The sequence below is a fragment of the Thermocatellispora tengchongensis genome, from assembly GCF_014202315.1.
Classification (GTDB): domain Bacteria; phylum Actinomycetota; class Actinomycetes; order Streptosporangiales; family Streptosporangiaceae; genus Thermocatellispora; species Thermocatellispora tengchongensis.
Window position 1 is genome coordinate 1 of the sequence record NZ_JACHGN010000022.1, and the last position, 114,389, is coordinate 114,389.

Below are 114,389 nucleotides of genomic sequence, written 5' to 3' on the forward strand. Positions count from 1 at the left end.
GAGCGTGCGGCGGCGTTCATCGAGAAGTCGGTGAGCAAGCCGGTGGTGGCGTATGTGGCGGGGTTCACCGCGCCTGAGGGTAAGACGATGGGGCATGCGGGGGCGATCGTGTCCGGGTCGGCGGGTACGGCGCAGGCGAAGAAGGAGGCGTTGGAGAAGGTCGGGGTGCGGGTCGGTAAGACCCCGAGCGAGACCGCCCGCCTCATGCGCGAGATCCTCACCGGATCGGCTGCCACGGGACCGGCCGCCGCCCTCGGCATGGGGGCGTAATGCGGTTCGACGTCAACCTGTCCATCCTGTTCACCGAGCTGCCCCTGCTCGAACGCCCCGCTGCCGCCGCCGCGGCCGGCTTCGACGCCGTGGAGCTGTGGTGGCCCTTCGACGGGCCGGCGCCCGCCGACCGCGAGCTCGACGCCCTCGTCCGGGCGATCCGCGACGCGGGCGTACGCCTGGTTGGGCTGAACTTCGACGCCGGCGACATGGCCGCCGGCGACCGCGGGCTGCTCTCGCGCCCCGGCGACGCGGCCAGGTTCCGCGACAACATCGACGTGGCGGTCGGCCTGGCCGAGTCGCTGGGCTGCACGGTGCTCAACGCCCTCTACGGCAACGCCGAGCCCGGCGTCGCGCCCGAGACGCAGCGCGCGGTCGCGATCGAGAACCTGTCGCTGGCCGCCAAGGCGGCCGAGCGGATCGGCGCCACCGTGGTGGTCGAGGCGCTCAACTCCTACGAGAGCCCGGCCTACCCGGTCACCTCATCGGCGGCGGCGTTCGAGCTCATCGACCGGGTCGCCGCGCCCAACGTGGCGTTCCTGGCCGACTTCTACCACCTGTATCGCATGGGCGAAGACCCGTTCGCGCTCATCGAGCGCGACGCCCACCGCTTCGGGCACGTCCAGATCGCCGACGCCCCCGGCCGCGGCCGGCCCGGCACCGGCGAGATCCCCTACGACCGCGTGCTCGCCGCCCTGGCCGCCCGCGGCTACCGGGGGCACGTCGGGCTGGAGTTCAAGCCGGGCGGCCCCAGCGCCGCCGAGTTCGGCTGGCTGCCCGCCCTCCGCGGCCACCTGGCCGCCATCGAGGACCGCCTCTCCGGAGTCACCAAGGAGACCGCGTGAACCAGCACACCCCCCAGCTCCGCGCCGCCGCGGCGGCGCGGGAACCCCGCCGAGCCGTCCGGCCGATCCCACGGGAGGCGCGGTGAACTGCGTCGGGTTCGTCGGGCTCGGCATCATGGGCGGGCCCATGGCCGCCAACCTGATCCGGGCCGGCTACACGGTCACCGGGTTCGACCTGGTTGAGGAGTCGGTCAAGCGCTTCACCGAAGCCGGCGGGCAGGCCGCCGCGAGCGTGGCCGACGCGGTGGCGGGGGCCGACGTGGTGATCACCATGCTGCCCGACTCGCCGCACGTGGAGGAGGTCGCCCTCGGGCCTGACGGCGTACTGGAGAACGCCAAGCCCGGCACCCTCTACATCGACATGAGCACCGTACGCCCCGACACGTCGCGGCGCGTGGCCGAGGCCGCGCCCGCGCGGGGCGTACGGGCGCTCGACGCGCCGGTGAGCGGCGGCGAGAAGGGCGCGATCGACGGCACGCTGTCGATCATGGTCGGTGGCGAGGCCGCCGACTTCGAGGCGGCGCGGCAGGTGCTGGAGGTCCTGGGCACCACGATCGTGCACGTCGGCCCCGCCGGCGCCGGCCAGACCGTCAAGGCCGCCAACCAGCTCGTGGTCGGCGGCGTCTACGCCCTGGTCAGCGAGGCGATCGTGCTGCTTGAGTCCTCGGGCGTCGATGCGCGCAAGGGCATGGACGTGCTCGCGGGCGGGCTCGCCGGCAGCCGCATCCTCGACCTCAAGCGCGAGACCATGATCAACCGGGAGTTCAAGCCCGGCTTCCGCATCGACCTGCACCACAAGGACATGGGCATCGCGGTGGCCGCCGCGCGCGAGGCCGGGGTGGCGCTGCCCATGACCGGCCTGGTCGCCCAGCTCATCGCGGCCGCGCGGGCACAGGGCCACGGCTCACTCGACCACTCGGCCCTGCTGAAGGTGATCGAGAGGATGAACCGATGAACAGAGTGCCCTGCATGCGGGCGGCGGTGGAGGTCATCGCCTCCGAGGGGGTGGACACCGTCTTCGGCATCCCCGGCGCGGCGATCCTGCCGTTCTACGCGGCCCTGCTCGACAGCCCGATCCGGCACATCACCGTGCGCCACGAGGAGGGCGGCACCCACGCCGCCGACGGCTGGGCGCGGGCGACCGGCAACGTCGGCATCTGCGTCGGCACCTCCGGGCCGGCCGGCACCAACATGATCACCGGTCTCTACACCGCGCTGGCCGACTCGATCCCGATCATCTGCGTCACCGGCCAGGCCGAGCGGGCCAAGCTGCACCAGGAGGCGTTCCAGGCGGTCGACATCGTGGAGATCGCCAAGCCGGTCACGAAGTGGGCCGTGCAGGTCAAGGAGTCCGCCCAGGTGCCGTGGGTGTTCCGCGAGGCGTTCCGGGTGGCCAGGTCGGGCCGCCCCGGGCCGGTGCTCATCGACCTGCCGATCGACGTGCAGCGCGGCACCTGCCTGTACGACCCGGCGCTCGACGGCCCGCTCCCGGTCGAGGTGCCCCAGCCCCGCCAGCAGGCCGTGCAGGCGGCGATCGAGATGCTGCTGGCCGCCGAGCGCCCGCTGATCCTGGCCGGCGGTGGCGTGATCATCGCCGAGGCCGCCGACGAGCTGCGCGCGCTGGCCGCCCACCTCCAGGTGCCGGTCCAGGTGACCCTGATGGGCAAGGGCGCCTTCCCCGAGGACGACCCGCTGTTCGCCGGTATGGCCGGCCTGCAGACCCAGACCCGCTGGGGCAACGCCGCGTTCCTGGAGAGTGACCTGGTGCTGGCCGTCGGCGCCCGCTTCGGCGACCGCCACACCGGCGACCTGGAGACCTACCGCCGCGGCCGCAGGTTCATCCACGTGGACATCGAGCCCACCCAGATCGGCAAGGTCTTCGAGCCCGACCTGGGCGTGGTCGGGCACGCCCGGCCGGTGCTGGCCGCGATGGCCGCCGAGGCCCAGGTGCGCACCCGGCGCCGCAAGCCCGGCAAGTGGGTCAAGCGGGTCGGCGAGCTGCGCCGCTCGCTGCCGCGCCGCGACGACTTCGAGGAGGTGCCGATCAAGCCGCCCCGGGTCTACCGCGAGCTGAACGAGTTCTACGGCCCCGAGACCACCTTCGTCACCGCCATCGGGCTCTACCAGATCTGGTCGGGCCAGTTCCAGCGCACCTACCTGCCGCGCCACTACCTGGTGTGCGGCCAGGCCGGGCCGCTGGGCTGGGAGGTGCCGGCCGCGATCGGGGTCAAGACCGCCCATCCCGATCGGCAGGTCGTGGTGGTGGCCGGCGACTACTCCTTCCAGTTCCTGATGGAGGAGATCGCGGTCGCGGCGCAGTACAACATCCCGTTCGTGATCGTCATGGTGAACAACGAGTATCTCGGGCTGATCAGGCAGGCCGAGATCCCCTACGACATGAACTACGCGGTCGATCTGCACTACGGCGAGGGCGGCATCGACCACGTCAAGCTCATGGACGCCTTCGGCTGCCCCGCCCGCAGGGTGGAGGCCCCCGGCGACATCCGCGACGCCCTGGCCTGGGCCACCGCCGAGTCCGAGCGGCAGCGCCTGCCCGTCCTGGTGGAGGTCATGGTGGAGCGCGAGGCCAACGCGGCGATGGGGCCCTCGCTCGATGCGATCAAGGAGTTCGAGCCGCTGCCCGAGCTGGTGTCCGCCATCGACTGGTCCGACTGACGGGAGGCGCGGTGTCCGAACTGAGGCTCAAGCCCGGCACGGGCTGGCAGGAGGCGTACTCGGCCTGCGTCACGCTCGCGCCCGAGGCGTTCCACGACGACCGAGTGCTCAACCACTGGGGCGGCATGTGGCAGCGCGACGGACGGCCGACACTCGACGTGTCACCCCTTGACCGCACCGCCATCGCCGGGCCGCCCCGGCTCGACCGGGCCGCGGCGGCGCGCGCCGTACGCGGGGCGCTCGACCAGCACCGCGAATGGCGGCACACCCCGCTCGCCGAGCGCAAGGCCCGCGTGAGCGCGGTCCTCGACGCGCTCACCGAGCACCGCGACCTGCTGTCGCTGCTGCTGGTCTGGGAGATCGGCAAGCCGTGGCGGCTGGCCACCGCCGACGTGGACCGGTGCATCGAGGGCGTGCGGTGGTACGTCCAGGAGATCGACCGCATGCTCGCCGGGCGGGCGCCGCTGCCCGGCCCGGTCAGCAACATCGCGAGCTGGAACTACCCGATGAGCGTGCTCATGCACGCCATGCTGGTGCAGATCCTGGCCGGCAACGCCGCGATCGCCAAGACCCCGACCGACGGTGGCGTGTCCTGCCTCACCCTGGCCTGCGCGCTCGCCGTACGCGAAGGGCTGCCCATCACCCTGGTCAGCGGCAGCGGCGCCGAGCTGTCCCCGGCGCTCGTCCGCGGCCACGAGCTGGGCTGCGTGTCCTTCGTCGGCGGGCGCGACACCGGCGCCCAGATCGCCATGTCGCTGGCCGACCTCGGCCGGGCCCACATCCTGGAGCAGGAGGGCCTGAACTGCTGGGGCGTGTGGGACTACGACGACTGGCAGACCCTGGGACGGCAGATCCGCGCCACGTTCGACTACGCCAAGCAGCGCTGCACCGCCTACCCGCGGTTCGTGGTGCAACGGCGACTCTTCCACGACTTCCTCGCCGCCTACCTGCCGGCGATCTCCTCGGTGCGCTTCGGCCACCCGCTCGCGGTGGAGTCGCCCGACGACCCGCTGCCCGACCTCGACTTCGGGCCGCTGATCAACGACGCCAAGGCCAAGGAGCTGGCCGACCAGGTGGAGGACGCGATCAACAAGGGCGGCGTGCCGCTCTACCGCGGCTCGCTCGCCGACGGCCGGTTCCTGCCCGGCCAGGACACCTCGGCCTACTTCGCGCCGGTGGCCGTCCTGGCGCCGCCGCGCTCCTCGCCGCTGTTCCACGCCGAGCCGTTCGGGCCGGTGGACACCATCGTCGTGGTGGACACCGAGGCCGAGCTGCTGGCCGCGATGAACGCCAGCAACGGCGCGCTCGTCGCGACGATCTCCTGCGGCGACGAGGCGACGGCCGCCCGGCTGGCCGCCGAGGTGCGCGCGTTCAAGGTCGGCGTCAACCGGCCCCGCTCGCGCGGCGACCGCGAGGAGCTGTTCGGCGGCCTGGGCGCCTCGTGGCGGGGCGCCTTCGTGGGCGGCGAGCTGCTGGTGCGCGCGGTGACCCAGGGGCCCGAGGGAGAGAGGCTGCCGGGAAACTTTCCCGGTTACACGCTGCAACCGTAACGCGGAGGGTAGATATTCGGTGTGCGCGTCGTCACCATCTCCGCGACGTACGGCACGGCCGGCAGCGTGATCGGCCCGGCCGTCGCCGAAATGCTGGGCGTGCCGTTCGTCGACCGGGCGATCCCCGGCGCCGTGGCCAAGGAGCTCGGCTGCACCCTCGATGAGGTCCTGGCCCACGACGACCGCGCCGAGCACGGCCTCGGCCGGCTGCTCGCCGGGGCGATGCGCCTGCCCACCGTCACCTTCGGCGGCGTCGACACCTACCTGCCAGGGGCGATGCCGACGCCGCCGGAGGAGTTCGTCGCGCACACCGAGCGGGTGATCCAGACCACCGCGCGCACCCGCGGCGGGGTGATCCTCGGCCGCGCGGGCGCGCAGGTGCTCGCCGCCTTCCCCGGCGCCCTGCACGTGCGCCTGGACGCCCCGCTGGAGCGCCGCGTGCGCCAGACCGCCGCCTTCTTCGGCATCGACGAGCGGGAGGCCCGCCACATCGTCGAGGACAACGACCGCGCCCGCACCGCGTACGTGCGGCACTTCTACCGCGCCGACCCGGCCGACCCGACCATGTACCACCTGGTGCTCGACAGCACCCGCATCCCCGTGCCCACGTGCGTGGAGATCATCGTCACCGCGGCCGAGGCCATCGGCTGAGCCGATCGGCCGAAAGATTTCCCGGGAGCCGTCATCGCGAGCGTGGAGCGACCGCTATGAACACGTGGCACCATAAAGGAATTGCAACCAGGTCAGGCGCGAAGGAGCGGGTTGACGTGGCCACCGTGCCCAGCGTGTCGTATTCCATCACCGTCCGGCTGGAGGTGCCTGCCGGCGGCAAGGCAGTCAGCCAGCTCACCCACGCCGTGGAGTCCGCCGGAGGAGTGGTGACCGCGCTCGACGTCACCACCGCCGGTCACGAGAAGCTCCGCATCGACGTCACGTGCGCCGCCCGCGACACCGACCACGCCCAGGCGATCGTCGACCAGCTCGACGCCGTCGAGGGCGTCGTGATCCACAAGGTCAGCGACCGCACCTTCCTGATGCACCTCGGCGGCAAGATCGAGATGCAGTCCAAGGTGCCGCTGCGCAACCGCGACGAGCTGTCCATGGCCTACACCCCCGGCGTCGCCCGGGTCTCCATGGCCATCGCGCGCAACCCCGAGGACGCCCGCCGCCTGACCATCAAGCGCAACAGCGTCGCCGTCGTCACCGACGGCTCGGCGGTGCTCGGCCTGGGCAACATCGGCCCGGCCGCCGCGCTGCCGGTCATGGAGGGCAAGGCCGCGCTGTTCAAGCGGTTCGCCGGCATCGACGCCTGGCCGATCTGCCTGGACACCCAGGACGTGGACGAGATCGTCCGCGCCGTCCAGGTGATCGCGCCCGGCTTCGGCGGCATCAACCTGGAGGACATCTCCGCCCCGCGCTGCTTCGAGGTCGAGCGGCGCCTGCGCGAACTGCTGGACATCCCGGTCTTCCACGACGACCAGCACGGCACCGCCATCTGCGTGCTCGCCGCGCTCACCAACGCGCTGCGCGTCGTCGGCAAGGAGCTGCCCGAGGTCCGCATCACCATGGCCGGCGCGGGCGCGGCCGGCACGGCGGTGCTGCGCCTGCTGCTGGCCGCCGGGGCCCGGCACGTGATCGTGTGCGACTACCTCGGCGCGGTGCACCAGGGCCGCGACGACCTGGACGACTCCCTGCGCTGGATCGCCGAGCACACCAACGCCGACGGCTACTCCGGCGACCTGCGCGGCGCGGTCAAGGGCGCCGACGTGTTCATCGGCGTCTCGGCCCCCGGCATCCTGACCGGCGACGACGTGGCCACCATGGCCGAGGGCGCGGTGGTGTTCGCCCTGGCCAACCCCGAGCCCGAGGTCTCACCCGACGAGGCCCGCGAACACGCCTCGGTGGTGGCCACCGGCCGCTCCGACTTCCCCAACCAGATCAACAACGTGCTGGCCTTCCCAGGCGTCTTCCGCGGCCTGCTCGACGCCCAGGCCGACGGCGTCACCCAGGAGATGCTCCTCGCCGCCGCCCACGCCCTCGCCGACGTGGTCACCGAGGAGGAACTCGGCCCGAACTACATCATCCCCAGCGTCTTCCACCCCGACGTCGCGACCGCGGTGGCAGCGGCGGTGCGCGAGTCGGCGGGCGGCCGTCCACGCGGCATGACCGAGGCGTAGGACCGTCCGCCGGGCCCGGCGGCATGACCGGGGCACAGGGTCGGCTACCGGTTTGGCGGCATGGCCGCAGGGTGTTGGGTCGGCGTGCCGGTCCGGCGGTGTGGGGCCGGATGCCGGGCCTGCGGTGTGCTGAGGGCGCGGGGTGCCGGGGTCGGCGGCCTGGCCGGGGCGCAGGACCGGTTACCGGTCCAGCGGCATGCCCGGGTAGCGGCGGGCCGCGTACGGGGAGCGGATGATGCGGGGCGGTGTGTCCGGGGCATGCCGCGGCCACACTCCGCCCAGCCACCACAGCAGCCCGCCCATCAGCACCAGCCCACCCGCCGTCGCCAGCTTGGCCGCGAGCCCTATCCCCGGCACCCCGGCCGGAGCCGTCGTGGGTGTCGGTGTAGGTGTCGCGTGCGCTAGGACGCCGGTCGGTACGCCGTTGAGCGCCGCCGCCGACCTCCTCCACCACCAAGCGGCGGACGGCTGCGGGGGCCGCCGCCCACCCGCCGTCACCGCCCTCGCCCAGGCGGGGACCACCGCGGCCGGTAGTGCGGCCCGGCGCAACGCGGGCCGGGACACGCGTGACGCTCTCGGCGCTACCCGTGCTGTGGGCGCCACTCGCCCTGAGGGCATCACCCGCGCTGTGGGCACTGCCCGCGTAGTCGGCCCTGGCGGGGACGCGCGTGACGGTGTCGGCGCCATTGGTGCGACCTGCGCGGTGGGCACGACCTGCGCGGTGGGCGCGACCTGCGCGGTGGGCGCGACCTGCGCGGTGGGCGCGCTCTGCGCTGTGGGCATGGCCCGTGCTGTGGGCGCCACTGGCTCTGAGGGCGTCACCAGCGCTGTGAGCACTGCCCGCCCCGGCAGCACTGCCTGCCCCGGCAGCACTGCCTGCCCTGTCGGCACTGCCCGTGCTGTGGGCGCCGCTCGCCCTGAGGGCATCACCCGCGCTGTGAGCACTGCCCGCCCCGGCAGCACTGCCCGCCCTGTCGGCACTGCCCGCGCTGTGGGCACCACTCGCTCTGAGGACCCCACTCGCTCTGATGGCACCACCCGTGCTGTGGGCACCAGCCGTGCTGTGGGCACCGCCCACGCCCTCGGCTCTGGCGGCATCAGGGTGGCCGCCGAACCTCTCCACCACCACCCTGCGAGGCGCGGTGGGGATGCGGTGGGTGCCAGCGTGGCCGGGGGCGTGGCGTGGGCCGGAGCAGGTGGGGGTGCGGCGGTGGCGGCCGTGGTGGGGGCGAGGGCGAGGAGGGGTGCGGTCGTGACCGTGAGCGTGGCGCGGGCCGTCCACGTGCGCAGGCGTGTCCGCGTCCGCGTCCAATGCACGCGGGTGCAGGTGTGCACGCCGGTCCATGTGCGCATGCGCATCCGGGTCCGCAACGGCATCCCGGTGCGCGGGCGCATCCGGGTGGGCAGCCGCATCCACGTTGCCGCGAGCATCCAGGCGCCCGCGCGCATCCACGTGCCCGTGCGCATCCACGTGCCCGTGCGCATCCACGTGCCCGTGCGCATCCGCGTGCCCGTGCGCATCCAAGTGCTCGCGGGCATCCACATGCGTAGGGGCGTCCATGTGCGCACGCGCGTCCGGGCTCCCGGGCACGGTGGTACCCGCGAGAGGGCGGGGGCCGGAGGCGGCGTGGGCATGGAGGCGGTCCTGGAGTGGCGGGTGTGAACAGTGGACGTGTTGCGAAGTGTGCCCGGATCGGTGCGATGCGTAACATCGCCGGGTGTATGCCGGGGTGGATCGCGAGATCGGTCGTTCACCCCTCATCATGGAGGTATGGCGGAGGCGATCTACGTCGGAGGGCTGCTGGTGGCGACGCCGCGACTCGACGACCCCAACTTCCGGCGTAGCGTGGTCCTGGTCTTGGAACACGACCAGGACGGAGGCACACTCGGCGTCGTGTTGAACCGGCCGAGCGACATCTCGGTGACACAGGTGCTGCCCACGTGGGACGCGTTGGTGAGCGGGCCGCCCGTGCTGTTCCAGGGCGGGCCGGTGCAGACCGACAGCGCGCTGGCGCTCGCGGCGGTGCCGAGCGGTGAGGAGCCGCTTGGGTGGCGGCGGCTGGCCGCGGCGATCCCGGCGGTGTCGCGGCTGGGCACGGTGGATCTGGACGCGCCCCCCGAGATCCTGGCGGGCGAGATCGCGCAGATGCGGATCTTCGCCGGCTACGCGGGGTGGACCCCGGGGCAGCTCGAAGCGGAGATCGCCGAGGGCGCCTGGTACGTCGTGGACGCCGAGCCCGGCGACACGTTCTTCGACAACCCCGAGTCGCTGTGGCGGGCGGTGCTGCGCCGCCAGCGGGGCGAGCTGGCCTTCGTGGCGACCTGCCCGGACGACCCCACCCTCAACTGAGGGCGCCGGGCGGCGGGCAGATGTGCCAGTCGGGGCGGATGGCCTCCTCGGCCAGGGCGAGCGTCTCCTCCACGCGCTCGACCAGGTCGCCCATGCCGGTGCCGACGTCGTGGCACTCGAAGCCGATGCGGGTGGCCGCGGCGACGAACGCCACGGCGAGCTGGGCGCGGCGGTCGTGCTCGGGGTCGGTGCCCTGGCGCCGCGCCAGGACCTCGGTGATCCTGCGCTCCGTCTGCGCGCTCCGGCCGATGGCCCTGCCCATCAAGGCGGGGGTCGATTCGAGCACCTTTCTGATCTTCAGGTAGCGTTCTGTGTCCTCGGCGGCCTTTTCGGCCAGCTTCCGCGTGGCGGTGCGGAAGGCGTTGACGAGCGCCGTGAACGGGGGTTCGTCCGCGGGCCGCTCGGCCAGGGCGGCCAGCACGTACGTCTCGACCTCGGTCAGGTAGTCCAGCGCGAGGTCTTCCTTGCTGGCGAAGTAGCGGAAGAACGTGCGCGGGGAGATCTCGACGGCGTCGGCGATCTGCTCGACGGTCGTTCTGTCGTACCCGTGCGCTAGAAACAGATCGAGCGCGGCGTCGATCAGTGCGAGACGGGTCCTGAGCTTCTTGCGTTCCCGCAAGCCGGGCTGACCCATGGCTGTCACCCCTTCGAAACTGGCTGTTCACAGTGTGCCATACGGCAGCGGGTGACGAAATTAACCAGTTGTGTTTTGTCAGTCTGTGTCACTAAATTAGCTCGCGCACAGTCGTACGAAATGTCCGCAACGCGGGCGCACGGGGCATTGGACCGCTCCGGAGGTAAGGGGGGACCCTCATGGCCAACGCCAAGACGGTGGATACCACGCCATCGTCTGACATAGCCGGAGGAGTACGGGGGCAACGGAGTCCCTGGTTGACACTGGTGGCCGTCGCGCTGGGTGTGATCATGGTCATGCTCGACGGCACCGTCGTGGCCATCGCGAACCCGGTGATCGGCGAGGAGCTCAACGCGTCCCTGGCCGACCTGCAGTGGGTGACCAGCGGATACCTGCTCGCGCTGGCGGTGTTCCTGATCACCGCCGGCAAGCTGGGCGACCTGTTCGGCCACAAGCGCGTGTTCCTCATCGGCATCGCCGGATTCGCGCTCACCTCGCTGGCCATCGGCCTGTCGCAGGGCATCGGCTGGCTGATCGCCTTCCGCGTGTTGCAGGGCCTGTTCGGAGCGCTGCTCCAGCCCGCCGCGCTCGCCCTGCTCCGCGCCGCCTTCCCGGCCGAGAAGCTGAACATGGCGATCGGCATCTGGGGCGCCGCGATCGGCGTCTCCAGCGCGGCCGGCCCCATCGTCGGCGGCGTGCTGGTGGAGAACGTGAGCTGGCAGTCGGTGTTCTTCATCAACGTGCCGGTGGGCGCGGTCGCGCTGCTCGTCGGCTGGCTCGTGATCAAGGAGAGCCGGGCCGAGGCCCTGTCGCGGGTCGACTGGCTCGGCGTGGTGCTGCTGTCCGGGCTGATGTTCTGCCTGGTGTGGGCGATCATCAAGGCGCCGGAGTGGGGCTGGGGCGACTCCCGGACGATGGCATTCCTCGGCGGCACCGTCGTGCTGACGGCCGTGTTCCTGTGGTGGCAGAGCAAGGCCGCTGAACCGCTGGTTCCGCTCGGCCTGTTCCGCAACCCGTCGGTGTCCATCGGCACCGTGCTGATGGTGCTGATGGCCTTCTCGATGTTCGGCGCGATGTTCTTCCTGACGTTCTTCTTCCAGGGAGTGCACGGGCTCAGCCCGCTGGAGTCGGGCCTGCGCATGCTGCCGATGAGCGCGGGCATGATCTTCGCCTCGCCGCTGGCCGGGTTCCTGATCGGCAAACTCGGCCCCAAGATCACGATCTCGGTCGGCATGCTGATCACCGCCGCCTCGATGTTCCTGCTGTCGCGGCTCACGCTCGACGCGTCCTACATCGACACCGCGATCCCGTTCGTGATGCTCGCCTTCGGCCTGTCGCCCGTCATGGTCGGCGCCACCGAGATCATCGTGGGCAACGCGCCGGAGGAGTTCAGCGGCGTGGCGGGCGGCATGCAGCAGTCGGCCATGCAGGTCGGCGGCTCGCTCGGCACCGCGGTGCTCGGCGCCATCGTCGTGGCCAGGGTCGCCGATGTGCTCCCCGGCCACTTCACCGACGCGGGCCTGCCCGCCCCGGACGCGGCGGCGGTCGAGGCGATGAAGGGCGCGGTCTCGTACGGCGTCGCGCCGATCCAGCCCGGCACGCCCGAGCAGGCGGTGGAGGCGATCACCCAGGCCGCGCACCTGTCCTTCCTGGACGGCATGCACCTCGGCTACACGGTGAGCACCGGCATCGCCGTCGTGGCCGCGCTGCTCGCCCTGTTCGTCAAGGCCGGCCGCAAGACCGAGGGCGCCCCGGTCCACATGGGCTGAGGCTTCACCCCCGTACGCACGGCTCCCGCCTCGCCGAGGCGGGAGCCGTGCGCGTTCCGCGACGGATGAGGTCCGAAGGAGGAATAGACTCAATGAGGTGAGTACGAAGATCCTTCCCGAGGGCGACGTACGGGAAAAGCTCTCGAACGACGGCGATCACGAGCGTTTCGCGCACTACGCCGACAAGAACAAGATCACCGAAAGCATGGTGACCGGCACCCCCATCCGCGCGCTGTGCGGCAAGGTGTGGGTGCCCAGCCGCGATCCGAGCAAGTATCCGGTCTGCCCAGAGTGCAAGGAGATCTACGACGGCCTGCCCAAGGGCGAGCCGGGCGACAGCCAGTCGTAGTCCCGCCGGCCCTCCCGCTGACGGCATCGCCCCGGTTTGACCTGGGCAAACGTCGGGCGATGACGAGTGTTGCTCGCGGGTGACGGCCGCCCGCCGGGTTACCTTCGGGTGTGGCGCCGCGGTGGCGCCTGACCTGCACATGCGAACACTCGGGGGAGTGCATGGCCCGGCGCGCTGTTGCCGTCATCGCTGCATGCCTGTTCACGGTGGGGCCCGCGGCCCTGTCCGAGGGCGACGGACACGAGGGAGATGAGCCCGCGCCGCCGGGTGCTGGCGTGCGCGCGAACGGCGGCGGCGAGCGTACGGGCGCCGGTGTCCTCGCCGTCGCGGCGGCGGAGGGCTCCGCTGCTGCCGGCGACGCGCGTACGGGAGGCGTTCCCGCGGTGGCCGGTGGCCGGTGGCCCGGGTGGATGGCGATGGGCGCGGCGCGGGAGTCCTGCCCGCCGGAAACGGCGGCCCGGCTCGCCGGGGCGGCCCGCGCGCCGATGCGGCCCGACGACCGCGCGGAGCCCGGCGCTCCAGCCCACCCCGAGCATCCCGGGCATCCTGAGCATCCGGCCCATGTAGGGCACGCGTCGCACGCCTTCCACGGCGGCGTGCGGGGCCTGGAGCCGTACGCGCCGGGGCCGGCCGAGGTGGCCAAGCTGATCGCCGAGGTGCGCGAGCACGAGCGCCCCGAGCCGCGCGAGCACCGCCGGGAGCGCGACGAGGACCGGCCGGCGCGGGCGCCGCGGACGGTCGGCACCTGGGTGCACGTGATCACCGACGGCGTCAACCAGGTGTCGCGGCAGAGCGTGCTGAACCAGATCGCCACCCTGAACTCCGCGTACGGCGGCCGGTTCGGGGGCGCCGACACCGGCATCAGGTTCCGGCTCGACGGGACCACGACCACGCGCTCCCCGGCGTGGTTCGCCGACCCGCTGGGGAACGAGACCGAGATGAAGTCGCGCCTGCGCCGCGGCGGCCCCGAGACGCTCAACCTCTACATCGCCCAGCTCAACAACCTCGTGCTGGGCTACTCGACCTACCCGCACGCCTACAACGCCAACCCGGTGCTGGACGGGGTCGTGGTGGACTGGCGCAGCCTGCCCGGCGGCACGATGTCCAACTTCAACAAGGGCTACACCGCCGTGCACGAGATCGGGCACTGGCTGGGCCTGCTGCACACCTTCGAGAACGGGTGCGCCGCGCCCGGTGACGGCGTGGACGACACCCCGCCCGAGGCCAAGCCCACCGAGGGCTGCCCGCCCGCCAAGGACACCTGCCCGGGGGGCGGCGCCGACCCGATCCACAACTTCATGGACTACGCCTACGACTCCTGCATGCGCGAGTTCACAGCGGGCCAGGCGCGGCGGATGGAGGCGGCATGGGCCACTTATCGGGGACGAATGGGACGATCTACACTTGGTGAGTGACAGCACCATCGGCACTTGACGCTCCGTACACCCCCGCCGGGATCTTCGCACGTCAGTACCGGGCGCCCACCCTCGGCATCCTCCTCGTCATCACGCTGATCGCCTTCGAGGGCATGTCGGTGGTCGCCGTCATGCCCGCCGTCTCCGCCGACCTGAACGCGATCGACCTGTACGGCTGGAGCATCTCCGCGTTCCTCATGGCCGGGCTGTTCGTGAACGTGGTCGCGGGCCTGTGGTCCGACCGGCGCGGCCACGCGCTGCCGTTCCTGCTCGGCGTGCTCGTGTTCGTGGCCGGGATGGCACTGGCCGGCGCCGCGACGAGCAAGGGACTGTTCATCGCGGCGCGCGCCGTGCAGGGCTTCGGCGGCGGCGCCGTCATCGTCGCGACGTACGTCATGATCGCCCGGGTCTACCCGCCGGTGCTGCGGCCGAGGGTCTTCGCGCTGCTGGCCGGAGCCTGGGTGGTGCCCGCGCTCGTCGGTCCCGGGCTCGCCGGTGTGATCTCCGACACGGCCGGCTGGCGCTGGGTCTTCTTCGGCATCGTGCCGCTGGTGGTGCCGGCCGTGCTCATGCTGCTGCCCGCCCTGCGTGCCGGCGGCGAGCAGGAGCGCACGCCCGCCGCCGGTCCCCGCTCCCGTCCGCTCGCCATGACCCTGGCCGCCGGCGCCACGGCACTGGGCGCCGGGGCGGTGCAGTACGGCGTGGACAACCTGCACACGCGCCCCCTCGCCGGCGTGCCCGCGCTCGTCGCGGGCCTGGCGATGCTCGCCTTCGGCGTGCCCCGGCTGCTGCCCCCGGGCGCGGTGCGGCTGCGGCGCGGCCTGCCCACCACCGTGGTCATGCGCGGCCTGCTCTCCGGGGCCTTCTTCGGCGTGAACTCCTACATCCCGCTGCTGCTGCACGACGTACGCGGGTTCTCCACCGGCGCCGCCGGCATCGCGCTCACCACCGGGGCCCTCGGCTGGTCGGCCGGATCGTTCCTGCAGAGCCGCGCCAACGTGGACCGCGCCCGCCTGATCCGCCCCGGCGCGTACGCCGTGACCGCCGGTATCCTGCTCACCGCCCTCGCCGCCGTGCCCGGCGTGTCGGGCTGGATCGCGGTGCCCGCCTGGATCGTCGCCGGGTTCGGCATGGGCCTCGGCATCAGCAGCGTCAACGTCACCGCCATGCGCCAGTCGCCCGACGAGGAACAGGGCGCCAACTCCGCCGCGCTCCAGGTGATGGACACCCTCGGCTCCTCGCTCACGATCGGCTTGGGCGGCGCGCTGATCAACCTGATCGGCCACGACGCCATCGGACCGGCGTTCGTGGTGATCACGCTGCTGATGACGGCCCTCGGCCTGGTCGCCGCCCTGGTCGCGGGCCGCGCCCTCGACCCCCGCTGACTCCGCCGCGCCCGGTCACTTTGGTCCCACCCGTACCAGCGATCACGGATCTGCTGATCGGGAGGGGCGGGCGTGGTAGGACAGGGGGGCCGCGGCTGCGGGAGGAGGTCATGTGGACGAACGACCGCCGGGGCGCCGGCCGTACGCGCGGCGCGTCTGGCCGCCGGAGACCGACCCGGGCCCGAGGCCGGAACCGGCACCGGAGCCGAGGCCGGCGCCCGCACCAGGTCCGAGGCCCGGACCAGGACCGGGACCAGGGCTGGGAGCGGGACCAGGACCGGGACCAGGGCCGCTGGCGCGGCCGGGGCAGGTGCCGGAGTACGAGGCCGAGGACGCGCTGCCGCCCTCCGCCCGCTGGTACGGCACGCCGGCGCCGCCGCCGAGGCGCCGCCTCCCGCGCTGGCTCAGCCGTACGCTGCTCGCCTCCCTCGCCGTCGCCGTCGCGGCCGGGGTCATCTCCGCGGCCGTCACGGTGGTCCTGCGCACCACCTCGCCCGAGCCCGACACGCGTACGGTGCACGACACCCTGGCCGGCGTCCGCTACCCGCTCCCCGCGGGCTGGAGCGAGGGCGCCATGGCCCCCGTCACCGCCTTCACCTCGGTCGCCTCCGACGGCGGCGGGGCCATGCTGATGACCCGCGCCACCCCCGCCGACCGGGGGCGCCCGATCCGCGAGACCGCCGTCGAGCTCACCGAGCTGTACTCCCGCCTCCTCCTGCACGGCGACAAGGTGGACGTCGTGGACGACCGCGAGATCACGGTCGGGGGCCGCCCGGCCCACAGCAGGGCGCTGCGCGCGGAGTACAAGGACGTCGTCAACAGGCCCGCCTACCTGCGGGTCGTCGTGATCGACCGGGGCGGCTCGACGGTGGTCGTGGCCGCCCTCTCCCAGCCCGACGACCCCGCGGCCCGCGCCGACATCGACGCCATGATCACCGGCATGGCGGTGTAGGGCGTGCCCCTATCACGAGGAGGCGAGGTTGGCGAACATCTGCGCACGACGGCACGTCTTGTCGGTGGCGGCGTCTACGCTGGTGTGATTGTGAGGGAGCGAACCATCGGACACATCAGCCACATCCATGCCTCGACGACTGCCCCGCCGGCTCCATCGGCGGTCGTGCCGGCCCCCATCCGTCAGGCCAGGAGGAGTGCGTGAGCACCTTCGCCGCATCGCACCTGTCGCCCTCTTACCCCGACCGCGCCGCCTGGGGCACCGCGCCCAAGCTCCGTGCCTGGCAGCAGGAGGCGTTCGATCTCTACTTCCGCCGCGAGCCGCGTGACTTCCTCACCGTGGCCACCCCCGGCGCGGGCAAGACCACCTACGCGCTGCGCATCGCCAGCGAACTGCTCAGCCGCGGCGTCGTGCGGGCGGTGACAATCGTCACACCCACCGAGCACCTCAAGCGCCAGTGGGCCGACGCCGCGGGCCGCGTCGGCATCAGCATCGACCCCGAGTTCAAGAACAGCCAGGGCGCGACCTCGCGCGACTACATCGGCGTCGCGGTGACGTACGCGCAGGTGGCCATGCACCCCGCGCTGCACCGCGCCCGCACCGAGGCGCGCAAGACCCTGGTGATCTTCGACGAGATCCACCACGCCGGCGACGCCAAGTCCTGGGGCGACGGCGTCCGCGAGGCGTTCGGCCCGGCCACCCGGCGCCTGGCGCTGACCGGCACCCCGTTCCGCTCCGACGACAACCCGATCCCGTTCGTCGACTACGTCGAAGACGGCGACGGCGGGCTGCGCAGCGTCTCCGACTACTCCTACGGCTACGGCCCGGCGCTCGCCGACGGCGTCGTGCGCCCGGTCATCTTCCTGGCCTACGCGGGCGAGATGAAGTGGCGCACCCGCGCGGGCGACGAGATCGCCGCCACGCTCGGCACCCCGCTCACCAAGGACCAGCTCTCCCAGGCGTGGCGGGCCGCGCTCGACCCCAAGGGCGACTGGATCAAGCAGGTGCTCCACGCCGCCGACCGGCGCCTGACCGAGGTGCGCCGCGGCGTGCACGACGCGGGTGGCCTGGTCATCGCCACCGACCACGAGACGGCGCGGGCGTACGCGCGGCACATCCGCACCATCACCGGGCAGGGCGCGACCGTCGTGCTCTCCGACGACCCCGACGCGTCCAAGAAGATCAAGCAGTTCAGCGCCTCCGACGAGCGGTGGCTGGTCGCCGTGCGCATGGTGTCCGAGGGCGTGGACATCCCCCGGCTGTGCGTGGGCGTCTACGCCACCTCCGTCTCCACCCCGCTGTTCTTCGCCCAGGCCGTGGGCCGCTTCGTACGCGCCCGCAAGCGGGGCGAGACCGCCTCGGTGTTCCTGCCCTCGGTGCCCACGCTGATGGGGCTGGCCAACGAGATGGAGGCCGAGCGCGACCACGTCCTCGGCCGCAAGCTCGCCGAGGACGGCCTGGACGACTCGCTGCTGGAGCAGGCCCGCCAGAAGAAGGACAACCCCGACGCCCTCGGCGATGAGCTCCCCTTCGAGACCGTCGAGGCGTCGGCCACCTTCGACCGGGTGCTGTTCGACGGCGGCGAGTTCGGCACCACCGCGGCTCCCGGCTCCCCCGAGGAGGAGGACTTCATCGGCCTGCCCGGCCTCCTCGAACCCGACCAGGTGGCCACCCTGCTGCGCAAGCGCCAGGCCGACCAGCTCGCCGCCAGGCGCAAGACCGGCAACCCGGTCGAGGACCGCCAGGCCCTCGCCCCCCACGAGGAGCTGCACGCCCTGCGCAAGGAGCTCAACGGCCTCGTCGGCGCCTGGAACCACCGCACCGGCCAGCCCCACGGCGTCATCCACGCCGAACTCCGCCGCGCGTGCGGTGGCCCGCCCATCGCCCAGGCCACCGCCGACCAGATCAAGGAGCGGATCGCCCAGATCCGCAAGTGGGCCACCCAGCGCTCCCGCTAAGGGCGCGGCCGGGGGCCAGCCCTACCCGATGAGGCCGGCCGGGGGCCGGCCCTACCTGATGACGCGCCCCGTCCGCCCGTCCACCGGCAGGTAGCGGTGGCGGGCGGGTAGCGGCGGGGCCAGCGGGAGGCGTACGGAGGCGGTGCCGCCGTGGACGTGCACGGGCAGCTCCCGGTGGCCGTGCCCGGCCTGGAACGCCGCCTGGGGCGTCCCCGAGCCCTCCTGCACCCACAGCATGAGCCTGCGCCCGTCGCGGCGCATCGCCACGGTGGCGGTCGCGCACTCGCCGGGCGCCGCCTTCCAGAAGATCGCCAGGCTGCGCACCAGCCCGGCCGCCCGCACCTGCCGCACCCGCGCGGGCACCGGCGTCCGCTCCGCACAGGCGGCCACCCCGGCCCCGGGCGGCGCCGCCACATGCCGCGCCAGCTCCGGGGCGGCGACCGGCGTACGCGCGATCGTGGCCGCCTCCAGCAGCACCAGCGTCATCACGCACGCGACCCGCACACTCGTGCTCGGCCGCATCATCAGGACCAGGCAGCAGGGAGCGCCTACCATCCACGCGACCCCGAGAGCCACCGCCTCCATCGCCGCCATCCCCTCCGTGAACAAACCTGACTCTCGGTAGTAGTTCTTTCCCCGGGCCGGCTGCGGGCTTTTTGGCGGGCCGTTACTGTCTGTTCGCCGCCTGATGACCCCCTGTAGCGAGACGCGCTCGCGTTCGGCTGCGCTCCCGGGGTCTACGGCGAAAGGAAGTCCCACGGGAAAGGAGACACGTCATGGAGCAGGACCTGATGGAGCGCGTGAACGAGTACGTTGCTCCTATGTTCACCGAGGTTCTGGATCGGCTGGGCGTCCTGGAGCGCGGCCAGCAAGGGCTGTTGGACGGGCAGCGGGCGCTCGGCGCCCGCCTGACGAAGGTGGAGGACGGGCTCGGCGACCTCAAGGGGCGCGTGGACGACCTCAAGGGGCACGTGGACGTACTCACCGGGCACGTCCGCGTCCTGTCGAAGAGGACGGACCAACTGACCGCGCAGGTCTACGTCCTCAACCAGGAGCATCAGAACTTCGCCGAGGAGGTCAATGCCCGCTTCGAGCAGGTCAATGACCGGTTCGACCAGGTCGACAAGCGGTTCGAGGAGGTGGACGCGCGGTTCGAGCAGGTCGATCGGCGATTCGACCAGGTCGACAAGCGGTTCGAAGAGATGGACGCGCGCTTCGAGCAGGTCGATCGGCGGTTCGAAGAGATGGACGCGCGCTTCGAGCAGGTCGATCGGCGGTTCGAAGAGATGGACGCGCGCTTCGAGCAGGTCGACAAGCGCTTCGAGCAGGTCGATGCGCGGCTTGACCGGATCGAGGGGCGGCTCGACCGGATGGATGAGCGGCTCGATGGGTTCGATGCGAAGTTGGAGGCGATCCTCCAGGCCGTGGTGGTGAAGGGGTCAGGCTGAGCGGGTGACGGGGGTGCCGGTGAGTTGCACCCCCGCTTCGCGGAGTTGGGCCAGGGCCGCTTCGGTGGTGGTCCTGGCCACGCCGGCGGTGAGGTCGAGGAGGACCCGGGTGGCGAAGCCGTTCTCGGCGGCGTCCATGGCGGTGGCGCGTACGCAGTGGTCGGTGGCGATGCCGACGATTTCGAGCGCGCGGACGCCGCGGTCGCGTAGCCACTGGGCCAGGGGGGTGCCGTCGCCGGAGGTGCCCTCGAAGCCGCTGTAGGCGGCGGCGTGGGCGCCCTTGCTGAAGACCTCCTCCACCTTGGAGGTGTCGAAGGCGGGGTGGAAGTCGGCGCCCCGGGAGCCGGCCACGCAGTGCGCGGGCCAGGTGGTGACGAAGTCGGGCTCGGCGGCGAAGTGGTCGCCGGGGTCGACGTGGTAGTCGCGGGTGGCCACGACGTGGTCGTAGGCGTGGGTGGCGACGTGCCGCGAGATCGCCTCGGCCACGTCGGCGCCGCCACTGACCGGGAGGCTGCCGCCTTCACAGAAGTCGTTCTGCACGTCCACGATGATCAGTGCGGTGCTCATACCACGATCCTACGAGGCCGCGAACACGGTGGGGATGGCGGCGTAGCCCCGGCTGAGGTGGTGGGCCTCGGTGGGGAGTTCGGCCATGGACCTGGCATGCCGTTCGCGGGCGGCCGACAGGGGCTCGCGGCCGACGATCTCGCCGTCGCGGACCAGTTCGGCCAGCAGGGGCCGGACCGGGCCGGGGGGCGTGCCGTTGCCGTTGTCGGGGATCTCCAGGGCCTCGGCCCGGCGGGCGGCGTCGGGGCCGGTGGGGACGACCAGCTCGCCCAGGGCGCAGCCGTGCTCGTCCAGCCTGCGGAAGGCCGCCTTGTGCCCGCCGCGGCTGGGCTTGCCGACGGAGCGCTTGGCCACGGGGCGCAGGCGGCCCTCGGCGTCCTCGCGGGCCACCAGCTTGTAGACCAGCGCGGCGGTGGGCACGCCGGAGCCGGTGACCAGGGAGGTGCCCACGCCGTAGCCGTCCACGGGGGCGGCGGTCAGGGCGGCGATGGCGTACTCGTCCAGGTCGCTGGTGACCAGGATGCGGGTGTTCTTCGCGCCGAGCGCGTCCAGTTGGGCGCGCACCTCGTGCGCGGCCACGCCCAGGTCGCCGGAGTCCAGGCGTACGGCGCCCAGCTCGGGGCCGGCCAGCTCCACCGCCACGCGTACGGCCGTGGCGACGTCGTAGGTGTCCACGAGCAGGGTCGTGGCCTTGCCGAGCGCGTCGAGCTGGGCCGCGAACGCCTCCCGCTCGCTGTCGTGGACCAGTATGAAGGCGTGCGCGCTGGTGCCGCGCGTGGGCACGCCGTACCTGCGCCCGGCCATGAGGTTGGAGGTGGCGGCGAAGCCCGCCAGATACGCCGCGCGGGCCGCGGCCACCGCGCTCCACTCGTGCGTACGCCGCGAGCCCATCTCGATGATCGGCCGTGACCCGGCCGCGTGGGTCATCCGCGACGCGGCGGAGGCGATGGCGCAGTCGTGGTTGAGCACCGACAGCGCGAGGGTCTCCAGCAGCACCGCCTCGGCGAAGGTGCCCTCGACCACCAGGATGGGCGAGCCGGGGAAGTAACACTCGCCCTCGCGGTAGCCGTGGACGTTGCCGCGGAAGCGGTAGTTCGCGAGGAAGTCCAGCGTCGGCTCGTCCACGATGCGGTTCTCGCGCAGGAAGGTGAGTTCCTCCTCACCGAACCGGAAGGTCTCCAGGGCGTCCAGGAACCGGCCGGTGCCCGCGACGACTCCGTAGCGCCGCCCTTCGGGCAGGTGGCGGGCGAAGACCTCGAAGACCGCCCTGCGGTGGGCGGCCCCGCTGCGCAGGGCGGCCTCCAGCATCGTCAGCTCATAGTGATCTGTCAGCAACGCGGTGCTCACGGTCGTTTCCACGAGTCGAAGACTACGGGGGAGTTGAGGCAGACTAGTGATGTGCCTAGCACCGCCCCGGTCGAGATAGAGCGTCCAGACTCGGACGTCCGGCCCGACCTGCCCTGGCTGACCATCGTCTGGAACGACCCGGTCAATCTGATGTCGTATGTGACCTACGTCTTCCAGACGGTCTTCGGCTATCCACGGGCGAAGGCCGAGAAGCTGATGATGGACGTCCACCACAAGGGCAAGGCCGTCGTGGCCAGCGGCACCCGCGAGGAGATGGAGCGCGACGTGCAGATCCTGCACTCCTACGGGCTGTGGGCCACCGTCCAGCAGGACTCGGCCTGATGAGCACCGGATTCCGCCCGACCCGCGACGGGATCGTGGCCGAGTTCGACCCCGCCGAGGTGTCGATCCTGCGCTCGCTGGTCGAGATGGTGCTCGGGCTGGTGGAGCCGGGCGAGACGGGCGACGACCCGCTGGAGCGGGCGCTGGGGATCGGCGTGGCCGCCGAGGCGCCGCCCGACGACCCGGTGCTGGCGCGGCTGTTCCCCTCGGCGTACCAGGACGAGAAGGAGGCGGCGGAGTTCCGCCGCTACACCGAGGCGAGCCTGCGCGAGGGCAAGCGCGCCGACGCGCGCACCATGCTGGAGACCGCGGTGCCGGGCAAGATGGCGCTGACCCGCGAGCAGGCCGAGGCGTGGGTGCGGGCGCTGAACGACGTGCGGCTCACGCTGGGCACCCGCCTGGAGGTCACCGAGGAGATCCACGAGGAGATCGCCGAGATGTCCGAGGACGACCCGCGCTATCCGGCCTTCGTGACCTACGACTGGCTCACCTACCTCCAGGACACCCTGGTACGCGCCCTCTGGTAGCGACCGGCGGCGAGTGGTTTGGTAGCTTCCCTCGCATGCTGACCATTTCTCAGGCGTTGGTGGACAAGATCGTGGCCCACGCGCGGGCCGACCACCCGGACGAGGCGTGCGGGGTGATCGCCGGGCCGATCGGCTCCGACCGTCCCGAGCGGTTCATCGCGATGCAGAACGCCGAGCGGTCCCCGACCTTCTACCGGTTCGACTCGATGGAGCAGCTTCGCGTCTGGCGCGAGATGGACGACCGCGACGAGGAGCCGGTGGTCATCTACCACTCGCACACGGCGACCGAGGCGTACCCGTCGCGTACGGACATCTCCTACGCCTCCGAGCCCAACGCCCACTACGTGCTGGTCTCGACCAGGGACGAGAACGAGGTGGAGTTCCGGTCGTACCGGATCGTGGACGGGGTGGTGACCGAGGAAGAGGTCGAAGTCGTTAAGTAAACTGGGTGACATGCCGACCTTCGACCGCTTCGCCGTGCGCCCGGTGCCGGCGCGCCCGGACGACGCCGGGTCGCAGGCCGGGGCGGCGACCGCGCGAAGGCCCGCTCACCGGCCGGTGCAGAGTTTCCTGTTCGCGCACACTCCCTCGGTCGTCGTTTACGACTGTCCGGGTCGTTGATCTCTGGAACACCCGTGCACCCTGCGATGTTCGCAATGGGTGCCCCGACGACGTCCACATGACCAAGGAGATTGACCGCGATGGCCATCGAGGTTCGCATTCCGACCATCCTGCGCAGCTACACGGACGGCGCCAAGGCCGTCGAGGGCAAGGGCGCGACGCTTGAAGAACTGATCGGCGATCTGGAGGCCCGCCACCCCGGGCTGAAGGACCGGCTGGTCGAGAAGGGCGCGCTGCGCCGTTTCGTGAATGTCTACCTGAACGACGAGGACGTGCGCTTCCTCGGCGGGCTGGAGACCCCCGTGGCCGACGGCGACACCGTGACGGTGCTCCCCGCCGTGGCCGGTGGCGCGGCGTGACCGCTCTCACCGGGGGTCCGATCGGGGCGACGGGGGCCGGTCGTCATGCGGTTTGACTCGCTGATCGACTCGGTCGGCCGGACGCCCCTGGTCGGCCTGCCGCGGCTGTCGCCGTCCGCCGACGTGCGGCTGTGGGCCAAGCTGGAGGATCGCAACCCGACCGGGTCGGTCAAGGACCGCCCGGCGCTGTGGATGATCGAGCAGGCGGAGAAGGACGGCCTGCTCTCGCCCGGGTGCACGATCCTGGAGCCGACCTCCGGCAACACCGGCATCTCGCTGGCGATGTCGGCCCGGCTCAAGGGCTACAACCTCATCTGCGTGATGCCCGAGAACACCTCGGAGGAGCGCCGCCAGCTCCTGCGCATGTGGGGGGCGCAGATCATCTCCTCGCCGGCGGCGGGCGGCTCCAACGAGGCGGTCCGGGTGGCCAAGCGGCTGGCCGAGGAGCACCCCGACTGGGTGATGCTCTACCAGTACGGCAACCCGGCCAACTGGCGGGCCCACTACGAGTCCACCGGGCCGGAGATCCTGGAGGACCTGCCGACCGTCACCCACTTCGTGGCCGGGCTGGGCACCACCGGCACGCTCATGGGCGTGGGGCGCTTCCTGCGCGAACGCGTGCCGGGCGTGCGCATCGTCGCGGCCGAGCCGAGGTACGGCGAGCTGGTCTACGGCCTGCGCAACGTCGATGAGGGCTTCGTGCCGGAGCTGTACGACCCCGAGGTGCTTACCACCCGGTTCTCCGTGTCGTCGGGCGACGCGCTGCGGCGTACGCGGGAGCTGCTGGCCACCGAGGGCATCTTCGCCGGCGTCTCCACCGGCTGCGCCCTGCACGCCGCGCTGGGCATGGCCCGCAAGGCGGTGCAGGCGGGCGAGCGGGCCGACATCGTGTTCATCGTGGCCGACGGCGGGTGGAAGTACCTGTCCACCGGCGCGTACGAGGGCACGCTGGACGAGGCGGAGGACCGCCTGGAAGGTCAGCTCTGGGCCTGACGGCCATGTGATGGACAGGGGACGGCCCCCTCGGTGATCCACCGAGGGGGCCGTTTCGTCGCCGGGGTCAGTTGAACAGCAGGCGGAGCGAGAAGCTCGCCTCGGTGTTCGAGTGCTTGCCGCTGAGGCCGACGGCCCGCAGCACTTCGAGGTTGGCCCGCTCGTCGCCTTGCAGGCCCTGCAGGTAGAGCTTCTCGACCTTGTCCAGGTCCACGAAGACGGCGAACGTCGCGGCGTCGGCGTCGGGGACGGCGAGCTGGAAGGTCTCGCTGTCGCCCAGCGTGCCCGCCTGGGAGAGCTGCTGCGCGTACTCCTGGGTGCTGGCGATGGAGAAGGTGCCGTCGCCGGCCGCCTTGCCGAGCTGCGGGGCGGTGGTGCCCTGCTGCGTCAGGAGCCGCTCCAGCTTGGCCACGATCGACTGGGCCTGCGCCGGGTCGGTGGCGATCTTGGCGCCGATCTGCGGCAGGTCGCCGTCCAGCCCCTTCTCATCCACCGCGACGGTGATGTTCTTGCCGAGCAGGGTGACCACGTCGCCGGGGAGCGAGATGCCGGCCTGCTGGGCCAGGGTGAGGAACTGCTGGAACGAGGGGTCCGTCCCGGCCATCTTGTTGACCTGCTCCCACTGCTTGCTGAACACCTCGCCCAGGCCGGAGATGGACACCGCGCCGGCGGTCGAGGCGGGCAGGTCGGTGATCTTGGCGGCCTCGGGGGCGGCCGTACCGGAGTCGAAGCCGCGCACCTGGCCGGCCAGCTCGACGTAGTCGCCGTCGAAGCGGAGCGCGCCGGCGAAGCGGGCGTTGGCGATCTGCTTGAGCGCCTCCTGGTCCAGCTCGTCGCCGGAGAGCTTGGCGAGGGCGTCCACGTCGGCCCAGAAGGACAGCACGCCCTGCTCGCCGACGGCGTCCAGGTCGCCGGTGAAGTCGGCGTTCTCGGCCAGCGTGGCGCCGGTGGCGTACTGGTCGGCGAGCTGCTGGGTCTCGGTGATCAGCGCGTAGTCCTCGCGGAAGGCGATGCCGACCTTCTCCCCGTCCAGCAGCTTGCCGATCCCGGCGCGGGCGGCGGTCTCGTCGGTCACCTGGACCGCGACCACGGGGATGGGCTCGGTGGAGCCCTGCGCGGGCGGGAGGGCGGCCAGGCCGATGCGCGAGCCGAGCCAGGGCTCGACGTCCTTGGCGAAGTCGATGTCGCCCATGTCGGCGTTGTTCTTCTTCAGCGCGTCGAAGAACGCCTGGCGCGGGTCGTCGCCGGTGAAGGAGTCCTTGGTGACGGTGAACTTGCGCGCGATGTTGAACAGCGCGAGCTTCTGGTTCGCCGCCGGGTCGAGGTCGATGCGGACGTACCCGATCGCGCCGGAGGGCAGCACCTCGTGCGGCTGGTTGCCGCCGCCGCTGAGCAGCGACGCGGCGTAGACGCCACCGCCGCCGAGCAGGGCGACGACCAGGGCCGCGATGGCGGCGACGAGCCAGCCCTTCTTCCTGCCCCCGCGCGCCGGGGTGCCCGAGCCGAGCACCTCGCCGCCGGACCAGGACGGCTGCCCGTACGCCTGCTGCTGGCCGTAGCCGGGCTGCGCGCCGTAGCCGGGCTGCTGGAACGCCTGCTGCCCGTACGCGGCCTGGGTCGGCGCGTCCTCGTAGCGGCGGGTCTGCTCATAGCCGGACGGCTGCCCGTAGGACGGCTGCTGCTGCTGGGCCTGGCCGTAGCCGGCCTGCTGGCCGTAGGCGGGCTGCCCGTACTGCTGGGTCTGCCCGTACGCGGGCTGCTGCGGCTGCTGCGGCTGCCCGTAGCCCTGCTGCTGCTGCCCGTAGGCGGGCTGCCCGTACGCCTGCTGCTGGCCGTACTGGGGCTGCTGCGGCGCGCCGTACGCCGGCGGGGGAGGCTGGGCCGAGGGCGTTTGCGGTGGATAGGCGGCCTGGGGCGGATATGGGGGTTGCTGGCCCTGACCGGGCCGGTAGCGGATGGTTCGCTGCGGGTCCTGGTCGCCGGGGTTCGGCGACTCGGGGGGAGTGTTGGGAGACATACCTATCTCACATATGTGGGGACTTCTAGTGGTAGTAGAAGTTAGTGCACCCTGCTAGCGATTTACTTGCAGAGAACTATCCACGGGATTCAAGCGTCTAAGGCCGGTTATGGGGGCGATTCGCCGCTGACCAGGCCGAAGGGCCGCCCTCACTGGCGTCGCACGCCTCACGGTAGAGTGCTGCCCTAGAATTTAGTTCGGTTTGACCTGAGGGGCGTGGATGACCAAGTTCGACGAGGCGACGCGGGCCATACGGGTGGACGAGACCACCTACGACGTGTGCCTGGACGACGGCTACTCCATCGGCGGCCCGCTGAACGGCGGCTATCTGCTCGCGGTGATCCTGCGCGCCGCCGTGGACGCCTCGCCGCACGAGCACCCCGTCTCGACCAGCGCCCAGTTCCTGCGCGTGCCCAAGCCCGGCCCCGCCCGCGTGCACCTGGAGCAGCTCAAGGCCGGCCGCACCGCCGCGATGACCCGGGCCACGCTGGTCCAGGACGGCACCTCCTACATCGACACCCTGATCACCACCGCGACCCTCACCGCGGCCGAGCCCGACTACACCGACGCCCCGCCGGTCCCGCTGCCGCCGGAGGAGGAGTGCCTGGCCCTGCCCGCGCCCAAGCCCGAGAACAACATGACCTTCAACGCGCAGATCGATCTGCGCTTCGACCCGCCGACCATCGGCTGGCTGACCGGCGAGCCGACCGGCCGGCCGGAGTCGCGGGCGTACTTCCGCATGGCCGAGCCCCAGGACCCCGACCCGTACGTGCTCGCCCTGGCGGTGGACGCGCTCCCGCCGGTCGTGTTCTCCGCGGGCGCCCGCGGCTGGGCCCCGACCGTCGAGCTGACCTGGTACCTGCGCGCCCTGCCCGCGCCCGGCCCCCTCGCCCTGTACGGCAGCGGCCGGCTGATCTCCGACGGCTGGTTCGACGAGGAGGTCGAGGTGCGCGACTCCACCGGCAGGCTGGTGGCCCAGTCGCGCCAGCTCGCCCGGCTGGGCCGCGGCTGACGGCCGGGGAAACTGGGGCGTGGGGGAAAAATCACGTGTGAGGATTATTACGGTGAGCGCGTCTTCACCGGTCGCCTAGCCTTGGGAAACGTGTCGGGGCGAGAGTATCGGTACGGTCGGTGACGGCGCCGAAGGGGCAGGCGCCGCCGAAGACCGGCCGGCATGACCGGGTCTCGTCAGGGGGCACGTTTCGTACGACGGAGCGTCCCACGCTCCCGGACAGGAGAGGCCGCCGCCTATGAAGCCGCCAGTCATGCCGCCAGCCGCGCAGGCAGCCCACCCAGCCCAGCCGGTCCAGTCTGCCCACCCGGCCCAGTCTGCCCAGCCGGCCCAGTCAGCTCAGTCTGCCGAGCCGTCGGCCCGGTCCTCCACCACGGGGATGCGGCTCACCATCGTCGGGTGCTCGGGGAGCTTCCCCGGGCCCGACAGCCCCGCGTCCTGCTACCTGCTGGAGGCCGAGGGCTTCCGGCTGCTGCTCGACCTGGGCAACGGGGCGCTCGGCGCCCTGCAGCACCACGTGCGGCTGGACGAGGTGGACGCGATCTGCCTGTCCCACCTGCACGCGGACCACTGCCTGGACCTGTGCCCGTACCACGTGGTGCGCACCTACTCGCCCGACGGTCCGTTCCCCAGGCTGCCGGTGCACGCCCCGAGGGACGCGCCGCGGCGGCTGGCGGCGGCGTACGGGATGCCGGACGAGCCGGGGCTGGAGACCGCCTTCGAGTTCGTGCCGCTGGCCCCCGGCGTGCGGCGGATCGGCCCGTTCGAGGTGACGGCCGCGCGGGTGAACCACCCGGTGGAGACCTACGGCTTCCGCGTCTCCTACGGCGGGCGCTCGGTGGCGTACTCCGGCGACACCGGCGAGTCGGCCGAGCTGGTGAAGCTCGCGACCGGGGCCGACGTGCTGCTGTGCGAGGCGTCCTTCCTGGACGAGCCCAACCTGCCCACCGACCTGCACATGACCGGCCGCCAGGCGGCCGAGCACGCGGCGCGGGCCGACGTGGGCACGCTCGTGCTCACCCACCTCGTCCCGTGGTACCCGCCCGAGCGCATCCTGGACGACGCCCGGCGCGGCGGATTCCACGGCAGGACCGAGCTGGCGCGTAGCGGAGCGGTGTATCCCCTAGGGTGAGATCCATGGCACGTGCAGACGGACGGAGTCCGGATCAGCTCCGGCCGGTGACGATCACCCGTAACTGGCTGGCCCACGCGGAAGGTTCCGTGCTGGTGGAGTTCGGCGGCACCAAGGTGTTGTGCGCCGCGTCGGTCCAGGACAGCGTGCCCCGGTGGCGCAAGGGCAGCGGCCTGGGGTGGATCACCGCCGAGTACTCCATGCTGCCCCGCTCGACCAACACCAGGTCCGACCGCGAGTCGATCAAGGGCAAGATCGGCGGGCGCACCCACGAGATCTCCCGGCTGATCGGGCGCTCGCTGCGGGCCTGCGTCAACTACAAGGCCATGGGCGAGAACTCCATCATCCTCGACTGCGACGTGCTGCAGGCCGACGGCGGCACCCGTACCGCCTCGATCACCGGCGCGTACGTCGCGCTGGCCGACGCCATCGCCTGGATGCGCAAGCGGCGCATGTGCCCCGGCGACCCGCTGGTCGGCTCCGTCGCCGCCGTCTCGGTCGGCGTCGTGGGCACCACGCCGATGCTCGACCTGTGCTACACCGAGGACGTCGCGGCCGAGACCGACATGAACGTCGTGATGACCGGCGGCGGCGAGTTCGTGGAGGTGCAGGGCACCGCCGAGGGCGCGCCGTTCGACCGCGAGCTGCTCGGCCGGCTGCTCGACCTGGCCACCGAGGGGTGCGCCCAGCTCACCGAGCTGCAGCGGAAGGCCCTGGCATGAGCGGGGCCGTGGGCGCGCGGCTGGTGCTCGCCACCCGCAACCCGGGCAAGATCGTCGAGTTGCGGCGCATCCTGGCCGAGGGCGGGCTCCCGGTCGAGCTGGTCGGTCTGGAGGAGTTCCCGCAGATCGGCGAGGTGGCCGAGACCGGCCTCACCTTCGCCGAGAACGCCCTGCTCAAGGCGCACGCCGTGGCCCGCGGCAGCGGCCTGCCCGCGGTGGCCGACGACTCCGGGCTGTGCGTCGAGGCGCTCAACGGCATGCCCGGGGTGTTCTCGGCGCGCTGGTCCGGCCGCCACGGCGACGACACCGCCAACCTGGACCTCCTCCTCGCGCAGATCTCCGACGTGCCCGACGACCGCCGCGCCGCCCACTTCGCGTGCGCGGCGGCGCTGGCCCTGCCCACCGGTGAGGAGTGGGTGGTCGAGGGCGCGCTGCACGGCACGCTGATCAGAAGGCCCCGGGGCACCGGTGGCTTCGGCTACGATCCGATCTTCGTACCCGACGGCGAGGGGCGCACCACGGCCGAGATGGCCCCCGCCGAGAAGGACGCGATCAGCCACCGGGGCCGGGCCTTCCGCGCCCTGGCCCCGATCGTGGCCGAGGTGCTCGGCACGACCCCGTAGCGGCGGCGCCCTGGCTCCGATGGTGGCCGAGGTGCTCGGCGCGACCTCGTAGCGGCGGCGCCCTGGCCCCGGTCGTGGCCGAAGTGCTCGACGCGACCTCGTAGCGGCGGCGTACGCGGGCCCGTAACCACGGCGTAAGAACTGCGCGGCCCGAAGGGGCGTAGCGTTGCGTGGTGTGGGAAGCAATGACGTCCGCACGCGCGAGCCCGTGGCCGTGCGCAGCGATGAGCCGTCCGACCCGGTGCCGGGCTGGGCGTCGGCGCTCGCCGGGGTCGCCGCCGGAGCGGTGGGGCTGGGCATCGCCCAACTGGCCGCCGGCCTGATCGACGGCGGGGCCTTCCCCGTCGTGGCGGTCGGCGAGTCCCTGATCGACCTGTCGCCCGCGCCGCTGAAGGAGTGGGCGATCCGCACCTTCGGCGAGGACGACAAGACCGTCCTGGTCGGCGGGGTCTTCGTGGTGCTGGCGCTGGTCTCCGCCGGGCTCGGCGTGCTGGCCCGGCACAGGTTCGCCCACGGCGCCGCCGGGTTCGGGCTGTTCGCCATCGCGGGCCTGCTCGCCGTGCTAACCCGGCCCGACGCCGCCGCCGTGGACGCCCTGCCCACGGTCATCGGCGTCGCCGCCTCGCTGTGGGCGCTGGCCCTGCTGCTGCGCCGCATGACCCGTTCGTACGTCCCGGAGCCGTACGAGGAGCCGTGGGACGCGGACGGCACTGCGGACGGCACTGCGGGCGGCACCGCGGACGACACCGCCGAGGGCGCCGCGGCCGATGGCGCCGAGCGGCCGGTCGTGATGCGGGCGGGCGCCGACCTGCGCGCCTTCGACCGGCGCGCGCTGCTCACCGGAGTCGCGGGCGGAGCGGTCGTCGCCGGGATCGGCGGTTTCGTCGGCACCGCGCTGGCCGGGCGCAAGGAGGTCGCCGCCGCACGCGCCGACCTGACCCTGCCCGCCCCGGCCGTGCCCGCCAAGCCGCTGCCGCCGGGCGCCGACCTGAAGATCAAGGGCCTGGCGCCGTTCGTCACGCCCAACGCCGACTTCTACCGGGTCGACACCGCCGTGCTGCCGCCGCAGGTCGATCCGGCCACCTGGACCCTGAAGATCCACGGCATGGTGGACCGGCCGATCGAGATCACCTTCGCCGAGCTGATCCGGCGCCCGCTCATCGAGGCCGACGTCACGCTGACCTGCGTGTCCAACGAGGTCGGCGGGCCCTACGTCGGCAACGCCCGCTGGCTCGGCGCGCGCATGGCCGACATCCTGCGCTCGGCCGGCATCCGGTCGGGCGCCGACATGCTGCTCAGCACCTCCGCCGACGGCTGGACCTGCGGCACCCCCGTGGACGTGGTCATGGACGGCCGCGACGCGCTGTTCGCCATCGCGATGAACGGCGAGGCCCTGTCGGTGGACCACGGCTTCCCGGTGCGCCAGGTCGTGCCCGGTCTGTACGGGTACGTCTCGGCCACCAAGTGGGTCACCGAGATCAAGGTCACCCGGTTCGACCAGGACACCGCCTACTGGACCCCGCGCGGCTGGTCGGAGAAGGGCCCGATCAAGACCCAGTCGCGCATCGACGTGCCCCAGTCCGGCGCGTCGGTGCCCGCCGGGCGCACCACGATCGCCGGGGTGGCCTGGGCGCAGCACCGCGGCATGGACGCCGTGGAGGTCCAGGTGGACGACGGCGACTGGCGGCTGGCCCGCCTTGCCGAGACTCCCGGCCCCGACACCTGGCGGCAGTGGTCGATCGAGGCCGACCTGACCAAGGGCAAGCACACCATCGCCGTACGCGCCACCGACGCGACCGGCGCCACCCAGACCGCGTCCCTCGCCCCGCCCGCCCCCGACGGCGCCACCGGGTACCACACGATCAACGTCCAGGCGGTCTGACCGCCCGCCGCCGTGGTGCCATAGGGTGCGGTGCGTCCTGTGGTGCTCGCGAGGGTGGTGGTGATGCGGCGTTCCTGGTCGGCTCGGCGCGCGCGGCGGGCGGGTCGTGCGCTCGCCGCGATCCTGGCCGCCTCGGCCCTGACCCCGACGGCGCCCCCGGCAGTGGCCGACTCGGCCGTCACTGTGGCGGCCGGCCCGGCGGTCACGTCGGCGGCGAGCGGCTCGGCCGTACGTCCGGCGGTGGCCGCTCCGGAGCGGTGCATCCCCGAGCGGGGCGGCGTCACCGTCGGGGAGTCGTGGGCGCAGCGGCGGCTCGGCCTGGCCCGCGTGTGGCCGATCACCCGGGGCAAGGGGGTCAAGGTCGCCGTCATCGACAGCGGCGTGGACACCGCCCACCCCCAGCTCGCCGGGGTCGAGGCCCGCGACCTGACCGGCACGGGCGCCCGCGACTGCGTCGGCCACGGCACCGCCGTCGCGGGCATCATCGGGGCGGCCCGCCTGGCGGGCATCCCGTTCGCCGGGGTCGCGCCGGAGGCCGAGATCGTCTCCATCAAGCAGACGGGCGGCGAGACGGGCGACGTGGCGGTGCTGGCGCGGGCGATCGTGGAGGCCACCCGGCTGGGCGCCGACGTCATCAACGTGTCGGTGTCGGCCACCGACCAGAAGGACCTGCGGGCGGCGGTGACGTACGCGCTGGCGCAGGACGTCGTGATCGTCGCCGCCGCGGGCAACACCAAGCGCGACGGCGTGACCGCCCCGGCCTACCCGGCGGCCTACCCCGGCGTCCTGGCCGTGGGCTCGGCGGGCCGGGACGGCAGGCGGGCCGACTCCTCCAACGCCGCCACCCCGGTCTCGGTGCTGGCCCCCGGGCAGGGCGTCACCAGCACCTGGACCGGGCGGGCGTACCGGGAGGATCTGGAGGGGACCAGCTTCGCGGCGGCGTACGTGAGCGGGGTGGTCGCGCTGGTGCGCGCCCGGCACCCCGAGCTGGACAACGTGCGCGTACGGCGGCGGCTGGAGCTGACCGCCGACGGCGGCATGGGCACGGGGACGGGGGCCGGGATGGTGAACCCGCTGCTGGCCGTCACCGCGGTGCTGCCCTCCGAGACGGTCGCCCTCGCCCCGCCCGTCCCCGCCGCGTTGCCGCCGACCGCCGTGGCCAAGGAGGCGCCGGTGGACGAGCGGGCCAACGGCGCCGCGGCGGCGACGGCCGTCGGCGCGCTGTTCCTGGCCGGCCTGGTGGCCGCGGGCGGCGTGGTGATCCCGATGGGACGGCGCAGGGGCTGGCGCCCCGCCCGTAGATCAACATTGCGTGAACTTTGACATGAACTTCTGATGTCGGTGTGACGCTTGCGGTTAGATGTGCTGCGAATCATGATTTGTGGCACATGAGGGCGGAAGGAACGCGATGGGGGAGATGCGCCCCTTGCTCCCGGATGACGCCGAGCGGATCGCCGACTACGAGATCCTCGGCCGCGTAGGGGAGAGCGCGCGCGGGGTCGTCTATCTGGCCCGCCGGTCCGGCGACGGCGAGGACCATCGGTGCGCCGTCAAGGTCTTCGCCCCGCGCCCCGACGCCGACGAAGCCGCCCGCGCCCGCCTGATCACCGTGCTCACCGCGGCGAAACGCGTCTCCACCTCCTACGCCGCCCGCGTGCTCGCCGCGGGCTGGGACGGCGACCGCCCCTACCTCGTCCGCGAGTACGTCGAGGGCCGCTCCCTGCACGAGGCCGTCACCGCCGACGGCCCCCTGACCGGCGACGCCCTGGAACGCGTCGCGGTCGGCACCCTCACCGCCCTCACCTCGATCCGCCTGGCCGGCCTCAACCACCGCGGCCTCACCCCGCACAACGTGCTCCTGGGCCCCGACGGCGTACGGGTGTCGGACATCGGCCTCGGCATGGACGTGCTGCACCCGGCGTACCAGGCGCCGGAACAGGCCAGGAACGAGCCCTGCGGCCCCTCCGCCGACATCTTCGCCTGGGCCTGCACCATGGTCTTCGCCGCCACCGGCCACCCCCCGTTCGGCGACGACCCCGAGGCCACCCTGCACGGCACACCCGACCTCGGCGCGATGCGCCCCCCACTCCGCAAGGTCGCCGCCGCCTGCCTCCACAAGGAGATAGCCGAACGCCCCACCGCCCAGATGGCCATGCTCCAGCTCCTGGGCGACGCCACCGCCGACAAACTGGTCGCCTCCGGCCCGCCCCGCGCCTCCGCAGCGGCCCCGACCCCAGGCCCGGGCGCGCAGGTCTCCACCCCACCGAACGCAAAGCCCCCAGCCCTGGCCTCCACGCCCGGCCTCCCCACGGCGGTCCCGCCCAAGCCGGCCAAGCCTTCCACCCCCAGTGCGCCGCCGCCTCCGAAGGATCCTGCACCCACCGCCGCATCCCCCACCCCGGCCCAGGCGCCACCCGCCGTGGCGGCCCCGGTCCAGGGTGTGAGCCCGGTCCAGGGTGTGGGCCCGGTGCAGGGTGTGGGCCCGGTGCAGGGTGTGGGCCCGGTCCAGGGTGTGGGCCCGGTCCAGGGTGTGCGTCCGGTGCAGGGTGTGGGCCCGGTGCAGGGTGTGGGCCTGGTGCAGGGTGTGTGGGCGGTTCCGGCTGACGGGCCCGCTCCCGTGGCGGGCGGGGAGGGCCTCGCGCAGGGCCCTGTCGTGGGTCCTGTTGTGGGGGCGGCGGGCCGGGAAGGTCCGGGGCAGGGGCCTGCTGTGGGGCCTGTTCCGGTGGCTGGCGTGCCCGAGGTGGACGCGCCTGCCGGCCCCGGTGTGCCGCCGTCGCCGGTCGCCGCGCCTGCGGTCCCGGCCGGATCGCCGTCCCCGGGCGGGCCTGTGCCCGCGGCTGCGGCCGGATCGCCGTCCCCGAGCGGGCCTCCGCCCGCGGTCCCGGCCGGATCGTCGTCCCCGGTCTCTGGTCCGCCGCAGGGGGTGTGGGCGGTTCCGGGTGACGGGGCTGTTCCGGTGGTGGGGGCTGGAGGGCCGGGGGCGCAGCAGGGGAGTCCGGGGGGTGTCGGCGATCCGGCTACCTTGATCGTGCCGTCCTCGTTGCCGGCCATTTCGTTGCCGCCTGTGGGGGGTCAGGGGGCTCAAGGGGGACGGGTGTGGGCTGCGCCGGAGGTGCCGGGGGCGGGGGCTCCGGGTGGGGCGTGGCGGCGTGTGGAGGGGGAGCGGCGTGAGGAGCGGAAGGGGGCGCACTTTCCGGTGGGGCTGGCCGCCGGTGTGGGGGTGGTGATCCTGCTGTCGGGGGTGGGGTTGTGGGCGGCGGCCGACTACGCGGGCGGGCGGCCGTTCTCCAATGCCGCGGCCGAGGGGGGTGTGTTCGAGCCGCCGCCGCCATCGTCGGTGGTGAGCGACGCGCCGCACCCGCAGGTGACGGTGCCCTGGGCGACCTCGCCGGGGACCGGCGACTCCGATGACGTGCTGCCGCTGGAGCTGCCGACCGAGAACCCGACGGGGGTGCCGTCCGTGGCGGTGCCGACCCTCACGGCGGCTCCCACGGTGCCGCCCGTCACGCCGACGCGTACGGCGCCCGCCAGGAAGCGGCCGACCGCCGGGCCGAGCGCGAGGCCGACCGTGACGGTGACGACCACGCGTAAGCCGACGGAGCGCCCCAAGCCTTCCGCCTCGGCGAAGCCCACCCCGACCAGGACGGTCACCAAGACGCCCACCGTCAAGCCGAAGCCCACGCCGACCAAGACCGAGGCCGAGAGGGAGGCGGCAGCGGCGCAGGCGTCCAATCCGTACTCGCCGCAGCAGGTGTGCAACTCCGGAGGGCACGGGTCAGGGTTCTACGTGCAGCGGTCGGCGTCCTTCAGCGGGGGCACGACGTACCAGTTGTACAGCGCCTCCTCCGGCTACAACTGCGTGGTCACCATGAAGACCACCGACATCGGCAAGGCCACCGAGGTGTGGGCGTCGCTGGAGGCGCAGGGCGGCGGGAGCGACAGCGACCGGGGCTCCTACAAGTACTACGCCGGGCCGGTCATGGTGTACGCCAAGGGCAAGTGCGTGAAGTTCGCCGGCGGCGGGCCGACGGACAGCACGGGTGGCGACTGGGCGAACTGCGGGTGACCGATCCGGTACCCCCGGGTGCCGCTGCGCGGTCCTGATCGGTAGGGTCGGCGATAGGCGGCAGAGGGACGAAGGGACGATCGTATGACGACGCCATTCGGGCCTGCCTCGTCAAGCGGGGACCCGGAGCTGGACCGGATGATGGCGGTGCTGGGGCGGCAGGCCGCGCGGTTCGAGAAGGTGGGGCGCGATCTGGCCGAGACCCGCGGGCGCGGGGCCGCGGCCAACGGGACCGTGGTGGTCGAGGTGTCGGCCGACGGCTCGCTGACCGGGCTGACGATCGACCCGCGGGCCATGCGGCTGGGCTCCGAGGCGCTCGCGCAGGCGATCCTGAAGGCCGCGAAGGACGCCGAGCATGACGTCGCGGCGCAGGCCAACCAGGTGATGGAGCCGCTGCTCGACGCGGACATCTGGGACGATCCACCGCCGTCCTGACCCGTCACGGGCCGCGCGTCAGGAGCCCGGATAGCTCATGAGCCCAGATGGCTCAGGAGCCCAGATAGCGCAGCACGGCCAGCACCCGGCGGCTGTAGCCGGTGGTGTGCGACAGCTCCAGCTTGTCGAACAGCGCGTTGACGTGCTTCTCCACCGCGCTCTGCGACACGTGCAGGGCCTGGGCGATCGAGGCGTTGGTCAGGCCCTGCGCCATCAGCTCCAGCACCTCCCGCTCGCGGGCGGTCAGGCGCGTGAGGGGGTCGGCGTGGCTGGTGCGGGCGAGCAGTTGCCGCACCACCTCCGGGTCGAAGGCCGCGCCCCCGGCTCCCACCCGCTCCAGCGCGTCCAGGAAGTCGCCCACCTGGGCCACCCGGTCCTTGAGCAGATAACCGACGCCCACGACGCTGCCGCTCATCAGCTCGGTGGCGTACTTCTTCTCCACGTACTGCGACAGCACCAGCACCTTGACGTCGGGCCGGCGCCGCCGGATCTCCAGGGCCGCGCGCAGGCCCTCGTCGGTGTGCGTGGGCGGCATGCGTACGTCGAGCACCACCACGTCGGGCTCCTGCGCGGTCACCGCCTCGATGAGCGCGTCGGCGTCGCCCACGGCGGCGAGGACCTCGTGGCCCTCCTCGGCCAGCAGCCGTACCAGCCCTTCGCGCAGCAGGGTGGAGTCCTCGGCCAGGATCACCCGCATGGCAGCTCCGCCACGATCGTGGTGGGCCCGCCGTGCGGGCTGGTGACGGTGAACCGGCCGTCGAGCGCGGCCACGCGCCGCGCCAGCCCGGACAGCCCGCCGCTCGTGGCGTCGGCCCCGCCGACGCCGTCGTCCTGTACGCGCACGGTGACCATTCTGTCGTGTTCGCGGACCTCCACGGTGACCGCCGTGGCCTGGGCGTGCTTGGCCGCGTTGGTCACCGCCTCGCTGACGACGAAGTACGCCACGGTCTCCACCGCCGCCGGGGGCCGCTCGGCCAGGTCGCAGACGACCTTGACCGGCACGCTGGAACGCTCGGCGACCCCGGCGAGCGCGTCGGCGAGCCCGAGGGCGTCCAGCCCCGACGGGTAGACGCGCCAGGCCACCTCGCGCAGTTCGACCAGCGCCTGCTGCGCCTGCTCGTGCACCTGCGCGAGCAGTTCCGGCCGCCCTCTGCGGGCGCGTCCGGCCAGCATGGACAGCGCCACCAGCCGCTGCTGGAGCCCGTCGTGCAGGTCGCGCTCGATCCGCCGCCGCTCGGAATCGACCGCCGCCAGCACGCCGGCGCGGCTCTCGGTCAGCTCGCTGATCCGGCGCCGCAGCGCCTCGGTCGGGTCGGGGCCGAGCATCCGCATGATCAGTCGCTGCTCCAGCGCGTGCACCCCCACCAGGCCGGACAGGTTCAGGAACAGCGCGAAGACGCCCGCCAGGCCGATGTAGGCGACCAGCGGCGGGCTGGGCGGCATGCCGTCGAACGGCAGGCCCCTGCCCCAGGTCCACGCCACGACGGCGGCCGTGCCGGCGCCATAGCCGAGCACGGTCACCACCAGGCCGCCGAGGACGCCGACCGGCACCCTGGCGGCCAGGTAGGCCAGGCAGGCCCGGCAGGCCAGGTCGCGCCTGTCGGTGCGGCCCGGGTCGAGCCCCAGGGCGGCGGGGGCGGGCCCGGGAGCGGCGGGGGCGAGCCCCAGGGCGGCGGGGTCGAGGCGCAGGCGTTGGGCTTCGAGGACGGCCAGCCGCCGGGCCGCCTCGCGCACGCCCGGACGGCCGGCGAACGGCAGCGTGGCCAGGACGAAGACCAGGCCGAGCAGGGCGGTGACCGTGCCGAGGGCCACCGCTCCCAGCAGCCGCAGGCCGTGCGCCGCGAGCCGCACGCCGCCCCCTGCTCCGCTCGCCTCCGGGGAGGGGCGGGAAGGGGTTCTCCGGCCCGATCCATCTGTCATGCCTCAGAGGCTACGAGCCGCCGGGACGGCTCCGGCATGAGGCGTGTGGCCGTGCCGGGGTGCGGAAAACCGCACCCGTCAGGGTGAGGACCGGCCTTGTCAGGGTGAGGACGTGCCCGTCAGGGCGCGGACGCGGCCGTCCCGCTCGTGGCCGTCCCGCCGGGCGGGCGCGCGGCCCGGGAGCCGTGCACGATCAGCTTGGCGATCATCTGGTCCCAGTCGGGCAGCGGGTCGTCCCACCTGCCTTGCAGGATGTTGTCCACCGACGTGTACGTCGTGGAGCCCAGCATGCGGGCGACGAAGCCGCCGGTGCGGGTGTCGGCGATCCGGTTCAGGCCGGGGATCAGCAGCGAGGCGTCCGCGACGCCGTTGAAGGCCATGTTGGCCACGAAGTTGCGGTAGAACTGCTCGGCGTTCTCGCCCAAGGAGGTGACCTCGGCGCCGCTCTGGTCGCGTCGCACCCCGGAGGCGGCGAAGACGCCCCACTGGATCGCCTGCTGCCCGCCGGCGTACGCGATGCTGTCGAGGGTGTAGTACAGGAGCCGGTCCACGATCCTGCCGACCGTGGTCCTGAGGAACTTCTTGGCGAACCAGGCGCGGCTCTTGAACGCCCGCTCCACCAGCCTGGTCGCCAGCGTGCTGATCCCGGCGGTGGCCCAGCCCCAGGCGATCGTGTAGAGCATGTTGATGTAGAGCTGGATCGCGAGCACGAGCAGCGTCTTCTGCACCGTCTCCAGCACGTCCGCGTACTGGCGGCAGGCGGCGGCGATGCGGCGGCAGGTGGCGGCGATGGCGGCAGGGTACGGCGCGAAGGTCCCGGTCCACATCTCGCGGAAGGCGTCGATGCCGGCGCCCGCGTTGTCGCGCCACACCAGGGAGGCGGCGGTGTTGGCCGCGGTGGTGCTGGTCTCCAGCTTTCCGGCCAGTTCGTCCCAGATGTCGGCGGCCTGGCGGAGCTTGTCCGGGTCGCCCTCGGGCCACTCCACGCCGAGCATGGCGGTGACGAACGCGCCGCCGGTGACGCCGCCCGCGACACCGGCGGTCCAGGCGGGGTGGCGGCCGGCGAAGCCGAGCACGCTGCCGAGGGCGCTCATGTGACCTCGGCGTCGGTCTCGGGGGTCTCGACGTGCTGGTCCACCTTGCGCACCATCTGGGCAATGGTGTCCCAGTTCGCGCCCTGGATGTTGGTCCCGGCGATCACCAGGTCGTTGCCGATCCGCAGGTACGCCTCGGCGAGGTTGGCCGCGTGCGACTCCACGGCGGCGGAGGCGGCGCGGTAGCCGTTGCGGCCCTCGGCGCCCTCGTAGAAGCGGCGTCCGTCGCTGTCGTCGCCCCAGAAGTTCCCCAGCGCGGCCAGGCGCTCCATCGCGTCGGCCACGGCCCGGACGACGGCCGTGTGCTCCTCGTAGAAGTCCTGCTCCCGTTTGACCAGGTTTCTCGGATCGACGTCCGTCGGCGTCTCGGCCCGGGGGCCTGACGCACCGCCGGGCGCGTCGGGGTCGGCCACGTCGGACTCCTCTGCCACCGGTGACTTGAGGCAACGGCTTCATACTTTAGTCAACTAAAGAGGCAGATGTGTTAACTTTTCAGACTGATCGGGTTAAGGGGCCAGCCGGGCCGTCTGGATCAGCCGCGAGCCGTACCTGCGGTCCACGAAGTAGCCCCGCCCCGGCGGCAGCGTCTGCGGCCGGACCCCGAACAGCACGCCCTCCTCCCGGTTGCCGGACATCACCACCGCCGGGCTCGCCATGTCCTTCAGCCGTTGCAGCACCGGGTCGAACAGCGCCCGGCCCGCGCCGCCCATGGCCCGCGCCAGCACCAGGTGCAGCCCGATGTCGCGGGCCTGCGGCAGCAGGTCCAGCAACGGCGTGAGCGGGTTGGACCCGGTGGCCACCAGGTCGTAGTCGTCCACCACGATGTACAGGTCGGCGCCCTTCCACCAGCTCCGCTCGCGAAGCTGCTCCGGCGTCAGGTCGGCCGGTGGGAGCCGCTGCACCAGCGAGGTCTTCACCTCGTTGATGAAGTCGGCCGCGGCGCTGCTCGACGCCGCGTACCCGATGCGGTGCTCGGTGTACGCCGCGTCCAGCAGCGACCGCCGGTAGTCGATCACGATCAGCCGGGCCTGGGCGGGCGCGTTGCGCGCCACGATGCCCTCGGCGACCAGCCGCAGCAGGTTGGACTTGCCGCTCTCGGTGTCGCCGAGCACCACGAGGTGCGCGTCGGCGTCGAAGTCGGCGTAGACCGGGGAGAGCGTGGCCTCGTCGATGCCGAGCGGCACCCGGGGGCCCGACTCCTCGGGCCCCGGCAGCTCGGTGGCGGGCAGCACGGCCGGCAGCAGCCGTACGCGCGGCGCGAGCGGCCCGTGCCAGGCGTCCTTGACCGCGTCCACCAGCCCGCGCACGCCCGCCGCCAGGTCCTCGGCCCGCCGCGCCCCGTCGATGCGGGGCAGCGCGGCCAGGAAGTGCAGCCCGTCGCGGGTCAGCCCGCGCCCCGGCACGCCCTCCGGCACCGCGGCGGCCGTCTTGCGGTTGACCTCCGACTCGTACGCGTCGCCGAGGCGCAGCTCCAGCCGCGAGCCGAACAGGTCGCGGATCGCGGCGCGGAACTCCGACCACTTGTTGGTCGCCGCGACAACGTGCACGCCGTAGCCGAGCCCGCGCGCCGCCAGGTCCGTGATCACCGGCTCCAGCGAGTCGAACTCCTGCCGGACCGTCAGCCAGCCGTCCACGACCAGGAACACGTCGCCGAACTCGTCGCCCTCGCCGGGCGAGCGCTTGCGGTAGGTGGCGATGGAGTCGATGCCGCGCTCGGCGAACTCGCGCTCGCGCCGCTTGAGCAGCGTGGTCACCTCGGCCACCGTACGGCGTACGCGGTCGGGGTCGAGCCGGTTGGCCACCCCGCCCACGTGCGGCAGGCCCTCCAGGGAGGCCAGCGAGCCACCGCCGAAGTCCAGGCAGTAGAACTGCACCTCGCGCGGGGTGTGGGTGAGCGCCAGCCCGGCGATCAGGGTGCGCAGCAGGGTGCTCTTGCCGCTCTGGGGCCCGCCGACCACGGCCAGGTGCCCGGCCGCGCCGGACAGGTCGGCCCACAGGGGATCGCGGCGCTGCTCGAAGGGGCGGTCCACGATGCCGAGCACGGTGTGCAGCCGGCCCCGCCCGTCCCACCCGGCCGTGGTCAGGCCGAGGTCGCCCGCCACGCTCAGCGGGGGCAGCAGGTGGTCCAGCGTCGGCGGCTCGGCCAGCGGGGGCAGCCAGATCCGGTGCGCGGGCGGGCCCTGCCCGGCCAGGCCGCGCACCACGATGTCCAGCAGGCTCTCCCGCCCCGCCTCGGCGGTGCTCTCGGCGGCGGCCTCCGCGCCGTTCTCAGCGGCGCCCTCGCCCTGCGCTGCGGGCGGGACCGGGTCGGGCACGTACGCCGGGACGTACGGCACGATCCGCCGCCGCTCGGGCCCGCCGCGCCGCTCCTGCCGGGCCTCGGGCGTGTACGGCCCCGACACGTACGCCGCCTTGAACCGGGTCATCCCGGTGGTGTCGTACTTCAGGTACCCGTTGCCGGGCGCGGACGGCAGCTCGTACGCGTCCGTCACCCCGAGCACCGCCCGGCTCTCCATCGCCGAGAAGGTGCGCAGCCCGATCCGGTACGACAGGTGCGTGTCCAGGCCGCGCAGCCGCCCCTCCTCCAGCCGCTGCGAGGCCAGCAGCAGGTGCACGCCGAGCGAGCGGCCGAGGCGGCCCATCATCACGAACAGCTCGATGAACTCCGGCTTGGCCGTCAGCAGTTCGCTGAACTCGTCCAGCACCACGAACAGCGTGGGCAGCGGGGTGAGCGCGGCGCCCTGCTCGCGGGCCCGCTCGTAGTCGCGCACCGAGGCGAAGTTGCCCGCCGCCCGCAGCACCTCCTGGCGGCGCACCATCTCGCCGTGCAGGGCCGCGTGCATGCGGTCCACCAGCGGCAGCTCGTCCTCCAGGTTGGTGATCACCGCGGAGACGTGCGGCAGCGACTCCAGGCCCAGGAAGGTGGCGCCGCCCTTGAAGTCCACCAGCACGAAGTTGAGGATCTCCGAGGAGTGGGTGACGGCCAGGCCGAGCACCAGCGTGCGCAGCAGCTCGCTCTTGCCCGAGCCGGTCGCGCCGATGATCAGCCCGTGCGGGCCCATGCCGCCCTGGGCCGACTCCTTGATGTCCAGCTCGACCATCCGCCCGTCGGAGCCGAGCCCGATCGGCACCCGCAGCCGGTTGCGCGGCGCGCGGGGCCGCCACAGCACGGCCGGGTCGAGCGCCAGCGGGTCGCCGATGCCGAGCAGCTCGGTGAGCGTGGTGTCGGTGGCGAGCACGTCGTGTCCCTCGCCGCCCTTGGCGGAGGACGCGCGCAGCGGCGCGAGCTGCCGGGCCAGCCCCTCGGCCTGGGTGAAGGAGAGCCGGTCGGGGCGGCCGTAGCGGGTGACGACCTCCTTGCCCGCGTGGTCGGTGCGGACCCGGCTGAAGCTCTCCGCGTCCACCCGCAGCCGCAGCGTGGCCTGCTCCTCGGCCGGGGTCACCGCGCCGGACAGGTCGATCACCGTGACGCCCTCGATGGCGTCGGCGCCGAGCTGGGAGTCCTGCGGCACGTGCCCGCCGTCCACGATCACCACGTGGTACGGCAGCGCCCCGGCGGACATGCCCTGGCGGAACCGGGCGCGGTCCTTCAGCTCGCCGCCGAGCAGCCGGTCCAGCTCGCCCAGGTCGCCCGACATCAGCCGCACCTGCCCGGCCGCGTCGGTCTGCTCGGGGTGCAGCGCGTGCGGCAGCCACTTCACCCAGTCCCAGTGCGGCATCCACTCCGGCCCCGCGCACACCGCGACGCGGATGTCGTCGGGTGAGTGGAAGGTGACGATCTGGGCGATCATCGCCCGGACCAGGGCGCGCACGGCGGCCGGGTCGCCGGAGGGCAGGATGCGGGCGAAGGAGTGCAGCGCGATGGCGATCGGCAGGTCGTCCACGGTGGAGTGGGCGCGGACGAAACGGCGCAGCGCGCCGGCCGACAGCGCGTCCAGGTCCTCCACCGGCTTGGACTCGGGCGGGACGAGCTGGACCGCCAGCCGCTGGGTGCCGGTGCCGACCCGGACGGTGCCGAAGTCGTCGTCACGGGGCCGGCGCTCCCACAGCCGGGGGCCCAGGGCCAGGGACCACAGGGTGGCGGGGTCGGGGCCGCTCCAGTCCAGGGCCTCGCGCTGGGCGCGGGCGGCCCGGCGCACCTTGGCCCGGGTCTGGGCGAGGTAGCGGAAGTAGTCGCGGCGCAGGCCGTCGAGCCGCCGGCGGCGCTCGCCGCTGGTGCGGCCGAGCTGGCCCAGCGTCATGCCGATCATGGAGAAGGCGAACAGGCCGCTCGCCACGTACATGATCGGGTTGGTGTTCCCCCCGGCCGTGAAGATCAGCGCCATCGCGGCGCCGCCCGCCACCATGGGCAGGTAGGTGAGGATCTGCATGAACCCGGCGGGGGTCGTCTCGGGCACCTCGGGAGGCGACTCCAGCAGGATCTCACCACGCGGCGGCTGCGGGGGAGGGCGGCGCTCGGGTCGCCGGACGACCACAGTCCCCACGTCACTCCTTCACCACTACGCCCGGCCTGGCCGATACGCCGGAATAGGTGCTGTCCGGACCCGAGCCACCGTACCGAATCCGCTTGACCGGCTCGGTGAACATCCTGCAAACGATCTAGACATCTCGGGCAGAAAACTGCAAGTCTTCCGCGCATGCATATTCTGGTTGCGCTGGCCCTCGCCGCGACGGGCGGGCTCGCGCCCGCCCACGACGTCGCCTCCGCCTCCCCCGTGGGCGTCGCGACCTCGGCGTATGTGGCCGCCCCCACCTTCAAGCTCCCGTTCACGTGCGGACAGGCGTGGCACGGCACCACCAGCAGTTCGGCGCACAGGACGAGGTACGAGATCGACTTCAACTGGGGCGGTTCGCCCGACGCCGACCTCGGCCAGCCGGTCCTGGCCGCCGCCGCCGGTACGGTGATCATGTCAGAGCACCGCGGCAGCAAGGACGGTTTCGGCAACGTCATCAAGATCAAGCACGGGGATCTGGTCACGGTCTACGCCCACCTGAACTCCCGCAAGGTCGCCGTCGGCGCCACCGTGGCCCAGGGGCAGCAGATCGGCACGGTCGGCAAGACCACCAAGCCCTCGCGCACGGGCATGCCCGCCCACCTGCACTACGAGGTGCGCACCGCCACCGGCTCCTACCCGGGCAACATCCGGGCGGCCACCTTCGAGGGCCGCACGTTCCGCTACCCGTCCCAGACCCTCACCTCCACCAACTGCGGCGGCAGGTCGGCCCCGGTGACCGCGCCCGCCAACCCGTACACGCCGGAGCAGGTGTGCGGCTCGGGCTACAAGAAGGTGGACTCGGCGGCGCTGGGCGGCGCGGGCACGGTCTACCTGCTCTACAACTCCGCCGCGGGCAAGAACTGCGTGGTCACCATGAAGAGGACCGGGATCGGCAGCAAGACCGCGACCTCGGCCTACCTGGAGGTAAAGGGCAAGCCGCGGACCACCGACAGCGGCAGCTACGCCTACTACGCCGGGCCCGTGCGCGCCGCCGCCCGCGGTGTCTGCGTCAAGTGGGGCGGATCGGCCGGCTCCGCGCGCTACGACAGCCCCTTCGAACACTGCGGATGACGGCGGGGCCCATGGCCGGCATCGCGGGCGCCGCGCCGTCGCGGGTCACGATCGTGACCCCGAGCAAGCGCGTGGACCTCGTGCTGCCCTCCGACCTGCCGCTCGCCCACCTGCTGCCCAACCTGCTGGCCGCGGCCGGCGAGGACGAGGCCGCGCTCGCCGCGGGCGGGTGGGTGCTGCAGCGGGTCGGGGGCCCGGCCCTGGACGTGGGTCTCGGCCTGGCCGCCCTGGACGTGCGCGACGGCGAGATCCTGTACCTGCTGCCGCGCGCCGCCGAGCTGCCCGAGGCCGTCTTCGACGACGTGGCCGACACCGTGGCCACCGGGATCAAGGAGCGCTCGGCCCGGTGGAAGCCGCGGCACACCCGGGCCGCCGGGCTGGCCGCGGCGGCCGCCTTCCTGGTGGCCGGGGCCGCCGCGCTGCTCACCGCCGGGCCGCCGTGGCCCGTGCCCGGCGCGGTCGCCGGGGTGTTCGCGCTGCTCGCCGTCGCGGGCGGCGCCGCCCTGTCGCGGGCGCTGGGCGACTCCGGCGCGGGCGCGGTGATCGGCTGCGCCGCGCTGCCGTACGCGTTCGTGTCCGGGCTGCTGATCCCCGCCAGGCCGGTGGGGCTCGCCGAGTTCGGCTCGCCCAACCTGCTGTCGGGGTTCGCCATGACCGCGCTCGTCGCCACCGTGGCGGCCTGGGCGGTGGCCGACGGGCTGGCGTACCTGTTCGGGGTGATGCTGGCCGCCCTGATCGGCGCGGCCGGCTCGGCGGCCGTGATGCTCTACGACGTCTCGCCCGCGGGCGCCGCCGCCGTGGCCGTCGCGCTCGCCATGGCGTGCACCCCGCTCGTCCCCAGCCTGTCCTTCCGGCTGGCCCGGCTGCCGCTGCCCGCCATGCCCACCAGCGCCGAGGAGCTGCGCAACGACACCACGAGGATCGACGGCACGGACGTCAAGCGCCGTGCGGTCCTCGCCGAGCGCTTCGCCACCGGGCTGGTCGCCGGGATCGCCCTGGTCGCGCTGGTGGCCCAGCCGCCGCTGCTCGGCGCGCCGAACTGGGCCGGGCCCGCGATGACCCCGGTCGTCGCGGCGGCGCTGCTGCTGCGCGCCCGGGTGTTCAACGGCGTGGGCCAGCGGATCTCGCTGCTGGCCGCCGGCACGGCCGGGCTGGCGGCGTTCGCGGTCGCCCTCGCCGCGACCGGCCCGCTGACCGCCCTGCTCACCGCCATCGCGCTGCTGTGGGCGGTCGCCGTGGCCGCGGGCATGGCGCTGTTCCTGCCCGAGCGCCGCCCCACGCCGTTCTGGGGCCGGGCCGGCGACATCGTGGAGTTCGTGCTCATCACCGCCCTGTTCCCGCTGGCCCTGGGGGTGCTGGACGTGTACTCCTGGGTGCGGGGCCTGAGCGGATGATCACATGCGGTAGCGGCGGGCCGTCTCGTCCGCGTGGCGTGCGGTCTCGTCCAGCAGGCCCGTGAACGACTCGCCCAGCTCCTCGAAGCGGCGCCTGATCTGCTCCGGGTCCAGCGACAGATCGGCCGCGCCGGTCGCCGCGCGCACCAGCTCCTCGGTACGCCGCCGCGCCTCCTGCTGCGCCTGGCGTACGGCCTCGGTCACCGCCTCGGCGATCGAGCGGCTGTCCAGGCGCATGATCCGCGGCTCCAGGGTGATCTCGATGATCCCGCCCGAGCCGTCCACGACCGCGCGGGCCAGTCCGTCGGCGCCGGAGCCCTCGCCGGTCACGGCGTCCAGCTCGGTGAACGCGGCTCCGAGCCGGGCGATGGCCGCCTCGCTCTCGCGGGCGATGCGCTCCAGGTCCTCGGCGCGCACGTCGTCGTACAAAGGGCTCTCCTCAGGGCTGGTAGGGCGCCGGCTGGTCCCGCCGGGGGGCGAGCCATTCGAAGTTGCCGTACTGGGGCAGTTGGCCGGGGGTCGGCGGGTCCTGGAACGAGGGCACGTTCCTGGCGTCGATCTCCGCCTTGGTGAAGTCCACCCGGGCCTCCCCGGTGGGGGCGAGGTGGTAGAGCTGGATCATGGCCTTGCCGCCGAGCATCACCGACATGCCGGCGGTGACCCCGACGATGCCCTTGGCCAGCATGCCGGTGAGCCCGGCGATCATCGAGGCGCCCCAGGCGCCGAGCGTCTGCAGCAGCAGGTAGCCCTTGGGCGCGAACGGCGTCGCCAGCATGGCCAGCGCGAGGGTGACCATGGCGACCAGCACCGCGAGCACCTCGGCCAGCGCGGTCCAGTAGCTGCGGTAGGCCGAGCCGAGGTCGTCCACCAGGCCCGCGATGGTCTTGATGTAGCCGCGCAGGCTCTCCACGGCCTGCTGGAACCGCTCGACCGCGTCCACGAACGCGTCGCGGTCGGCGGCGATCCAGCCGTCGGCGTTCTTGGTGGCGAGGTTGTTCAGCAGTGCCTTGATCGTGTTGTCCAGCCGGGAGTGGATGGACTCCCAGTTGTTGTAGATGTCCGACATCCCGGGCACGTTGGCGAACGCGGTGGCGGCCAGCGCGGCCCCGCCGACCATCGGGTGCGACACCGCCGCGATTCGCTGCAGCCCGGCCAGGACCGTGCGCGCCTCGGCGACCGCCTTCATGCGCATGAAGTTGGCGGTGAGGTGCGGGGATGGCGTGCTCATCGGGGGCTACCGGTAGACCACGACGCTCGACATGTCCTCGGCCGTGCGCCAGTTGATCCTGGCCGTCCACAGCGCGTCCATCCAGTTTTCGAGCACGGTCACCGCGTCCTCGAACTTCTGCCGCACGTCGTCCTGCACCTCGCGGTAGCGGGAGCCGATGGCCAGTTCGCCGACCGCGCCCCAGCCGGGGAAGTCCAGCGTCGTTTCGTCCACCAGCGCGCCGACCGCCCGTACCGAGGGGATCACGTCGTCCCGGATCTCCGTACGGATACCTTCAATCGCGGCAGAGGTGACATATCGGTCTTGGGCCATGGCAATCTCCTACCAGCCGCGCTCCGCCGCGCAGCCCGCGCGCGGCCGTTGTTCATCGGCTTATCGATCACCCGAAACCCGGCGTTCATCGAGACCGCCCCTATGCTCCCGCCCCGGGAGGTGACATGCAGACCCGCCGCGACCTGTACCAGGCACACCGGCTGATGACCCAGCGGCTCGCCACGGCGCTGGCCCTGGGCGAGCCCGACGTGCCCGAGTCCCCGGCGCGCAGGCACACCGTGGCCACCTTCTGCGGCCTGCTCGTGGCCGCGCTGGTCATGGCGGTGTTCGGCATCTGGGGGCTGATCCGGCCGGGCGGCGCCACCGGGCTCACCGAGCCGGGCACGCTGATCGTCGAGGAGGGCACCGGCGCGACCTACGTCTACAGCGCCGCGCGCGCCGAGCTGCTGCCGGTCGCCAACTACGCCTCCGCCCGGCTGCTGCTGGACGCGAACGAGATCACCGTGCGCACGGTGTCGGCCGCCTCGCTGGAGCGCTTCCCGCGAGGGCCGATGGTGGGCATCCCGGGCGCGCCCGACTCGCTGCCCGAACCCGGCCACCTCGTCCGCGCCCCCTGGTCGGCGTGCGTGGTCGAGGGGGCCGACCCCTCGGGCGGGCGCCGGGCGTACGTGTCGCTGGTGGGCGGCGCCGGGACCGGCGGGCGTACGCTCGGCGCGGGCCGGGCCCTGCTCGTGGACGACGGCGCCGACACCTGGCTCATCTGGGGCGACACGCGCATGCGCGTGCCCGGCTCCGGCGCCGCCGCGCTCACCCAGGCCCAGCCCCGGCGGGTGCCCGCCACCTGGCTCAACGCCCTGCCCGCGGGCCCCGACTTCCGCGCGCCCGACATCCCCGGCCGGGGCCGCAAGACGACCGGGCCGGGCGGCATCGCCGCCGCCGTCGGCCAGGTGGTCCGGGTCGCGGCGGTCGCCGGCGGCGAGACCCGCTGGTACGCCGTCCTGCGCGACGGCCTCGCGCCCCTGACGCAGACCCAGGCCACGCTCCTGCTCCAGGACCCGGCCAGCAAGAAGGCGTACGGCGGCGGCACCGTGGCGCCGATCGACGTGGACGCCGCGACCGCGAACGCGGCGCCCCGCTCGGCCACGACCCTGGGCGGCGCCGGGCTGCCCGCCATCATGCCGGCCATCGACACCCCGCCCGCCTCGGCCCCGCTGTGCGCGGTCTACGACGCCACCGAGCGCGGCTCGGCGCGGGCGCGGGTCACCGTCGGCGGCTCGGTGCGCCCGGTGGCCCCGGAGGTCGCCGGGACGGGCGGGCAGGAGCACTTCGACCAGGTCGTGCTGCCCGCGGGCGGCGCCGCCCTGGTGGGCCTGCTGCCCGGGGAGGGGCAGCTCGCCGAGATCCGCACGTACTACCTGGTCACCGACCAGGGGCGGCGGTTCCGGCTGGCCGGGCCCGAGCTGCTGGGCCCGCTCGGCTACGGCGCGCAGGACGTCGCCCCGCTGCCCGCGCACCTGCTGCACCTGATCCCCGAGGGCCCGGTGCTCGACCCGGTCGCCGCCCGCACTCCGGTGCGCGTGGGCGTCCCGGCCACCGCGCCGCCATGACCGGCGTTGTGGTTCGTACACCTATTTGTTACTGACGCGTCATGTGACAGTTGTCCACAAAGTGGTTAATGATCCTAATGTGACTTTGGATCATGCCTCTGACGGAAGGTGACCAGTGGCTCCGAGAACCGCGGCAGAACACGCCAGGCTGAAGGAAGCAGGGCTGAAGACCGACGATGCGGCGGGCGCGATCACCACGATCCGCAACATGCTCGAAGGCCACACCGCCGAGCTGCGCGCCGGCTGGGACGGCGACTCGGCGCGGTCCTTCGAGAACGTCTTCGGCATCTGGCGCACCGAGATGACCAACGTCATCAACGAGCTGGTCGGCCTGTCGGAGAAGCTGGGCCGGATCGAGGAGCGCTACCGCGCCACCCACCAGATCCAGGCCGCCGAGACCAACAAGCTCGCGGCCCAGATCAACCAGTGACACGGGGAAGAGGGGGACGACATGGCCGGTGAGTACGCCGACATCGACCGCACACTCGTCGACTTCGGGCAGATGGACCGCTCCGCGGCCGACTTCGCCCGGCAGTGGCAGGCCCTGGAGGGCACCCTCCAGAACCTGGAGATGGAGCTGGACAGGCTGCTCGGCGACTGGGAGGGCGACGCCCGCGAGGCGTACTGGCAGGCGCGGGCCAAGTGGGACGCCGCCTCCGGCCGGATGGCCGCGGTGCTCCAGCAGCTCGGCGGCACCATCGAGATCGGCCGCGAGAACTTCTCCCGCGCCGAGGCCGCCAACGTGGCCATGTTCGACGGCAGGTAGGCCGGCCCCCCATGTCCGGAGACTCCTACGAGGGACTCCGCCTCGACCCCAACTGGCCGGGCATCGAGGAAGGCGCCAGGAACCACGTGGACCGGGCCGCGCTGCGGAACCTGGCGCGCAGCCTCCAGGAGGAGCTGGACCGGCTGACCGGCCCGGCCAGCGCGCACGGCCAGCAGGCGTCCGGCACACTGGACGACCTGGAGTTCTGGGGGAACATCGACCCTCGCCACATCGGCACCTGGGACGTGGCGCAGAAGTACGGCGAGACGGTCAAGAAGGCGCACACCGAGATCTTCCAGATCTACGGCGACCTGGTCGCCCAGTACCAGGCCGTGATCAGCACCATCCAGCGGGCCGCCGGCAACTGGGACGACGCCGAGCAGGCATCGGGCGGGCGCGAGACGGCCGCCCAGGCGTGACGGCGGGCGGCACGGCGCGCGGAAGGGGGCGTCCGTGGCGGACAACGGGTACGACAGGCGGCTGATCAAGGACGGCACGCAGCTCTGGCAGGACCCCGGCACGTACGGCGGCATCGGGGACGTGCAGAACCTGCTCAACTCCACCGACCCCGAGCGGGTGGCGCGCGGCGGCGAGGCGTTCACCGCGGCGTCGTCGCTGCTGGGCGAGGTCAGCACGTTCCTGCGGGCCGCCGGCTGGACGATGGACGAGCACTGGCGCGGTGAGGACGCCCGCGCCGCGCAGCAGGCGCTGCGCAGGCTGCAGGCCACCGCCGCCGAGTTGTCCTACCGCACCGGCCAGGTGGGCTCCTCGCTGACCTTCTACGGCGGCGAGATGCTGCCCTGGTACCGGGACCACGCCGTCGACTACGGCACCTTCGAGTTCGACGACGAGCTCCTCGGCGGGGCCCTGTCCTTCAACGACGACAAGGCGCGCGAGCACCTGACGAACCTGAACACGCGGATCGCCGAGGCGTACAACGCGCTGCCGGACATGGTGGAGCGGCACCTCCCCAACGCCGACCCCGGCGGCCCCGGCCCCGACCTGACCGACACCGAGATCTCCGACATCGGCGCCGACGGCCTCGGCGGCGGCGGCCTGGGCGACCTCGGCGGCGCCGGCCTCGGCCCGTCCGGGCTGGGCACGTCCGGCCTGGGGCCGTCCGGGCTGGGCCCGTCCGGCTTGGACACCGACGGCCTCGGCCCTTCCGGGCTGGACACCGGCGGCCTCGGCACCAACGGTCCCGGGGGCCTCGACACCGACGGCCTGGACCCGGGCGGTCTGGACCCGGACGGCCCCGGCACCGGCGTGGACACGCCCGGCCTGCCCGGCACCACCACGCCCGCCGGCCTGACCGACCCGGCCACCACCCCCGGCGCGTCCGGGCTCACCGACCCGGCCTCCGGCCTGACCGATCCGGCCGCCGCCCTCGACACCGGCGACCCCCGCTCCACCAGCCTGGCGGGCTACGAGTCGCCCACGCTCACCGCGCCGAACAGCACGGCCACCGGCGTCGGCCCCACCGGCCTGGGGACCACCGGGCCCACCGGCACGACACTGGCCCCCGCGGGCACCTGGGTCACGCCCGCGGGCGCGGGCGGCGGCGCGCTCGCCTCCGGGGCCGGGCTCGCGGCCCGCACTGACGCCGGGCGCGGCCTGCTCGGCGGGGTGCCGTTCATGCCGTACGCCGGCGGCGGCCCCGGCGAGGGGGCGCAGGACCGCGAGCGGTCCACCTGGCTGTCGGAGGACGAGAGCGTCTGGGGCGCCGACCCCGACGCCGCCCCGCCCGTGATCACCTGACCGCCCGCCCCCGGCCTCCGCTTGCCCGGCCATGGGCCGATCGGGGCGGGAAGTTTGCGCCAAAGCCGTTACGCGCTGTCACCGCTGCCTCTACGATCTGCGATCGAGCCGGTGGTCAGCGCCCGCGGAGGAGGTGCACGGGGTGGTGTTCCGCAGCCCGCCCACGGGGCCGCGTCGGTTTCCCGACGACGCGCCAGGCGGTGGTTACGACCCCGTCGTGACCGCCGACGGACGCCGATGGCGCGACTACGAGCGCGCCGCCGACGCCGCCGACGCCGCGCGCCACGCCCCAGCCCACCGCGCCGGCCCCGACCGGCACGGCTCCGACCGGCGTGATCCCGACCGGCACGATCCCGACCGGCGTGATCCCGACTGGCACACCCCCGACCAGCGCGACCCCGGCAGGCATGTCCTCGGCTGGAGGAGCGCCGGTGGCGCGGGCGCCGACTGGGAGGCGGCCGACTGGTTCGAGCGGCCCGGACGGCCGCCGCCGCTGGCCGACGGGCGGCCGTACGGGCTGCCGGGCGGCCTGGCCCGGCCCGACCCGCAGACGCAGCAGGACATCCTGCGCGCCGTGCCCGTCGGGCCCGACGGCCGGCCCACCAGGTTCCCCGACCCGCGCGGCACCTGGATCCGGCTGATCAACGCCGGAGGGCCGATGGAGGACCCGTTCCGGGCCACCAACGCCCTCGACTGCGCGCTCGCGGTGATCTCCACCTGGCACGGCGAGCCGGTCGTGGCCGCGCCCAGGCAGCCCGAGTACGACCGGGCGGGCCGGCCGCTGCTCACCGGGGAGGCCGGGGGAGTGGCACGGGCCGAGCGGTGGCTGGGGCACCGGTTCGCGTACGTCGGCGAGGGGCCCGCGGCGTACGCGCCGGTGGCGGCCCGGCTGCTCGACAGCGGGCACGGAGCCTCGGCGGTGCTGGTCACCCGATGGCGGGGCGGCGGCGCCCACGCCTGGAACGCGGTCAACTCCCGCGGTGAGGTGATCTGGATCGACGCGCAGCGCGGCCACATGGCCGTGGAGCCGCCGTACGAGTCGGTCACCGCGGTGTTCTGCGTCCTGATCGATCGCACCGGGCGCGCGCCGGCCCCCGCGGGTGACGGCGCGGAGGGGCGGCGCTGGTGAACCCGGACCAGGCGCGGGCCATCGCCGAGGAGTACTTCAACGGCGTACGCCCGCTGGACCAGGCGCTCACGGTCGTCGTGCACCCCTTCCCCGAGGGCCACCCGTCCCCGGAGGGGTACGTCGCCTGGGCGCTGGTGCCCGAGCCCGCCGACCCGCGCAGCCCGCCCGAGGTCGTCGGCAGCGGGTGCATCGTGATCGACGCCGCCACCGGCGAGGTCGCCATCCGCCCGCTGCTCAATCCCGAGATCGTCGCCGCCCAGTGGCCCGGCCCCCGCTGAGCGGCGGGGCCGGGCCACCGGGGCGGCGCCTCGCGCGGGCCCGCGGCGCCTTCACGGGCGAGGGCGCCGCAACTCGGATGCGGGCCCGCGCAAGTCCTTCGCGACCGGTTTCGCGACCGGTTTCGCGACCGGTTTCGCGACCGGTTCGGTCAGCTCGTGGCCAGCGCGCCCACGATCGACGCGCGCGCGGCCCGGCGGGCCGGCAGCAGCGCGGCCACCACGCCGGCCACGCCCGACAGGGCCACGAACGCCAGCACCTGCGCCACCGGCAGGTCGAAGCGCGGCGAATCCGCCATGGTCTGCACCGCCGCCCAGCCGAACACGATGCCGAGCACGACCCCGACCAGCGCGCCGATCAGGCCCAGCACCAGCGCCTCGACCGTGAGCATGCCGCGGAGCTGCGGCCGGGTCAGGCCGAGCGCGCGCAGCAGCGCCGACTCCCTGGTGCGCTCGTGCACCGACAACGACAGCGTGTTGGCGATGCCCAGCAGCGAGATCAGGATCGCCAGCCCGAGCAGGCCGGTCACGATCATCAGCATCATGTCCAACGCCTGGTCGAACTCGCCCCGGACCTCGGCGGCGCTGGAGACGAGCGCGGTCGGATACGGCTGGGCCGCCGCCTCCACCACCGTCCTGCCCCGGTCGGCAGGCACGCCCTCGGCCCGCTTGACCATCACCCGGCTGTCGTCCACCGCGCCGAAGTACTCCTGGAAGGCCGCGGCCGGGACCGTCAGGTCCGGCAGCGGCGAGGAGCCGGAGTCGTACAGCGCGATCACGGTCAGCGGCACCGTGCCGGCCTCCTCGGTGACGACCCGGATCTGGTCGCCCACCTTGACGCCCAGCTTCCCGGCCGCGGTGTCGCCCACCACCACGGTCCCGGCGCGGAACCCGCTCATCGAGCCGCTGGTGGTGACCACGGTGAACGGGCCCTCGAAGGTGCCGACCGGCCACTCGCCCCGCGCGCCCCCGACCTTGGCGGGCACCTCGCGGAGCTGCACCACCGAGGACAGCTCGGGCCTGGTGCGCAGGTCGGCGGCGATCGAGCGGGGCACGGTCCCCTCGCCCGCCTGGGCGGAGACCATGTAGTCCACCGGGAACTGCTCGTCGAGCTGGGCGTTCGCCGTCGCCCGGGTGCTGGCCGTGAGCACCGACATCATCGTCATCAGCGTCACGCCGATGGTGAGCGCGACCGTGGTGGTGGCCGAGCGCGAGGGGTTGCGGCGGGAGTTGTCCACCGCGAGCCGCCCCGGCACGCCGAACAGCCGCCGGGGCACCCAGCCCGTGAACGCGGCCAGCGGGCGCACCAGCACCGGGCCGAGCGCGAGCACCCCGAGGAACACCACCGCGCCGCCGCCCACCACGGCGAACAGCGCCTGCTCCCCCGGCTCCATCGAGACCGCGTACGCGATCACGCCCGCGCCCACCGCCAGGAACAGGCCGGACACGACCGAGCGCAGCACGCCCGTGCGGAACCCGCGCTCCTCCACCTGGGTGCGCAGCGCCGCGACCGGCGCCACCCGGGTGGCGCTGCGGGCCGGCAGCAGCGCCGCGCCCACCGTCACCACCATGCCGAGCGCGAGACCGGCGATCACCGTGCGCGGCGTCAGCTCGGCCGTTCCGGTCGGGATGTCCACCTCCAGGCCCGACAGCACCGCCAGCGCCGCCGCGCCCAGGCCGAGCCCGGCCAGCAGGCCGAGCAGCGAGGACAGCAGCCCCACCACGGCGGACTCCAGCAGGATCGAGCCGAACACCTGCCCCTTCGTCGCGCCGATGCAGCGCAGCAGCGCCATCTCCCTGGTGCGCTGCGCGACCAGGATGGTGAACGTGTTGTAGATCACCAGCGCCGCGACCAGCATCGCGACCAGGCCGAACAGCAGCAGGCCCGCCGTGATGAAATCGGTGCTCACCCCGTTGGCCGAGGCCAGCACGTCGGCCAGCTCCTGGCCGGTCATGACCTCGACGCCGACGCCCAGCGCGGCGGCGACCGCGGCCTTCAGCCGGGCCGGGTCCGTCGTGCCGTCCGCCTTCACGTCGATCTCCGCGAAGCCCTTGACCCCGGTCATGCGGCGGGCGTCCTCGGCGGTGTAGCCGAGCGCGCCGGTGAACCCCAGCTCCTGGTCCACGCCCACGTCGAACAGGCCGACCAGGGTGAAGCGGTGCTGTGCCTGGTCGTGGTCCAGCACGGTCACGGTGTCGCCCACCGCGAACTTCCTGGTCTTGGCGGTGTTCTCGTCCAGTACGGCCTCGCCGGCGGCGGCCGGGGCGCGCCCGCTGGTGATCCGGGTCCGGTTCAGCGGGCCCTCGGCGATCGAGATGGCGCCCGTGGGCAGGTCGCCCACCACCTTGCCGTCGCTGCCGATCAGCGCCGCGCTGCCGCGGATCAGGCCCTGGGCGTCGGCCACGCCCGCCACCGCGCGCACCTTCTCCAGCGTCGCGGCGGGCAGGACGTCGTCCCCGCCCTGCGTCGCGCCGGCGGGCAGGACGGCCACGTCCACGCGGTCGGCGTCGGCGGCGAACGTACGGGCGAAGCCCGCCCGGATCGTGTCGGTGAGCACGAACGTGCCCGCGATGAACCCGACGCCGAGCGTGATCGCCAGGGCGGTGAGCAGCAGGCGCAGCCGATGCGCCCGCAGCCCGGCCAGCGTCGTCCTGAGCACGCTAGCCCTCCAGCTTCAGCAGGGTGTCCAGCACGGACTGCGGCGTCGGCTGGTACAGCTCGCTGACCAGCGAGCCGTCGTGCAGGAACACCACGCGGTCGGCGTACGACGCGGCCAGCGGGTCGTGGGTGACCATCACGATCGTCTGACCCAGCTCACGCACCGACGCGCGCAGGAACGACAGCACCTCTGCCCCGCTGCGCGAGTCCAGGTTGCCGGTCGGCTCGTCGGCGAAGATCACCTGTGGCTTGCTGATCAGGGCGCGGGCCACCGCCACGCGCTGCTGCTGCCCGCCCGACAGTTCGGTCGGCCGGTGCTTGAGCCGGTCGCGCAGCCCGACGGTCTCGATGACCTTCTCGAACAGCGCCTGGTCGGCCTGGCGGCCCGCGATCTCCAGCGGGAGCCGGATGTTCTGCTCCGCGGTGAGCGTGGGCAGCAGGTTGAACGCCTGGAAGATGAAGCCGATCCGCTCCCGGCGCAGCTTGGTGAGCTGCTTGTCGCCGAGCCCGGTCAGCTCCACGTCGCCGATGTGCACCGTGCCGCCCGTGACCGTGTCCAGCCCGGCCAGGCAGTGCATCAGCGTGGACTTGCCCGAGCCGGACGGCCCCATGATCGCGGTGAACGCCTCGGTCGCGAAGGAGACGTCCACCCCTCTCAGCGCGTGCACGGCAGCGTCGCCCTGTCCGTACACCTTGGTGAGCCCCCGCGCCACCACGGCGTGCGGCGCGCGGCGGCGCACGCCCGTATCGGTCACTGTCACGTCTTCGCTCCTCGGGATCGGTCCGACCCGAACCACGCTAGGGCCGGGAAACCCGCCCGCCATGGGACCGCGGAACGGACTTCCCCTGCCGCCGGAAGCTGAGCGCGACGGCCCGGGTGCGACCCCGGGGTGACCTCCGGGTCAGCCTTTCGGCCGACCCAGCAGACCCAGCCGACCCGCCGAGCCCACCCGACCCACCCGACCCCGGCGGGCCCGGGAGCTCGCGGGGGCTCACGGCCCGGCCCGGCCGCTGGGGCGTACCAGCCCGGACTCGTAGGCGAACACCACCGCCTGGGCCCGGTCGCGCAGCTCCAGCTTGGCCAGCACCCGCCCCAGGTGGGTCTTCACCGTCGCCTCGGCCAGCTCCAGCCGCGTCGCGATCTCGGCGTTCGACAACCCCCGCGCCACCAGCAGCAGCACCTCCCGCTCCCGCGCGGTCAGCGCCGCCACCCCGGGATGGTCCCGCGACGGCCCGTACGCGTCGGGAAGGTGCACCGCGAACCGCTCCAGCAGCCTGCGCGTCGTGCTCGGCGCCACCACCGAGTCGCCGCTGTGCACCGACCTGATCGCGCTGATCAGGTCGGTCGGCGGCACGTCCTTGAGCAGGAACCCCGACGCCCCCGCCTTCAGCGCCGCGAACGCGTACTCGTCCAGGTCGAAGGTGGTCAGGATGAGCACCTTGGGCTCGTCGCCGCGCGCCCGGATCATCCGCGTGGCCTCCACGCCGTCCACCCCCGGCATGCGGATGTCCATCAGGACCACGTCCACGGCGGCCCCCTCCAGGGCCCGCACGGCCGCGGCGCCGTCACCGGCCTCGGCCACCACCTCGATGTCCGGCTGCGCCGACAGCACCATCCGGAACCCCGTCCGCAACAACTCCTGGTCGTCCACCAGCATCACCCGGATCATCACCCCATCCTCCTCACGACCGGGCCGGGGCGGGGGCCGGGGGGTGCGCCGCGGGGGCCGGGTGGAGGGGGAGGCGGGCCAGGACCTGGAAGCCGCCGCCGGGCCGCGGGCCCGTGTAGACCGTGCCGCCGTACATGGCGACGCGCTCGTACATGCCGATCAGGCCGTGGCCGCCGGGGGAGCGGGGGGCGGCGGCGCCGCGCCCGTCGTCGTTGATCGCGAGGACCAGTTCGTGCGGGCCGTACGCCAGGTCCACCGACGCGCGGGCGCCCGGCCCGCCGTGCTTGATGGTGTTGGTCAGAGCCTCCTGCACGATCCGGTAGACGGTGAGCTGCTCGCCCTCGGGGAGGTCGGCGGGGGTGCCGGAGACGTGCAGATCGACCGCCAGGCCCGACTCGCGTACCTGGGCCACCAGGGCGTCGAGCTGGGCCAGGCCCGGCTGCGGCGTGTAGTCCTCCTGCTCGGGCCCGCCGTCCTGGCGCAGGACCCCGACCAGCCTGCGCATCTCGGCGAGCGCCTGCCTGCCGGTCGCCGAGATGGTCTGCACGGCGCGCTTGGCGGTCTCGGGGTCGGAGTCGATCGCGTAACCCGCGCCGTCGGCCTGGACGATGATCACGCTGACGTTGTGCGCCACCACGTCGTGCAGCTCCCGGGCGATCCTGGCCCGCTCGGCCGCGGCGGCGATGCGGGCCTGCTGGTCGCGCTCGCGCTCGGCCCGCTCCGCGCGCTCCTCCAGGCTCTCCAGGTAGCGGTGGCGCGTGTGGGCGTACCGGCCGCCGATCCAGATCGCCAGCAGGAACGCCGAGGAGGTCACGGTGGGGCCGGCGCTGACCGGCTCCCACCGGATCGTGGCCATCACCAGGCCCAGCTCGGCCACCAGCCCCGCCGCCACCGCCCAGCGCAGCGAGCAGCGCGCGGTGACGGTGTACATGGCGACCACGACCGAGGTGTTGGCCACCAGGACGTCCACGCCCGCCAGCCACTGCACGAAGCTGATCGCCGAGACCGCCGCGAACACCGCGACCGGGCGTCGGCGCCGCCACGGCAACGGCGCCAGCAGCGCCACCGAGAGCAGCACGAAGCCGGCCGGGCCGAGCCGCCCGTCGTTGATCACGGCCGAGCCGGACAACACGCAGAACAGCACCAGGGGCGAGAGCGAGAGCGTGTCAGCGGCCACCGGATGGTTCCGGGCCCACGCCTGCAAACTGCCGAACACGTACCCACGATACGTATGCCCAGCTCAGGCGACCGTCCGCCTGGAGGGGGAGATGCGGGTACGACTCAGGTCGCAGGTGCCGGGGCGTTTACGCCCGTCTTACGTCCCGTTGGACATCCTTGTTCATGGGAGCGCCCCTCGGGGTGAGTAAAGGGAGATCTGTGATGGCGGATCGCAACGATGCCGGGTCGCGCGGTGAAGAGGACGCGCCGCGCGACCCGAGGGCCGGCCGCGACACCGACCCCGTCAGCGACCCGGACCACGGCGCGCCGGTCGGCCAGGACCCCGATTCCGGTCCGGTCGGCCAACGTGGCCCTGACGGCGGCACAGTGCCGCTCCCCGCACAGATTTCCGGGATGTCCCGGTCCGCCGGCGTGACGGCGGCCCATGGAACGCCCGCCGCTGCGGCGCCCGTCCCTGGCACGGGCGGTGCGGGCGAACCGACCGGCACCCCAGCGGATGTCCGCCACGCCGGGCCATACGCGCCAGGCGGCCCCGGATGGCGGGCCCCCGGCTGGGGTGCGCCAACCTCCGGGCACGACGCCCACTCCACGCACGACACCCACCCCACGCGCGAGGCCCACTCCAGGCACGAGGCCCACGACGCCCGCCCCACCTACGACACCAGGGTCCCGCCGCCCACGGCCCACGCCATGAGCGGCGGCTACTCCTACGCCTCCACTCCGCCCACGTACGGCCCTCCGCGCTACACGGCCGACACCCTGGCCTTCGGCGCGGCCCACTTCGGCGGCGGATGGCGCGGCGGCCTCACCGAGACGATGCGCAGGCGCTCGGTCCAGCTCGTCGCCGCCGGCCTGCTCGGCGCGGTGGTCGGCGGCGGCGCCGTCGCGGCCGTCCACGGCCTGTGGGACCGGTTCGGGCCGCGCAACCCGATCATGGTCACCGACGGCCGCCCCGGCCCGTTCGGGGAACGCGGCGGGCCGTACGCGGAGCTGATCTTCCCGCGTTACGGTGTGCCGGAGATCTGCGAGCGGACCGACAGCGGCTTCCGGTGCGAGTTCCGGATGGACCCCGGCGACCCGCCCGGCCCGCCCGTCCGGCCGAGCACCGCTCCGACCTCCTGACGGCCGGCCGGCCTCACTTCCAGAACTTGACCTCGGGGAAGGCGCTGGAAGGGCCGTCCAGCAGCGGCTGGGCGCGCCCGCGCAGGTGCCGGTCCATGAAGGCGGCCACGTACGCCCGGGTGATCTCCGGTTCCCGGGCCGACTGCTTGACCAGCAGCGGGTAGTCCGTGAAGGAGGAGTGGTCGCCGCCCTCCACCGTGACCCAGCGCTTCCAGCCCGTCATACGCGCCCAGTCGCGGCCCCAGGTGAAGTCCTTGCCGCCCGGCTCGTGCACCTCGCCCGCGCCCATCAGCATGAACGGCCGTTCCAGCCCCTTGTCCGGGAGGGGCACGAAGAAGGCGCCGTCCATGTTGATCCCGGCGCGCACGCGCGCGTCCTTCAGCATCGTCCATGAGGTGCTCGCGCCGCCCAGAGAGTGCCCGGCCATGCCGATGCGCGAGCGGTCCACGAGCTTGGCCCCCTTCCACACCGGGCGCCGCCCGAGCAGCCGGTCGAGCACGAACGCCACGTCCGCCTGCCGTCCCCTGACCGCCTTGTCGCCGAACTTCCAGGGGTCGGCCTCCTGCTCCTTGCAGGCCACGCAACCGGCCAGCCGGCCGCCGGGCAGGCTCGTGCCGTACGACTCGTGGACGTGGTCGATGCCGGCGACCACGTAGCCCCGGCTGGCCAGCTCCTCGGCGAGGCTGGTCAGCGAGGCGCGCGACATCGTGAACCCGGGCGAGAGCACCACCAGCGGCAGCGTGCCCTTGCGCCCGGCCGGACGCGCCCCGGTGACGGCGTGGGTCTTGGCGCCGCTGACCACCTCGGCCGGGATGCCGGTGATCTTCTGCCCTTCCAGCAGGGCCGCGGCCTCCGCCTCGGTCATGTACGGGGCGGTTCGGCCGGTCTCCTTCTCGGCGGGGTACCACAGCGAGACCATCAGCTCCCTGGCCTTCTCCGTGGGCACCCAGGGGTCGGGGCGGCTGCGGTCCACCAGGTGCAGGCTGACCGTCCCCACCGGCCGGGTCCCGGTCGGCTCGGGAAGCACCATGGTCGTGGCGGGCTCGGTCCGCGCCGGATTCGCCGCCTGGGCGGGCGCCGCCGTGAGAAGGCCGAGCAGGCCCGCGGTGACGGCGCCGGCGACGCCGGCACCGCGCATGATCGTGTTTTTCATGCCGCCCATGCTCTCGGCCCCGCCGCGGCCCCCGCTTCGGTCGAACGGCCGGACCGACCTGCGACTTGCGATGATCCGGGTCAGCCTGTGATCGCAGCTAACGCGACGGCATGGACCCCGTGGGTCGCACCGCCCGCTCGTCCAGGAAGGCGCCGATGCGCGCCCAGGCGTCGGCCGACGCGTCCGCGAACTGGGGGAGCTGCAGGTCGAAGAAGCCGTGCGGCGCGCCGGGGTAGGTCACGAACTCGTGCGGCACCCCCGCATGGGTCAGCGCCCGGTCGAACTCGGCCACCACGGCGGCCGGGATGTTCTCGTCGCCGCCGCCGAACAGCCCCAGGATCGGCGCGCTCAGCTCCCCGGCCCGCTGCGTGGGCCCGGGGGCGCCGTGCAGCTCGCCCGGGAAGCCGTACAGACCGACCACCCCGGACAACCCGAACCGCTCGGCCGCGGTCAGGAACGCGAACCGCCCGCCCATGCAGAACCCCAGCGCCACCACCGCCTCCGCCGCCCCGCCCTCGGGCGTGCGCAGATACGCGATCCCGGCCGCGATGTCGCCGTACAGGCCCTCGGGGGTCAGCTTGAGCAGGTGCGGCATGAGGGTGGCCATGTCCCCGAACCCGGCCCCGCGCTCCGCCGGATCGACCCCCGCCGTACGCGCGTAGTAGTCCACCGCGACGGCGGCGTGCCCCTGCTCGGCCAGCCGCACCGCAAGCCGCTCGTAGAACCCGGACAGCCCCTTGTTGTCGGGCAACACCACCACCCCGACCCCCGACCCGCGAAGGGGCCGCGCCGAGTAGGCCGCGAACACGGTGCCGTCACCAGAGACCAGCCGAACGGCCCCGGCCTCGACCTCGGTACGCGGCTCAGCGAAGAGGGGCGGCACGGCGCCGCTGTCATAGCACACGACAGACCCTTTCTGGATTTCCCGGTAACGTCGTCGTGAGCTTAACCAACAATTGCCGCGATTTTCCTCCATCATACCATAAAAATAAAAATTTCACCACGAATAACCGATAACAGAGCTATTCCAAAAATGGCCGCCGGCGTAATGACGCATGCCGGGATCGCCGCGCAGCACGCGCGACTGGGCTACCTGCGCGAGAAGGCGGCACTGTGAGACGCCCGCCACCGAGGCGACACCGCAGCGGAGGCCGAGGCGATGCGGCGTCTCGCGGAAGCCATCGTCGGGCTGCGGACACCACGACGACGGTCACCTGCACCGGATCGCCGCCGGGCTGGCCCCGGGGCCGGGAGGTGCCCGGCACAGCGGCGACCGCCGCACGGTCGGGCTATCGGATCCGTCCGCAGTGCTCCCGCCTTCAGACGAGGGTGAAGCGGACTCTCCCGGCCACGCGACCTGCTCGGCAGGGAGTCCCCGGGCGACGGCGGATCTCCCGCAAGGCATGGGCCCGGCGCCCAAACCCGCGCGAACGTGACCCTCTCCCACCCGCGAACGCGGGTCACGCTGGTCGGCGGGTGGGCAGGTGCTCGACGGGTGGGGTGCTCGACGGGTGGCGGGGGCGTCGCTCAGTGGGTCGCGGGCGCTGCTCGGCGGGTGGGATGCGGTGCTCGGCGGGTGGGGTGTGGTGCCGGGCGGGTTTGTGGGCGCGTTGCTTGGCGGGTTGCCGCCGGCACCCTGCTCAGTGGGCTGCGGGCAGACCGCTCAATGGGTCGCGGACGCGCTGCTCGGCACGTCTTGGGCGCGCCGCGCATGGCTTGCGGGCAGGGGGTTGCGGGCACGCCCTCGCAGCGCGTCACGGAAACTCCCTCAGCAGGTTGGGCGCCGGTCCATCCCGCCTTCTCGGACGCGTCCGCCGGCGCCGGCCCCCTCGGCGTGGCCGTGTGCACCCCCGGCCCTGCTGCGGGGAGATGGGTGAGTGGGCAGGGCCGGCTGGTGGCGGGGTGCGGGAGGGGGAGTGGGTGGTGAGGTCGGCGGGATTCGAACCCGCACTGGACGGCACCTAAAGCCGCTGCCTCTGCCGTTGGGCTACGACCCCTCGTGATATTGCCTGATCTTACAGCCTGTGCTCAGGTGGGGCATCCGGGCATGTCACGGCGGGTGCGCGTGCTCCGCCGGGGCGGGGCACGCACCGCTGTGGCATTTCCTGGGGGTGCGTGAAAAACGGGCCTATTGGGAAATGCCGAGTTTCTTCATCAGGCTTGCGACGTGGCCGGTGGCCTTCACGTTGTAGAGGGGCAGGGCTATCTTGCCGTCGGGGTCGATCACGAAGGTGGAGCGGATGACGCCGGTCACGGTCTTGCCGTACATCATCTTCTCGCCGTACGCGCCGTACGCCTTGTGCACGGACAGGTCCTCGTCCGACAGCAGGGGGAAGGTGAGCGAGTCGCGTTCGGCGAACTTGGCCAGCTTGGCCGGCTTGTCCTTGGAGATGCCGAGCACGACGTAGCCCTGCTCGGTGAGCACGCCGAGGTTGTCGCGGAAGTCGCAGGCCTGCTTGGTGCAGCCGGGGGTCATCGCGGCCGGGTAGAAGTACAGGATGACCTGCTTGCCGCGGTGGTCGGCGAGGGAGACGCGCTCGCCGTCGGCGGTGGTGAGGGTGAAGTCGGGCGCGGGGTCGCCGGGCTGGAGCCGGGTCGCTGTGGTCTCGGTCACGGCACTCCTTCGTGGCACGGGTTCTCCGGCCAACTTACCGGCCTGCCAGCGTGCCGCGCGGCCTGGGCACCTGACAGACTGATCGATGTCAAGGGCGACGAGAGGAGAGCCATGGCGGACACCGATCCCGATGAGCTGGAGCGGCGGATCGAGCGTACGCGCGCCGAGCTCGCCCGTACGGTCGATGCCATCGCCGACCGGGTGAGCCCGAAGCGGGTCGCCCAGCGGGGGGTCGCGAGGGTGCGGGCGAACGCGGAGCAGATCGTCTCCACGGTGAGCGCCCGGGTGGGTGACATCGTGGGGGACATCGTGAGCGGTCCGGCCGTGAACGGGGCCGAGCCGGCCAGGTTCACGGGCGAGCCGCGCGGCACGGTGCCGTGGCATGAGCAGGACCGGCTGCGCGAGCAGGTGCGCGAGCTGGCCCCGGTGCTGATCGGCGTGGGCGCCGTGCTGGCCGTGGGCGCCGCCGTGGCGCTGTGGCGGCGCCGCCGCCGTTAGCCGGCGCGTGAGTATCGGGTCCGGCCCGAATCTGAGTAAGGGGTTACTCATGTGCCCGGCCTCTCCTCCACCGAGCATCGCTTGTGGATGCGAAAAGGAGAGGAAAGCCGATGAATCGCACGCTTCGTACCACCCTCGGGTTCGCGGCCACGGCGGCGCTGTCGCTGTCCCTGGCCCCGGCCGCGCTGGCGGCTCCGGCCGCCGCGCCTTCCGGGACCACCACGGCCGCGGGCGCCGCGGACTTCGAGGAATCGTGGGGGCGCTACTACTCGCGCAACAGCCTGGCCTACGCCCGGGGGGAACTGGCGGTGGAAGGCGACGAGGAGGCCAACACCTTCTCGCTGAACGGCCGGCTCTACGACCGCGACTTCCGCGACGAGGACGAGGGCGGCCTGTGCGCGTACGTCGAGTTCCAGGCGGTCTACGTCGATGACGACGAGGACGACTGGAGCCGGGTGCGGCGCTACAAGCACTGCGGCGCGGGCAGCTCGCGCTTCTTCGAGTGGACCCGCGAGGACGTCATCCAGCTCCGCGTGAAGGTGTGCCAGGTCACCCCGCAGGGCTGGAGCACCTCAAGCTGCCGCACCCGGGAGCTGAGGCTGGACTCCTGATCAGGGGGGCGGGCCCGTCTGATGCCCTGAGGGACGCGCCTTATAGGAAGGCGTGGCCTTCGCCGCGGTAGGTGGGCACCGTCTCCACGATCTCCTCGCCCTCGATGAGGTGCAGCGAGCCGAACCGCTCGCACAGCTCGCCCGCCTTGGCGTGGCGGAACCACACCCGGTCGCCGATCCGCAGGACGTCGGCCGCGCGGCCCAGCAGGGGGGTCTGGACCTCGCCCGCGCCCTCGTCCCGGTCGTAGGACAGGCCGGGGGGCAGGTAGGGCTGCGGCAGGCGGGAAGGGCTGGGCGGCCCGGAGGCGGGGTAGCCGCCGCCGAGGACGGTCACCACGCCGGGGCCCGGCCGGCGCACCACAGGCAGGGCGAACAGCGCGGCGGGGCGTCCGCCGAAGCCGCGGTAGAAGTCGAACAGGCGGGGATGGAAGAACCCGGAGCCGGCGGTCACCTCGGTGACCGCCTTCTCCATGACCGTCTTCTCCACGCTGCCGGTGCCGCCGCCGTTGACGAACTCCAGGTCGGCGATCTCGCGCACGGCCCGGACGATCATGCCCCGGCGCACCATCAGCTCGCGCCGGGAGCGCGACTGCATCCACCGGATGGCCTGGGCGTACAGGGGGCTGCCCGGCGGGGCGTCGCCGACCCCGGCGATCTGCGCCTCGTACGCCATCAGTCCCACCAGCCGCAGTCCCGGCCGCTTGGCGACCTCGGCGGCCAGCTCGGCGGCCTGGCCGGGGAGGCGTACCGGCGAGCGCCGCGCCCCGGCGCGCAGCCGGCCGCCCAGCGTGACGTAGGCGGTGTCGATGTCGATGCACACCCGGATCTCGTGCCGCGGGGCCGCCCCGGCCGCGGCGGCCTCGATCAGGTCCAGGTGCGAGGTGCAGTCGACCATGACGGTGATCTCGCGGGCCGCGGTGGGGTCGCCCGCCAGCTCGGCCAGCGCCCGCGCGTCGGCCGTGGGGTAGGCGACGACGATGTCGCGCAGGCCGCGCGAGGCCAGCCACAGCGCCTCCGGCAGCGTGAAGGCCAAGATGCCGTGCACGCCGTCCAGGGCCAGGATGCGCTTCAGGACCGGCAGCGACCGGATGGACTTGCTGGCCACCCTGATCGGCTTGCCCCGCGCCCGGCGCAGCAGGTCACGGGCGTTGCCGAGCATCGCGTCCAGGTCCACGACGGCGAAGGGGGGCGAGAGGTGCCGGGTGGCCCGGTCGTAGCGCCGGCGGTCGTCCATGCACGCAGCGTAGCCCGCCGGGCCCGGAACCAACATGAGTAAGGCTCGCATAATGCCACGGCGGCGGTAAATTCTGCTGCCACGCCGTTCCCGTGTACGTGCAAGGCCGTGATTCGGGTGCGGCGCGGGCGCCCCGCGCACGGTACCACTGGCCGCGTGGTGACTTCTCTGCAGGACAAACCGCCCGGCGGGACCACGGGGGCGTCCGCCGCCCCGGGCGGCCCGGACGGGCGGCAGGACCGCAGCGTGTCCCGGCGCCGCCGTGCCCGCGCCCTGCGCCCCACCCGAGCCCCCGCGGGCGTCGCGGTGGCGCTGGTCCTGTCGGTGGCGTTCTCCCTGTCCGCGGCGGAGGCGGTGAGCACGCTGGCCGGGACGCCGCTGGGGTGGGTCCCCTTCGAGCGCCTGGCCGTACGCGCGGCGGGCTGGTCCTGGTCCGATCCCCTCGTCCTCGGCGCGGGCGGCGCGGTCGCCGCCACCGGCCTGCTCCTGCTGCTGATCGCGGTGGTCCCGGGGCGTACCCGCCTGGTGCCGGTCGAGACCGCCGACCCGCTGCTCGTCATCGGCGTCACCCGCCGCGGCCTGTGCCGCAGCCTGCGCGCGGTCGCCGAGTCGGTCGAGGGCGTGGAGCGGGCGAAGGCACGGCTGTCGGGCGGTCAGATCGAGATCGTCGTCGTGACCGAGGTGGAGCGCACCGGCACGGTGCTCCGCCAGGTCGGCGCGGCGGTGGGCGACCGCCTGGGCGCGCTCGGGGCGCTGGGCGGCGGCGAGGTCGTCGTCCGGCTGCGCCGCAAGGAGGACTGAGCGGTGCGCGCGTACATCGGCAACCGGCTCGGCCTGGCCGTGGTCGGCGCGTTCCTGCTCGCGGGCGGCGGGTACGCGCTGCTGCGCGGGCTCGGCCTGCTCGCCGGGCACCCGCCCACCGGCCGGGTGCTGAACCGGGAGCTGGCCGCCGAGCTGTGGACCCGCCCGTGGCCGGGCTGGCCGGCCGCGCTGCTACTGGCCGCGCTCGCGGTGGTGGCGGTGTGGTGGCTGCTGCTGGCGCTGGGCTGGGGGAGGTGCGGCAGCCGGGTCGGATCGGGCATCGCGATGCTGGGTGTGGGGCTTAAAGAAGTCGAAGGGCTCCGCCGGGTCCGGGTCAGGCTGGTCGGGGATGAGCGGCTGCGGATCGGGCTCACCTGCACGCCAGACACGGACATCGGCCGCCTCGTCGGCAAACTGGACCGGGGCGTGGTGAGCCGGGTGCGCAAGGCGGCGGGGAACGAGGAACTCGCGGCGGTCGTCCGCCTGCACGTCCGGCGCCCCGGGCGGCCCAGACGGGAACCGCGGGAGAGCTGACCCCGGGGGCGGGGCGACCACGGCCGGCATCGGCGCGGTCTCGGCCTCGGAGGACCGGCGCCGCCCGGCGGGCCGGGGCGGCTCCTTGCCCGGGGCCTGGAGCGCCTGCTGGGCCTGCGGGGCCTGCGGCGCCTCCTCGGGCACGTCCTCGCGGTCCTTGGCGGCGCCCTTCTCGTCCTGGCCGTCCCGCTCGCGGGTCCGGGCGAAGGCCAGGCCGGCGGACAGGCACACCAGCGGCACGGCCGGCAGGACGTAGCGGTGGTCGAAGGCCGCGATGAACGGCGGGAGGACGAGCAACGCCACGCCGCAGGCCAGCGGCAGCAGCACGATCCCGCCGAGGCGGCGCCAGCGCGCCACCAGCCCGCCGAAGCCGACCAGCAGCAGCGCGCCCAGGAACGGCCCGCGCAGGTAGCCGTACTCCTGGTAGGCGCGCATCCACTCGTCGTACGGCTCGACGATCAGCGTCTCGCCCGACTCTCCCTGGTACGCCTCCGTCAGCTCGGTCGCCGTCTTGTCCTGGGAGGCCGGCTTGTCGGGGAAGGACTCGATCGAGTCGGGGAACACGTACGCGCTCTGCGGCCCCTTGACCGGATACTCCCTGCGGGTCCAGTCGAAGATGTGCGCCACGTCCACCGCGCCCGCCCACAGGAAGTCCAGCGGCTGCGCCTTGATGGCGCGCATGGCGAAGTCGCCGGCCAGCTCGTTCCGGTTCACGCCCTTGATCACATCGGAGTTGAGCGGGGAGTTGCCGCTCCAGATGTACTGCGGCGGGGCCTTGCGCTGCCCGAGCGGTTCCTCCGGGCACAGCGCGGCCTCCACGCCGGGCGGGTCGATCTTGTCGCAGTCGGCGAAGGTCATCGTGCGCGCCCACAGGAACACGTTGCTGCGGGTCAGCCCGAAGGTGCCGTACTCGGAGCGGAACCAGGCGGCGTACGCGCCCAGGAAGAGCGCCGACGCCAGCGCCGTGGCGAGCACCGCGCGCCAGCCGGCCCGGCGCAGCACCAGGCACACCAGCACGATCGCGATCAGCGGCAGCCCGATCGTGCGGGTGACGGTCGCGGCCACCAGCAGGAACCCGGCGAGCAGCGCCACCCACACCGGGGGCCGGTCGCGCCACAGCAGCAGCGTCACCGCCAGCACGCACAGGAAGGTGAACAGCAGGTCCGCCATGATCAGGTGTTCGAGCTGCACCTGGTGCACGTCGAACAGCACCGGCACGGTGAGCAGGGCCGCCGCCCAGCCGGGCAGCGGGGTGCGGCGGCGCAGCAGCGCGTACACGCAGACCGCGATGCCCAGGCCGATCAGGTGCTGGACGACCGTGACGGCCTGGATGCTCTCCAGCGGGCGCAGCGCCCACAGGAACAGCGAGTAGCCCGACGGGCGCGACTCCAGCGGGCGCGGGTTCAGCGCGGCGTTCAGGTAGGCGAAGGAGTCGGCCCAGAACCAGATCGCGGGACGGTAGCCGAGCACCGCGAGCGCACGCAGCGCGCCGCCCGCGAGCAGGGCGACCAGGAACACCCAGTGGGCGCGGAGGAATCCGCGCGTCGCCACCTGAACCTCCTGCGCCTCACCAGTCCGGTCAAGTCAGGCAAACCATCTTAGACAGGTCGGGTGCTCCACTGTGGGTGGGTACGCGATTCCCGTAGGTGACTCCCAGCACTTCTTCAGCATTCGATCACGTTCACGGCCAGGCCGCCGCGGCTGGTCTCCTTGTACTTGTCCAGCATGTCGCGGCCGGTGTCGCGCATGGTCTTCACCGCGCGGTCCAGCGAGACGAAGTGCCGCCCGTCGCCGCGCAGCGCGATCCTCGCCGCGGTGATCGCCTTGATCGAGGCGACCGCGTTGCGCTCGATGCACGGGATCTGCACCAGCCCGCCGATCGGGTCGCAGGTGAGCCCGAGGTTGTGCTCGATGCCGATCTCGGCGGCGTTCTCCACCTGCTCGGGGGTGCCGCCCAGGGCCTCGGTCAGCCCGGCGGCGGCCATGGAGCAGGCCGAGCCCACCTCGCCCTGGCAGCCGACCTCGGCGCCGGAGATCGAGGCGTTCTCCTTGAACAGCACGCCGATCGCGCCCGCGGTGAGCAGGAAGCGCACCACGCCCTCGTCGCCGGCGCCGGGCACGAACCGCTCGTAGTAGGTGAGCACCGCCGGGATGATCCCGGCCGCGCCGTTGGTGGGCGCGGTGACCACCCGGCCGCCCGCCGCGTTCTCCTCGTTGACCGCCAGCGCGAACAGCGTCACCCAGTCCATGGTCTGGAGCGGGTCCTTCTCCGGGGACTCCCCGAGCAGCCGCCGGTGCATCTGGTGCGCCCGCCGCCGCACCTTCAGCCCGCCGGGCAGCACGCCCTCGCGCTCGCAGCCCCGGCGCACGCACTCGGACATCACCCGCCACAGGTCGAGCAGCCGGGCGCGGATCTCCTCGGTGGTGCGGCCGAAGGCGCGCTCGTTCTCCAGCATCAGCCCGGAGATCGACAGGCCGGTCTCGGCGCAGCGGGCCAGCAGTTCGGCCGCGGTGGTGAACGGGTGCGGCAGCACGGTGTCGTCGGGCTTGATCCGGTCGGCGCCGGTGGCGGACTCGTCCACCACGAAGCCGCCGCCGACCGAGTAGTAGACCTTCTCCCGCAGCGGCTCGCCCCCCTCGCCGTACGCCGTGAAGCGCATGCCGTTGGGGTGGTGCGGCAGCGAGATCTTCCGCTCGAAGACCAGGTCGTCGCCGACCCGGAACGGGATCTCGCGCTCGCCGTACAGGCGGACGGTGCCCGACCGGCGCATGGCCGCCAGCTTCTCGTCCACCGTGTCCACATCGACCAGCTCGGGCTTCTCGCCGGACAGGCCGAGCAGCACGGCCTTGTCGCTGCCGTGGCCCTTGCCGGTCAGCCCGAGCGAGCCGTACAGGATCGCCTCCACCCGGGCGACCTTCTCCAGCAGCCCGTCGGCGTGCAGCCCGCGGGCGAACCGGTGCGCGGCGGCCATCGGGCCGCCGGTGTGCGAGCTGGACGGGCCGATGCCCACCTTGAACAGGTCGAAGACGCTGATCGCCATCGGGGGTCCTCCGTCGTCGGCGGCGGGACGCGCCCGCCGGTGGCGGCCGGCGGGCGCGGAGGGCTGTCAGGACGCGGTCACGGTGCTGTCACGACGTCACGTGCTGTCACGACTCGCCGGAGGTGAGCGCGGCGTACTCCTCGGCGGTGAGCAGGTCGGCGGGCTCCTCGTCGGAGACGCGGACCTTGAACATCCAGCCCTCGCCGTAGGGGTCGCTGTTGACCAGGGACGGGTCGTCCACCACGGCCTGGTTGACCTCCACGACCTCGCCGCTCACCGGCGCGTAGATGTCGCTCACCGACTTGGTGGACTCGACCTCGCCCACCGCGTCACCGGCCGAGATGGTCGAGCCCACCTCGGGCGTCTGCACGAAGACCACGTCGCCGAGCTGCTCGGCGGCGTACTCGGTGATCCCGACCGTCACCGTGGTGCTCTCGTCCAGGCCCGCGATCCACTCGTGCTCCTTGGTGTACTGCAGGTCCTCGGGATAGGTGCTCACGAACTCCTCCTGTAGAAAGGCAGATCCACAATCTCGACGGGCTCATGGTTACCACGGATGTCCACCGCCAGGGCGCCGGTCGCCGCGGCGTCCACGTACGCCATCGCGATCGGCCTGCCCAGCGTCTGCGAGGGCGCGCCGCTGGTGACCTCGCCCACCACCTCGCCGCCGTCGCGCAGCACCACCGGGTAGCCGTGCCTGGGCACCCTGCGGCCGAGCGCGGCCAGCCCGGTCAGCCTGCGCCGGGGCTCCTCCTTCGCCCGTGCCTCCAGCGCGGCCCGGCCGACGAAGTCGCCCGGCTTGTCGAAGCGGACCACGCGGCCGAGCCCGGCCTCGAACGGGGTGATCTCGCGGGTCAGCTCGTTGCCGTACAGCGGCATGCCGGCTTCGAGGCGGAGCGTGTCGCGGGCCGACAGCCCGGCCGGGCGCAGCCCGTACGGCTCGCCCGCCTCGCTCAGCGCCCGCCACAGCGGCACCGCGTCGGCCGCGGCCACGAACAGCTCGAAGCCGTCCTCGCCGGTGTAGCCGGTGCGCGCGATGAGCGCGTCGGACCCGGCCACGGCGCCCGGCAGGCCCGCGTAGTACTTCAGCCCGGCCAGGTCGGCGTCGGTCACCCGGGCCAGGATCTCCGCCGAGCGCGGCCCCTGCACCGCGATCAGCGCGTACGTCTCGGAGCGGTCCTCCACCGCCGCCTCGTACCCCGCCGCGCGCTCGGTGAGCTCCCGGGCCACCATCGGGTAGTTGGAGGCGTTGGCCACCACCATGAAGGTCTCGGGGGCGAGCCGGTAGACGATCAGGTCGTCCAGCACGCCGCCGTCCTCGGCGCAGATCATGGTGTAGCGGGCGCGGCCGGGCGCCAGCGCGCTCAGGTGCCCGACGAGCGCGAAGTCCAGCGCCGCGGCGGCGCCGGGCCCGGTGACGTGGATCTCGCCCATGTGCGACAGGTCGAACAGCCCGGCGGCCTGGCGCACGGCGTTGTGCTCGGCCGACTCGCTGCCGTAGCGCAGCGGCATGAGCCATCCGGCGAAGTCGGTGAGCGTCGCGCCGAGGCTCTCGTGGACCTCGCGCAGCGGCGTGGGTCGGGACATGTGGGCACCTCAGTCAGGTCGGATGTGAGCCATCCTCCCCCTCTGTCATCGGTGCCTGAGAGATTCGACCGGCTTTTGCCGGACTTTCACCTTCGGCGAGGCCAAACGGCCTGCTTTCCAGAGGTCGCCTGGCCCATGCGGTCCTTTGCCTTGAGAGGTTCGCGGGGAGGGCTTGCTCCTTCAGGGGCCCTGACCGGCTGCCAGGGCGCTCTCCCGCACGGGGTCGAACGGCGATTCCGGGCCAGCCTATCAGCGGACTAGGAGGCCGGGAGGGTGAGCGTGGCCTCCAGCGGAAGGTGGTCGGAGACGGTCACGCCCTGCAGCACCGCGACATCGTGGAACCGCACCCCCTCGCTGGCCCAGATCCAGTCCACCCGGTCCTTGGGCAGCCCGGCCGGATAGGTCATCCGCCCGCCGGGGCCCGGCTGCGCCTGGGCGCTGGTGAACCCGGCGTCCTCGAACAGGCGCTGCTCGTCGGGCCAGGTGGGCTTGAACCCCAGGTCGCCCGCGATCACGGCGGGCCGGGAGCGCTCGCGCAGCAGCGAGCCGATCTGGCGCAGCCTGGTGGGGTCGTCCTCCTCGCGGTGGCGCAGGTGGGTGGTCATGACCCGCAGGCCGCCGCCCGGCACGCGCACGGTCGCGGCGGCGTACGAGCGGCGCGCGGGGCCCGCGCCGTACGGGAGGCGGCCGGTGCGGGTGTCGGTGAGCGGGGCCTTGGACATGATCAGGTTGCCCGACCGGCCGCCGCCGGCCGGGGCCCAGACGTAGTCGAGGCGCAGCCGGCGCGAGAGCCATTCGGCCAGGTCCAGCCCGCCCCCGGCGGGCCAGCCCCGGCCGACCTCCTGCAGCAGGATCACGTCGGGGTCGCTGCGCTCGATGGTCCTGGCCACGGCCTCGGGATCGACCCGGGCCTGCCCGGTCACCCCGTGGTGCACGTTCCAGGTGAGCAGCTTGACCTGGCCGCGGGCGGGCTGCTGCTTGGGCACCGGCGCGGGCGTGGTGACCAGGGCGATCACCGGGGCCAGCAGCGCCAGGGCGCAGCCGCCGACCAGCCCGAACTCGTGCGTGAGCGGGCCCGCGGCCTCCGCGGGCGCCCGGCGTACGCCGGTGAGGGCGAGCACGGCCACCCCGGCGAGCGGCCAGGCCGCGTCGGGCACCCAGAGCGGCAGGTCGTCGCCGAGCTGGTAGGGCAGCACGGTGGCCAGGAAGCCGAGCCCGGCGGCGAGCCCGGCCCAGCCCGGCTCGGTGGGACGCTCGCGGGCGGTGCCGGTGTCCTCCAGGGCGCGGGCCAGCAGCAGGCCCGCGGCGACCAGCGCGACCACGACGGCGGCGAGGACGTGCCGGCCGGTGGTCAGCAGCGCGGCCGGGAGCGCCGCGGCGAGCAGGACCGCGGCGACCGCGACGGGGGCGCGCCCGCCCAGCGCGGTGGCGTGCCGCGCCTCGCCCGCCGCCACCACCGCGAACAGCGCGCCCAGGATCAGCACGACCGAGGCCAGCGCCACCGGGACGCCCGCCTGCGCGGCCGGGAACGCCGGGCTGGCCAGGAACGGCACGGCCAGGCCGAGGAACGGCCCGATCACCCACGCCCGCGGCCCGGAGGGCCGGCCGGCGGGCAGCCGGCGGTGGGTCCACCAGGCGATGGCGGTGGCCGCCGCGCACTCGGCGGCGGTGATCAGCCACGGGGCCCAGCCGGACTGCCAGATCACGTCCCAGGTGCCGGACAGCGACCGCACCGCGACGTCGAGCGCCACGCCGCACAGCAGGCCCGTGGCCCCCGCGCCGCCCTCGGCCGCGCTCACCGCGAGGACCAGCGCGGCCAGGCCCAGCGCGACGACGGCGAGGCCCAGCGCGACCGGGGGCGCCCCGAACGCCTGCAGCGCCACGCGCCCGGCCGCGAGCGCGGCCACGGCCACGGGCACGGCGCGCGCGCCGAGGGCCCGGCCGAGCGGCCAGGCCAGCACCGGCGCGGCGAACACCGCCAGGCCGGCCAGGGCCCGGCCGGCCGCTCCGCCCGGCGCGGCGTCGATCATGGGGCCGCTCATCCGCAGCAGCTCCAGCATCAGCGCCGCGAGCACGGCGACCAGCGGCGTCGCCGACACATGGGGACGGATTTGCATATAGGGCACCTTAAGCCCCAGGTGTCACCTAAGGCGACAAATAGGACATTTTTCCGGCCATGGCGACAAGAGCCTCGAACAGCGAGGGGTCGGCTCCGGCCTCCGGGTGCCACTGTACGGCGAGCGCGAACGCGTGGTCCGGGACTTCGACCGCTTCGATCGTCCCGTCGTCGGCGTACGCGCTCACGGTCAGCCCCGGGGCCGTCCGGTCGATGGCCTGATGGTGGTAGTGCATGACCTCGCCCGGGTCGCCGATCCGGGCCAGCGCCGTGCCCGGCACCGCGCGCACCGGCATGGCGCCGAACTCGCCCGGCGCGGGGGAGTGCCCGGAGTGCCCCACCACGTCCGGCAGGTGCTGGTGCAGGGTGCCGCCGAGCGCGACGTTGAGCACCTGGAGGCCGCGGCAGACGCCCAGGAACGGCAGCTCGCGCTCCAGGGCCGCCCCGGCCAGCGCGAACTCCGCGTCGTCGCGGAAGCCGCGGACGTATCCGGTACGGGGATGCGGCTCCGCGCCGTACCGGCCCGGATCGATGTCGCCGCCGCCGGCCAGGATCAGCCCGTCCAGCCGCTCCACCAGCGCGGCCGGCTCGCCCGCGGGCGGCAGGATCACCGGCTGCCCGCCCGCCCGCGCCACCTGCTCGACGTAGTCGTGCGGCAGCAGCGACGCCCTCGCCTCCCACACGGTGTAGCGCGCGGTCTCGACGTAGCAGGTGATGCCGATCAGGGGTCTCATAGCGGCGTCACGTAGGCCCCTGAGATGCCGCCGTCCACCAGGAACTCCGAGGCGGTGATGAAGGAGGAGTCGTCGGAGGCCAGGAACGCCACGGCGGCGGCGATCTCGCTCGCCTCGGCGAAGCGGCCCAGCGGCACGTGCACCAGCCTGCGCTGCGCCCGCTCGGGGTCCTTGGCGAACAGCTCCTGGAGCAGCGGCGTGTTCACCGGCCCCGGGCACAGCGCGTTCACCCGGATGCCCTCGCGGGCGAACTGGACGCCCAGCTCCCTGGTCATCGCCAGCACCCCGCCCTTGGACGCGGTGTAGGAGATCTGGCTGGTCGCCGAGCCCATCACGGCCACGAACGACGCGGTGTTGATGATCGAGCCCTTGCCCTGCCGCCGCATGTACGGGATCACGTGCTTGCAGCACAGGTACACGCTGGTGAGGTTGACCTCCTGCACCCGGCGCCAGGCGTCGATGCCGGTCTCCAAGATGGAGTCGTCGTCGGGCGGCGAGATGCCCGCGTTGTTGAAGGCGATGTCCACGCTGCCGTAGGTGTCGTACGCCGTGCGGTACATCCGCGCCACGTCGTCGGCGCTGGTCACGTCGGCGCGGACGAACAGGCCCCCGACCTCGGCCGCGGCCTTGGCGCCGGAGTCCTCGTCCACGTCCGCGCACACCACCCGCGCGCCCTCCTGCGCGAACCGGTGCGCGGTGGCCAGCCCGATGCCGCTCCCCGCGCCCGTGATCACGGCCACCCGGTCCTGCAAGCGTTCCATCCCAGCTCCTAACGATCGATCGGTGGCTCAGCCGGTCGCGATGAACACGTTCTTGACCTCGGTGAAGGCGTCCAGCGCGTCGGCGCCCAGCTCGCGGCCGAGCCCCGACTGCTTGAACCCGCCGAACGGGGTCCAGTAGCGCACCGAGGAGTGCGAGTTGACCGACAGGTTGCCGGCCTCGACCGCCCTGGCCGTGCGCAGCGCCCGGCCCACGTCGCGGGTCCAGATCGACCCGCTCAGCCCGTACCGGGTGTCGTTGGCGATGCGCACCGCCTCCTCCTCGCCGTCGAACGGCACCACGCTCACCACCGGCCCGAAGATCTCCTCGGTGAAGGCAGGGTCGTCCAGCCGCTCGGGCGTGAGCACGGTGGGCGGGAACCAGAAGCCGGGACCGGACGGGCACGAGCCCTGTAGGTACGGCGTGCCGGTCACGAACGAGGCCACCCGCTCCCGGTGCTCGGCGCTGATCAGCGGGCCCATCTCGGTCTCGGGGTCGCGCGGGTCGCCGACGCGCACGCCCTTGACCGCCGCCGCCAGCCGCTCCATGAACTCCTCGTACGCCGGCCGCTCCACCAGGATGCGCGAGCGCGCGCAGCAGTCCTGCCCGGAGTTGTCGAACACCGCGTACGGCGCCGTGGCCGCGGCCCGTTCGATGTCGGCGTCGGCGAAGACGATGTTGGCGCTCTTGCCGCCCAGCTCCAGCGTGACCCGCTTGACCTGCTGTCCGGCGATGGCCGCGATCCGCCGGCCCACCTCGGTCGAGCCGGTGAAGACGATCTTGGCGACGTGGGGGTGCTCGACCAGGCGCGCCCCCGCCACCTCGCCGTCGCCGGGCACCACCTGGAGCACCCCGTCGGGCAGCCCGGCCTCCAGGGCCAGCTCGGCCAGCCGCAGCGCGGTCAGCGGGGTCCACTCGGCGGGCTTGACGATCACGGTGTTGCCCGCCGCCAGGGCGGGCGCCGCGCCCCAGGTCATGATGACCATGGGGAAGTTCCACGGCACGATCACGCCGACCACGCCCAGCGGCTCGTGGAAGGTGATGTCCACCCCGCCGGGCACCGGGATCTGCCGGCCGTGCTGACGCTCGGGCGCCCCCGCGTAGAAGTCGAGCACGTCGCGCACGTTGCCCGCCTCCCAGCGGGCGTTGCCGATCGTGTGGCCGGCGTTGGCGAGCTCCAGCAGCGCCAGCTCCTCGGCGTGCTCGCCGACGAGCGCGGCGAAGCGGCGCAGCAGCCGGGCCCGGTCGCCGGGCGCGACCTTCCGCCAGGCGGGGAACGCCTTCCTGGCACGCTCCACGGCCCGATCGACCTCGGCCGCGCCGGCGTGCTCGACCTCGGCGATCCGCTCCTCGGTCGCGGGGTTGACGATGATCATGGGCTCACATCCGCTCGAATCCCCGGAACATCTCCCAGTCGGTGACCGCCGCGTCGAACGCGGCCAGCTCCACCCTGGCGTTGTTGGCGTAGTGCCCGGTCACCTCCTCGCCGAAGGCGGCGCGGGCCAGGCGTGATCCTTCCCACAGGGCCAGGGCGTCACGCAGCGTGTGCGGCACGGTCTCGGCCCCGGAGGTGTAGGCGTTGCCGGTGTACGCCTCCTCGAGCGGCAGCTCGCGGTCGATGCCGTCGAGCCCCGCGGCCACCAGCGCCGCCACCGCGAGATAGGGGTTCACGTCACCGCCCGGCACCCGGTTCTCCAGCCGCAGGGAGTGCCCGTGCCCGACCAGCCGCAGCGCGCAGGTGCGGTTGTCCACGCCCCATTTCACGGCGGTCGGGGCAAAACTGCCGGGAACGTACCTCTTGTAGGAGTTGATGTTCGGCGCGTAGAAGAGGGTGAGTTCGCGCAGGGCCGCGAGCTGCCCCGCGATGAAGTGCTCGCCGAGCGCGGACAGGCCGTGCGCCCCGGGCCCCGCCAGCACGGGCTCCCCGTCGTCGGAACGGAGGGAGATGTGGATGTGGCAGGAGTTGCCCTCGCGCTGGTTCGGCTTGGCCATGAAGGTGATCGACCTGCCCTCCTGGGCGGCGATCTCCTTGGCGCCGTTCTTGTAGATCGCGTGGTTGTCGCAGGTGACCAGCGCCTCGTCGTAGCGGAAGGCGATCTCGTGCTGGCCGAGGTTGCACTCGCCCTTGGCCGACTCGACGTACATGCCGGCGCCCTCCATGCCGCGCCTGATCCGGCGCAGCAGCGGCTCGACGCGCGAGGTGCCGAGCAGCGAGTAGTCCACGTTGTACAGGTTCGCCGGCTCCAGGTTCCGGTACGCGCCGCGCCAGGCGTCCTCGTAGCTCGTGTTGTAGACGCAGAACTCCAGCTCGGTCCCCACGTACGCGCGCAGCCCGCGCTCGGCGAGCCGGGCGAGCTGGCGGCGCAGGATCTGCCGCGGCGAGGCCACGACGTCGGAGCCGTCCTCCCAGGCGAGGTCGGCCATCACCATGGCGGTGCCCTCGTGCCACGGCACCCGGCGCAGCGTGCCCAGGTCGGGGCGCATGACGAAGTCGCCGTAGCCCCGCTCCCAGGACGACATCGCGTAGCCCTCGACCGTGTTCATGTCCACGTCCACGGCGAGCAGGTAGTTGCAGCCCTCGGCCGCGTGCGCGCTCACCTCGTCCAGGAAGTAGCGTGCGGACAGCCTCTTGCCCTGGAGGCGCCCCTGCATGTCCACGACGGCCAGCAGCACGGTGTCCACGCGCCCCGAGAACACCTCGTCGCGCAGCTCCTCGATGGTGAGCGTTCCGGGCACCCCGCCTCCTCGCCTTTGGGCCAATAACAGACCATTGATGGGCAGTGCCGGTAACTTGTCAAGACGTGGAGGTGATGGTGAAGGGGTCCGACCGCCTCACCACCGTGCTGCGCCCGGTACGGGCCGGAAACGCCTTCGAGGAGACCGTCGAGCGGCTGCTCCAGGCCATCAAGCTGGGCGTGGTCGGGCCCGGTGAGAAGCTGCCGCCCGAGCGCGAGCTGGCCGTGCGCCTCGGCATCAGCCGGGTGACCCTGCGCGAGGCGATCAGGTCGCTGTCCGACGCGGGCTACCTGGAGGTGCGGCGCGGCCGGTACGGCGGCGCGTTCGTCACCTACCGCCAGCCCGACCCGGGCGCGGGCGAGCTGCGCCGCGCGCTGGCCGACATGGACTCCGCCGAGCTGGCCGACGCGCTCACCTTCCGCATGGCCGTGGAGTGCGGCGCGGCCCAGGTGCTCGCCGCGTCCCCGCTCAGCGCGGCGCAGCGGACCACGCTGCGCCGCAGGCTGGCCGAGGTCAACAACGCCGATCCCCGCGACTACCGCCGTCTCGACACCGCCTTCCACCTGTCGATCGCCGAGCTGACCGGCTCACCGCTGCTGGCGGGCGCCTGCGCCGAAGCCCGCCTGCGGGTGACCGACCTGCTCAACGCGATCCCGGTGCTCCAGCCCAACATCGACCACGCCGCCGCGCAGCACGAGGCGATCGTCGCGGCGATCCTGGCCGAGGACCCGGCGGCGGCGTACCGGGCGGTGGCCGAGCACCTGGAGGGGACGGCCGCCCTGCTGCGCGGCTTCCTGTCCTGAGCGTTTTTCCCGCTGTGGAGCCTTAGCATCGGAATCGGGGTTGAGGCATGGGGGATTGGTTCGCGCAACGGGTGATCGACACCGGCAGGCTGCCGCTGTTCTGCTTCTTCACCGCGCTGATCATCACGTTCGTGGCCACCCGGATGCACGTCCGGCTCATCCGGGCCAAGGCGCGCTGGTGGTTCAAGGACGTCAACATCGGCGACGTGCACGTGCACCATGTCGTCTTCGGCGTGGTGCTGATGCTGTTCGGCGGGGTGGCCGGGCTGCTCGTCTCCGGGGTGTCCCCCGGCTGGTACGCCGTGACGGCCGCGATCTTCGGGGTCGGCGCGGCGCTGGTGCTCGACGAGTTCGCGCTGATCCTGCACCTGCGCGACGTGTACTGGTCGGAAGAGGGCCGGGCCTCGGTGGACGCCGTGTTCGTCGCGGTCGCGGTGACCGGCCTGTTGCTGCTCGGGCTGCGCCCGCTGAGCTGGGAGATCCCCGACGGCGCCCCGCGCGCCCCGGCGCTCGCCTCGGGCGTGCTGGTCGTCAACCTGATCCTCGCGGTCATCACCCTGCTCAAGGGCAAGATCTGGACCGGTCTGGTCGGCCTGTTCGTACCGGTGCTGCTCGTGGTCGGCGCGGTGCGCCTGGCCCGTCCGGGGTCGCCGTGGGCGCACTGGTTCTTCGCGCCTGGCGCGCTGCGGCCCCGGCCTGGGAAGATGGCACGGGCCATCCGCAGGGAGGAACGCTGGCGGCGTCCGGTCATCCGGGCCAAGATCGCGGTGCAGGAGTTCGTGTCGGGGCGGCACGACCTGCCGTCGCCGCGCCTCAAACGCCACTAGTGTGGCAGGATGGGCGCCGGAAAGCGTTTTCCTGGCTGAATCGAGGGGAGCAGCGATGCCGCGCGACGCCACGCTCGAAGACGTCGCCCGTCACGCGGGCGTCTCGCTGGCCACCGCGTCCAGGGTGCTCAACGGCAGCACCCGGCAGGTCGGCCGGGCGCTGCGCGAACGGGTCGAGCGCGCAGCCGCCGAGCTGGGCTACACCACCAACCGGGCGGCCCAGGCCCTGGCCCGCAGCGCCAGCGACATCCTCGGGCTCGTCGTGCACGACCTGTCCGACCCCTACTTCGCCGTGGTGGCCAACGCCGTCGTGCGCGAGTCCGAACGGCACGGCCTGTCGGTCATGGTCGGCACCACCTTCCGCGACCCCGAGGCCGAGATCGGCTACGTCGCCACCCTCCGCGCCCAGCGCGTACGCGCCATCGTGCTCGCCGGCAGCCGCATCGCCGACGAAACGGTCACCGAGCGGCTGCGCGCCGAGATCGACCGGTTCCAGGGCGGCGGCGGCAGGGCGGCTCTGATCGGCCAGGACCTCCTGGGCGTGGACACCGTGGTCCCCGACAACCGCGCGGGGGCGTACGAGCTGGCCCGCGCCCTGGCCGGCCTGGGCCACACCCGCTTCGCCGTGCTGACCGGCCCGTCGTTCCTGCTGACCGCCGTCGATCGGGTCGAGGGCTTCACCGCCGGGCTGGCCGCCGCCGGCCTGCCCGAGCCCCTGCTGATCCCCGGCCCCTTCGACCGCGACGGCGGCTACCTCGCGGCCGAGCGCCTCCTCGCCCTCCGCGACACCACCGCCGCCGGCGTCACCTGCGTCTTCGCGGTCAACGACGTGATGGCCGTGGGCGCGCTCGCCGCCCTGCGCGCCCACGGCGTGGCCGTGCCCGAGCAGATCTCGGTCGCCGGCTTCGACGACATCCCCACCCTGCGCGACCTCACCCCCTCGCTGACCACCGTCCGCCTGCCCCTGGCCGACATGGGCCGCCGCGCGGTGGAGCTGGCCCTGGCCACCACCGGGCCCGCCGCCGAACCCGCCACCGCCGAGGTCGTGCTGCGCGAGAGCACCCGGAGAGTCTCATGAGCGAACCACGCTGGCCCCTGGCCGTGAGCACGCTCGGCATGCCCGGGTGCGGGGTCGAGGAGGCGTGCGCGACGGCGCTGGCCGGAGGGTGCGAGGGCCTGGAGCTGCGGGCCCATCCGGACAACGGCGTGCATACCGGCCTCGACCCGGCCGGGCGCGAGCGGGCCCGCGCGACGATCGCCGGCGCGGGGCTGCGCGTCCTGGCCGTGGCCGGCTACACCCGCGTCGCCGCCCCCGCCCCCGACGACGAGGTGCTCGGCACGCTGCGCGCCGAGATCGCCCTCGCGGCCGACCTGGGCGCCCCGTTCCTGCGCGTGTTCCCGGGCGCCGGCGACGGCCCCGGTGGCGGCTCCGCGGGCGGCGACCCGGCAGGCGGCCTCACGGAGGCCGACGTGCGGGCCGCGCGCAGGCTGCGGGCCGTCGCGCCGCTCGCGGCCGGGCGCGGCGTGCGGGTGCTGGTCGAGACGCACGACTCCCACGGCACCGGCGCCGCCGTACGCCGCCTGCTCGACGCCGCCGCCGTGCCCGAGGCCACCGGTGCCGTCTGGGACGTCCTGCACACCTGGCGCAACGGCGAGGCCCCGGCCCGCACCCACGCCGAGCTGGCCGGGCACATCGGCTACGTGCAGATCAAGGACGCCGTCGGCGCCGCCGACACCACGCCCGTGCCGCTCGGCACGGGCGGCGTCCCCCTCGATGACGTACGCGAGGTGCTCGCCGCCCGCGCCTACACCGGCTGGATCTCCCTGGAGTGGGAGCGCGTCTGGTACCCCCAGGTCGCCCCGGTGGCCGAGATCCTGCCCGCCGCCCGCGCCTGGGCGGGCGGCGGGAACTAGGCGAGGACCAGGAGGACTACACGACCGTCGCGGCGAAGCGGCGCTTCATCGTGGCCAGGACCTCGTCCGGGTCGGCGGCCCAGATGTCGGCGTTGAAGATCTCCACCTCGATGTCGCCGGTGTAGCCGGCGGCGGCCACGGCCGCGGTGATGGGCGGGAAGTCGATCACGCCGTCGCCCATCATGCCCCGCCCCAGCAGCACATCGGCCGGGAGCGGCTGCAGCCAGTCGCACACCTGGTACGACGCGATCCGCGCGCCCGCGCGGGCGATCTGCTCCGGCAGCCGCGGGTCCCACCACACGTGGAAGGTGTCCACCACCACGCCGACCTGCTCCACCGGGTGGGCCTCGGCCAGGTCGAGCGCCTGGGCGAGGGTGGACAGCACGGCCCGGTCGGCGCAGTACATCGGGTGCAGCGGTTCCAGCGCCAGGCGCACGCCGCGCTCGCCCGCGTACGGGGCCAGCTCCGCCAGCGCCTCGGCCACCCGCTCCCGCGCCCCCGCCAGCGAGCGGGAGAAGCCGGGCCCCGGGGCGCCCCCCGGCGGCACGCCGGGGAGCCCGCCGACGACCATGACCAGGCACGGCGCGCCCAGCGCCGCCGCCTCGTCGATCGCCCGCCGGTTGCCGGCCAGCGCCTCCTCGCCCCCGGCCGTGAGGAACCCGCCCCGGCACAGCGACGAGACCCGCAGCCCGCTGTCGGCGAGCAGCTTCACCGCCCGCTCCAGCCCGCACTCGTGCAACTGCTCGCGCCAGACGCCGATCGCCGGGATGCCGTGCCGCACGCAGCCCGCGACCGCCTCCTCCAGGCTCCAGTTCCGCGTCGTCCACTGGTTCAGCGACAGCCGGGAGATCATCCGGTCACCCCGGCGGTGCGCAGCAGGGCCGTCATGCGCCAGGCGGCCAGCTCGGGATCGGGCAGCAGGCCCGCCCGGTCGGCGAGCCGGAACGCCTCGGCGAGGTGCGGGATGGACCGGGCGCTCTGCGCGCCGTTGACCATCACGAACCCGTCCTGGTGCCCGGCCAGCCAGGCGAGGAAGACGATGCCCGTCTTGTAGTGGAACGTCGGGGCCTGGAAGATGTGCCGCGACAGCGGCACGGTCGGCGCGAGCAGCCGGTCGTACTCCGCGAGGTCGCCCGCGTCCAGCGCGGTCAGCGCGGCCGAGGCGGCGGGCGCGATGGCGTCGAAGATGCCGAGCAGCGCGTGGCTCCCGCCCCGGATCAGCTCCGGGTAGTTGAAGTCGTCGCCGGTGTAGAGCTTCACGCCGGGCGGCAGCGCGGCCCGCAGCCGCACCTCGTGCTCGGCGTCGAGCAGCGAGACCTTCACCCCGTCCACCTTGTCCGCGTGCCCGGCGACCAGCGCCAGGAACGACTCGGTGGCCTCGCCGAGGTCCTTCGACCCCCAGTAGCCGGCCAGGTTGGGATCGAACATCTCGCCCAGCCAGTGCAGGATCACCGGCCGGCGCACCTGGCCGAGCAGGCGGCCGTACACGCGGTGGTAGTCCTCCGGGCCCTCGGCCGTCGCGGCGAGCTGCCGGCTGGCCATCAGGATGACCCCCGCCCCGGCGTCCTCGACCAGCGCCACCTGCTCCTCGTACGCCGCCACGACCGCGTCCAGCGTGGCCGCGCCCGGGGCCTGGTCGGTGCCCGCGCCGCAGCCCAGCAGCACGGCCGGGTCGCCGAAGTCACGGGCCTCGGCGGCGCTGCGCCGGATCAGCTCGCCGGTGGCGGCCCAGTCCAGGCCCATGTTCCGCTGCGCGGTGTCCATCGCGTCGGCCACCCGCAGCCCGTACGACCACAGGTGCCGCCGGAAGCGCATCGTCGCCTCCCAGTCCACCGCCGCGGGCCGCCCCGGGGTGTTGTCGCCGAGCGGGTCGGCGACGACGTGCGCGGCGGCGTACGCGATGCGGCTCGACGGCGCGATGGCCGGCTTGCGCCAGGTCACGGGCTCGCGGGTGGTGTACGGTTCCAGCCGCCCGCCGGCCGTGGGCAGCAGCAGCGTCGTCACAGCTCGGGCACCTCGATCCTGCGGCCCTCGGCGGAGGAGCGCAGGCCCAGCTCGGCGAGTTGCACGCCGCGCGCGCCCGAGGCCAGGTCGTGCGGGAACGGCGCGTCCTCCAGCACGTGCCGGACGAACATCTCCCACTGCACCTTGAACCCGTTGTCGAACTCCTCGTTGTCGGGGACCTCCTGCCACTGGTCGCGGAACCCGTACGTCGCGGGCAGGTCGGGGTTCCACACCGGCATCGGCGTGGCCGAGCGGTGCTGCACCCGGCACCGGCGCAGCCCGGCCACCGCGCTGCCCTCGGTGCCGTCCACCTGGAACTCCACCAGCTCGTCCCGGTTCACCCGCACGTCCCAGGAGGAGTTGATCTGCGCGACGATCCCGCCCTCCAGCTCGAAGATCCCGTACGCCGAGTCGTCCGCGGTCGCCTTGTACTCCTGGCCGTTCTCGTCCCAGCGCACCGGGATGTGGGTCACCGCCTTGGCGATGACCGCCTCGACCCGGCCGAACAGGTTCTCCAGCACGTAGTTCCAGTGCGGGAACATGTCCAGCACGATCCCGCCGCCGTCCTCGGCGCGGTAGTTCCACGACGGCCGCTGCGCGGGCTGCCAGTCGCCCTCGAACACCCAGTAGCCGAACTCGCCCCGCACCGACAGGATGCGGCCGAAGAACCCGCCGTCGATCAGGCGGCGCAGCTTGCGCAGGCCGGGCAGGAACAGCTTGTCCTGCACCACGCCGTGCTTCACCCCGGCCTCGGCCGCGCGCCGGGCCAGCATCGTCGCGTCCTCCAGCGTCTCGGCCGTGGGCTTCTCCACGTAGACGTGCTTGCCCGCCTCCAGCGCCTTCACCACCGCGGGGACCCGCGCCGAGGTCACCTGCGCGTCGAAGTACACCGAGTTCGCCGGGTCGCCGAGCGCCGTGTCGAGATCGGTGGTCCACCGCGCCAGCCCGTGCCGGGCCGCGATGTCGGCGAGCTTGGCCTCGCTCCGCCCCACCAGCACCGGATCGAGCAGCACCCGCTCGCCCCCGTCCAGCGTCACCCCGCCCTGCTCGTTGATCGCGAGCACCGAGCGCAGGAGGTGCTGGCGGTATCCCATCCGCCCGGTGACGCCGTTCATCACGACGCCCAGGGTCCGTGTTGTCATGCTCGCCCCTTCGGAAAGCGCTTTCCCGTCCGACCGCTCAAACGTAAGGCCCGGCACGCACCGCCGTCAACCGTCCGGATCCGGCGCGAGAACCCGCTCACGGACCGTAATCCGCCGGGCATAATCGAAGCGTGATCTCACCGCGCATCCTGAGAGCCGACTGGCCGACGCTGCGCAGGGGGCTCGGGCCCGGCTACCGCGCCGCCTGGGAGAACAGGATTCCGGCACTGCGGGGGGCCTGCGCCTGATGCGCATGCCCGCCTTCCACGAGCGGCTGGTGTCGGTGCTCCTGCCCCTGTACGAGGCTTACGGACTGGTGCTCGCCGGAGGGTATGCGATGAAGGCGCACGGCTTCCTCGACCGGCCCGGTGACGATCTCGCCTTCGCGACCGGCAGGAGCCGTCCCCCGCTCCCCGAGATCGCCCACGGTGTGGCCGACGCGTTCCGGGCAGACGGTCTGGAGGTCGCCATGCCGGAGGTGAACGCCCGGCTGGGACGCCTCATCGTCACCGAACCCGTGACCGGGGAGCGCTGCGAACTCCATCTCCTGCGCGAGGCTCTGCAGCAGCCTCCGGTGCGGTGCGGTGACGTGCCGGTGGTGGCCGCGAACGACGCGGTGGGGCTCCAGCTCCGGGCGCTGCACGAGCGCAGCCTCGCCCGCGACCTGATCGACGTCGCGGCCGTGCGCGACCATTACACCTTCCGCGAGCTGGAGCATCTGGCCCGGCTGCACAACGAGGAGTTCTCGCTCGCCGAGCTCGTGATGCGCCTGGAGTTCGCGGAGCTCATCGGGGACGAGGAGTTCTTCGGCTACGGGGTCGATGAGGAGCAGGTGGCCGACATCCGCCGGTTCGCGCGTGAGTGGGTCGAGGACATCAAGCTGCGGCGCACCGACGACGGCGACACCGAGGGCTACGACTTCGACGTGCCCGACCCCGATTGAGCCCGACCCCGATTGAGCCCGACCCCGGCTGAGCCCGACCCCGGCTGACCCCAAGCGCCGGGTCACGCCGCGCCGGTGAGGCCGCGTACGGCCAGGCCCAGGCCGAGGAGCACCACCATGACGGCCGTGCCCGCCGGAGCCAGGGCCGACAGGCGGGCCGCCACGCCGCCGCCCGCGCGGGCCAGGCGCTCCAGGCGGCCGGCGAGCCTGACCAGCAGCAGGCCGGTCGCGGTCAGCGTGGCCGCCATCCCGATCCCGTACGCCGTCACCAGCGCGATCCCGAACCAGGTGCGGCCCAGGCCGATCGCGCCGAGCAGCACGATCAGCGCCGACGGGCTCGGCACCAGCCCGCCCGCCACGCCCAGGCCGACCAGGACGCCCCGGCCGGTGCGCTTCACGGCGGGCGCCCCGGCCGTCTCCGCCGTCTCCGTACGCTCCAGGAGCGCCAGTTGCCCGTGTCCGTGCCCGTGTCCATGGGCGTGGCCGTGTCCATGGCCGTGGCCGTGGCCGTGGCCGTGTCCGTGGCCGTGTCCGTGGCCGTGGCCGTGCCCATGCCTGTGCCCATGCCCATGCCCGTGCCCGTGTCCGTGCCCGTGTCCGTGTCCGTGGCCCGTCGTGGGCGGCGAGTGGCCGGGGCGCAGGGCGGCGTGCAGGAGGCGGGCGCCGAGGGCGGTGATGAGCAGGCCGCTGGCCAGGCCCAGCCAGGCGAGCACGGTCTCGCCCGCCAGGGCGGAGAAGGCGGTCAGGAGCAGGCCGACCGCGAGCACGCCCAGCGTGTGGGTGGCCGTGACCGTGGCGCCCACGACCAGCGCGTCGCGGGGGCGGCCCCGGCGGCCGGCCAGGTAGGCGGCCATGACCGTCTTGCCGTGGCCGGGGATCAGGGCGTGCCCGGCGCCGAGCACGATCGCGAGCAGCACGGCGAGCAGGCCGAGGGGCACGGTCAGCGACTCGACGCCGATCAGCCCGGTGAAGGTGCGGTCCAGGGCGGCGAACGCCTCCCCGATCGGGCCTCCGGTGGCGATGCCGGGCAGCGGAGCCGCGGCGGCGCCCGAGCCGGGGGCGACGGACAGCGTGGCGGTGCGCACATCGAGCGGGCTCGCCAGTAGGTCGTCCGGGTACGCGCGCAGCTCGCCGCTCACGCTGCTCGCCGGCACGTCCGACCGGGCCAGGCGTACGCCCCCGGCGACCGCGGTGATCTCCCGCCAGCCGATCCGGTCGGCGAGGTAGCCGTCGGCGAACTCGACCGTGGCGGTGCCCGCGAGGTCGGCGGGAGCGGTGAGAGCGCAGGTCAGACGGCTGGTGCGCAGGCCGCCCTGGCCGGGGGCGTAGGTGAGGGCGGACTCGCGCACGGTCCAGGCCACCGGTGCGCCGTTGACGGTTAGGCGCTGCGCGGCGGCCAGGTCGGCGCAGCGGGTCGCCGCGTACGCCTCGGGGCCGGCGGCCTCGACCTCCGAGGCGGCCTGGAGCGTGGGCAGCTCGGCCGAGTCGATCACCGCCGCGTTCTCCACGCGGTCGGCGTACACACGCAGGCCGTCGTAGTGGTTGACGGTGAAGTTGCCGAGCGGGTGGGCCGCGACGACGGCGGCCAGCACCAAGGGGGCGATCATGAGAACCTCGCGAGCGCGGGCAGGTCGGGGTCGAAGCGCGGGTTGTACTCCCGCGCCAGGCGTGCGGAACGCCGGGCGGCGTCCGTCATGCCGAGGGCCTTCTCGATCTCGGCGCGGTGGTGCCGCAGCAGCGCGTTGCGCCAGCCGGTGGCGGTGGCCTTCCTGGCGTGCTCCAGGGCCTCGGCGGACTCCCCGGCGCGGTGCAGGGCCCAGGCCAGGGCGTCGGCGGCGACCAGGTTGGGGTTGCGCGCGTACTCGGCCCTGGCGTGCCGGACGGCCGCCGCCGGGTCGCCGTGGTCGGCCTGGTACTCGGCCCAGGTCAGGTCGTCGCGCACGCCCGCCGCCTCGCCCAGCCGGCGCTGGGCGGCCAGCAGCCGCCACTGCGCCGACGGGTCCGCGCCCGTCTTGATCAGCACCTCGCCGTACTCCACGACGTACTGGGGGAGCGGCAGGCGGGCCACCACCTCGGCGTACGCCTGCGCGGCCTCGGCGAGCCGTCCGGCCAGCGCCAGGGCACGGGCCTGCCCGGCCAGCGCCGGGGTGAAGGCCGGGTACGCGGCCAGCGCCCGCGCGTACCTCCGCCGCGCGCCGTCCGGGTCGCCCGAGCGCAGCGCCAGCTCGCCGAGGTGGAACTCGCAGTACGCCACGTCGGCGGGCAGGTACGCGTCGGCCAGCGCCAGCTCCAGCATCCGGCGGGCCTCCTCGGCGTCGCCGCGCAGCTCGGCGGCGTACGAGGCCCGGGTGTAGGCCGCGACTCCGGGGCGCAGGCGCAGCATGCGGCCGATGGCGGCCTCGGCGTCGGCGTACCGGCCGAGCTGGGTGTAGGCGTCGGCGAGCACGCCCTGCGCGGCGGGACCGTACGGGTTGGCCCTGGCCGAGAGCGTGGCCAGGCGCACGGCCTCGGCGAAGTCGTGCCGCCCCGCCGCCAGCGCGGCCTGCCCGGTCAGCGCGGCGTGGTTCCCGGGGGACAGGGCCAGGGAGGTCGCCAGCGCGCGCTCGGCCTTGGGGTAGTAGGAGGGGTCGGCGGTGAGCCGGGCCTGCTCGACGTAGGCCGAGCCGAGCGTGGCCCAGGCCGTGTGGTCGCGCGGGAGCCGGGCCAGCCGGGCCTGCAGTCCCGCGACCAGGGCGTTCAGGTCGGTCACCCCGTGCAGGTCCTCGCCGTACGCCGCCTGCGGGACGGTGGCGGCGGGCGGCGGCGGTGGTGGTGGCCGCTCTCCGGGGAGGAGTGCGGCGCCCGCGGTGAGGGCCGCCGCCACCGCGACCACGGCGGCCGGCAGGGCGGCCCGGCGCGCGAGCCTTCTACGTGCGATGTCCATCTGGGCCTCGTCCATCTGGGCCTCTCAGGGGCGGCGGAAGCGGGGCTCGCCGGGTGGGGGGAGCGAGCCCCGCGGTCTGTGCCGGTCTATGCCGATGTGTGCCGGTTCGTGCCGGTGTGTGCCGCCGCCGTCAGCTCCGGTTGACGGCCTTGCCGCTGGGCAGCGGGACGTACGGGAAGGAGGTGCCGAACGGCTTGTCGTTGCGGTCCACCTTGTCGCCCGCCGCCAGGGCCTGGACGAGCTTGCCGGTCAGCGCGGCGCCCTCCACGGCCTGCAGTTCGATGTCCACCACGTCGTCGGTGAGGCGGCGGCCGTTCGGGAAGCCGGCCAGGTCGCCGGCGAGCACGCCGAGCCGGTTGGGGTCCTTGGCCGGCGGGATCGCCATGTTCAGCCGCAGCATCTCCGAGGGGCGGAACCGGTCCGGGTCGGCGTCCTTGTTCAGGATCTGCGAGTTCAGGTCGGCCTTGATCGGGCCGTTCCTCTTCGCGATGCCGGTCAGGAAGATCTCGACCAGGTCGTTGCGCGGCGTCTTCGGTGCCTTGATGCCGTAGACGGCCTCGATCAGCTTGGGCAGTTCGGGGTCGGTGACCCGCTTGACGACCGGCGCGACGCCGGCGTCCTTGGCCGGGGGCAGCGCGTTGAACGCGTCCTTCAGCCCGGCCGGGACCACGACCTCGTTGACCAGCGGGTTGCCCAGCCGCGAGACCTGCACCCAGCCGTCGGGCCCCCTCTTGTCGGTGGTCGCCCACACGCCGATGACCGGGTTGCGCCGGACGTCGTGCCGCAGCGCCACCTCGGCGGCGGGCACCTGGACGGCCAGCGTGCTGACGTTGTAGCCCTTGGTGGTGTCCTGGCCGACCTCGGACAGGTTGCCGCCGTACAGCAGGTCGAACACCCGCAGGTCCAGGAAGAACGGCTCGTCGGCCTGGCCGGCGAAGGTCTTGCCGCCGCCCGGGATGCCCACGACGGCCTGGTCGCGCAGCACCCCGTAGTCGGGCATGGACGCGGTGCCGACGTTGCTGGGCGCGACGACGCCGTCGTGCACCAGCGTCCTGGTCCCCGATCCGGTGATCCGCTTGAGCGTGTAGCGCTGCCGGAACAGCAGGTTCGGGTCGTTGAGCGAGGTCACCGGCCCGTTGTTGTACAGGAAGGTGGCGTTGCCCCGCCTGTCGTCGTCGCGGAACGTCCACTGGTAGACGACGTCGGGACGCGCGTCGCCGTCATTGTCGATCTTGATGTTGTAGCGGGAGCGCGTGTCGAAGGAGTAGAAGTTCGGGCCGCCGTTGGGCTCCTGGAACGGGATCCAGTTCGCCAGCAGGGTCACGGTGTCGGCCTTGTCGGGGCTGACGAACGCGTAGACGTCGGTGGTGTCGTTACGCGGGTCGCCCGCGATCATCGGCGCCTCGCGGTGCGAGGACGCCACACCGGTATCGGTGCGGAGCAGTGCGAACGAGGAAGCGGCCAGCGCCCCCGCGACGCCCAGCCCGACCAGCGCGCGCCGGTTGATCCGGAGCTCCATGTCGGTTCGGTCCTTTCGACCAAGGATGAGGGTGTGTCCAAGGACCCGGCCGGGGTTCCTCGACCCTCTATTCGCCGCTGGAGCGTCCGCGGATTGGCGCGAGTTCCGGGGCCGCCTCCCCTCAGCCCTCCACGGAGGTCATGATCTCGGAGTCGGCCGCGAACTGGGTGGTGGCCAGCTCCCGGTACAGCGCGTCGCCGGACACCAGCTCGGCGTGCGTGCCGATCGCGCGTACGCGGCCGGCCTCCAGCACCACGATCCGGTCGGCGCCGGTGACCGTGGACAGGCGATGCGCGATCACGAGCACGGTCGTCTCGCCCGCAACCTCGTCGATGACCTCGCGCAGCCGCATCTCGTTCACCGCGTCGAGCTGGGAGGTGGCCTCGTCGAGCAGCAGCACCCGGGGCCGGCGCAGCAGCGCCCGCGCGATGGCCACCCGCTGCCGCTCGCCGCCCGAGAGCATCTGCCCCCGGTGCCCGACCGCCGTCTCCAGCCCTTCGGGCAGCCGCTCCACCAGGTCGGTGAGCTGCGTACGCCGCAGCACCTCGGCGATCTCGGCGTCGGTGGCGCCGGGCGCGCCGAAGACCAGGTTCTCCCGCAGCGACCCGGCGAGCACCGGCGCGTCCTGCTCCACGTAGCCGATCGCGGCACGCAGCTCCGGCAGCGGCAGCTCGGTCAGATCGCGGCCGTCGATCAGGATCGACCCGGACGCCGGCTCGTAGAAGCGTTCGAGCAGCGCGAAGATCGTGGACTTGCCCGCGCCCGACGGGCCGACCAGCGCGGTCATGCCGCCCGCCGGCACCTCGAACGAGACGCCGTGCAGCGCGGGCGAGCGGTCCTCGCCGTAGTGGAAGTGCACATCGCGCAGCGACAGCGCCGCCGGCGTGCTCTCCTTCTCCGCGACCGGCTCGTCCAGCGGCTCGGTCTCCAGGTCCTCGATCTCGCGCAGCCGGGTCACCGCCGCCAGCCCGGTCTGGAGCTGGGTGACGCCTTCGACCAGCATCGAGATCGGACCGGTCAGGTAGAACAGGTAGAGCAGGAACGCGATCAGCGCCGAGATCTCCAGCGACCCGTTCGCCACCCTGATCCCGCCGACCCCGAGCACCGCCAGGAAGGCCAGTTGCACGCCGAGCCAGGTCGAGGTGCCCGCGATGGCGCTCCAGCGGGCCGCGGTCACGCCGCGCCGCCACGCCTCCCGCGCCGCCACCCGCACGGCCTCGGTCTCGCGCGCCTCCGCCCCCGACGCCTTGACCGTACGGAACGCCTGCAGCGCGCGGTCCAGCCCGGCGCCCATCTCGCCGAGCGCCATCTGCGCCTGCGCGGTGGCCCGGCCGATGCGCGGGAACACGAACAGCCCGATCGCCGCGATCAGGGTCAGCACACCGAGCGTGACCCCGAGCAGCACCGGGTCCATGGCCGCCATCAGGGCCACGCACCCGATCAGCATGAACACGGCCGTGATCCCGTTGGTCACGCCGCTGGTGCACACCGCGCGCAGCAGCGTCGTGTCGGCGGTCACCCGCGACAGCAGGTCGCCGGGCTTGAGCCGGTCCACATCGTGCACGCGTAACCGCAGCATGCGCCCGACCAGCCCGAGCCGGGCGCTCAGCACGATGCTCTCGGCGGTGCGCTCCAGCACGTACGACCCGGCGGCCGAGATCGCGGCCCCGCACAGCACCAGCACCGTCAACAGCACGATCGGCCCGGCGAGCGACCCGCCCGACCCGAACGCCTCGATCACCGTCTTCGCGACCAGCGGCTCGGCCAGCCCCGCCATCCCGCCCACGAAGCCGAGCAGACCGCCGGCGACCAACATCCACTTCTGCGGCCTGATGTGCGTGAGCAACAACCGCCACGACCCTCGGGGAATCACGTCCGTGAAACGGCCCGGATGATCGCCTCCGTTCCACCCCGAGCCGGAGAGGACCGGAAATCATTACAAAGTAGGAGGTCAGTTCCGCACAAAGGATGAAGCCACTTCGCCGCGCAGCGCGATTGACGAGCAGGAAACCGGGAACTTCGGCTGTGCGGAGCCTCTCCTTTCCGCACAAGGGGGGCCGGTTTCCCGGGGCGTGCGCCCGGGACTGCGGCCGTTGGGGGCATCTCCGGCGGAACCCGCAGGGGATGCCCCCTCATGACCCCACCCCACCCGCTCCACCACCCGCCACGTCGCCACCCGGCACGAACCCCGCGCCGCCCGCCACGTCGCACCCACCCCGCCCCCCACGCCACCTCGCAGTGGCCTTCGCGCCGCGCCGCCGCCTGGCACGTAGTCTGCGCCGCGTCGCCACCTGGCACCCACCCCGTACTCCGCGCCACCTCGCGCGCGCCTCCCGCCGCGCCGCTGCCCGGCGCGCTGCGCCGCGTCGCCACCTGGCACCCACCCCGTACTCCGCGCCACCTCGCGCGCGCCTCGCGCCGCGCCGCCGCCTGGCGCGCTCTGCGTCGCGTCGCCACCTGGCGCCCACCTCGCGCCGCGCGCCATCTGGCGCGCATCTCGGCCGTGCCGCCACCTGGCACCGCGCCGCGCGGTCACCTCGCAGGCACCTCGCGCTGCGGGGTCGCCTTGCACGCAGCCGGCGCCGCGGGCCACCTTGCACTGCGCACCACGCACCCACTAGCACCGCTGCCCCCACCCCCGGCCACCGCTTATCCACCGCCACTCCTGCCCTACCCGGGCCACACCGCCCAGGGGGAGCTCTGCCTCAGCGACAGCCCCTGCCCCCGCAGGCACCTGCCCCCATAAGACCGTCGCCCCCACCAGCGTGGGTGCGAAGTGGCACCGGTGGCGGCCAGGTGGAGCGGGGCGGGTGCGAGTGCGGGCGGGGTGTCAGTGGCGGAGGTGCCGATGGGGGCGGAGGTCGCGGCGGGGTGCTGTGGGCGGAGGTGAGCCTGGGAGCAGAGGTGCTGCGCCGGGCGGGTGTGTCCGAGTTCGGGAGGAGGCAGCGGGAGGGCACGCACATTCCGGTACTACGTCCCGTCCCGTCTTTTGGGAGATGCACCGCTGCCTGGACACTCCCCGGTGCGGTTCGTGCGGGCTGGTGTGTCTCTCTTTTCCGGTTCGCGGCCCGTCGCGGGTTGACCGGGGTGGGGTGGGGGGATGATGCTGAATGAGTTCATTCAACATGGGAGGGGTGCCGGGGATGGCGGAGAGCCGGGTCGTGCGGGCGGCGCGGGGGAGCGCGATGACCGCGAAGGGGTGGCCGCAGGAGGCGGCGTTGCGGATGATCTGCAACAACCTGGACCCGGAGGTGGCGGAGCATCCTGAGCGGCTGGTGGTGTACGGCGGGTCGGGTAAGGCGGCGCGTGACTGGGCCTCGTTCGAGGCGATCACCCGGTCGCTGACGCGGCTGGACGGGGATGAGACGCTGCTGGTGCAGTCCGGGCGGCCCGTGGGCGTGATGCGTACGCACGAGTGGGCGCCGCGGGTGTTGATCGCGAACTCCAACCTGGTGCCCGAGTGGGCGAACTGGGAGGAGTTCCGGCGGCTGGAGGCCGCGGGGCTGACCATGTACGGGCAGATGACCGCCGGGTCGTGGATCTACATCGGCACCCAGGGCATCTTGCAGGGCACGTACGAGACCTTCGCCGCGGTCGCGGCCAAGCGGTTCGGCGGGTCGCTGGCCGGGACGATCACGCTGACCGCGGGGCTGGGCGGCATGGGCGGGGCGCAGCCGCTGGCGGTGACCATGAACGGCGGTGTGGCCATCTGCGTGGACTGCGACCCGCGCTCCATCGAGCGGCGCATCGGGCACCGGTACCTGGACGTGCGGGCGTCCTCGCTGGAGGAGGCGCTGCGGCTGGCGTACGAGGCGCGTGACGCCCGACGCCCGCTGTCGATCGGGGTGGAGGCCAACGCGGCCGACGCCGTGCCCGCGCTGCTGCGCATGGGCGCCGAGATCGACGTGGTGACCGACCAGACCAGCGCGCACGACCCGCTGATGTACCTGCCGCTCGGCATCGCCTTCGCCGACATGGCCGCCGAGCGCGACAAGGACCCCGAGGGCTTCACGGCGCGGGCCCGCGAGTCGATGGCCCGGCACGTCGAGGCCATGGTCGGCTTCCAGGACGCGGGGGCCGAGGTCTTCGACTACGGCAACTCGATCCGGGGCGAGGCGCGGCTCGGCGGCTACGAGCGGGCCTTCGCCTTCCCCGGGTTCGTGCCCGCGTACATCCGCCCGCTGTTCTGCCAGGGCAAGGGGCCGTTCCGGTGGGCCGCGCTGTCGGGCGACCCGGCCGACATCGCGGCCACCGACCGGGCCATCCTGTCGCTGTTCCCCGACAACGAGCCGCTGGCCCGGTGGATCAGGATGGCGGGGGAGAAGGTGGCGTTCCAGGGGCTGCCCGCGCGCATCTGCTGGCTCGGCTACGGCGAGCGCGACCTGGCCGGGGAGCGGTTCAACGACATGGTGGCCTCGGGCGAGCTGCAGGCGCCGATCGTGATCGGGCGCGACCATCTCGACTGCGGGTCGGTGGCCTCGCCGTACCGCGAGACCGAGGGCATGCTCGACGGCTCCGACGCCATCGCCGACTGGCCGCTGCTCAACGCGATGGTCAACGTGGCGAGCGGGGCGTCGTGGGTGTCGATCCACCACGGCGGCGGCGTCGGGATCGGCCGCTCGATCCACGCCGGGCAGGTCACGGTGGCCGACGGCAGCGCGCTGGCCGGGGAGAAGCTGGCGCGGGTGCTGTCCAACGACCCGGGCATGGGCGTGATCCGGCATGTGGACGCCGGCTACGAGGACGCCGTGAGCGTGGCCGCCCAGCGGCGGGTGCGGATTCCGATGCGCGAGCCGTGACGGCGCTCGCGTCCCGGAGGCGTCGGGTAGGTTGCCTGGAATGACCGGTGGGGCTGGAGGTGTTGGGCAGTACGTGGGGGACGGACTCGACAGACTTCTCGAAGGACGACGGCTCTCACCGGTGCAGCGGCGCATCGCGCACTATCTCGCCGAGAACCTCACCGAAGCGATCTTCCTGTCCAGCGTCGAGTTGGCCGAGCGGGCCGGCGTCAGCCAGCCCTCGGTCACCCGGTTCGCGATGGGGCTGGGTTTCGCCGGCTATCCCGAGCTGCGGCAGGCTCTGCGCCCGCTGGTCATCGGGGGCGAGGTCGCGCCGGAGCCGGGGGTGCGCCACGAAGGCGCGCGGCGCATGGCCGAGGCCGTGGACGACGAGCTGCGCAACCTGACCGCGGTGCGCAACCGGCTCAACGGCCGCCCGGCCGCCGACTCCGACGGCCACGGCGGCGAGGGCGGCGGGCTGGCCGAGCGCCTGACCGAGCTGGGCGGGGCGCTGGCGGCCTCGCAGCCGCTGCCGGTGCTGGGGCTGCGGGTCTCCGAGGGCCTGGCCACGACCTTCGGCTACTACGCGCGGCGCATCCACCCCGATGTGCGGCTGCTGACCCACGGCGGCTCCGAGCTGGCCGACGGCCTGCACGCCGCGCGGCGCGCGGGCGCGGAGTGGCTGGTGGCCGTGGTGCTGCCGCGCTACCCGGCCGAGGCCGTGCAGGCCCTGCGGTACGCCGACCGCCTGGGCCTGCGCATCGCGGTGATCAGCGACCGGCCCGCAGTGCCGTTCCCGGCCCAGGTCGTGCTGGACGCCCCGGTGAGCGACCGGCTGGTCTTCGACTCCCACGCGGCGCCGCTGGCCCTGGCCATGCTGCTGGTGGAGGCCATGGCCGACGCGGCGCCGCTGCGCACCCGGGCCCGGCTGGAGGAGCTGGAGCGGATGACCGAGGAGACCGGCGCCTTCCACCACGGCGCAGCCGAGAACTAGCCGGCGAGCCTGCGCATCGAGCGCACCGACCACGTCAGGGCCAGCACGGCCAGGACGAGGGTGAGCCCGAACGCCAGCGGGATCGAGCCGTCGCCGAGGTCGCCGGCGAACAGCGCCCGGCCGGCCTCGACGGCGTGGTAGAGCGGGTTGAACAGGGCCACGGTCTGCATCCACTGCGGGGCCAGCGACATCGGCAGCAGGATTCCGGTGAGCAGGATCAGCGGCATCGCGAAAAACTGCATGATCTGCGACATGCCGTTCTCGTCGCGCACGGCCAGCGCCATGCCGTACGACAGGCCGGAGGCGAGCATGCCGACGACCGCCATCAGCAGCAGCATGAGTAGCAGGCCGATCGGGTCGGCCCGCATCCCCATCAGCGCGGCCAGGCCGACCACGAGCAGGGCCTGCACGATGAGCTGGACGACGTCGCGGAGCGTGCGGCCGAGCACGATGGCGGGCCGCCACACCTGGCTGACGGCCAGCCGCTCCAGGTAGCCCTCGCGCAGCTCGTAGATCATGCCGAAGCCGACGAACAGCGAGCCGAACAGCGCGACCATCATCATCACGCCGGGCGTGAACGCCTCCAGCGCCTCGGCCTGTGAGGCGCCGACGGCGCCGGTGTTGGCGAGCAGCGGGGCGAACAGCAGCAGGTACAGCACCGGCTGGAGCACGCCGAACAGCGGCCAGATCGGGTTGCGCAGGGTGGAGCGCAGCTCGTACCCGAGGAAGAGCATCGTGTGCTTGAGCATTGGGGGGGTCCCGTCGGTCAGGCCGCGTCGCGCAGCGAGCGGCCGGTGTGGCGGAGGAAGACGTCGTCGAGGGTGGCGCGGTCCAGCGCGATCGACCGGATGGCGATGCCGTGCTCCTCAAGGGCGCGCAGCAGGTGGGGCAGGCGGTGCTCGCCGTCGTCGAGGTACGCGCGCAGCACGCCGTCCTCGGGGCGTACCTCCTTGACGTACTCCTGGGCGCCCAGCAGGTCCGTGGCCCGCCCGGCGGCGCCGTCGGCGAGCCGCAGCGTCACCACGTCGCCCGCGACCTGCTTCTTCAGTTCGGCCGGCGTGCCCTCGGCGACGACCAGGCCGTGGTCGATGATGGCGAGGCGGTCGCACAGCGCGTCGGCCTCGTCGAGGTAGTGGGTGGTGAGCAGCACGCTGGTGCCCCGCTCGCGCAGGGCGCGCACCTCGTCCCACAGGTTGGCCCGGTTCTGCGGGTCCAGGCCGGTGGTGGGCTCGTCCAGGAACAGCAGCGGGGGCTCGTTGACCAGGCCGATGGCCAGCGCGATGCGGCGCTTCTGGCCGCCGGACAGCGTGCGCACCGGGCGGTCGGCGACCTCGGCCAGGCTGAAGGCGGCCAGCAGTTCCGCGGCCCGCTTGTCCGCCTCGTGCCTGGTCATGCCGGCGATGCGGGCGGCCAGCACGATGCCCGCGCGGCCGGTCGCGTTCTCGTCCACGCCGCCCGCCTGGCCGACGTACCCGATCCGCCGCCGGACCTTGGCCGGCTCGGCGCGTACGTCGTGCCCGGCGACGGTGGCGGTGCCCTCGGTGGGCTCGATCAGGGTGGCGAGCATGCGCACGGTGGTGGTCTTGCCGGCCCCGTTGGGGCCGAGGCAGGCGAAGATCTCGCCCTCGCCGATGGTCAGGTCGATCCCTTTGACGGCCTCCACGATCTGGTGGCCGCGTTGCCCGCGCCGGGCGCGCGTCTTGAAGGACTTCTTCAGTCCCCGGGCGTCAACGATCACGGTGTCTCCAGGGTGGGTCGGGGGTGTCAACGTACATTGACAGATATGTGTCCGTCAACCTTGGTTGACGGCGTGCCGTGGTGGTGTCAGGGCAGGTCGCCGGACTCGACCCGGCCCATCGCCTCGCGCAGCCAGTCGAGCTGGGCGCGCAACTGGGCCGACTGCAGGCGCAGGTTCTCGTCGATGTGCCGGGGCGCGCCGTACGCCTGCTTGGCGCCGAGGGCTCGTTCGAGCATCTTGAGCGACAGTTCGAGCTGCTCGGCCCGCCCGCGCATGGCGTCGAGGAGCTGCGGCCGGTCCAGGCGGTCCATGAAGGTCAGGGCCACCTGGAACGGATCGACGATCGGCTTGATCTCCCACCAGTACCCGAAGAGCCTGCTGTGGAAGTCCTGCCGCCCGGCGTCGGTGATCGCGTAGACGGTCTTGCCGCCCCTGCCCCCTTCCACCACTTCGAGCAGGCCCTCGTCGGCCATCTTGGCCAGGCCGTGGTAGATCGAGCCGAAGGCGACGTTGGCCCAGTTGTCGGCGCCCCACAGCTCCAGCCGGCGCCGCACCTCGTAGCCGTGCAGCGGGCCGTCCAGCAGGACGCCCAGGATCAGTATCCGGGTCGAGGAGGACATGCTCAAGTTTGAGTACAAATTTGAGTAGAAGTCAAACGCATTCCGCTGAATGAAGTCATTCACTAGGGTGGAGGGGTGACAGAGGCGACGTTCGACGGCATGTGGCGGGCGATCTCCGAGGTGGGGCGCGACCCCGGGGGCGGATACACACGCGACGCCTGGTCGCCCCCCGACCTGGAGCTGCGCGAGTGGTTCCGGCAGGAGGCCGCGCGGCGCGGGCTCGACGCGCACGAGGACCGCAACGGCAACATGTGGGCCTGGTGGGGCGACCCCGACACCCCCGGCGGCGGCGTGGTGACCGGCAGCCACCTCGACTCGGTGCGCCAGGGCGGCGCGTACGACGGCCCGCTCGGCGTCGTGTCCGCCTTCGCCGCGCTCGACGACCTGCGCGCCCGCGGCGTACGCCCCCGCCGCCCCGTCGCGGTCGCCTGCTTCACCGACGAGGAGGGCGCCAGGTTCGGCGTGCCCTGCATCGGGTCGCGGCTGCTCACCGGCGCGCTCGACCCCGGCCGCGCCCGCGCGCTGACCGGCGACGACGGCGGCACCCTCGCCGAGGCGATGCGCGCCGCCGGGCGCGACCCCGGCGGGCTCGGCCGCGACGAGACGACCCTGCGCCGCGTCGGCGTCTTCGTCGAGCTGCACGTCGAGCAGGGCCGGGCGCTGGTGCACGAGGAGGCGCCGGTCGGGGTCGGCCGGGCCATCTGGCCGCACGGCCGCTGGCGGCTGGAGTTCCGCGGCCGGGCCGACCACGCCGGCACCACCCGCCTCGCCGACCGCGACGACCCGATGCTGCCCTTCGCCGAGACCGTGCTCGCCGCCCGCGAGGCCGCGCGGCGGCACGGCGTGGTCGCCACCGTGGGCAAGGTGCGGGTGCGGCCGGGCAGCGCCAACGCGATCCCCGGGCGGGTCACCGCCTGGCTCGACGCCCGGGGCCCGGAGGAGGGCCCGGTGCGCGCCCTGGTCGCCGAGCTGGCCCCGCGCGCCGCCGAGGTCGCCTGCGAGTCGTGGACGCCCCTGGTGGAGTTCGACCCCGCGCTGCGCGACCGGCTCGCCGCCGCGCTCGGCGGCGTCCCCGTGCTGCCCACCGGCGCCGGCCACGACGCCGGCGTCCTCGCCTCGGCAGGGGTCCCCAGCGCCATGGTGTACGTCCGCAACCCGACGGGAATCTCCCACTCTCCGGAGGAGCACGCCGAGCCGGACGACTGCCGCGCCGGAGTCGCCGCGCTCGCCCGGGTAGTGGAGGAGCTGTGCACGTGAGCTACTGGTGCGAGCTCGCCTGGGTGCCTCCGGGGGAGGTGGCCGAGGGCGTGCTCGTGCGGGTCGAGGGACGCCGGATCGCCGAGGTCGTGCCCGGCGTGGCCGGGCCGCCCCCCGGCTCCGTGGCCCTGGCCGGGCTCACCCTGCCCGGCCTGGCCAACGCCCACTCCCACGCCTTCCACCGTGCGCTGCGCGCGACCACGCAGGCGGGCAAGGGCGACTTCTGGACCTGGCGGGAACGCATGTACGACGTCGCCGCCGCGCTCGACCCCGACTCCTACCTGGCGCTGGCCCGCGCGACGTACGCGGAGATGGCCCTGGCCGGGGTGACCTGCGTGGGGGAGTTCCACTACCTGCACCACGGGCCCGGCGGGCGGCCGTACGACGACCCGAACGCCATGGGCCACGCGCTGGTGGCCGCCGCGCGCGAGGCGGGGCTGCGCATCACGCTGCTCGACGCCTGCTACCTCACCGGCGGCGTGGGCGGGGCGCCGCTGACCGGCGTACAGGAGAGGTTCGGCGACGGCGACGCCGCCCGGTGGGCCGGGCGGGTGGAGGCGCTGGCCGCCGCGTACGCCCACGACGAGGACGTGGAGATCGGCGTGGCCGTCCACTCCGTGCGCGCGGTGCCGCCCGGCGAGATGCACGTCGTCTCGGAGTTCTCCCACCACCACGCGGTGCCGTTGCACGCGCACGTGTCCGAGCAACCTGCGGAGAACGAGGCGTGCGAGCGGGCGCACGGCATGTCTCCGGTACGCCTGCTGTACGAGCGCGGCGTGCTCAGCCCCCGCTTCACCGCCGTCCACGCCACCCACGTCGGCGGGCGCGACCGGGGGCTGCTCGGCGAGTCGGGCGCGTACGTGTGCATGTGCCCCACCACCGAGCGCGACCTCGCCGACGGCATCGGCCCGGCGCGCGAGCTGTGCGAGGCGGGCTCCCCGATCACCCTGGGCACCGACGGCCACGCCAGCATCGACATGTTCGAGGAGGCGCGCGCGGTCGAGCTGGACGAGCGGCTGCGTACCGGGCGGCGCGGCCACTGGACCGCCGCGGAGCTCCTCCAGACCGCCACCGCCTGCGGCCACGACTCGCTCGGCTTCCCCGACGCCGGCACCCTGGTGCCGGGCGCGTGGGCCGACCTGGTGTCGGTCCGGCTCGACTCCGTGCGCACGGCCGGCGCGCGCCCCGAGACCGCCGCCGAGGCCGCCGTCTTCGCCGCGACCGCCGCCGATGTTCATTCAGTGGTATCCAGTGGCCGCCGGATCGTGACCGAAGGCCGCCATGTTCTCGGGGACGTGGGTGCCATGCTTGGGGCAGCGATCCGGGAGATCACATGACATCAGTCCTCTTCGACGAGATCGGGGTGCTCTACACCGGCGACCCCGAGCGCGAGGAGCTCGCGAACGCCGCGGTGGTGATCGAGGGCGACGCCGTGGCGTGGGTGGGCCCGTCCGGCGAGGCGCCCGAGGCCGACGAGCGGGTGGACGTCGAGGGGCGCTGCGTGGTCCCCGGCTTCGTGGACAGCCACTCCCACCTGGTCTTCGCCGGCGACCGCACCGAGGAGTTCGCCGCGCGCATGGCCGGCAGGCCCTACTCGGCGGGCGGCATACGCACCACCGTCGAGGCCACCCGGCACGCCGCCGACTCCGAGCTGGCCACGCGCACGGCCGCGCTGGTCGCCGAGATGCTGTCCCAGGGCACGACCACCGTCGAGATCAAGAGCGGCTACGGCCTGACCGTGGCCGACGAGCGGCGCGCGCTGGAGATCGCGGGCGCGTTCACCGAGGAGACCACCTTCCTGGGGGCGCACGTCGTGCCCGCCGAGGTGCCCGCCGACGACTACGTCCGCCTGGTCACCGGCCCCATGCTGGAGGCGTGCGCGCCGCACGCGCGCTGGATCGACGTGTTCTGCGAGCGCGGGGCCTTCGACGGCGACCAGACCCGCGAGATCCTGGCCGCCGGGCTCAAGGCCGGGCTCGGCGCCCGGGTGCACGCCGCCCAGCTCGGCCCGGGGCCCGGCGTGCGGATCGCCTGCGAGCTGGGCGCGGCCTCCGCCGACCACTGCACCCACCTCACCGACTCCGACGTCGAGGCGCTGGCCTCCTCCGGCGTGGTGGCCACCCTGCTGCCCGGCGCCGAGTTCTCCACCCGCTCGCCCTATCCCGACGCCCGCCGCCTCATCGACGCCGGGGTGACCGTCGCCATCGCCACCGACTGCAACCCCGGCTCGTCGTTCACCTCCTCCATGTCCTTCTGCGTCGCGCTGGCCGTGCGCGAGATGCGCATGACGCCGCTGGAGGCGATCAGGGCGGCGACGTACGGCGGGGCGCGGGCGCTGCGCCGCGCCGACGTGGGCGTGCTGCGCCCCGGCGCCCGCGCCGACCTGGTGCTTCTCGACGCCGCCTCCTACGTCCACCTGGCCTACCGGCCCGGCGTGCCGCTGGTGCGGCAGGTGTGGCGCGAGGGCCGAAGAGTGGTCTGACGCCCCGCGCGGGAGCGAAATAGGCCCCCGGAACGCGGTGACATCCTCCGTAGGGAGGAATCCAGAACCGTCCTGCGGGCGTATCTCTTGAGGGAATCTTTGCCTCGGCCGGCTCGTTCATCGGGGTGAACGGCAAGTTCGGGCGCGGCGGGAACGAGGTGCCAAGGGGATGGCAAGGCCCACGGGGAATCGCACGCAGGAGCAGCAGGCCACCGAGCGGGACCTGCTGGGGACCTACCTGGCAGAGATCGGGCGGGTCCCGCTGCTCTCCGCGGCGGAGGAGGTCGAGCTCGCCAAGCGCATAGAGGCGGGTCTTTACGCCGAGCAACTGCTCGACAGCGCGCTCAGCGAGCCGCGTACGGGGGACGCGACCGATGAGGAGCTGGAGCGCCTGGCGGTGTCCGGCCAGCGGGCCAAGGACGAGTTCATCCAGGCCAACCTGCGCCTGGTCGTGGCGGTGGCGCGCAAGTACTCCGGGCGCGGCATGCCGCTCATCGACCTGGTCCAGGAGGGCAACCTGGGCCTGGTGCGCGCGGTGGAGAAGTTCGACTACCGCCGCGGCTACAAGTTCTCCACCTACGCCACCTGGTGGATCCGCCAGTCGGTGGGCCGCGCGATCCACGAGCAGGCCCGGCCCGTACGCCTGCCCACCCACGCCGGCGAGCAGATGACCCGGCTGATGCGGGTCCGCCGCGACATGCTGGCCGAGTTCGACATGGAGCCCACCGACAGCGACCTGGCCGAGGTCCTCGACCTGCCCATCGAGCGGGTGCGCGAGCTGCGCCGCTGGGCCTCCGACCCGGTCTCGCTCCAGCTCGGCGTGGGCGACGAGGACGAGACCGAGCTGGGCGACATGATCGCCGACGAGACCTGGGCCGACCCCGAGCAGCAGGCCATCGACGTCCTGGAGCGCGAGCGCCTGGAGCACTGGCTGACCGGCCTGGAGGGCCAGGTCCGCGAGATGCTGCGCTGGCGCTACGGCCTGATGGACGGCCGCGAGCACACCCTCACCGAGGTGGGCGAACGCTACGGCATCGGCCGCGACCGCGCCCGCCGAATCGAGCGCGACGCCCTGGCCCGCCTCCGCAAGATGGCCACCGCCGCCTGACCCACGTTCCACCCCCCCACGCCGCGCGTCACCTCCCGGTGCGTGCGGCGTCCGCGTCTCCGGACAGCACGGTCCCGCGCCCGCGCTCCCAGGGTGCGTGCGGCGGACACGGGGTGCGTGGGGTGGGGAGTTTCCGGGCTGACGAGGACGGGGCGCGTTCCTGGGGTGGGTGCAGTGCATACGGGGTGGGTGGAGTGGGGAGTTCCCGGGCTGACCGTGACCGCGCCGTGCTCCCGGGGTGAGTGGGGCGTGCACGGGATGCGCGGCACGAGGAGTCCCCGGGCCGACGCGACCGCGGCGCTCCCGGGTGGGAGCGGCGTGCACGGGGGCATGGAGCGGGAGTCCCGGGCCGACCGCGACCCGCGCCGCGTTCCTGGGGTGGGTGCAGTGCATACGGAGTGGGTGGAGTGGGGAGTCCCCGGACCGGCCGCAACCGCGCTGCGCTGTCCGCGCTGCGCTGTCCGCGCTGCGCTGTCCGCGCTGCGCTGTCCGCGTTGCGCTCTCCGGGGTGGGTGCGGCGTGCATGAGGTGCCCGGGGCGGGGGAGTTCCCGGGCCACCCTGCCTGCGCCGCGCTCCCCGGGGCGGGTGGGCGTGCACGGGGCGCGTGGAGCGGGGGTCCCCAGGCTGACGTGACCGCGCCGCGTTCCGGGGGCGGGGGCGGCGTACATGAGGGCGTGGAGCGGGGAATCCGCAAGGGCCACCATGTCGCGAGACCGCGCTTCTCGCGCCGCGCCGTGCTTCCCGGGATGGGGGCGGCGTGCATGGGTGCGTGGTGGAGCGGGGAGTCCCCCAGGGCGATCATGACCATGCCTCGCTCCGGGCGTGGCGCGGTGGTCGCGGGGCGGGGCGGTCTTTGGCGGGTGTGGGGCGTATTGGGGCTATGGGGATGTCCGAAACTTTTGTGAAACATCACATGGCCGAGATTCACGTACGCGAAACACGCAAGGTCGTGGCTTGAAACGGCGGAAGACGACGCTGTGGGCGCAACGGAGGGCGAAGCCATGCCCCACAGGCTGTGGCCGACCCCCCCGGAACGACGTCAGTGCGCAGCCGGTCAATGAAGCCCTGGAGGCGCTCACTGCGATAGGGACCACCGGCCACACGCCATTTGTAAGGAGGGTCGCTTCGAATGGAGATCGATAGCGGCACCACAGCCTGGATGCTCGTGAGCACCGCTCTCGTGCTGCTCATGACTCCGGGTCTCGCGTTCTTCTACGGGGGCATGACCAGGGCCAAGAGCGTCCTGAACATGATGATGATGTCCTGGGTCAGCATCATCGTGGTGACCATCGCCTGGGTGCTCTACGGCCACTCGCTGGCCTTCGACCCCGCGGGCGACGGCGAAGGGTTCGTGAATCAGATCGTCGGCGGTCTCGACAACCTCGGCCTGTCCGGTCTGGTGGACACCGCGACGAAGGACGACGGCACGGGCATGCCGAACCTCGTCTTCTCGGCCTTCCAGATGACCTTCGCGATCATCACGGTGGCGCTGATCAGCGGTGCCATCGCCGATCGTGCCAAGTTCGGCGCGTGGGTGGTCTTCGGGCTGGTGTGGGCCACCCTGGTCTACTTCCCCGTGGCGCACTGGGTGTGGGGCGGCGGCTGGCTGAGCGGCCTCGGCATCATGGACTTCGCCGGCGGCACGGTCGTGCACATCAACGCCGGAGCCGCGGCGCTTGCGGTCGCGCTGGTGCTGGGCAAGCGGGTCGGCTGGCGCAAGGACCCGATGCGCCCGCACAACCTGACCCTCGTGCTCCTCGGCGCGGGTCTGCTGTGGTTCGGCTGGTTCGGCTTCAACGCCGGTTCGGAGCTCGCCGTCGACGGCGTCACCGGCCTGGCGTTCATGAACACCCAGATCGCCACCGCGGTCGCGGCCGGCGCCTGGATCCTGGTGGAGAAGCTGCGCGACGGGCACTCGACCACGCTGGGCGTCGCCTCCGGCGCGGTCGCCGGCCTGGTCGCGATCACCCCGGCCTGCGGTTTCGTCGAGCCGTGGGGCGCCTTCATCATCGGCGCCATCGCCGGTGCCGCCTGCTCCTACGCGGTGGGCCTGAAGTACAAGCTCGGCTACGACGACTCGCTCGACGTGGTCGGCGTGCACCTGGTCGGCGGGGTCATCGGCGCCGTGGCGCTCGGTTTCATCGCCACCCGCCCGGCCCTGGAGGGGCAGCAGGAGGGCATCCTGACCGGCGGCCCGATCGGGCAGCTCGGCGTCCAGGCGCTCGGCCCGGTCGCGGTCGGCGTCTACTCCTTCGTGATCTCCTGGATCCTCGCCAAGGTGATCGACAAGACCATGGGCTTCCGTATCTCCCAGGAGGACGAGGTCACCGGCGTCGACATCACCACCCACGCCGAGACCGGCTACGACCTCGGCACGATTCACTCCTCGGGTGTCGCCTCGCCCAACGGCCCGGCGGCGGTCCCCACCCCCGCTGGTAAGAAGGTGGACGCATGAGACTGATCACCGCAGTCATCAAGCCCTTCAAGCTCGATGACGTGAAGGCCGCCCTGGAGCAGTTCGGCATCAAGGGCATGACGGTCAGCGAGGCCAGCGGCTACGGCCGCCAGCGCGGGCACACCGAGGTGTACCGCGGCGCCGAGTACCAGGTGGACCTGGTGCCCAAGGTGCGCCTTGAGGTGCTGGCCGAGGAGGAGGACGCCGAGGACGTCATCGACGTCATCGTCAAGGCCGCCCAGACCGGCAAGATCGGCGACGGCAAGGTGTGGTCCGTGCCGGTGGACACGGTGGTCCGGGTCCGCACCGGGGAACGCGGGCCGGAGGCGCTGTAGCCGAAATGATGAGAGGCGACGCTCGCTCGTTCGCCCCGGCCCGCAAGGAGCGGGCCGGGGACATCGACAGGTGGCTCACCGACCTCCTTCGTACGGCGTGCGCGATGCCGTACCCGCGGGAGCGCGGTGACGCGAAGGGCGGACCGCTCGCCACCGACGAGCGCGGCACCACGCTCGGTGTCGCGCTCGTCGCGGTCGGCAGCCTGGGGCGGGGTGAACTCGCCCCCGGCAGCGACCTTGACCTGGTCCTGTTGCACAACGGCCGCGACGACGTGGCCAGGATCGCCGACCGCATCTGGTATCCCATCTGGGACTCCGGGGTCGGGCTCGACCACTCGGTACGCACGGTGGACGAGGCGGCCAAGGTCGCCCGGGAGGACCTCAAGGCGGTGCTGGGCCTGATCCAGGCCCGGCACATCGCCGGAGACCCGGAGCTGACCCGGGCGGTGCGCGAGACCGTGCTGGCCGACTGGCGCGCCGACTCCCGGCGCAGGCTCGCCGAGCTGCGCGACTCCGCCGACAAGCGGGCGGAGGCGAGCGGCGAGCTGGCCTTCCTGCTCGAACCCGACCTGCGCGACTCGCGGGGCGGGCTGCGCGACGTTCAGGCGATGCAGGCCGTGGCCGCCGCCTGGGTGGCCTCGGCGCCCGGACCCCGGGTGCGCGAGGCGTACGAACTGCTGCTCGACATCCGGCACGGCCTGCACCTCGTCACCGCCCGCGGCACCGACCGCCTGGTGCTCCAGGAGCAGGACGCCGTCGCGGGCACGCTCGGCCTCCTGGACGCGGAGGCCCTGATGCGCAGGCTCGCCGAGGCCGGCCGGACGATCTCGCACGCCTTCGACTCCACGTGGCGCACGGTGGACCGGCTGCTGTCGGGGCCCGTGCCGCGCGGGCGGCGCCCGCTCGCCGACGGCGTGGTCGAGCACGGCGGCGAGGTCGTGCTCGCGCGCGGCGTGAACCCGCGCAAGGACCCCGTGCTCGTGCTCCGCGCCGCCGCCGCCGCGGCGGAGGCGGGGCTGCCGCTGGCCCCCGCGACCGTGACCATGCTGGCCAACCAGTCGCCGCCGATGCCGGTGCCGTGGCCGGATGAGGCGCGTGATGCGCTTGTGGCCCTGCTGGGCGCTGGGAGGGCCGCGGTGCCCGTCTGGGAGGAACTGGACCAGGCGGGCGTCCTGGTGCGTCTGCTGCCCGACTGGGAGCGCGTACGGCACCGTCCGCAGCGCAACCCGGTGCACAGGTACACCGTGGACCGCCATCTGATCGAGACCGCGGCCGGGGCGGCGGCGTACACGCGTGAGGTGTCGCGCCCGGACCTGCTGCTGATCTCGGCGCTGCTGCACGACATCGGCAAGGGCTGGCCCGGCGACCACTCCTCCACCGGGGAGGTCGTGGCGCGCGACATCGGCGCGCACATCGGGCTGCCGCCCGCCGACGTGGAGATCCTGGCCACGGTGGTGCGGCACCACCTGCTGCTGCCCGAGACGGCCACCAGGCGCGACCTGGACGACCCGGTGACGATCTCGCGGGTGGCCGAGGCGGTGGGCACCCGGGAGGTGCTGGAGCTGCTGGCCGCCCTGGCGGTGGCCGACGGCCATGCCACCGGCCCGGCCGCGTGGAACTCCTGGAAGGCGTCGCTGGTCTCCGACCTGGTACGCCGTGTGCGCTCGGTGCTCTCGGGCACCCCTCTCCCTCCGGCTCCTTCGCTCTCGCCCGAGCAGGCCGCCCTCGCCCGGCACGGCGGCGGCGCCGTGCGGGTCAACGGCGGCGCGGTCACCGTGGTGGCCCCCGACCGGCCCGGTCTGCTGTGGCGGGCGGCCGGCGTGCTCGCCGCGCACCGCCTGGTGGTGCGGTCGGCGCAGGCGGCGTCGGCGGGGTCGACGGCGGTGATCGAATTCTCCGTCGTGCCGGAGTATGGCACGCCACCGGACCCGGCGATGCTGGAATCCGACCTCCGCCTGGTCCTCGCCGGGCGGCTCGACATCGAGCAGCGCCTCGCCCGGCGTACCCGGTCGATGCGGCCCCCGCGCGTGCCCGTGGCGCCACCTAGAGTGACCGTCCTGGAGGACGCGTCCGAGACCGCGACCGTGGTAGAGGTCCGGGCTCATGACCGTCCGGGGCTTTTGTGGCGGATTGGCAGAGCTTTCGGCGAATGCGGTCTTGACGTACAGGCGGCACGCGTGGAGACTCTCGGCGCAGAAGCGGTGGATGTCTTCTATGTTGTGGACCGCGCCGGTCGCCTTCTGGCAGATGAAGATCAGCGCAACCAGGTTCGCAACCAGGTGCTCGCTGCGCTACGGTAGCCAGGCAGTCCAGCACATTCTGTCACCTTTGTAACGATTCAATCCGGCTTAGCCGGTCTTTCCAATATGCTTCGTGACCCTGTGGTCGAATAGGCCTGGTTTGGTTGCGACGGTTGGGGGTAGCGGGAGCGTGGCGACGGGTAGTACCGAGAGTGGTCGTACCGCCAAGCACGATCGCGGGCGGCCCTCTTTCGCGAAGCGCGTGTTCGCGCTGCGAAACTGGCGAGTGCGAACGCGGTTGACCGCGTTGATCCTCGTGCCGACGCTCGTCAGCGTGTGGCTGGCCGGCTCGAGCGTCATCGAGTCGGTCGACCGCGTCACCGCCTTCGAGCGCACCGAAGCCGCGGCCGAGTACGCGCAGAACATCAGGGACCTCGCCGTGGCCCTCGGCGAGGAGCGGGACATGAGCCAGTGGGCCATCTACCGCAAGGTGGCCACCCTCAACGGCAAGCGGGTACGCCTGGCCACCGAGGTCACGACCCGCCAGAAGGCCACCGACACCCTGATCACCCGTGTGAAGGCCGACTTCGACAAGATCGACCCCTCCTTCGGCGCCCGTGTGGTCGAGGCCAAGGAACAGTCGCTCATCCAGCTCAACGGGCTCGCGGACGTCCGGAAGGAGACCCCGGTCCGCGTCGCGCCGTACACCTCGCTGATCACCTCGCTGCTGCGGGTGCACGACGAGCTGATCACCGTCGCCAGCGACCCCGAGACCGTCGGTGACTTCCGCGGTCTGAGCGCTCTGGCCCACGCCAAGGAAGAGGCGTCCAAGCAGCGCGTCCGGCTGGTCATCGGCGCCTTCCAGCCGGCACTGGTGACCGACCAGGAGCTGGAGGACTTCATCGCCTCCCGCTCCCGGCAGGGTCAGCGACTGGCCGAGTTCACCGCGGAAGCCGGCGCGGAGAACGTGGCGTTCCTGAACTCCACGCTGACCAACGCCCAGCGCTACCGGGCCGAGCTGACCAAGCAGCGCGCCATCACGATCCAGGTGACCTCCGCCCGGGTCGCCCAGGGCGCCCTGGTCAGCGACGTCGGCCAGTGGTTCGACGACAACACCGTCACCATCGACCTCATCGGCCAGATCGAGAAGCGGGTGGCCGAGGACGTCGTCACGCGCCTCGACTCGCTGGCGGGCACCGCGCAGCGCAACGCCGCCACCGCCGGTGCCTTCATCGTCGTCCTGCTGCTCCTGGTCCTGGCGCTGACCGTGTTCATCGCGCGTTCGATGGTCTCCCCGCTGCGCCGCCTGCGTACCGAGGCGCTCGAGGTCGCCGGCTTCCGGCTGCCGAACGTCGTGCGCGAGATGCGCGTCACCGGCGACGCGACACCGCCCGAGATCCAGCCGATCTCCGTGACCAGCACCGACGAGATCGGTGAAGTGGCGCAGGCGTTCGACGAGGTCCACCGCCAGGCGGTCCGCCTCGCGGCCGAGGAGGCCGAGCTGCGCAGCAACATCTCCTCGATGTTCGTCAACCTCTCCCGCCGCACCCAGACCCTGGTGGAACGGCAGATCTCGCTGATCGACGGTCTGGAGAAGGGCGAGGAGGACGGCAAGCGCCTCGGCGACCTGTTCAAGCTGGACCACCTCGCGACCCGCATGCGCCGCAACTCGGAGAACCTCCTGGTCCTCGCGGGCCACGAGCCCACCAGGCGCCGCAGCCAGCCGGCCAAGCTGGTCGACGTCGTACGCGCGTCGCTGTCGGAGGTCGAGGACTACGAGCGGGTGCAGGTCAAGGTGCACCGCGGCACCTCCGTGGTCGGCAGCGCCGCCAACGACATCGTCCACCTGATCGCCGAGCTGGTGGAGAACGCGATCCAGTTCTCCCCGCGCAACACCCAGGTCGTGGTGTCCAGCAGCCTCATCGAGGGCGGCGGCGCCCTGCTGTCGGTCAGCGACTCCGGCATCGGCATGACCGAGGAGGAGCTGGTCGAGGCCAACCGCAGGCTGGCCGAGCCCCCGGTCGTGGACGTGTCGGTGTCCCGCCGAATGGGCCTGTTCGTGGTCGGCCGCCTGGCCCTGCGCCACGGCATCCGCGCCCAGCTCCGCCCGGCCGAGGGCAACGGCCTGATCGCCATGGTGCTGATCCCGCCGGCGCTGATCGTGGACACCTCCCAGCAGCAGTCCGGCGCCCCGCAGGGCACCGGCTGGTCCTCCACCCAGGGGCAGCCGCAGCCCGGCGCCCCCGTGCCCGCCGGCAACGGCGCGGGCCAGCCCCAGGGCTTCGGCCCCTTCCAGCCGGGCGGCCAGGCCGGCAACCAGTCGCTGTTCGGCTCCGACACGCTGATGCGCCGCGAGGCGTTCGGCCAGCCCGCGGGCGGGCAGGGACGCGGCTTCGGCGCCCCGCAGCAGCCGGTGGGCGGCCCGCGCGCCTTCGGCGGCGGCCCCGCGAGCGGCGACCCGTTCGACCAGATCAAGGACCCGTTCGCCAGCCAGGGCAGCGACCCGTTCAGCAAGGTCGACCCGTTCAACAGCCACGCCGGCGACCCGTTCGCCAGCCAGGGCGGCGATCCCTTCGCCAGCCAGGCCGGCGACCCGTTCGCGAGCCAGGGCAGCGACCCGTTCGCGGGTCGCGGCGGCCAGTTCCCGGGCCAGAGCGGCGACCCCTTCGCCGGCCAGGGCGGCGATCCCTTCGCCAGCCAGAGCGGCGACCCGTTCGCCAGTCAGGGCAACGACCCGTTCACGAGCCAGGGCAGCGATCCCTTCGCCCGCGGCGGCGCCGACGCCTCCGGCTCCTTCGGCGGCAGGCCCGCGGCCCCCAGGCAGGACACCGGCGTCTTCGGACGCCCCCCGTCGGCGGGTGACGCCGGCGGCTTCGGCCGCGGGGCCGGGGTCTCCGACCCGGGCTTCGGGCGGTCGATGCCCTCCGACCCGGGCTTCGGCCGGCAGGCCCCCTCCGACCCCGGCTTCGGCCGGGAGGCGGGCGGCGGGTTCTCCCGCGACGGGTACCCCTCCGGCGAGCCGGCCAGGTCCTCCCAGCCGTTCTCGGCCTGGACCTCGCACGACGACGACCCGATCACGGCGTCCATGCCGGCGGTGGAGGTCTCCCCGCTGGAGCCGGAGGAGGAGGAATACCTCCCGATCTTCGCCTCCGTGGAATCGGCCTGGTTCCGCCGCGCAGACGTCGCCGCGCCCGAGATGAGCGAGGCCGAGCGGGCCGAGCGGGCCAAGCGGGAGGAGAACGAGCGCCTGGAAGAGTGGGAGTCGGCCCGCGCAGCGGTCAGTACGTCCAGGGAGCCGCTGCCGACGCGCGGCGCGCCCCGGGCGGAGGACTGGCGCACCCCCGCGGACGAGGGCTGGCGCGCGGCCGCCGCGGCTGCCGAGCCTACGCTCGGTGGCATCACCGCGGCGGGCCTGCCCAAGCGGACCCCGAAGGCGAACCTCGTGCCCGGACGGGTGGCGGCGCCCCCGGCCGCGGCAGCACCCCCCATGCCCCCCATCTCCGCCGAGCGGGTCCGCAACCGCATGGCCAGTCTCCAGCAGGGCGTGCGGCGTGGCCGTGCGGAAGTACGGGATGAGTCCCTGGGCAAGCGGGAGAAGGAAGAGGGCTAGTGAACGAGCAAGCTGACCGGAAGGGCTTCTTGGTCATGTGGGTGACGAAGGAGGAGGCGTGACCACGCTGAGCCATGACGCTCGTAGGTTCGACTGGCTGATCACCGAGTTCGTCCGCGGCACACCCGGTGTCGCGCACGCGGTGGTCGTGTCGGCCGACGGGCTGTGCCTGGCGAGCTCTGAAGGGTTCCCCGAGGACCGGGCCGACCAGCTCGCGGCGGTCGCCGCGGGTCTGCTGAGCCTGACCGTGGGAGCCTCGCGCGTGTTCGAGGGCGGCGCGGTCACCCAGACCGTGGTCGAGATGGAGCGTGGCCTGCTGCTGGTCATGGCGATCAGCGACGGCTCCGTCCTGGCCGTGCTCGCCTCGCCCGAGTGCGACATGGGCTTGGTCGCCTACCAGATGACCCTGCTCGTGGACCGAGCCGGTCAGGTGCTGACTCCGGCCCTGCGGGCCGAGCTGCAGATGTCCAGGACGCGATGACCATGACGATGGGAGAGGGCCGTGCACGGGGCTGACGGCACCGGGGACGAAGAACCCCTGTTCCGTCCGTACGCGATGACGGGGGGTCGCGTCGAGCCGCGTTATCACCTGGCGATGGAGACGCTGATCTCGTCGTACTCCATACCGGACGACGAGCTTGCCCTGCTCACACCCGAGCAGGAGTCGATCGTGGTGCTCTGTCGGTCGGTTCGGTCGGTCGCCGAGATCTCGGCGCTGCTCCGGGTGCCGCTGGGTGTCGCGCGTGTGTTGGTGGCCGACATGGCCGATGAGGGGCTGCTGCTTCTCCACCAGCCGCGCCTGAACCAGGGACATCCGGATCTGCACATGCTCGAAAGGGTGCTCAGTGGACTTCGCAGACTCTAGCCACGGCGGTCTGACGTCGACCAAGATCGTCGTCGCGGGCGGTTTCGGCGTCGGCAAGACCACGTTCGTGGGCGCGGTGTCGGAGATCCTCCCGCTCACGACCGAGGCCGTCATGACCGACGCCAGCACCGGCATCGACGACCTGGCGCTGACGCCGACCAAGTCGACGACGACCGTGGCGATGGACTTCGGCCGGCTCTCGCTGGACCGGGACCTGATCCTGTACCTGTTCGGCACGCCCGGCCAGCACCGGTTCTGGTTCATGTGGGACGACCTGGTCCGTGGCGCGATCGGCGCGGTGGTCCTGGTGGACACCCGCAGGCTGGCCGACAGCTTCCCCGCGATCGACTACTTCGAGGAGGCCCGCCTCCCGTTCGTGATCGCGATCAACGGCTGGGACGGTCAGTTCCTGCACAGCGAGGAAGAGGTGCGCGAGGCCATGGCGGTGGCCCCGCACATCCCCGTCGTCCGCACCGACGCCCGCTCCCGCGAGTCGGTCAAGGCGACGCTGATCACGCTGGTCGAGCACGTGGTCCAGATCCGCGCGGCCTACGGCGCCCCGGCGTAGATCCCGAAGACTGAGTCATCGGCGCGCCGGCCTGGGCGTGGCGGTGGAACCCGGCCGCCTCCGGCGGCAACCGGCGTCTCGCCGCGGATCAGGCCGGCCGCCTGCCCCGCGAAGCCCATCGCGGCCCCACAGGCGTCGCCGCCGATGACATGAGCGCGCCGACATGAGCGCGCCGACATGAGCGCGCCGACATGAGCGCGCCGACATGAGCGCGCCACAGAGCACGGCGAAGGCGTCCGCCACGCCGAGAGCGCAGGCCGCGCCCGCCGCGCGGATCACGCACGCCCACCCTGCGGTGGTCACCGCATCTCACCCCACCCTTGACGAGCGACCTCACCGTCGCGCGAGCCCCGGTCTTCTCACCCCCACCGCGGGCCCGCCGCCCGTAGCACTCGGCGAACGGCCCTGAGGCGGGACCGCGCCGGTCGGCCCCTGTGGGCTGGCCGAGAACGTGCCGTGCCGTCGGCTCCCGTCGGTCCCGCTGTGCACCGGTACTCTCGCTTGTGGACCCGCCCTCCCGCGAGCCGCCGATCCCCGACGGTGACGACGGGGTGGTGCGCCCCGTCGATCGGCGATGCCGGCGGGCATCGGGCCCATCGTGGCCACCTTCCACGCCTCCTGGGTGCGCTCGCCGCCGCTGGTCACCGACCACCTGTGCGAGGCGTGCAAGGCGTACCACGAGGAGGTGCGCGCGCCCTCGCTCCCCGCCACGGCGACGGCCCGTCACGGTATCAGCCGGCGAACGCCCTGTGGTGGGGCCAGCCGATCGCCCCGTGAGGGA

At 73.2% G+C, this 114,389-nt stretch carries 101 protein-coding genes, 1 tRNA gene, 1 pseudogene and 2 riboswitches; of the genes and pseudogenes, 61 read left to right on the forward strand and 42 right to left on the reverse strand.

Features of this window, described 5'->3' with window-relative positions; genetic code table 11:
• The 7 genes and pseudogenes from HNP84_RS38760 to HNP84_RS38790 form a co-directional block, all read left to right on the forward strand.
• Positions 1-270: pseudogene (locus HNP84_RS38760) on the forward strand (succinate--CoA ligase subunit alpha); the annotation flags it as partial.
• A complete protein-coding gene (locus HNP84_RS38765) occupies positions 270-1,115 on the forward strand; it encodes a hydroxypyruvate isomerase family protein (protein ID WP_185055033.1) in 846 nt (281 codons plus the stop codon). The pseudogene HNP84_RS38760 and the gene HNP84_RS38765, both read left to right, overlap by 1 nt.
• Before the next feature lie 82 nt (positions 1,116-1,197).
• Positions 1,198-2,070, forward strand: coding sequence for a 2-hydroxy-3-oxopropionate reductase (locus HNP84_RS38770; RefSeq protein WP_185055034.1), 873 nt, complete (start codon positions 1,198-1,200; stop codon positions 2,068-2,070).
• A complete protein-coding gene (gcl, locus tag HNP84_RS38775; RefSeq protein WP_185055035.1) occupies positions 2,067-3,791 on the forward strand; it encodes a glyoxylate carboligase in 1,725 nt (574 codons plus the stop codon). The genes HNP84_RS38770 and gcl overlap by 4 nt, the downstream gene beginning before the upstream one ends.
• Before the next feature lie 11 nt (positions 3,792-3,802).
• A complete protein-coding gene (locus tag HNP84_RS38780; RefSeq protein WP_185055036.1) occupies positions 3,803-5,341 on the forward strand; it encodes an aldehyde dehydrogenase family protein in 1,539 nt (512 codons plus the stop codon).
• A 21-nt stretch (positions 5,342-5,362) separates the two neighbouring features.
• Entirely contained in the window at positions 5,363-5,992 is a 630-nt protein-coding gene (locus tag HNP84_RS38785) for a cytidylate kinase-like family protein (protein ID WP_185055037.1), read from the forward strand.
• 116 nt (positions 5,993-6,108) lie between these two features.
• Positions 6,109-7,518, forward strand: coding sequence for an NAD-dependent malic enzyme (locus HNP84_RS38790; RefSeq protein ID WP_185055038.1), 1,410 nt, complete (start codon positions 6,109-6,111; stop codon positions 7,516-7,518).
• Positions 7,519-7,698: 180 nt separating this feature from the next.
• Here HNP84_RS38790 and HNP84_RS38795 read toward each other — a convergent pair whose 3' ends face one another.
• On the reverse strand, positions 7,699-7,875 hold the full coding sequence (locus tag HNP84_RS38795; RefSeq protein WP_185055039.1) for a hypothetical protein: 177 nt from the start codon (positions 7,873-7,875) through the stop codon (positions 7,699-7,701).
• 895 nt (positions 7,876-8,770) lie between these two features.
• Here HNP84_RS38795 and HNP84_RS38800 point away from each other — a divergent pair.
• Complete coding sequence (locus tag HNP84_RS38800; protein ID WP_185055040.1) at positions 8,771-9,181, forward strand: hypothetical protein; 411 nt, start codon at positions 8,771-8,773, stop codon at positions 9,179-9,181.
• 108 nt (positions 9,182-9,289) lie between these two features.
• Entirely contained in the window at positions 9,290-9,868 is a 579-nt protein-coding gene (locus tag HNP84_RS38805; protein ID WP_185055041.1) for a YqgE/AlgH family protein, read from the forward strand.
• On the opposite strand, the gene HNP84_RS38810 is transcribed toward HNP84_RS38805, so the two are convergent.
• Positions 9,861-10,502 carry a TetR family transcriptional regulator gene (locus tag HNP84_RS38810; protein ID WP_185055042.1) on the reverse strand — a complete coding sequence of 214 codons (642 nt, stop codon included), beginning with the start codon at positions 10,500-10,502 and terminating at the stop codon, positions 9,861-9,863. The two genes, HNP84_RS38805 and HNP84_RS38810, sit on opposite strands and share 8 nt — an antisense overlap.
• Positions 10,503-10,681: 179 nt before the next feature.
• Between HNP84_RS38810 and HNP84_RS38815 the strand changes: the two genes are divergently transcribed.
• From HNP84_RS38815 to HNP84_RS38840, 6 genes are all read left to right on the forward strand, one after another.
• The gene (locus HNP84_RS38815) at positions 10,682-12,271 is read left to right on the forward strand and encodes an MFS transporter (RefSeq protein ID WP_185055043.1); all 1,590 of its coding nucleotides are present in this window, start codon (positions 10,682-10,684) and stop codon (positions 12,269-12,271) included.
• A gap of 97 nt (positions 12,272-12,368) precedes the next feature.
• Positions 12,369-12,620, forward strand: coding sequence for a DUF3039 domain-containing protein (locus HNP84_RS38820; protein ID WP_185055044.1), 252 nt, complete (start codon positions 12,369-12,371; stop codon positions 12,618-12,620).
• 275 nt (positions 12,621-12,895) lie between these two features.
• On the forward strand, positions 12,896-14,035 hold the full coding sequence (locus HNP84_RS38825; protein ID WP_312926727.1) for a zinc metalloprotease: 1,140 nt from the start codon (positions 12,896-12,898) through the stop codon (positions 14,033-14,035).
• Positions 14,032-15,420 carry an MFS transporter gene (locus HNP84_RS38830; RefSeq protein ID WP_185055045.1) on the forward strand — a complete coding sequence of 463 codons (1,389 nt, stop codon included), beginning with the start codon at positions 14,032-14,034 and terminating at the stop codon, positions 15,418-15,420. Before HNP84_RS38825 ends, HNP84_RS38830 begins: the two co-directional genes overlap by 4 nt.
• A gap of 310 nt (positions 15,421-15,730) precedes the next feature.
• Positions 15,731-16,372, forward strand: coding sequence for a DcrB/PsbP domain-containing protein (locus tag HNP84_RS38835; protein WP_185055046.1), 642 nt, complete (start codon positions 15,731-15,733; stop codon positions 16,370-16,372).
• A 200-nt stretch (positions 16,373-16,572) separates the two neighbouring features.
• Positions 16,573-18,330: a DEAD/DEAH box helicase gene (locus HNP84_RS38840; protein WP_185055047.1), complete on the forward strand. Its 1,758-nt coding sequence runs from the start codon at positions 16,573-16,575 to the stop codon at positions 18,328-18,330.
• Between the two features lie 51 nt (positions 18,331-18,381).
• Here HNP84_RS38840 and HNP84_RS38845 read toward each other — a convergent pair whose 3' ends face one another.
• Positions 18,382-18,885, reverse strand: a complete 504-nt coding sequence (locus HNP84_RS38845) for a hypothetical protein (RefSeq protein WP_185055048.1) — start codon at positions 18,883-18,885, stop codon at positions 18,382-18,384.
• A 221-nt stretch (positions 18,886-19,106) separates the two neighbouring features.
• On the opposite strand from HNP84_RS38845, the gene HNP84_RS38850 reads away from it, so the two are divergent.
• Positions 19,107-19,778: a hypothetical protein gene (locus HNP84_RS38850; RefSeq protein ID WP_185055049.1), complete on the forward strand. Its 672-nt coding sequence runs from the start codon at positions 19,107-19,109 to the stop codon at positions 19,776-19,778.
• On the opposite strand, the gene HNP84_RS38855 is transcribed toward HNP84_RS38850, so the two are convergent.
• Positions 19,770-20,345 (reverse strand): nicotinamidase, encoded by a 576-nt coding sequence (locus HNP84_RS38855; RefSeq protein ID WP_185055050.1) that lies wholly within the window; start codon positions 20,343-20,345, stop codon positions 19,770-19,772. The genes HNP84_RS38850 and HNP84_RS38855 overlap by 9 nt on opposite strands.
• A gap of 9 nt (positions 20,346-20,354) precedes the next feature.
• On the reverse strand, positions 20,355-21,704 hold the full coding sequence (locus HNP84_RS38860; protein WP_312926731.1) for a nicotinate phosphoribosyltransferase: 1,350 nt from the start codon (positions 21,702-21,704) through the stop codon (positions 20,355-20,357).
• A 39-nt stretch (positions 21,705-21,743) separates the two neighbouring features.
• Here HNP84_RS38860 and clpS point away from each other — a divergent pair, with 39 nt between their 5' ends.
• The 6 genes from clpS to HNP84_RS38885 all read left to right on the forward strand — a co-directional run bounded on the left by clpS (position 21,744) and on the right by HNP84_RS38885 (position 24,534).
• Entirely contained in the window at positions 21,744-22,034 is a 291-nt protein-coding gene (gene clpS, locus HNP84_RS52115; protein WP_312926732.1) for an ATP-dependent Clp protease adapter ClpS, read from the forward strand.
• A complete protein-coding gene (locus HNP84_RS38865; RefSeq protein ID WP_185055052.1) occupies positions 22,034-22,561 on the forward strand; it encodes a DUF2017 domain-containing protein in 528 nt (175 codons plus the stop codon). Before clpS ends, HNP84_RS38865 begins: the two co-directional genes overlap by 1 nt.
• Positions 22,562-22,596: 35 nt before the next feature.
• Positions 22,597-23,004: a M67 family metallopeptidase gene (locus HNP84_RS38870; RefSeq protein WP_185055053.1), complete on the forward strand. Its 408-nt coding sequence runs from the start codon at positions 22,597-22,599 to the stop codon at positions 23,002-23,004.
• A 10-nt stretch (positions 23,005-23,014) separates the two neighbouring features.
• Complete coding sequence (locus HNP84_RS38875; protein ID WP_185055054.1) at positions 23,015-23,182, forward strand: hypothetical protein; 168 nt, start codon at positions 23,015-23,017, stop codon at positions 23,180-23,182.
• Positions 23,183-23,262: 80 nt separating this feature from the next.
• Positions 23,263-23,541, forward strand: coding sequence for a MoaD/ThiS family protein (locus HNP84_RS38880; RefSeq protein ID WP_185055055.1), 279 nt, complete (start codon positions 23,263-23,265; stop codon positions 23,539-23,541).
• A 45-nt stretch (positions 23,542-23,586) separates the two neighbouring features.
• Complete coding sequence (locus HNP84_RS38885) at positions 23,587-24,534, forward strand: PLP-dependent cysteine synthase family protein (protein ID WP_185055056.1); 948 nt, start codon at positions 23,587-23,589, stop codon at positions 24,532-24,534.
• A 67-nt stretch (positions 24,535-24,601) separates the two neighbouring features.
• On the opposite strand, the gene HNP84_RS38890 is transcribed toward HNP84_RS38885, so the two are convergent.
• Complete coding sequence (locus HNP84_RS38890) at positions 24,602-26,551, reverse strand: DUF3352 domain-containing protein (protein ID WP_185055057.1); 1,950 nt, start codon at positions 26,549-26,551, stop codon at positions 24,602-24,604.
• A gap of 220 nt (positions 26,552-26,771) precedes the next feature.
• On the opposite strand from HNP84_RS38890, the gene HNP84_RS38895 reads away from it, so the two are divergent.
• The 8 genes from HNP84_RS38895 (at position 26,772) to HNP84_RS38930 (ending at position 36,423) form a co-directional block, all read left to right on the forward strand.
• Positions 26,772-27,563 carry a thioesterase family protein gene (locus HNP84_RS38895; protein ID WP_185055058.1) on the forward strand — a complete coding sequence of 264 codons (792 nt, stop codon included), beginning with the start codon at positions 26,772-26,774 and terminating at the stop codon, positions 27,561-27,563.
• 379 nt (positions 27,564-27,942) lie between these two features.
• Entirely contained in the window at positions 27,943-28,695 is a 753-nt protein-coding gene (locus tag HNP84_RS38900) for an MBL fold metallo-hydrolase (protein WP_185055059.1), read from the forward strand.
• Between the two features lie 5 nt (positions 28,696-28,700).
• On the forward strand, positions 28,701-29,417 hold the full coding sequence (rph, locus tag HNP84_RS38905) for a ribonuclease PH (protein ID WP_185055060.1): 717 nt from the start codon (positions 28,701-28,703) through the stop codon (positions 29,415-29,417).
• Complete coding sequence (rdgB, locus tag HNP84_RS38910; RefSeq protein WP_185055061.1) at positions 29,414-30,040, forward strand: RdgB/HAM1 family non-canonical purine NTP pyrophosphatase; 627 nt, start codon at positions 29,414-29,416, stop codon at positions 30,038-30,040. Before rph ends, rdgB begins: the two co-directional genes overlap by 4 nt.
• A gap of 175 nt (positions 30,041-30,215) precedes the next feature.
• Complete coding sequence (locus HNP84_RS38915) at positions 30,216-31,922, forward strand: molybdopterin-dependent oxidoreductase (protein WP_312926735.1); 1,707 nt, start codon at positions 30,216-30,218, stop codon at positions 31,920-31,922.
• 63 nt (positions 31,923-31,985) lie between these two features.
• A complete protein-coding gene (locus HNP84_RS38920; protein WP_185055062.1) occupies positions 31,986-33,245 on the forward strand; it encodes a S8 family serine peptidase in 1,260 nt (419 codons plus the stop codon).
• Positions 33,246-33,339: 94 nt separating this feature from the next.
• A complete protein-coding gene (locus HNP84_RS38925) occupies positions 33,340-35,988 on the forward strand; it encodes a serine/threonine protein kinase (protein ID WP_221337306.1) in 2,649 nt (882 codons plus the stop codon).
• Positions 35,989-36,072: 84 nt separating this feature from the next.
• Positions 36,073-36,423 carry a YbaB/EbfC family nucleoid-associated protein gene (locus HNP84_RS38930; RefSeq protein ID WP_185055064.1) on the forward strand — a complete coding sequence of 117 codons (351 nt, stop codon included), beginning with the start codon at positions 36,073-36,075 and terminating at the stop codon, positions 36,421-36,423.
• A 52-nt stretch (positions 36,424-36,475) separates the two neighbouring features.
• Here HNP84_RS38930 and HNP84_RS38935 read toward each other — a convergent pair whose 3' ends face one another.
• The 5 genes from HNP84_RS38935 to eccCa form a co-directional block, all read right to left on the reverse strand.
• A complete protein-coding gene (locus HNP84_RS38935) occupies positions 36,476-37,120 on the reverse strand; it encodes a response regulator (protein WP_185055065.1) in 645 nt (214 codons plus the stop codon).
• Complete coding sequence (locus HNP84_RS38940) at positions 37,111-38,343, reverse strand: sensor histidine kinase (RefSeq protein ID WP_185055066.1); 1,233 nt, start codon at positions 38,341-38,343, stop codon at positions 37,111-37,113. The genes HNP84_RS38935 and HNP84_RS38940 overlap by 10 nt, the downstream gene beginning before the upstream one ends.
• Positions 38,344-38,462: 119 nt before the next feature.
• A complete protein-coding gene (locus HNP84_RS38945; protein WP_185055067.1) occupies positions 38,463-39,437 on the reverse strand; it encodes a WXG100-like domain-containing protein in 975 nt (324 codons plus the stop codon).
• Entirely contained in the window at positions 39,434-39,868 is a 435-nt protein-coding gene (locus HNP84_RS38950) for a hypothetical protein (RefSeq protein ID WP_185055068.1), read from the reverse strand. Before HNP84_RS38950 ends, HNP84_RS38945 begins: the two co-directional genes overlap by 4 nt.
• Positions 39,869-39,943: 75 nt before the next feature.
• Positions 39,944-43,921: a type VII secretion protein EccCa gene (eccCa, locus tag HNP84_RS38955; protein WP_185055070.1), complete on the reverse strand. Its 3,978-nt coding sequence runs from the start codon at positions 43,919-43,921 to the stop codon at positions 39,944-39,946.
• Positions 43,922-44,074: 153 nt separating this feature from the next.
• On the opposite strand from eccCa, the gene HNP84_RS38960 reads away from it, so the two are divergent.
• On the forward strand, positions 44,075-45,004 hold the full coding sequence (locus tag HNP84_RS38960) for a M23 family metallopeptidase (RefSeq protein ID WP_185055071.1): 930 nt from the start codon (positions 44,075-44,077) through the stop codon (positions 45,002-45,004).
• Entirely contained in the window at positions 45,001-46,398 is a 1,398-nt protein-coding gene (gene eccD, locus HNP84_RS38965; protein ID WP_246519243.1) for a type VII secretion integral membrane protein EccD, read from the forward strand. Before HNP84_RS38960 ends, eccD begins: the two co-directional genes overlap by 4 nt.
• Here the strand turns inward: eccD and HNP84_RS38970 are convergent, their stop codons facing one another.
• The 3 genes from HNP84_RS38970 to HNP84_RS38980 are packed head-to-tail and all read right to left on the reverse strand — an operon-like array spanning position 46,399 to position 47,938.
• Positions 46,399-46,827: a YbaB/EbfC family nucleoid-associated protein gene (locus HNP84_RS38970; RefSeq protein ID WP_185055072.1), complete on the reverse strand. Its 429-nt coding sequence runs from the start codon at positions 46,825-46,827 to the stop codon at positions 46,399-46,401.
• Positions 46,828-46,837: 10 nt separating this feature from the next.
• Positions 46,838-47,626 carry a hypothetical protein gene (locus HNP84_RS38975; protein WP_185055074.1) on the reverse strand — a complete coding sequence of 263 codons (789 nt, stop codon included), beginning with the start codon at positions 47,624-47,626 and terminating at the stop codon, positions 46,838-46,840.
• Positions 47,627-47,632: 6 nt separating this feature from the next.
• On the reverse strand, positions 47,633-47,938 hold the full coding sequence (locus HNP84_RS38980) for a hypothetical protein (RefSeq protein ID WP_185055075.1): 306 nt from the start codon (positions 47,936-47,938) through the stop codon (positions 47,633-47,635).
• 125 nt (positions 47,939-48,063) lie between these two features.
• Between HNP84_RS38980 and eccB the strand changes: the two genes are divergently transcribed.
• From eccB to HNP84_RS39015, 7 genes are all read left to right on the forward strand, one after another.
• Positions 48,064-49,506, forward strand: coding sequence for a type VII secretion protein EccB (gene eccB / locus HNP84_RS38985; protein WP_185055076.1), 1,443 nt, complete (start codon positions 48,064-48,066; stop codon positions 49,504-49,506).
• Positions 49,507-49,621: 115 nt separating this feature from the next.
• The gene (locus HNP84_RS38990; RefSeq protein WP_185055077.1) at positions 49,622-49,936 is read left to right on the forward strand and encodes a WXG100 family type VII secretion target; all 315 of its coding nucleotides are present in this window, start codon (positions 49,622-49,624) and stop codon (positions 49,934-49,936) included.
• Between the two features lie 21 nt (positions 49,937-49,957).
• A complete protein-coding gene (locus tag HNP84_RS38995; RefSeq protein ID WP_185055078.1) occupies positions 49,958-50,272 on the forward strand; it encodes a WXG100 family type VII secretion target in 315 nt (104 codons plus the stop codon).
• Positions 50,273-50,283: 11 nt separating this feature from the next.
• Positions 50,284-50,691, forward strand: a complete 408-nt coding sequence (locus HNP84_RS39000; RefSeq protein ID WP_185055079.1) for a hypothetical protein — start codon at positions 50,284-50,286, stop codon at positions 50,689-50,691.
• A gap of 34 nt (positions 50,692-50,725) precedes the next feature.
• Positions 50,726-52,030: a hypothetical protein gene (locus HNP84_RS39005; protein ID WP_185055080.1), complete on the forward strand. Its 1,305-nt coding sequence runs from the start codon at positions 50,726-50,728 to the stop codon at positions 52,028-52,030.
• A 217-nt stretch (positions 52,031-52,247) separates the two neighbouring features.
• Positions 52,248-53,159 (forward strand): toxin glutamine deamidase domain-containing protein, encoded by a 912-nt coding sequence (locus tag HNP84_RS56440; protein ID WP_312926744.1) that lies wholly within the window; start codon positions 52,248-52,250, stop codon positions 53,157-53,159.
• Positions 53,156-53,437, forward strand: a complete 282-nt coding sequence (locus HNP84_RS39015) for an SUKH-4 family immunity protein (RefSeq protein ID WP_185055082.1) — start codon at positions 53,156-53,158, stop codon at positions 53,435-53,437. Before HNP84_RS56440 ends, HNP84_RS39015 begins: the two co-directional genes overlap by 4 nt.
• Positions 53,438-53,586: 149 nt before the next feature.
• On the opposite strand, the gene HNP84_RS39020 is transcribed toward HNP84_RS39015, so the two are convergent.
• The 4 genes from HNP84_RS39020 to HNP84_RS39035 all read right to left on the reverse strand — a co-directional run bounded on the left by HNP84_RS39020 (position 53,587) and on the right by HNP84_RS39035 (position 58,979).
• Positions 53,587-56,094 carry an ABC transporter permease gene (locus HNP84_RS39020; RefSeq protein ID WP_185055083.1) on the reverse strand — a complete coding sequence of 836 codons (2,508 nt, stop codon included), beginning with the start codon at positions 56,092-56,094 and terminating at the stop codon, positions 53,587-53,589.
• A 1-nt stretch (position 56,095) separates the two neighbouring features.
• Complete coding sequence (locus HNP84_RS39025) at positions 56,096-56,854, reverse strand: ABC transporter ATP-binding protein (RefSeq protein WP_376772029.1); 759 nt, start codon at positions 56,852-56,854, stop codon at positions 56,096-56,098.
• Positions 56,855-57,085: 231 nt separating this feature from the next.
• The gene (locus HNP84_RS39030; RefSeq protein WP_221337307.1) at positions 57,086-57,763 is read right to left on the reverse strand and encodes a response regulator; all 678 of its coding nucleotides are present in this window, start codon (positions 57,761-57,763) and stop codon (positions 57,086-57,088) included.
• Between the two features lie 13 nt (positions 57,764-57,776).
• Positions 57,777-58,979 carry a sensor histidine kinase gene (locus HNP84_RS39035; RefSeq protein ID WP_185055086.1) on the reverse strand — a complete coding sequence of 401 codons (1,203 nt, stop codon included), beginning with the start codon at positions 58,977-58,979 and terminating at the stop codon, positions 57,777-57,779.
• Positions 58,980-59,632: 653 nt separating this feature from the next.
• Here HNP84_RS39035 and HNP84_RS39040 point away from each other — a divergent pair.
• Positions 59,633-60,064 (forward strand): hypothetical protein, encoded by a 432-nt coding sequence (locus tag HNP84_RS39040; protein WP_185055088.1) that lies wholly within the window; start codon positions 59,633-59,635, stop codon positions 60,062-60,064.
• 13 nt (positions 60,065-60,077) lie between these two features.
• On the opposite strand, the gene HNP84_RS39045 is transcribed toward HNP84_RS39040, so the two are convergent.
• From HNP84_RS39045 to bcp, 4 genes are all read right to left on the reverse strand, one after another.
• Entirely contained in the window at positions 60,078-61,217 is a 1,140-nt protein-coding gene (locus HNP84_RS39045; RefSeq protein ID WP_221337308.1) for an alpha/beta hydrolase family protein, read from the reverse strand.
• 97 nt (positions 61,218-61,314) lie between these two features.
• Positions 61,315-62,121: a dienelactone hydrolase family protein gene (locus tag HNP84_RS39050; RefSeq protein ID WP_312926747.1), complete on the reverse strand. Its 807-nt coding sequence runs from the start codon at positions 62,119-62,121 to the stop codon at positions 61,315-61,317.
• A 1,017-nt stretch (positions 62,122-63,138) separates the two neighbouring features.
• A tRNA-Leu gene (locus HNP84_RS39055) sits at positions 63,139-63,214 on the reverse strand.
• A gap of 131 nt (positions 63,215-63,345) precedes the next feature.
• Entirely contained in the window at positions 63,346-63,831 is a 486-nt protein-coding gene (gene bcp / locus HNP84_RS39060; protein WP_185055089.1) for a thioredoxin-dependent thiol peroxidase, read from the reverse strand.
• Between the two features lie 111 nt (positions 63,832-63,942).
• Between bcp and HNP84_RS39065 the strand changes: the two genes are divergently transcribed.
• Positions 63,943-64,329 carry a DUF3618 domain-containing protein gene (locus HNP84_RS39065; protein WP_185055091.1) on the forward strand — a complete coding sequence of 129 codons (387 nt, stop codon included), beginning with the start codon at positions 63,943-63,945 and terminating at the stop codon, positions 64,327-64,329.
• Positions 64,330-64,439: 110 nt separating this feature from the next.
• The gene (locus HNP84_RS39070; protein ID WP_185055093.1) at positions 64,440-64,940 is read left to right on the forward strand and encodes a hypothetical protein; all 501 of its coding nucleotides are present in this window, start codon (positions 64,440-64,442) and stop codon (positions 64,938-64,940) included.
• Between the two features lie 40 nt (positions 64,941-64,980).
• Here HNP84_RS39070 and HNP84_RS39075 read toward each other — a convergent pair whose 3' ends face one another.
• The gene (locus tag HNP84_RS39075; protein ID WP_185055094.1) at positions 64,981-66,174 is read right to left on the reverse strand and encodes an amino acid deaminase/aldolase; all 1,194 of its coding nucleotides are present in this window, start codon (positions 66,172-66,174) and stop codon (positions 64,981-64,983) included.
• 156 nt (positions 66,175-66,330) lie between these two features.
• On the opposite strand from HNP84_RS39075, the gene HNP84_RS56445 reads away from it, so the two are divergent.
• Positions 66,331-66,975 carry a DUF6286 domain-containing protein gene (locus HNP84_RS56445; RefSeq protein WP_185055095.1) on the forward strand — a complete coding sequence of 215 codons (645 nt, stop codon included), beginning with the start codon at positions 66,331-66,333 and terminating at the stop codon, positions 66,973-66,975.
• Positions 66,976-67,167: 192 nt separating this feature from the next.
• On the opposite strand, the gene HNP84_RS39085 is transcribed toward HNP84_RS56445, so the two are convergent.
• The 9 genes from HNP84_RS39085 to HNP84_RS39125 form a co-directional block, all read right to left on the reverse strand.
• The gene (locus HNP84_RS39085; RefSeq protein ID WP_185055096.1) at positions 67,168-69,060 is read right to left on the reverse strand and encodes a glycosyltransferase family protein; all 1,893 of its coding nucleotides are present in this window, start codon (positions 69,058-69,060) and stop codon (positions 67,168-67,170) included.
• 113 nt (positions 69,061-69,173) lie between these two features.
• Positions 69,174-70,550, reverse strand: a complete 1,377-nt coding sequence (locus HNP84_RS39090) for an L-serine ammonia-lyase (RefSeq protein ID WP_185055098.1) — start codon at positions 70,548-70,550, stop codon at positions 69,174-69,176.
• A gap of 106 nt (positions 70,551-70,656) precedes the next feature.
• Positions 70,657-71,049: a glycine cleavage system protein GcvH gene (gene gcvH / locus HNP84_RS39095; RefSeq protein WP_185055100.1), complete on the reverse strand. Its 393-nt coding sequence runs from the start codon at positions 71,047-71,049 to the stop codon at positions 70,657-70,659.
• Positions 71,046-72,137, reverse strand: a complete 1,092-nt coding sequence (gene gcvT / locus HNP84_RS39100) for a glycine cleavage system aminomethyltransferase GcvT (RefSeq protein ID WP_185055101.1) — start codon at positions 72,135-72,137, stop codon at positions 71,046-71,048. The genes gcvH and gcvT overlap by 4 nt, the downstream gene beginning before the upstream one ends.
• 32 nt (positions 72,138-72,169) lie before the next feature.
• Positions 72,170-72,264, reverse strand: a riboswitch (glycine riboswitch).
• Position 72,265: 1 nt separating this feature from the next.
• Positions 72,266-72,363: riboswitch (glycine riboswitch) on the reverse strand.
• A gap of 31 nt (positions 72,364-72,394) precedes the next feature.
• A complete protein-coding gene (locus tag HNP84_RS39105; protein ID WP_185055103.1) occupies positions 72,395-74,254 on the reverse strand; it encodes an endonuclease/exonuclease/phosphatase family protein in 1,860 nt (619 codons plus the stop codon).
• 28 nt (positions 74,255-74,282) lie between these two features.
• Positions 74,283-74,987, reverse strand: a complete 705-nt coding sequence (locus tag HNP84_RS39110; RefSeq protein ID WP_185055105.1) for a gamma-glutamyl-gamma-aminobutyrate hydrolase family protein — start codon at positions 74,985-74,987, stop codon at positions 74,283-74,285.
• Complete coding sequence (locus HNP84_RS39115) at positions 74,984-75,748, reverse strand: 3-oxoacyl-ACP reductase (RefSeq protein WP_185055107.1); 765 nt, start codon at positions 75,746-75,748, stop codon at positions 74,984-74,986. Before HNP84_RS39115 ends, HNP84_RS39110 begins: the two co-directional genes overlap by 4 nt.
• 27 nt (positions 75,749-75,775) lie before the next feature.
• The gene (locus tag HNP84_RS39120) at positions 75,776-77,122 is read right to left on the reverse strand and encodes an aldehyde dehydrogenase family protein (protein WP_185055108.1); all 1,347 of its coding nucleotides are present in this window, start codon (positions 77,120-77,122) and stop codon (positions 75,776-75,778) included.
• A gap of 4 nt (positions 77,123-77,126) precedes the next feature.
• Positions 77,127-78,506 (reverse strand): glutamine synthetase family protein, encoded by a 1,380-nt coding sequence (locus HNP84_RS39125; RefSeq protein WP_221337310.1) that lies wholly within the window; start codon positions 78,504-78,506, stop codon positions 77,127-77,129.
• A 50-nt stretch (positions 78,507-78,556) separates the two neighbouring features.
• On the opposite strand from HNP84_RS39125, the gene HNP84_RS39130 reads away from it, so the two are divergent.
• The 4 genes from HNP84_RS39130 to HNP84_RS39145 are packed head-to-tail and all read left to right on the forward strand — an operon-like array spanning position 78,557 to position 82,026.
• Positions 78,557-79,285, forward strand: coding sequence for a FadR/GntR family transcriptional regulator (locus tag HNP84_RS39130; RefSeq protein WP_185055202.1), 729 nt, complete (start codon positions 78,557-78,559; stop codon positions 79,283-79,285).
• A 47-nt stretch (positions 79,286-79,332) separates the two neighbouring features.
• Positions 79,333-80,112, forward strand: coding sequence for a hypothetical protein (locus tag HNP84_RS39135; protein WP_185055109.1), 780 nt, complete (start codon positions 79,333-79,335; stop codon positions 80,110-80,112).
• Between the two features lie 55 nt (positions 80,113-80,167).
• Entirely contained in the window at positions 80,168-81,190 is a 1,023-nt protein-coding gene (locus HNP84_RS39140; protein WP_185055110.1) for a LacI family DNA-binding transcriptional regulator, read from the forward strand.
• The gene (locus HNP84_RS39145; RefSeq protein ID WP_185055111.1) at positions 81,187-82,026 is read left to right on the forward strand and encodes a sugar phosphate isomerase/epimerase family protein; all 840 of its coding nucleotides are present in this window, start codon (positions 81,187-81,189) and stop codon (positions 82,024-82,026) included. The genes HNP84_RS39140 and HNP84_RS39145 overlap by 4 nt, the downstream gene beginning before the upstream one ends.
• Before the next feature lie 16 nt (positions 82,027-82,042).
• On the opposite strand, the gene HNP84_RS39150 is transcribed toward HNP84_RS39145, so the two are convergent.
• The 3 genes from HNP84_RS39150 to HNP84_RS39160 are packed head-to-tail and all read right to left on the reverse strand — an operon-like array spanning position 82,043 to position 85,172.
• Positions 82,043-82,879, reverse strand: coding sequence for a sugar phosphate isomerase/epimerase family protein (locus HNP84_RS39150; protein WP_185055112.1), 837 nt, complete (start codon positions 82,877-82,879; stop codon positions 82,043-82,045).
• Positions 82,876-84,030 (reverse strand): dihydrodipicolinate synthase family protein, encoded by a 1,155-nt coding sequence (locus HNP84_RS39155; protein ID WP_185055113.1) that lies wholly within the window; start codon positions 84,028-84,030, stop codon positions 82,876-82,878. The genes HNP84_RS39150 and HNP84_RS39155 overlap by 4 nt, the downstream gene beginning before the upstream one ends.
• On the reverse strand, positions 84,027-85,172 hold the full coding sequence (locus HNP84_RS39160; RefSeq protein WP_185055114.1) for a Gfo/Idh/MocA family protein: 1,146 nt from the start codon (positions 85,170-85,172) through the stop codon (positions 84,027-84,029). Before HNP84_RS39160 ends, HNP84_RS39155 begins: the two co-directional genes overlap by 4 nt.
• 253 nt (positions 85,173-85,425) lie before the next feature.
• Here HNP84_RS39160 and HNP84_RS39165 point away from each other — a divergent pair, with 253 nt between their 5' ends.
• Complete coding sequence (locus HNP84_RS39165) at positions 85,426-86,115, forward strand: nucleotidyl transferase AbiEii/AbiGii toxin family protein (protein ID WP_246519244.1); 690 nt, start codon at positions 85,426-85,428, stop codon at positions 86,113-86,115.
• A 62-nt stretch (positions 86,116-86,177) separates the two neighbouring features.
• Here HNP84_RS39165 and HNP84_RS39170 read toward each other — a convergent pair whose 3' ends face one another.
• The 4 genes from HNP84_RS39170 to HNP84_RS39185 all read right to left on the reverse strand — a co-directional run bounded on the left by HNP84_RS39170 (position 86,178) and on the right by HNP84_RS39185 (position 92,406).
• A complete protein-coding gene (locus tag HNP84_RS39170; protein ID WP_185055116.1) occupies positions 86,178-87,722 on the reverse strand; it encodes a HoxN/HupN/NixA family nickel/cobalt transporter in 1,545 nt (514 codons plus the stop codon).
• On the reverse strand, positions 87,719-89,053 hold the full coding sequence (locus tag HNP84_RS39175; RefSeq protein WP_185055117.1) for a tetratricopeptide repeat protein: 1,335 nt from the start codon (positions 89,051-89,053) through the stop codon (positions 87,719-87,721). Before HNP84_RS39175 ends, HNP84_RS39170 begins: the two co-directional genes overlap by 4 nt.
• Positions 89,054-89,168: 115 nt before the next feature.
• Positions 89,169-90,557, reverse strand: a complete 1,389-nt coding sequence (locus HNP84_RS39180) for a DUF4331 domain-containing protein (RefSeq protein WP_185055118.1) — start codon at positions 90,555-90,557, stop codon at positions 89,169-89,171.
• Between the two features lie 121 nt (positions 90,558-90,678).
• On the reverse strand, positions 90,679-92,406 hold the full coding sequence (locus tag HNP84_RS39185; protein WP_312926758.1) for an ABC transporter ATP-binding protein: 1,728 nt from the start codon (positions 92,404-92,406) through the stop codon (positions 90,679-90,681).
• A 1,294-nt stretch (positions 92,407-93,700) separates the two neighbouring features.
• Here HNP84_RS39185 and hutU point away from each other — a divergent pair.
• A complete protein-coding gene (gene hutU, locus HNP84_RS39190; protein ID WP_185055204.1) occupies positions 93,701-95,356 on the forward strand; it encodes a urocanate hydratase in 1,656 nt (551 codons plus the stop codon).
• A gap of 73 nt (positions 95,357-95,429) precedes the next feature.
• Complete coding sequence (locus HNP84_RS39195; protein ID WP_312926759.1) at positions 95,430-96,329, forward strand: MurR/RpiR family transcriptional regulator; 900 nt, start codon at positions 95,430-95,432, stop codon at positions 96,327-96,329.
• Here HNP84_RS39195 and HNP84_RS39200 read toward each other — a convergent pair.
• From HNP84_RS39200 to HNP84_RS39210, 3 genes are all read right to left on the reverse strand, one after another.
• Complete coding sequence (locus HNP84_RS39200) at positions 96,326-97,078, reverse strand: ABC transporter permease (RefSeq protein WP_185055120.1); 753 nt, start codon at positions 97,076-97,078, stop codon at positions 96,326-96,328. The two genes, HNP84_RS39195 and HNP84_RS39200, sit on opposite strands and share 4 nt — an antisense overlap.
• Before the next feature lie 17 nt (positions 97,079-97,095).
• A complete protein-coding gene (locus HNP84_RS39205) occupies positions 97,096-98,064 on the reverse strand; it encodes an ATP-binding cassette domain-containing protein (protein ID WP_185055205.1) in 969 nt (322 codons plus the stop codon).
• Positions 98,065-98,153: 89 nt separating this feature from the next.
• A complete protein-coding gene (locus HNP84_RS39210) occupies positions 98,154-98,687 on the reverse strand; it encodes a PadR family transcriptional regulator (protein ID WP_185055121.1) in 534 nt (177 codons plus the stop codon).
• A 99-nt stretch (positions 98,688-98,786) separates the two neighbouring features.
• On the opposite strand from HNP84_RS39210, the gene HNP84_RS39215 reads away from it, so the two are divergent.
• The 11 genes from HNP84_RS39215 to HNP84_RS39265 all read left to right on the forward strand — a co-directional run bounded on the left by HNP84_RS39215 (position 98,787) and on the right by HNP84_RS39265 (position 113,608).
• A complete protein-coding gene (locus HNP84_RS39215; RefSeq protein ID WP_185055206.1) occupies positions 98,787-99,944 on the forward strand; it encodes an allantoate amidohydrolase in 1,158 nt (385 codons plus the stop codon).
• Positions 99,935-101,281 (forward strand): formimidoylglutamate deiminase, encoded by a 1,347-nt coding sequence (locus HNP84_RS39220; RefSeq protein ID WP_185055122.1) that lies wholly within the window; start codon positions 99,935-99,937, stop codon positions 101,279-101,281. The genes HNP84_RS39215 and HNP84_RS39220 overlap by 10 nt, the downstream gene beginning before the upstream one ends.
• The gene (hutI, locus tag HNP84_RS39225) at positions 101,278-102,426 is read left to right on the forward strand and encodes an imidazolonepropionase (RefSeq protein WP_185055123.1); all 1,149 of its coding nucleotides are present in this window, start codon (positions 101,278-101,280) and stop codon (positions 102,424-102,426) included. Before HNP84_RS39220 ends, hutI begins: the two co-directional genes overlap by 4 nt.
• Before the next feature lie 169 nt (positions 102,427-102,595).
• Positions 102,596-103,534 (forward strand): sigma-70 family RNA polymerase sigma factor, encoded by a 939-nt coding sequence (locus HNP84_RS39230; RefSeq protein WP_185055124.1) that lies wholly within the window; start codon positions 102,596-102,598, stop codon positions 103,532-103,534.
• 1,130 nt (positions 103,535-104,664) lie between these two features.
• Positions 104,665-105,990 (forward strand): ammonium transporter, encoded by a 1,326-nt coding sequence (locus HNP84_RS39235; protein ID WP_185055125.1) that lies wholly within the window; start codon positions 104,665-104,667, stop codon positions 105,988-105,990.
• Positions 105,987-106,325, forward strand: coding sequence for a P-II family nitrogen regulator (locus HNP84_RS39240; protein ID WP_185055126.1), 339 nt, complete (start codon positions 105,987-105,989; stop codon positions 106,323-106,325). The genes HNP84_RS39235 and HNP84_RS39240 overlap by 4 nt, the downstream gene beginning before the upstream one ends.
• A gap of 5 nt (positions 106,326-106,330) precedes the next feature.
• Positions 106,331-108,625, forward strand: coding sequence for a [protein-PII] uridylyltransferase (locus HNP84_RS39245; RefSeq protein WP_246519245.1), 2,295 nt, complete (start codon positions 106,331-106,333; stop codon positions 108,623-108,625).
• Between the two features lie 238 nt (positions 108,626-108,863).
• Positions 108,864-112,175, forward strand: coding sequence for a sensor histidine kinase (locus HNP84_RS39250; RefSeq protein WP_185055127.1), 3,312 nt, complete (start codon positions 108,864-108,866; stop codon positions 112,173-112,175).
• A gap of 58 nt (positions 112,176-112,233) precedes the next feature.
• Positions 112,234-112,656, forward strand: a complete 423-nt coding sequence (locus HNP84_RS39255; protein WP_185055128.1) for a roadblock/LC7 domain-containing protein — start codon at positions 112,234-112,236, stop codon at positions 112,654-112,656.
• Positions 112,657-112,677: 21 nt separating this feature from the next.
• Positions 112,678-113,040: a DUF742 domain-containing protein gene (locus HNP84_RS39260; RefSeq protein WP_185055129.1), complete on the forward strand. Its 363-nt coding sequence runs from the start codon at positions 112,678-112,680 to the stop codon at positions 113,038-113,040.
• Positions 113,021-113,608: a GTP-binding protein gene (locus tag HNP84_RS39265; protein ID WP_312926765.1), complete on the forward strand. Its 588-nt coding sequence runs from the start codon at positions 113,021-113,023 to the stop codon at positions 113,606-113,608. The genes HNP84_RS39260 and HNP84_RS39265 overlap by 20 nt, the downstream gene beginning before the upstream one ends.
• The last annotated feature ends 781 nt before the right edge of the window (positions 113,609-114,389 follow it).

What these genes read in the sequence shown, in the direction of transcription:
- HNP84_RS39120 (WP_185055108.1), bottom strand. Translation starts at nt 77,122, where the DNA reads ATGATCATCGTCAACCCCGCGACCGAGGAGCGGATCGCCGAGGTCGAG.
- HNP84_RS38815 (WP_185055043.1), top strand. Translation starts at nt 10,682, where the DNA reads ATGGCCAACGCCAAGACGGTGGATACCACGCCATCGTCTGACATAGCC.
- HNP84_RS38945 (WP_185055067.1), bottom strand. Translation starts at nt 39,437, where the DNA reads ATGAGCGCCCTCGGCAGCGTGCTCGGCTTCGCCGGCCGCCACCCCGCC.
- HNP84_RS39160 (WP_185055114.1), bottom strand. Translation starts at nt 85,172, where the DNA reads ATGACAACACGGACCCTGGGCGTCGTGATGAACGGCGTCACCGGGCGG.
- HNP84_RS39165 (WP_246519244.1), top strand. Translation starts at nt 85,426, where the DNA reads ATGCCCGCCTTCCACGAGCGGCTGGTGTCGGTGCTCCTGCCCCTGTAC.
- HNP84_RS39210 (WP_185055121.1), bottom strand. Translation starts at nt 98,687, where the DNA reads ATGTCCTCCTCGACCCGGATACTGATCCTGGGCGTCCTGCTGGACGGC.
- gcvT (WP_185055101.1), bottom strand. Translation starts at nt 72,137, where the DNA reads ATGTCCCGACCCACGCCGCTGCGCGAGGTCCACGAGAGCCTCGGCGCG.
- HNP84_RS39170 (WP_185055116.1), bottom strand. Translation starts at nt 87,722, where the DNA reads ATGATCGCCCCCTTGGTGCTGGCCGCCGTCGTCGCGGCCCACCCGCTC.
- HNP84_RS38870 (WP_185055053.1), top strand. Translation starts at nt 22,597, where the DNA reads ATGCTGACCATTTCTCAGGCGTTGGTGGACAAGATCGTGGCCCACGCG.
- HNP84_RS39030 (WP_221337307.1), bottom strand. Translation starts at nt 57,763, where the DNA reads ATGATCCGGGTGATGCTGGTGGACGACCAGGAGTTGTTGCGGACGGGG.
- HNP84_RS38805 (WP_185055041.1), top strand. Translation starts at nt 9,290, where the DNA reads ATGGCGGAGGCGATCTACGTCGGAGGGCTGCTGGTGGCGACGCCGCGA.
- HNP84_RS39230 (WP_185055124.1), top strand. Translation starts at nt 102,596, where the DNA reads ATGGCAAGGCCCACGGGGAATCGCACGCAGGAGCAGCAGGCCACCGAG.
- HNP84_RS38875 (WP_185055054.1), top strand. Translation starts at nt 23,015, where the DNA reads ATGCCGACCTTCGACCGCTTCGCCGTGCGCCCGGTGCCGGCGCGCCCG.
- HNP84_RS38880 (WP_185055055.1), top strand. Translation starts at nt 23,263, where the DNA reads ATGGCCATCGAGGTTCGCATTCCGACCATCCTGCGCAGCTACACGGAC.
- eccB (WP_185055076.1), top strand. Translation starts at nt 48,064, where the DNA reads ATGCAGACCCGCCGCGACCTGTACCAGGCACACCGGCTGATGACCCAG.
- rph (WP_185055060.1), top strand. Translation starts at nt 28,701, where the DNA reads ATGGCACGTGCAGACGGACGGAGTCCGGATCAGCTCCGGCCGGTGACG.
- HNP84_RS38980 (WP_185055075.1), bottom strand. Translation starts at nt 47,938, where the DNA reads ATGGCCCAAGACCGATATGTCACCTCTGCCGCGATTGAAGGTATCCGT.
- HNP84_RS39065 (WP_185055091.1), top strand. Translation starts at nt 63,943, where the DNA reads ATGGCGGACACCGATCCCGATGAGCTGGAGCGGCGGATCGAGCGTACG.
- HNP84_RS39180 (WP_185055118.1), bottom strand. Translation starts at nt 90,557, where the DNA reads ATGGAGCTCCGGATCAACCGGCGCGCGCTGGTCGGGCTGGGCGTCGCG.
- HNP84_RS39150 (WP_185055112.1), bottom strand. Translation starts at nt 82,879, where the DNA reads ATGATCTCCCGGCTGTCGCTGAACCAGTGGACGACGCGGAACTGGAGC.
- HNP84_RS39075 (WP_185055094.1), bottom strand. Translation starts at nt 66,174, where the DNA reads ATGGACGACCGCCGGCGCTACGACCGGGCCACCCGGCACCTCTCGCCC.
- HNP84_RS38895 (WP_185055058.1), top strand. Translation starts at nt 26,772, where the DNA reads ATGACCAAGTTCGACGAGGCGACGCGGGCCATACGGGTGGACGAGACC.
- HNP84_RS39115 (WP_185055107.1), bottom strand. Translation starts at nt 75,748, where the DNA reads ATGGAACGCTTGCAGGACCGGGTGGCCGTGATCACGGGCGCGGGGAGC.
- HNP84_RS39070 (WP_185055093.1), top strand. Translation starts at nt 64,440, where the DNA reads ATGAATCGCACGCTTCGTACCACCCTCGGGTTCGCGGCCACGGCGGCG.
- HNP84_RS38900 (WP_185055059.1), top strand. Translation starts at nt 27,943, where the DNA reads ATGCGGCTCACCATCGTCGGGTGCTCGGGGAGCTTCCCCGGGCCCGAC.
- HNP84_RS39040 (WP_185055088.1), top strand. Translation starts at nt 59,633, where the DNA reads ATGAGCGGCGGCTACTCCTACGCCTCCACTCCGCCCACGTACGGCCCT.
- HNP84_RS38765 (WP_185055033.1), top strand. Translation starts at nt 270, where the DNA reads ATGCGGTTCGACGTCAACCTGTCCATCCTGTTCACCGAGCTGCCCCTG.
- hutI (WP_185055123.1), top strand. Translation starts at nt 101,278, where the DNA reads ATGACATCAGTCCTCTTCGACGAGATCGGGGTGCTCTACACCGGCGAC.
- HNP84_RS38975 (WP_185055074.1), bottom strand. Translation starts at nt 47,626, where the DNA reads ATGAGCACGCCATCCCCGCACCTCACCGCCAACTTCATGCGCATGAAG.
- HNP84_RS38960 (WP_185055071.1), top strand. Translation starts at nt 44,075, where the DNA reads ATGCATATTCTGGTTGCGCTGGCCCTCGCCGCGACGGGCGGGCTCGCG.
- HNP84_RS39235 (WP_185055125.1), top strand. Translation starts at nt 104,665, where the DNA reads ATGGAGATCGATAGCGGCACCACAGCCTGGATGCTCGTGAGCACCGCT.
- HNP84_RS38935 (WP_185055065.1), bottom strand. Translation starts at nt 37,120, where the DNA reads ATGCGGGTGATCCTGGCCGAGGACTCCACCCTGCTGCGCGAAGGGCTG.
- HNP84_RS38845 (WP_185055048.1), bottom strand. Translation starts at nt 18,885, where the DNA reads ATGGTAGGCGCTCCCTGCTGCCTGGTCCTGATGATGCGGCCGAGCACG.
- HNP84_RS39130 (WP_185055202.1), top strand. Translation starts at nt 78,557, where the DNA reads ATGGTGAAGGGGTCCGACCGCCTCACCACCGTGCTGCGCCCGGTACGG.
- HNP84_RS39135 (WP_185055109.1), top strand. Translation starts at nt 79,333, where the DNA reads ATGGGGGATTGGTTCGCGCAACGGGTGATCGACACCGGCAGGCTGCCG.
- HNP84_RS38890 (WP_185055057.1), bottom strand. Translation starts at nt 26,551, where the DNA reads ATGTCTCCCAACACTCCCCCCGAGTCGCCGAACCCCGGCGACCAGGAC.
- HNP84_RS39175 (WP_185055117.1), bottom strand. Translation starts at nt 89,053, where the DNA reads ATGGACGAGGCCCAGATGGACATCGCACGTAGAAGGCTCGCGCGCCGG.
- HNP84_RS39200 (WP_185055120.1), bottom strand. Translation starts at nt 97,078, where the DNA reads ATGCTCAAGCACACGATGCTCTTCCTCGGGTACGAGCTGCGCTCCACC.
- HNP84_RS38810 (WP_185055042.1), bottom strand. Translation starts at nt 10,502, where the DNA reads ATGGGTCAGCCCGGCTTGCGGGAACGCAAGAAGCTCAGGACCCGTCTC.
- HNP84_RS38885 (WP_185055056.1), top strand. Translation starts at nt 23,587, where the DNA reads ATGCGGTTTGACTCGCTGATCGACTCGGTCGGCCGGACGCCCCTGGTC.
- HNP84_RS38930 (WP_185055064.1), top strand. Translation starts at nt 36,073, where the DNA reads ATGACGACGCCATTCGGGCCTGCCTCGTCAAGCGGGGACCCGGAGCTG.
- HNP84_RS39245 (WP_246519245.1), top strand. Translation starts at nt 106,331, where the DNA reads ATGATGAGAGGCGACGCTCGCTCGTTCGCCCCGGCCCGCAAGGAGCGG.
- gcl (WP_185055035.1), top strand. Translation starts at nt 2,067, where the DNA reads ATGAACAGAGTGCCCTGCATGCGGGCGGCGGTGGAGGTCATCGCCTCC.
- rdgB (WP_185055061.1), top strand. Translation starts at nt 29,414, where the DNA reads ATGAGCGGGGCCGTGGGCGCGCGGCTGGTGCTCGCCACCCGCAACCCG.
- HNP84_RS38925 (WP_221337306.1), top strand. Translation starts at nt 33,340, where the DNA reads ATGCGCCCCTTGCTCCCGGATGACGCCGAGCGGATCGCCGACTACGAG.
- HNP84_RS39000 (WP_185055079.1), top strand. Translation starts at nt 50,284, where the DNA reads ATGTCCGGAGACTCCTACGAGGGACTCCGCCTCGACCCCAACTGGCCG.
- HNP84_RS38865 (WP_185055052.1), top strand. Translation starts at nt 22,034, where the DNA reads ATGAGCACCGGATTCCGCCCGACCCGCGACGGGATCGTGGCCGAGTTC.
- HNP84_RS39240 (WP_185055126.1), top strand. Translation starts at nt 105,987, where the DNA reads ATGAGACTGATCACCGCAGTCATCAAGCCCTTCAAGCTCGATGACGTG.
- HNP84_RS39215 (WP_185055206.1), top strand. Translation starts at nt 98,787, where the DNA reads ATGTGGCGGGCGATCTCCGAGGTGGGGCGCGACCCCGGGGGCGGATAC.
- HNP84_RS39090 (WP_185055098.1), bottom strand. Translation starts at nt 70,550, where the DNA reads ATGGCGATCAGCGTCTTCGACCTGTTCAAGGTGGGCATCGGCCCGTCC.
- HNP84_RS39045 (WP_221337308.1), bottom strand. Translation starts at nt 61,217, where the DNA reads ATGAAAAACACGATCATGCGCGGTGCCGGCGTCGCCGGCGCCGTCACC.
- HNP84_RS38855 (WP_185055050.1), bottom strand. Translation starts at nt 20,345, where the DNA reads ATGAGCACCGCACTGATCATCGTGGACGTGCAGAACGACTTCTGTGAA.
- HNP84_RS39105 (WP_185055103.1), bottom strand. Translation starts at nt 74,254, where the DNA reads ATGCAAATCCGTCCCCATGTGTCGGCGACGCCGCTGGTCGCCGTGCTC.
- HNP84_RS38995 (WP_185055078.1), top strand. Translation starts at nt 49,958, where the DNA reads ATGGCCGGTGAGTACGCCGACATCGACCGCACACTCGTCGACTTCGGG.
- HNP84_RS39140 (WP_185055110.1), top strand. Translation starts at nt 80,168, where the DNA reads ATGCCGCGCGACGCCACGCTCGAAGACGTCGCCCGTCACGCGGGCGTC.
- HNP84_RS39145 (WP_185055111.1), top strand. Translation starts at nt 81,187, where the DNA reads ATGAGCGAACCACGCTGGCCCCTGGCCGTGAGCACGCTCGGCATGCCC.
- HNP84_RS39110 (WP_185055105.1), bottom strand. Translation starts at nt 74,987, where the DNA reads ATGAGACCCCTGATCGGCATCACCTGCTACGTCGAGACCGCGCGCTAC.
- HNP84_RS38940 (WP_185055066.1), bottom strand. Translation starts at nt 38,343, where the DNA reads ATGACAGATGGATCGGGCCGGAGAACCCCTTCCCGCCCCTCCCCGGAG.
- HNP84_RS38920 (WP_185055062.1), top strand. Translation starts at nt 31,986, where the DNA reads ATGCGGCGTTCCTGGTCGGCTCGGCGCGCGCGGCGGGCGGGTCGTGCG.
- HNP84_RS38850 (WP_185055049.1), top strand. Translation starts at nt 19,107, where the DNA reads ATGGAGCAGGACCTGATGGAGCGCGTGAACGAGTACGTTGCTCCTATG.
- hutU (WP_185055204.1), top strand. Translation starts at nt 93,701, where the DNA reads ATGGCGGAGAGCCGGGTCGTGCGGGCGGCGCGGGGGAGCGCGATGACC.
- eccD (WP_246519243.1), top strand. Translation starts at nt 45,001, where the DNA reads ATGACGGCGGGGCCCATGGCCGGCATCGCGGGCGCCGCGCCGTCGCGG.